Raw genomic sequence first — 114,087 nt, 5'->3', positions numbered from 1 at the left:
CCCCGCACCCGGCTCCGACGAGATGCGGGTCCCCGCCCAGCGGCCGACCCCAGCAACGCCCCCGGGCCAACCCGCCTCCGCCCCGGCCCGGGAAGCGTCCCCGGATGCCATCCTCATCCGACGCGCCATGGACGAGGTCGCACCCGTCGCCGAGAAGGTCACGTCGTACTTCTACGCCCTGCTCTTCGTCCGCTACCCGGACCTGCGGCCGCTGTTTCCGCCCGCGATGGACACCCAGCGGGACCGGCTGCTCAAGGCTCTGCTCACGGCCGCCGAGCACATCGACAACACCGACGTCCTCGTCGACTACCTGCAGAACCTCGGCCGGGGCCACCGCAAGTACGGGACGCGGGCCGAGCACTACCCGGCCGTCGGCGAATGCCTCATCGGCGCGCTGAGCAAGTACGCCGCCGGGGTCTGGAACGAGGAGATGGAGGCGGCCTGGGTCCGGGCGTACACCACCATCTCGCAGGTCATGATCGACGCGGCGGCCAGGGACGAGCTGCGTGCCCCGGCCTGGTGGTACGCCGAAGTCGTCACGCACGACCTCAGAACTCCGGACGTCGCGGTCATCACCGTCCGGCCCGACCAGCCGTACCCGTTCCTCGCCGGGCAGTACACGAGCGTGGAGACGCCCTGGTGGCCCCGGATCTGGCGGCACTACTCCTTCGCCGCGGCGCCCCGCTCCGACGGCCTGCTGTCGTTCCACGTGAAGGCCGTCCCGGCGGGCTGGGTCTCCAACGCCCTGGTGCACCGCGCCCGCCCCGGTGACATCATCCGGCTCGGCCCGCCCGCCGGCGCCATGACCGTGGACCACACCACCGAGAGCGGTCTGCTCTGCGTGGGCGGCGGCACGGGCATCGCGCCCATCAAGGCACTGGTCGAAGACGTCGCCGAGCACGGGGACCGCCGGTCGGTCGAGGTCTTCTACGGGGCTCGCACCGATCACGACCTGTATGACATCGACACCATGCTCCGTCTCCAGCAGAGCCATCCCTGGCTCTCGGTCCGCGCGATCATCGACCAGCAGGCGCACCAGCAGCTGCCGGACGCGATACGCGCCTACGGACCATGGGACGAGTTCGAGGCCTATCTCTCGGGCCCGCCCGGGATGATTCGCAGCGGTGTGGACGCACTGAGGGACGTCGGCATCCCGTCGGACCGCATACGGCACGACTCCGTGGAGGAGCTGGTCGCGGCCGGTTCCTGAACCGCTGCCGGTATCAGCCCAGGTCGGGGGCGTGCATGGCGCGTACGCCCTCGATGTTGCCGTCCAGATAATGCCGCAGCGACAGTGGCACCAGGTGGACGGAGGCGATCCCGACGCGGGTGAAGGGCACGCGCACGATCTCGTACTCGCCGACGGGTTCGTCCACCTCGGGGCCGTGGCGGAGGGACGGGTCCATGGACTCCAGGTGGCAGACGAAGAAGTGCTGCACCTTCACGCCCGTCGCGCCGCCGTCCTCCCCGATGTGCTCCATGGTGTCCACGAAGCAGGGCACCACATCGGTGATCTTGGCGCCGAGCTCCTCGTACACCTCTCGGTGCAGGGCGTCGACGACGGTCGAGTCGTCGGGCTCGACCCCACCGCCGGGGGTGAGCCAGTAGGGATCCACGCCCGGCTTGGTGCGCTTGATCAGGATCAGGTCGTCACCGTCCAGCAGAACGGCACGGGCGGTGCGCTTGACCACAGGTCGGACGGTCATGAGTGAAATGTGGCCCGGCTGGTTCCACGTGAAACATCGCGAAACGTCACCGGCGGAGCCCTCAGAGTGAGGCACTGTCCCGGGCGCCTCAACACCAGTCGGTCGAGGCGCGCTGCAACCACTCATGGGCACGCGCTATATGGGGCATAGCGAGCGTCCCAGTGCGGACCACCAGGAAATATGTCCGCAGCGGCGGCACCGCCGGCTCGTGCAGGGCGACGACGTCACCCCGCTCCAGCGCGGCCGCACACAGATACCGCGGGAGCACCGCCAGGCCCGCCCCCGCGACCGCACACGCAAGGACCGCGCGCAGGTCGGGAACGATGACCGTGCCCGGGGCGGCGGGGCGCGAGTCGAAGACGGAGGCCCAGTAGCGGGAGACGAAGGGCAGGGACTCGTGCACCTCCACCACGGGCACCTGCTCCAGGGACGGTTCCGGCTTGCGGTCCGGCTGCCCGGCGCCGATCTGTTCGGCCCAGCGCGGGGTGGCGACCAGGACGTGCTCCTCGTCGCAGAGCGCGGTCGCCGTGAGCAGGGCGCCCCGTGGCTGGGCCGTGGTGATGGCCAGATCGTGATGCCCGGCGGACAGTCCTTCCAGCGTTTCCTCGGCGTTTCCGAAGGAGGCGCGCAGCGCGAAGCCCTGACCATCCTCGCCGATCAGCTCCGTGAGCGCGGGCAGGGCTCGTTCGGCGGTGAACTCCGGAGGTCCGGCGAGATGCAGCGTCCGTAAGGAGGAGTCGTCGTCGAGGCCGGTCTCCGTTATCTCCACCAGGGCGTCGAGATGCGGTGCGGCCTTGTGGGCGAGTTCGTCGCCGATGCTCGTCGGGGTCACGCCACGGGCCTGCCGCAGGAAGAGGGGGCGGCCCAGCTGCCGCTCCAGCGTCCGTATCTGCGAGGTGACGGCGGGCTGGGAGAGGCCCAGCAGGGCGGCGGCGCGGGTGAAGGAGCCGGCCCGGTGCACGGTCACGAAGGTCCGCAGCAAGGCCAGATCCACCGCACGGTCTCCCCTCTTCGGCCCCGCTCCCGGCCGTCCGGCCACGCTCAACTATAAATAAGTCGATAGGTCTCTGTCGCTACTGTGATTGGACACTGACAGAGAGTCAACTAGCCTTGGTCGCGCGGTTCTTGCGCGCGGAACCGGAGGACGGTCCGAGCCATGAGGGGGAGGCTCGGACCGTCCGTGGGGGATGGTCAGGCCGCAGACGTGTCCAGTGCCCGCAGTACGTCCGCCACAAGGTCCTCCGGGTCCTCGGCGCCGACCGACAGGCGGATGAAGCCCTCCGGAACCGCGTCGCCGCCCCAGCGGCCGCGCCGTTCGGCCGTGGACCGTACTCCGCCGAAACTCGTCGCGTCGTCCACGAGCCGCAGCGCGTCGAGGAAACGGTCGGCCCGCTCGCGCGTGGGCAGGGTGAAGGACACCACGCATCCGTAGCGCCGCATCTGCCGAGCCGCGATCTTGTGCGCGGGGTCGTCGGGGAGCCCGGGATAGCGCAGTCCGGTCACCTCGGGATGCTCGCGCAGCGCTTCGGCGACCGCCAGGGCGGTCGTGCTCTGCCGGTCGACCCGCAGCTGCAGCGTCGCGATCGAACGGTGCGCGAGCCAGGCCTCCATGGGCCCGGGAATCGCTCCGACGATCTTGCGCCAGCGGCGTACGGCGGCCATGGCCTCGGCGTCACGGCCGACGACGTAGCCAAGGAGGATGTCGCCGTGCCCCGTGAGCTGCTTGGTGCCGCTGGCCACCGCGAAGTCGGCGCCGAGCTCCAGGGGCCGCTGGCCGAGCGGCGTCGCGAGAGTGTTGTCGACGGCCACCAGGGCACCATGCGCGTGTGCCGCGTCGGCGAGCCGCCTGATGTCGCACACATCGAGCCCGGGGTTCGACGGCGTCTCGATCCACAGCAGCTTCGCGCCGTCCAGGACGTCGAGCTGGGCGTCGCCGCGGGTCGGCGCGGTGCGCACCTCGATGCCAAACGCCTCCAGCTGGGCGCGGACCAAGGGCAGTGCCTGATAGCCGTCGTCGGGCAGGACGCACACATCGCCGGCGTGCAGCTGGGAGAAGAGCACCGCCGAGGTCGCTGCCATGCCTGACGCGAAGACGAGCGTCTCCACGTCGTCCCGGCCGGGCGCCTCCAGCTCACCGACGGCGCGCTCCAGCAGTGTCCAGGTCGGGTTCTCGTCACGGCCGTAGGTGTAGGCGCCGGTCGGGTCGCCCGGCAGATGGAAGTGGGCGGCGAACACCGGTCCGGGCAGCGTGGGCTCGTGCTTGACCGGCTCGGGCAGCCCGGCCCGTACCGCCCGCGTGCCGTCCCCGGCGTTGGCGGCGGCCCGGGCCGCGTCGCTCGACGCCCGGGCCCCCTCGCCCGTCGATCCGCCCTGGTCACCCGTCCCGGATTCACTCATGCCACTCGTCCCTCCAGGTCCGCCCGCACCGCGGCAAGCAGACCGGTGCTCGCCGCCTCCACCATCTCAAGGCACTCCTCGAAACCGTCCGCGCCCCCGTAGTAGGGGTCCGGTACGTCGAGGTCGTCGCCGGCGGCGGGGTCGTACGAACGGAGCAGCCGCACCTTCCACGCGTCCTCCTCCGTGGGCGCGAGGCGGCGCAGGGCGCCGAGGTGGCCGGAGTCGAGGGCGATGACCAGGTCCAGGCGGGAGAACCACGACGGCTGGAACTGCCGGGCCATGTGGCCGGAGGCATAGCCGTTCTCCTCCAGGACGGTCACCGTGCGCGGGTCGGCACCGTCGCCCTCGTGCCATCCGCCCGTGCCGGCGCTGTCGACCTCGACCAGGCCGTCGAGTCCGGCCTCCGCCACGCGGGCCCGGAAGACGACCTCGGCGATCGGGGAACGGCAGATGTTGCCCGTGCAGACGAAGCAGACTCGATACGTCATAGGCGTTCAGTCCCCGTCGGGCAGGACGACGTTCAGCGCCCAGGAGACGACAGAGATGATCAGGCCGCCCAGGACGGCCGTCCAGAAGCCGTCCACCTGGAAGCTCAGGTCGAACTGGTCGGCCAGCCACGAGGTGAGCAGGAGCATCAGCGCGTTGACGATCAGGGTGAACAGGCCGAGCGTCAATATCAGCAACGGGAGGCTGAGGAGCTTGACGAGCGGCTTGACCAGGAAGTTCACCAGGCCGAAGATCAGCGCGACGATGATCAGGGTGCCGATCTTCTTGCCCGTGCTGTCACCGGTCAGGGTGATCTTGTCGAGCAGCCATACGGCGACCGCCAGGGCACCGGCGTTGGCGATCGTCTTGACTACGAAATTCTTCATGTGTCTGATCGTGGCAGACCTGATCGGGCACGGGCACAAGAGGCAGGGGCGGACTAGGCGATGAAGGCATTCCGGCTGGACGAACTGGAGGCGGAGCGCGCCGCCAACGAGGGCGCCTACCTGCAGTTTCTGCGGGCGCAGAATATGTCGGTCGGTCTGTACGCCCTCGACGCGGGCGAGCAGGATCCACAGAAGCCGCACAATCAGGACGAGGTCTACTTCGTTGTGAGCGGCCGCGCCGCGATCACCGTCGGTCTGGAGACGACCCAGGTGGCACGGGGCAGTGTGATCTACGTGCCGGCGGGTGTGGCCCACAAGTTCCACCACATCACCGAGGACCTCAGGGTGCTGGTGGTGTTCTCTCCGCCCGAGAGCTGACGGGCCGTCTCGGGGTTCCCTAGGGGTTCGGTCAGGGGAGGACAAGGGGCGCGGGGCCCCCGCCCGACCCCCTCTCGGACCTAGCATCGAGTGCAGGACATCAGGAGACCGACAGGACCCGGCACTCGAACGGGTGGAGAGACAAGGACGAGCGCGATGCGAGAGATCTTCACGGGACTGCCGTGGTGGGTGAAGTGGATCGCGGTGCCGGTCATCGCCCTGGTCGTGTTCGGCGGGCTGATCGCCAGTGTGGTCGGCTTCGTCATCGGATTGCTCTTCAAGGTGCTGGTCTTCGTGGCGCTGGTCGGCGGTCTGATCTACGTCGTACGGAAGTTCACATCGAGCTCCTCGTCGCGCAGCGACTGGTGAGACCGGTGGGGAACGGGTGGGGGTAGCGGGAAACGCTGGGAATCACCCGTTCCCTCGGGCGGGGGAAGTTTCCCGGCCGGGCCGTCTGTGTGCGGTGGCAGGCGAATAGAGTCCGGCTCGACGCGGGGACAACCCCGCGAGCGGCATACACCCCCACCCGTGTTCCTCCGCACGGGTCGGCCCCTCGCGTTTCGGGAGTGACCCTTGACCCCGGCTGACACCGCACCGGCCCACCTGCGCAGCGTCCCCGCGCAACCGCGCTCTGCGGCATCCTCAGAACCACCGTCTCCCATCCCACCGGCGCCTCCCGCCGTGCCCCCGCCTCCGGCGCCTCCGGCGACCCTCATCGGATCCGTACAGCGCGCCATGCGCCTGCTGGAAACCGTCTCCGGACACGTCTACGGCGCCCCCGCCAAGCAACTGGCCCGCGAGACCGGGCTGGCGCTGCCCACGACGTACCACCTGCTGCGCACCCTCGTGCACGAGGGCTATCTGCGCCGGGACAAGGGCCTGTTCTTCCTCGGTGAGGCCGCCGAGCGGCTGAGCAGCAGCGGGGCGCGGCAGAAACGTCGCAGCACGGTGGTCGAGACGCTCGCGCAGTGGCGAGACCTGCTCGGCGTCCCCGTCTACTACGCGGCGTACCGCGAGGGTGAGATCGAGGTCATGTGCGTCTCCGAGAGCCCGGGCGCCCCGGCGGTCGAGGAGTGGGCCGACTTCCGGGAGACCGGGCACGCGCACGCCATCGGGCAGTGCCTGCTGTCCCAACTGGATGGGGAGCCCCGCCGCGACCACCTCGACCGCTACCCGGTGCAGCCCCTCACGCCGTACACGGTGCGGGACAACCACAGCCTGCTCCGGCGTCTGGAGCGGATGCGGCGGATGGAACCCGTGACCGAGCGTCAGGAGTACGCCTTGGGCGCGGTCTGCGCGGCGATCCCGCTCACCCTCGGCGCCACGGCCGCGACGTTGGCCATCTCCCTGCCCGCCCACCAGGAGGACCGGCTGCTGCCCGCGGCCCGGCAGTTGCAGAGCGAGATCGGGCGGCGACTCGGGTCGCTGGCGCTCTCTATCAGTATGTGAAAACTCACTCCTTGTGATCTGCTGTGTACGTTCAGCAAGATTCCACCAAGTGTCAGAGGTTCGTTCCCGGCCAGTCACGGCGAATGACGGGGTTAGCGATGCGCGAGTCCGTACAAGCAGAGGTCATGATGAGCTTCCTCGTGTCCGAGGAGCTCTCCTTCCGCATTCCGGTGGAGCTGCGCTATGAGACCAGTGATCCCTATGCCGTCCGGCTGACGTTTCACCTGCCCGGTGACGCGCCGGTGACGTGGGCTTTCGGCCGGGAGCTGCTGATCGACGGCGTCGGCCGGCCGTGCGGCGAGGGCGATGTGCGGGTCACTCCCGTCGAACCGGACACGCTGGGCGAGGTGCTGATCCGGCTTCAGGTCGGCAGCGACCAGGCGTTGTTCCGGTCCTCCACGGCACCGCTCGTCGCCTTCCTCGACCGCACCGACAAGCTGGTGCCGCTGGGCCAGGAAGGCTCGCTCGCCGACTTCGACGCCCACCTCGACGAGGCGCTGGACCGCATCCTGGCGGAGCAGGGCGCCGGGTGAGACATCCGTCGGGCGACATCGTGGAGTAACGCTTCACCGGATGCCGCCGACCGTGCGGGAACGCTTCGGCGTCGTGGCGCTGGGACGTCTGGCTCAGAGACGTCAGCGCTTACGGCGCCGGCCCCGCCCCCCGCGTGCCGGCACCGCGGAGGCCTCCACAACACGCTCCTCTCCGGGGCGGTCGGCCGAGACCATGAGCGCGGCCAGCGCGGTGGTGACCGGCACCGAAGCGACCAGCCCGATCGAACCGACGAGCGTGCGCACGATCTCCTCCGCCACCAGCTCGCTGTTGGCGACCGTCCCCACACCGCTCTGCGCGATGGAGAACAGCAGCAGCAGCGGCAGGGCGGCACCCGCGTAGGCGAGCACGAGCGTGTTGACGACCGAGGCGATGTGGTCACGGCCGATCCGGATGCCCGCGCGGTAGAGCCCGCGCCAGCCCATCGACGGATTGGCCTCGTGCAGCTCCCAGACCGCCGAGGTCTGGGTGACCGTCACATCGTCGAGCACACCGAGGGAGCCGATGATGATGCCGGCGAGCAGCAGACCGCTCATGTCGATCGTCGGATAGAGGCCGTGGATCAGGCCGGTGTTGTCGTCGGTGTTGCCGGTGAGCGCCGCCCAGTCGATGAACACCGAGCCGAGGAAGCCGATCAGCAGCAGGGAGATGAGCGTGCCGAGCACCGCCACGGAGGTCCGTGCGGACAGCCCGTGACACATGTACAGGGCGATCAGCATGATGGCGCTCGCGCCCACCACCGCCACGACCAGCGGGTTCGATCCCTGCAGGATCGCGGGCAGGATGAAGAAGTTCAGCACCAGGAAGCTGATGGCCAGTGCGATGAGGGCCATGACCCCCCGCAGCCGCCCGACGACCACGACGGCGAGCGCGAAGATGCCGGCCAGCACACTCAAGGGCAGACGGCGGTTGATGTCGGTGACCGAGTACTGCAGGTCCTTCGGCGCGGAGGGCTCGTAGGCGACCACGACCTTCTGGCCCTCGTGCAGCTGGCGGGACTGGTCCGGTTGGATGATCTCGGTGAAGGTGCGGCCCTTGTCCGGGCCGCTGTCGACCCGCACCGTCGCCCGCTTGCAGGTGCCCTTGTCCTGCTGCACCGCGGAGGAGCCCTCGGCGGTGGAGGTGTCACCGGTCGGCGGGACCCCCGAGGCGCCGGCCTCCTTACAGCTGATCTCCACGACCTTGGTGACCGAGGCCTGTTCGGTCTGCCGGTCGAAGCCCACGCCGGTGCGCTCGTGCCCCGGGGCGCCGCCCGGCCACAGCACGGCGAGACCGACCAGCACGGCCGCGCCGAACGGGATCAGGATCGCTGCGATGATCTTGCGCAGATGCATGGAGACGGGTGTGGCCGGACCGTGGCTGTGACTGTGCGAGTGCCCGTGTCCGCCACCTGGCGCGGAGCCGGGGCCGTGTCCGTGTCCGTCGCCTCCGCCGGTTCCGGATCCGTGTCCGTGGCCGTCGCCTCCGCCAGTTCCGGATCCATGGCCGTCGCCTCCGCCGGTTCCGGAACCGTGCCCGTGTCCGTGCCCGCCTCCGGAACCCGGGCCGTGACCGTCGCCAGGACCGAATCCATGGCCACCGGCTGGACCGCCAACCTGACCGTTGCCCGGCCCGTATCCCCCGGCTGAGCCGGAAACACGCTCACCACCGTCCCCAGGCCCGGCCCCGGGCCCGAAACCCGCCCCGGGCCCATACCCGGCCCCTGGGACGAAGTCGCGGCCGTCTCCCCGGCCGTTGCCGTTTCCGGCGCCGGATCCGCGGGGCGGCTCGGGCGGTGGGTAAGGGGGACGCTGAGTCGTGGTCACCGACCGATCATCGCAAGAACGAGGGGGGCCCTCTGTTCACCGCGCCAGAATTGCCGCTAGCGTGGAGGCACCTTTTGTACACGCGGGAGCTCGGAGCACCGGGCTGAGAGGGCGCTGACCTCCGTCCCAGCGATGTTTCACATGAAACATCACCGAAGTCGAGTGATGTTTCACACGGAACGTCGGCAGACGGAAGCCGCTGCGTCGACCGCCGAACCTGTTACCGGGTAATGCCGGCGTAGGGAGTAGGTCTCATGACCGACAAGGACGCACGCACGCCTGCCTCCGTTCAGGACACACAGTCCGAGGAGGCCGGGAAGTCCATCGGCTGGCACAAGGCGTACGTCGAGGGCACTCGCCCCGACCTGCGCGTGCCGGTTCGTCAGGTGCATCTCACCAACGGCCAGGCCGTCACGCTGTACGACACCTCGGGCCCGTACACCGATCCACTCGTCGACACCGACGTCCGCAGGGGCCTGCCGCCGCTGCGCGAGAACTGGATCATCTCCCGCGGAGACACCGAGGAGTACGCGGGCCGCCCCGTCCGTCCCGAGGACGACGGCATCAAGCACACCTCGCCCCGCGGCGGCCTCCGCAACCTCGACGCCGTCTTCCCCGGCCGCCCGCGCCAGCCGCGTCGCAGCCGGGACGGCGAGGCGGTCACGCAGCTCGCGTACGCCCGCCGCGGCGAGATCACGCCCGAGATGGAGTACGTCGCCATCCGGGAGAACGTCTCGCCCGAGGTGGTACGCGACGAGATCGCCGCAGGCCGGGCCGTGCTGCCGGCCAACGTCAACCACCCGGAGATCGAGCCGATGATCATCGGCAAAAGGTTCCTGGTGAAGGTCAACGCCAACATCGGCAACTCGGCGGTGACGTCCTCCATCGAGGAGGAGGTCGAGAAGATGACCTGGGCGACCCGCTGGGGCGCCGACACGGTCATGGATCTCTCGACGGGCCGCAACATCCACACCACGCGTGAGTGGGTGCTGCGCAACTCCCCCGTCCCCATCGGCACCGTGCCGCTCTACCAGGCCCTGGAGAAGGTCGACGGCCGGGCCGAGGATCTGACTTGGGAGGTCTACAAGGACACGGTCATCGAACAGGCCGAGCAGGGCGTGGACTACATGACGGTCCACGCGGGCGTGCGCCTGGCCTATGTGCCGCTGACAGCCAACCGCAAGACGGGCATCGTCTCCCGCGGCGGCTCGATCATGGCCGCCTGGTGCCTCGCGCACCACCGGGAGTCGTTCCTGTACGAGCATTTCGAGGAGCTCTGCGAAATCCTCGCCGCGTACGACGTCACCTACTCGCTCGGCGACGGCCTGCGGCCCGGCTCGATCGCGGACGCCAACGACGAGGCACAGTTCGCGGAACTGCGAACTCTCGGGGAACTCAACCGGATCGCCAAGCGTTTCAACGTACAGACCATGATCGAAGGCCCGGGCCATGTCCCGATGCACAAGATCAAGGAGAACATCGACCTTCAGCAGGAGATCTGCGATGAAGCTCCGTTCTATACGCTCGGCCCGCTGACCACCGACGTCGCGCCGGCCTACGACCACATCACCTCCGGCATCGGTGCCGCGATGATCGCTTGGTGGGGCACGGCCATGCTGTGCTACGTCACACCCAAGGAGCACTTGGGCCTGCCGAACCGTGACGACGTCAAGACCGGCGTCATCACCTACAAGATCGCCGCGCACGCGGCCGACGTCGCCAAGGGGCACCCGGGCGCCCAGGAATGGGACGACGCGCTGTCCGACGCCCGCTTCGAGTTCCGGTGGGAGGACCAGTTCAACCTGGCTCTCGACCCGGACACGGCACGGGAGTTCCACGACGAGACCCTGCCGGCTGAGCCCGCCAAGACAGCTCACTTCTGCTCGATGTGCGGTCCCAAGTTCTGCAGCATGAAGATCTCGCAGGACATTCGCCGCGAACACGGCGGCACCCGGACCGAGATCGAGGAGGGCATGGCCCAGAAGTCGAAGGAGTTCGCGGCGAGCGGGAACCGGGTGTACCTGCCGATCGCGGACTGATCCGGCCGCGCGCGGGCCGCGAGGCCGTCCGCACGCAGGCCACTGGGGCCGAGGGCTGGGGACACATGGTCCCTGGCCCCGGCCCTTGGCCTGCGGATCGGAACGCGGAGCGGAACCAGAGCTACTCCGGTTGGTGTTCCGGTCCTCCGTAGTCCGGGCTGGTGTAGTCCGGACTGCTGTAGCGCGGCCGCGAGCCGCGGTGGCCTTCGTCCGGGCTGGTGAAACCCGGGCGGTCGTAACCGAGGTGCGGGATGCGGCTGATCGGCGTGGACGAGGAGGTGTGGTGCAGCGCGGCCGCCGCGTCCGGGCTGACGTGTGCCTCTCGCAGGAAGGGCAGGATGCCCCGCTCCATCAGTGCCTCGTGCCAGGCCTCCCTGGCCAGGGCCACCTCCCCTTGCAGTTCGTCGTACGGACCGCTTTCGGCCGTCGGCTTGTTGCGCAGGGCGGTGAGCAGCAGTCCCGCCGCGGCGACGAGGATCGCGACCGCGGTCACGGCGCCGAACACCCAGCCCGTGGTGAGCATGGTCCGGGCGAATGCCTGCTCGGGGTCGAGCATCTGCAGGATGTAGCCGACGAGCAGGAAGATCGCGGCGGCGGTCCCGGCCAGGACGGGTGCGAGGACGGCGACGATGGCGACGGCGCCCGCGCCGGCGGTCTCGGCGACCTCGCCCACGGCGGCGGCCAGCCCCGCCGGGCCCGTGCCCGATTCGGAAGCGCCGGACTCGCGCGCGGTGGGCGTGCTGGACGACGCCGGCTGGCGCAGTTCCTCACGGACCTTGACGTAGTGCTGGTATTCGGTCGACGCGGCTGCCGTGATGAGCGCGGTGGCGTTCAGCGCCATGGTGCGCAGTTGTTCCGAATTCAGCCGCTGTCCGACGGCGGTCAGTTCCGGACGGTGTGGGGCGGAGCGCAGCACCTCATCGAGGATCCGCTCGTATTCCTGGCGGTCCTCGCTCAGCAGGTGCTGCGGAACGCTGTTCATGTGCATCCCCCGATGCTCCGTAGGGCTTGGGGCTCGGCATGCTGACGAGCCGTCGGGCAGAAACGGAGGGGAGCCTGCTACGGATAAGCCGATGGTAGAGCCGTGGAGGTAGGCGGTGACAGGGGGTTTACCGAAATTGGCCCTTCACCCGTCCGGTCCTGAGACGGGAAACGCCTGCCCGGTGAACGTTCACGTAGCCAGGGGCAGTTGCTGGACCAGCAGCTTTCCGGCCATGGTCACGCCGCCGTCCATCGCGATGGCGAGTCCGTCGGCGTAGACGTGCGGTCCCTCGATCACCGGGTCGCCGCTGTCCTCGTCCTCTTCGGAGCCGACCTCGCCCAGCAGATACGGAATCGGGCTGTGACCGTGAACGATGCGGGTGCCCCCGTACGTATCGAGCAGGGAGCGCACGGCGTCCGCGCCGCCCTCGTCGCGGAAGGAGAACCGCTTGGTGAACTTGCGGAACAGGTCCCAGACCTCGTCCGCGTCGTTGCGCGTGATCGTCTCGCGGACGGTGTCGTTGACCTCTTCGATGGAGCGGCCGTAGTCGAGGTAGGCGGTGGTGTCGGAGTGGACGAGCAGATGGCCGTCGACCTCCTCGACGGCGTCGAGACGGGACATCCACTGCAGGTGGTGGTCCTGGAGGCGGTCCATGTCGGTCTTCTGACCGCCGTTGAGCAGCCAGGCCGCCTGGAAGGTGGCGGTGCCCGCGCCGGAGTTGACGGGGGTGTCGCCGAACCGCTTGGCACCGAGCAGCAGCAGCTCGTGGTTGCCCATGAGCGCCTTGCAGTAGCCGCCGGCCGCAGCCGCTTCGGCGGACAGCCGCATCACCAGGTCGATGACGCCGATGCCGTCCGGGCCGCGGTCGGTGAAGTCGCCGAGGAACCACAGCCGGGCGGTGCCCGCGCACCAGTTGCCTTCGGCGTCGAGGAGGCCCTTCTCCTGCAGAGCGGCCACCAGCTGGTCGAGATAGCCGTGGACATCGCCCACGACGTACAGCGGGCCCTGTCCGGTGTTCGGGGGCGGGCCCTCGGCGGTTTCGGGGTCGACGGTCACCTGGACAGTGTCACCCCGGTTGACCACGGGAAGGTCGCGCTGAGTCGGCGTGTATCCCTCGGGATAGGTCTCCTCGGGCGGCGGAGCGACCTCGCCGGGACCCGTGCTCTGGACGTACGGACCGGCCTCGTGGACGTACGCGGGCACCCGGAAGTCGCGCAACGTCGCCGTGCGCTCCACCTCGGGTCCCTGACCGGCCCCCTGAGTCATCGACCCCTCCACCATCAAGCCGCATCTGCACCGCATCGGACTGCCTGGTCGTAGCGGCCCGCCGGTGTCGTGGGCCCATCATAGGAATGCCGATCGCGCCATGTGATGACCCAGGGGTGGTGAATCAGAGCAAGAGTCCAGTTCACCGCGGCTTTCGCCCCGATTGGGCCGGGCTTTGACCACCGTGTGACCGTCCTCGCTTTCCTTCTCTTCGCGAGAACGATCCCTTCTCTCCGGGGGACCGGCCCCGTTTCTCCCCAGGCACGGGACTGTCCCCTCGACCGGGCCCGAGGTACCGGGCCCGAGGTACCGGGCCCGGGGTTCCCCGGTACCGGGGAACTACGCCCCCTCGGGGGACCGCGGCGGGCTGACCGTCGTGCGCGGCGGGCGTCGCTGGGACGACGTGCGCACGATCAGCTCCGTCGGTATCACCTGCTCCACCGGGCGGTCGGATTCCACTCCCTCGATGGCGTCGATGAGGAGCTGCACCACCGCCGTGCCGATGCGGCGCGGCTTCAGGGAGAGTGTGGTGACGGGGGGCTCGGTGTTGGCGTACACGGTGGACTCGCTGCAGCAGACCAGCAGCAGGTCGTCCGGTACGCGCATGCCGTAGCGGCGGGCGGCGGCGAGCAGGTCGGTGCCGTTCGGGTCGAACAGCCCGTAGACCGCGTCGGGCCGGTCGGGGCGGGCGAGGAGCCGGTCGGCGGCGACGGCGCCAGCGCACGGATCGTGCGCCGGATAGGCCTCGTACACCGGGTCCTGGCCGACGCGCTCGCACCAGCGCAGATACGCGGTGGTCGACAGGTGGGTGTACGTGTCCGTCGTCGTGCCGGTCAGCAGGCCGATGCGGCGGGCGCCGGCGTCGGCCAGGTGGTCGAGGATGCCGAGGACGGCGGCCTCGTGGTCGTTGTCGACCCAGGCCGTGACCGGCAGGGAGCCGGCCGGGCGGCCGTCGGAGACGACCGGCAGACCCTGCCGGACCAGTTCGCTGACGACCGGGTCCTGGTCGGAGGGGTCGATGACGACCGTGCCGTCCAGGGCGACGTTCGACCACACGTCGTGGCGGGAGGTCGCGGGCAGGATGACGAGGGCGTAGCCGCGGGCGAGCGCGGCGGAGGTGGCGGCTCGCGCCATCTCGGCGAAGTACGCGAACTCGGTGAAGGTGAAAGGTTCATCCCCGTACGTCGTCACGGTGAGGCCGATGAGGCCCGACTTGCCGGTACGGAGTGTCCGGGCGGCGGCCGAGGGCCGGTAGCCCAGCCGGTCGGCCACCTCGCGGACATGGCGCCGGGTGGCGTCCGGGAGCCGGCCCTTGCCGTTGAGGGCGTCGGAGACGGTCGTGATGGAGACTCCGGCGGCGGCGGCCACGTCTCTGATACCCGCCCGGCCCGGCCGACTGCCTCGACGTGAGGTTTCCGCGCGGCTCACCTGGTGCTTCCCTGCTGCTGTCATGGCGAGCCGATAGTAGGGCTCATGCGGTGGGGTAGTGCGGACGCATATGCAGACGTTGACAGGCACGTTTCTGCATGATCATTTAACTCCAATTGCCATGGAAAACAAGGGAGTTAAGCGCTCCCATGCCAGTACGTGACTTGTCGACCCGCGCGAGCCTGCCAAGGGGGCGAGGTTGCGAAGAGGTCTCAACTCACCTGCACGGGGGATGCGCGCCACGGAGTGCACCACCGGCGCGTAGATATATGTGCAGCGCGCCCCCAGATTCGTACGCCTTCGTGCGGCGATGCCCCTGATGCCGGTGGGACGCGGGAGGCCGGCGCTCACCGCTCCGCCAGGGGTGTACGCAGCGGCGCCGAATCCTCATAAGGTGAGGAGTATTGGATGTCGGCGGCGGTCATGGGCCGCCGGTCTTCGCGAGGAGGACTGCGGTGAGCGAGACGAGCCCCAAGCTGCGCGGTGAGCTGGAGGGAATCCCCACCTACAAGCCGGGCAAGCCCGCCGCGGCAGGCGGGCCGGTGGCCTACAAGCTGTCCTCCAACGAGAACCCGTACCCGCCGCTGCCGGGCGTGATGGAGACCGTGACGGCGGCGGCCGGCAACTTCAACCGCTACCCGGACATGGCCTGTACGGCGCTGATGAACGAGCTGTCCGAGCGCTTCGGCGTCCCCCTCTCCCACCTGGCCACCGGCACCGGGTCGGTCGGTGTCGCCCAGCAGCTCATCCAGGCCACCTCCGGCCCCGGCGACGAGGTGATCTACGCCTGGCGGTCCTTCGAGGCGTACCCGATCATCACGCAGATCAGCGGCGCCCGGTCGGTCCAGGTGCCGCTGACCTCCGGTGACGTGCACGATCTCGACACGATGGCCGACGCGATCACCGACCGAACCCGGCTGATCTTCGTCTGCAACCCCAACAACCCGACCGGCACGGTCGTGCGGCGGGCGGAGCTGGAGCGCTTCCTCGACCGGGTGCCGGGAGACGTGCTGGTGGTGCTCGACGAGGCCTACCGCGAGTTCATCCGCGACCCCGAGGTGCCGGACGGTGTCGAGCTCTACCGGGACCGGCCCAATGTCTGCGTGCTGCGGACCTTCTCCAAGGCGTACGGTCTGGCCGGACTGCGCGTCGGGTTCGCCATCGCCCATGAGCCGGTGGCGGCGGCGTTGCGCAAGACGGCGGTGCCGTTCGGGGTGAGCCAACTCGCGCAGGAAGCGGCGATCGCCTCGATGCGTGCCGAGGACGAACTGTTCGGCCGGGTCGGCTCGCTGGTGTGTGAGCGCACGCGCGTGGTTGACGGGCTGCGGGCCCAGGGCTGGACGGTGCCCGAGACCCAGGCCAACTTCGTGTGGCTGCGGCTGGGGGAGCGCACGGTCGCGTTCGCGCAGGCGTGTGAGCAGGCGGGCGTGGTGATCCGGCCGTTCCCGGGTGAGGGTGTGCGGGTCACGGTCGGGGAGACCGAGGCGAACGACATCTTCCTGAAGGTGGCGGAAGGGTTTCGCAAGGAGCTGTAGTGCTCCGCGTGTCAGGCGTCGCGGGGCAGGCGGGACTTCGCGGACACGGCCCAGGTCAGGCGTCCACGAGTTCCACGCGCATGGGGTCGCCGCCCCGCACCGTCGCGAGCAGGCCGGGGTCGCCGTCGATGCGGCCCAGGACGTTGCACGCGCTTGCGAGGCGGCACTCCTCGCCCTGTGAGATCGGCGTGGGCCCGTAGGGGAGAGCGAGGGCGTCGCCGTCGGTCCAGAAGACGACCGTGCCCGGCTCTACGACCTGTCGGGCACCTGTTTCACGTGAAACAGACACCCCGGTATCGAAGTACACCTCCTCGCCCCAGGTGCGGGCGGTGGAGGCGAGGGGCAGAGCCTGGGCGAGGGCCTGGGTGGTCGGGGTGTCGTCGAGGGTCGCGGTGAGGTGCCCCGCGGGCCAGGAGATCCGTATCTGTAGCGGTGTCTGCATGCCGCCGATTCAACAATATGTTGAAGTTCGCGCCAAGGGGTTGGCTGCGACAGGGGCCCCCTTTGGGGCTCGAAAGTCCGTGCTGCATAATGGCTTGTGAATGTGAACGCTTTCACAAGCGTATGTAAGGAGCGGCGACGTGGACCTGGCTTTGGCGCCGGAGACCCTGGCGCGATGGCAGTTCGGCATCACCACCGTCTATCACTTTCTGTTCGTCCCCCTGACGATCTCGCTGGCCGCGCTCACGGCCGGACTGCAGACCGCCTGGGTGCGGACGGAGAAGGAGAAGTACCTCCGGGCGACGAAGTTCTGGGGCAAGCTCTTCCTGATCAACATCGCCATGGGCGTGGTCACCGGCATCGTGCAGGAGTTCCAGTTCGGCATGAACTGGTCCGACTACTCGCGCTTCGTCGGTGACGTCTTCGGCGCGCCACTCGCCTTCGAGGCGCTGATCGCCTTCTTCTTCGAGTCCACCTTCATCGGCCTGTGGATCTTCGGCTGGGACAAGCTGCCCAAGAAGATCCACCTGGCCTGCATCTGGATGGTCTCGATCGGCACCATCCTGTCGGCGTACTTCATCCTCGCCGCCAACTCCTGGATGCAGCACCCGGTCGGCTACCGGATCAACGAGGCTAAGGGCCGGGCCGAGCTCACCGACTTCTGGCTGGTTCTGACCCAGAACACCGCACTCGCCCAGGTCTTCCACACGCTCACCGCGGCCTTCCTGACCGGCGGTGCCTTCATGGTCGGCATCGCCGCCTTCCACCTGGTCCGGGGGAAGCACGTCCCCGTGATGAAGACCTCGCTGCGGCTGGGCCTGGTCACCGTTGTCATCGGCGGCATGCTCACCGCTATCAGCGGCGATGTCCTCGGCAAGATCATGTACGAGCAGCAGCCGATGAAGATGGCCGCGGCCGAGGCCCTGTGGGACGGTGAGAAGCCCGCTCCCTTCTCGATCTTCGCCGTCGGTGACGTCGACAAGGGGCACAACAAGGTTGCCATCGAGATCCCCGGCCTGCTGTCCTTCCTCGCCAAGGACGACTTCAGCTCGTACGTCCCTGGCATCAACGACGTCAACAAGGCCGAGCAGGAGAAGTACGGCCCGGGCGACTACCGGCCCAACATCCCGGTCGCCTACTGGGGCTTCCGGTGGATGATCGGCTTCGGTATGACGTCGTTCGCCATCGGCCTGGCCGGACTGTGGCTGACCCGCAAGAAGTTCATGCTGCCGCAGCACCTGAGGGTGGGCGACGACGAGGTGCCGCATCTCGTGCTGCTGCCGAAGAAGGCGCTCGGCCCGACCCTCACCAAGTGGTACTGGCGCATGGCGATCCTCACCCTGGGCTTCCCGCTGATCGCCAGCTCGTGGGGCTGGATCTTCACCGAGATGGGCCGTCAGCCGTGGGTCGTCTACGGCCTGTTCCAGACGCGTGACGCGGTCTCCCCCGGTGTCTCCCAGGCCGAGGTCATCACCTCGATGGTCGTCTTCACCACGCTCTACGCGATCCTCGCCGTCATCGAGGTCAAGCTGCTGGTCAAGTACGTCAAGGCGGGCCCGCCCGAGCTCACCGAGGCCGACCTCAACCCGCCCACGAAGATCGGCGGCGACTCCCGTGACGCCGACAAGCCGATGGCCTTCTCGTACTAGGCCGAGGGAGCTGCACAGTCATGGAACTGCACGACGTCTGGTTCGTCCTGATCGCCGTCCTGTGGACCGGCTACTTCTTCCTGGAGGGCTTCGACTTCGGGGTCGGTGTGCTCACGAAGCTGCTCGCCCGCGACCGGCCCGAGAAGCGGGTTCTGATCAACACCATCGGGCCCGTCTGGGACGGCAACGAGGTCTGGCTGCTCTCGGCGGGCGGGGCGACCTTCGCCGCCTTCCCTGAGTGGTACGCGACGCTCTTCTCCGGCTTCTATCTGCCCCTGCTGCTCATCCTGGTCTGTCTGATCGTCCGGGGCGTGGCCTTCGAGTACCGCGTCAAGCGGCCCGAGGAGAACTGGCAGCGCAACTGGGAGACGGCGATCTTCTGGACCTCGTTGCTCCCCGCGTTCCTGTGGGGTGTGGCCTTCGGCAACATCGTGCGCGGCGTGAAGATCGACCAGGACTTCAACTACGCCGGCGGCGTCCTGGATCTGCTCAACCCGTACGCGCTGCTGGGCGGTCTGGTCACGCTGGCGCTGTTCACCTTCCACGGGACGGTGTTCGTCGGGCTCAAGACCGTCGGGGAGATCCGGGAGCGGGCACGGAAGCTGGCGCTGCGTGTCGGGCTGATGACCGCGCTGCTGGCCCTCGCCTTCCTGTTGTGGACGCAGGCCGACCGCGGTGACGGGACGTCGCTCGTCGCGTTGGTCGTGGCCGTCGCGTCCCTGCTCGTGGCGCTGGTCGCGGCACGGGCCGGGCGTGAGGGCTGGGCGTTCGCCCTGTCCGGGCTCACCATCGTGGCCACGGTGGCGATGCTCTTCCTGACGCTGTTCCCGAATGTCATGCCGTCGACGCTCAACCCGGAGTGGAGCCTGACGGTCACCAACGCCTCGTCCAGCCCGTACACACTGAAGATCATGACCTGGTGTGCCGGGATCGCCACCCCGATCGTCCTGCTCTACCAGGGCTGGACGTACTGGGTGTTCCGCAAGCGAATCGGTACGCAGCACATCGCCGACCCCGCGCACTGAGGTGTGTTTCACGTGAAACCAATCGATCCGCGTCTGCTCCGGTACGCCCGTGCCACCCGGGTCTTCCTGGTGGCGGTCGTCGCCCTGGGTGCCGTCGGAGCGGGGTTGGTCATCGCGCAGGCGATGCTCATCGCCGAGGTGGTGGTCGGCGCCTTCCAGCACCGCATGGCCGTGGCAGAGCTCCGCACTCCCTTGCTGCTGCTGGCCGCCGTCGCGGCCGGCCGGGCGCTGGTCGGCTGGCTCACCGAGCTGGCCGCGCACCGGGCGAGCGCGGCGGTGAAGTCCGAGCTGCGGGGGCGGCTGCTGGAGCGTTCCGTGCGGTTGGGGCCCGGGTGGCTGAGCGGGCAGCGGACCGGTTCGCTGGTCGCCCTGGCCACCCGGGGCGTCGACGCCCTCGACGACTACTTCTCGCGGTATCTGCCGCAGCTGGGGCTCGCGGTGGTCGTGCCGGTGGCGGTGCTGGCGCGGATCGTCACCGAGGACTGGGTATCCGCGGCCATCATCGTGGGCACCCTGCCGCTCATCCCGGTCTTCATGGTCCTGATCGGCTGGGCCACCCAGTCCCGGATGGACCGTCAGTGGAGGCTGCTGTCCCGGCTGTCCGGTCACTTCCTGGACGTCGTCGCCGGGCTGCCGACGCTGAAGGTCTTCGGTCGTGCCAAGGCGCAGGCCGAGTCGATCCGGCGGATCACCGGCGAGTACCGGCGGGCGACCATGCGGACTCTGCGGATCGCCTTCATCTCCTCCTTCGCGCTGGAGCTGCTCGCGACGATCTCGGTGGCGCTGGTCGCCGTGACGATCGGCATGCGGCTGGTGCACGGCGAGATGGACCTGTATATCGGCCTGGTCATCCTGATCCTTGCGCCGGAGGCTTATCTGCCGTTGCGGCAGGTCGGGGCGCAGTACCACGCGGCGGCGGAGGGCCTCGCCGCGGCCGAGGAGATCTTCGAGGTCCTGGAGACGCCGGTGCCGGCGTCCGGCTCCGAGGTCGTTCCTGAGGGTGCGCTTGCTTTCGAGGGTGTGACGGTCCGGTTCCCGGGGCGCTCGGCGGACGCCGTGTCGGATGTGTCCTTCACCGTCGAGCCCGGGGAGACGGTCGCACTCGTCGGGCCGAGCGGGTCCGGAAAGTCGACGCTGCTCAGTGTGCTGCTGGGCTTCGTACGGCCGGCCGTGGGGCGGGTGCGGGCCGGGGGAGTCGACCTGGCCGAAGCTGACTTGGAGCAGTGGCGCTCCCGGATCGCGTGGGTGCCCCAGCGGCCGCATCTGTACGCCGGGACGATCGCCGAGAACGTACGGCTGGCGCGGCCCGGCGCCGATGACGACGCCGTACGGCGGGCGCTGCGGGACGCCGGGGCCCTCGAGTTCGTGGACGCCCTGCCCCAGGGCGCGGAGACCGTGCTCGGCGAGGACGGGGCCGGGCTGTCGGCCGGTCAGCGGCAGCGGCTCGCGCTGGCCCGGGCGTTCCTCGCGGACCGGCCCCTGCTGCTGCTCGACGAGCCGACGGCCGCGCTGGACGGGGCCACCGAGGCCGAGGTCGTGGCTGCGGTACGGCGGCTGGCGGCCGGGCGCACGGTGCTGCTGGTCGTGCACCGGCCGGCGTTGCTGGGGGTGGCGGACCGGGTGGTGCGCCTGGCCGAGCCCGAGACGACCGCTGGGCCGGTCGCGCCTGCCTCGGTCCGCACGCCGGCTTCCGTCGACGGTGAGCTGCCCGCCCGGGTCGACCTCACCGAGCCCCATGGGGAATCCGCTTCGGGCCCTGTTCTCACACGCGTTCGCGCCATGTCAGGCGCCCTGCGCGGGCGGCTGGGACTCGCGCTGTTGCTCGGCAGCCTCGCGCTCGGGAGCGCCGTGGGGCTCATGGCCACCTCCGGGTGGCTGATCTCGCGGGCCTCGCAGCAGCCCCCCGTGCTCTATCTGATGATGGCCGTCACGGCGACGCGGGCGTTCGGGATCGGGCGGGCCGTGTTCCGGTACGCCGAGCGGCTGGTCTCGCACGACGCCGTGCTGCGGATGCTGGCGGACGCCAGGGTCGCGGTGTTCCGCCGACTGGAGCGGCTGGCTCCTGCCGGGCTGCGCCGGACCCGCCGGGGCGATCTGCTCTCCCGGCTCGTCGCGGACGTGGACGCGCTGCAGGACTACTGGCTGCGGTGGCTGCTGCCGGCCGGGGCGGCCGTTGTCGTGTCCGCCGCGTCCGTGGGCTTCACGGCGTGGCTGCTGCCGGAGGCCGGGGCCGTGCTCGCGGCCGGGCTGCTGGCGGCGGGTGTGGGTGTGCCGTTGATCACCGGTGCCGTGGCGCGACGGGCCGAGCACCGGCTGGCCCCCGCCCGTGGCGTACTGGCGACCAGGGTGGCCGATCTGCTCACCGGCACCGCGGAGCTGACCGTCGCCGGTGCCCTGCCCGCGCGGACCGCCCGGACACGCGAGGCCGACGGGGCGCTCACCCGGATCGCCTCGCGCGCCGCCACCGCCACGGCCCTCGGCGACGGGCTCAGCGCGCTGATCTCCGGCCTGACCGTCACGGCCGCCGCCCTGGTCGGCGCTCATGCGGTCGAGGCCGGGCGGCTGGACGGCGTGACCATGGCCGTGGTCGTCCTCACCCCCCTGGCCGCCTTCGAGGCCGTGCTCGGGCTGCCGCTCGCCGTGCAGTACCGGCAGCGGGTGCGCCGGAGCGCCGAGCGGGTGTACGAGGTGCTGGACGCCCCGGAACCCGTGGGGGAGCCGGAGCGGCCCCGGCAGGCGCCCGCGTCGCCGTTCCCGGTCGCCGTCAAGGGAATGACCGCACGGTACGAGGGGCAGGACCGGGACGCGCTGGCCGGGCTCGACCTGACCCTCGAGGAGGGCCGCAGGGTCGCCGTGGTCGGGCCGTCCGGCTCCGGCAAGACGACGCTGGCGCAGCTGCTGCTGCGGTTCCTGGACGCGCGGGCGGGTGCGTACACGCTGGCGGGCGTGGACGCGTACGCGCTGCACAGCGACGACGTACGGAGGCTCGTCGGGCTGTGCGCGCAGGACGCGCACCTCTTCGACAGCTCACTGCGCGAGAATCTGCTGCTCGCCAAGAAGGACGCCGGCGAGGACGAGCTGCGTGCCGCGCTCGGCCGGGCCCGGCTGCTCGACTGGGCGGACGGCCTGCCCGACGGGCTCGACACGCTCGTCGGCGAGCACGGGGCACGGCTGTCCGGAGGGCAGCGGCAGCGGCTGGCGCTGGCCCGCGCGCTGCTCGCCGATTTCCCCGTCCTGGTGCTCGACGAGCCCGCCGAGCATCTCGACCTGCCGACGGCGGACGCGCTGACCGCCGATCTGCTGGCCGCCACCGAGGGCCGTACGACATTGCTCATCACGCACCGGCTGGCGGGCCTGGAGGCGGTCGACGAGGTGCTCGTGCTGGATCGGGGACGGGTGGTGCAGCGCGGGTCGTACCCGGAGCTGGTGGCGGTGGACGGGCCGTTGCGGGAGATGGCGGAGCGGGAGGCGACGTCGGAGGAACTGGCGGGAGCGCGGTAGCGGCGTGAACCCTGACGGGCCCGCGCGCACTGATCCATTCGGAGCAGCCGGTCCCCCAGCCGTACGACGTGAACAGGACCGGGCCCGCAAGGCTGGGCGAGGATCGCTGACATGCGCTCATATCGCCGCTATCGCCTGCTCGTTCCAGCCCTGCTGTGCGCGCTGGCGGCCCTCGCGGCCCGGCCGACGGCGGCGGAGAAGGAGCCCGGGAGCGGCGGGGACACGGGCATCAGCGCCGAGGTGGCGCGGCTGTACGAGGACGCCGCGGTGGCGACACAGCAGTACGAGGCCGGCCGCAAGGAGGCCGATGAGCAACGGGCCAAGGCGCAGCGGGCGGAGGCTCTCCTGGACACTCAGCGGCGGCACATCGCGGGCCTGAACGAGGACCTGGGCCGCATCGCCCGTGCCCAGTACCGGAGCAGCGGTGGTCTGCCGGTGGCCGCGCAGATGATCCTCGCCGACAGCCCCGACGACCTGATGCGAGGTCAGCACGCCTTCTCGCAGACGAATCTCGCCGTGAACAACGCGATCTCCAAGAGCCGCCGGGCCGAGGCGCGGCTCACCGCGGACGAGGCCAAGGCCGCGGCCGAGTGGCAGGTGCTGGAGAAGCGGAACGCCCAACTGGCCGATCTGAAGGCGGGCATCGAGCAGAAGCTCGAAGCGGCCCGCTCGCAGCTCCAGGGGCAGGCGGACGCCTCGGTCGCCGCCGGGGCATGCCGGGGGGCCGTCCGGCTCGACCAGCCGGAGACGGGGTTCACGAGTGCGTGGGTCGCGCCCGTGGAGACGTACGAGCTGTCCGCGTCCTACGGCAGCGGTGGGGCGCGGTGGTCGAGCCGGCACACCGGGCAGGACTTCGCGGTGCCGATCGGCACACCGGTGAGGTCCGTGGGCACGGGCCGGGTCGTGAGGGTGTCCTGCGGCGGCCCCTTCGGCATCGAGATCGTGCTGAAGCACGCGGGCGGCTACTTCACGCAGTACGCCCATCTCGCGTCCGTCGCGGTCGACCAGGGGGAGCACGTCAGCCCCGGTCAGTGGATCGGCCAGTCGGGCACGACGGGCAACTCCACCGGACCGCATCTGCACTTCGAGACCCGGGTCACACCGGAGATGGGCTCGGCGGTGAACCCGGTGTCGTGGCTGGAGGCACGCGGGGTGTCGCTCTGAGGAGCGGTTCGACCGCTCCCGAAGGAGCAGGCGACACCTATACCCGCTCGGCCACCAACTGCTCGATCACGACCGCGACACCGTCCTCGTTGTTCGCGACCGTCCGTCCCGAGGCCGCGGCGATCACGTCCGGGTGGGCGTTGCCCATCGCGTACGACCGGCCGGCCCAGGTCAGCATCTCGACGTCGTTCGGCATGTCGCCGAAGGCGACGACCTCCTCGTGCGAGATGCCGCGCTCGGCGCAGCACAGGGCGAGCGTGCTGGCCTTGGACACCCCGGGACCGCTGATCTCGAGCAGGGCGCTGGGGCTGGAGCGGGTCACACTGGCGCGGTCACCGATCGCGAGCCGGGCCAGGGTCAGGAACGCGTCGGGGTCGATCTCCGGGTGGTAGGCCAGGATCTTCAGCACCGGCTCCGCGGCCGCCCGGTGGCCGGGGCCCAGCAGTTCCTCCGCCGGGGCGAGGCTGTCGGGGATCTCCATGTGCAGCTTCGGGTACGCCGGCTCCTGGTAGAAGCCGTAGGTCTGCTCCACCGCGTACACCGTGCCCGGGGCTGCGTCGCGCAGCAGCCGTACGGCGTCCAGGGCGTTCTCCCGCTCCAGCTCCCGTACCTTCACGAACTTGTGGGCGCCGGGGCCGCCGTGCAGGTCGACGACGGCGGCGCCGTTGCCGCAGATCGCCAGTCCGTGGCCGTGCACATGGTCGCTGACGACGTCCATCCAGCGGGCCGGGCGGCCGGTGACGAAGAAGACCTCGATGCCCGCCTCTTCGGCGGCGGCCAGCGCGGCCACCGTGCGGGGGGACACCGACTTGTCGTCGCGCAGCAGGGTGCCGTCGAGGTCGGTGGCGATCAGCCGCGGCGGGAGGGTCTCGGCCGCGGTATCGGGCTGTCGGGTCGCTGAGGTCACCGGGTCATTGTCCCGCAGATGCCCGCACGGGCGTGCGGGGCTCCGCACAGATGAGTCAATGCAGCTCTCACCAGGGGTTTTCCGAGGAAGGTGCCCTCAGGGGCCTCAGCGCAGCTGCGCCGGCGCCTCCATGGCGATCTGCTCGAAGACCTTCTCGTCTGCCGCGAACGGCGAGTCCGGGATGGGCCAGTGGACCACGAGCTCCGTGAAGCCCAGCTCCGCGTGCCGGCCGGCGAAGTCGACGAAGGCGTCCAGCGACTGGAGCGGTCCGGTGCGGTCCGGCGTGAACCCGGTGAGCAGGACCCGGTCGAGGCCGGTCATGTCCCGGCCGACCTCGGCGCAGGTGTCGGCCAGCTTCTCGGCCTGCCCGCGCAGGGCCTGGACCGACTGTTCGGGCGTGCCGTTCTCGTACAGCTTGGGGTCGCCGGTGGTCACCCAGGCCTGGCCGTGTCGGGCGGCGAGCCGCATCCCGCGCGGGCCGGTCGCGGCGACCGCGAACGGCAGCCTGGGGCGCTGCACACAGCCGGGGATGTTCCGCGCCTCGTGAGCCGAGTAGAAGTCGCCCTCGTACGACACCGTGTCCTCGCTGAGCAGCCGGTCGAGCAGCGGGACGAACTCGACGAAGCGGTCGGCGCGCTCGCGCGGGGTCCACGGGTCCTGGCCGAGCGCGGTGGCGTCGAAACCGGAGCCGCCCGCGCCGATGCCCAGCGTGACCCGTCCGCCGGAGATGTCGTCCAGGGAGATCAGCTCCTTGGCGAGGGTCACCGGGTGCCGGAAGTTCGGCGAGGTCACCAGTGTGCCGAGCCGAAGCCGCTCGGTGACGGCCGCGGCGGCGGTGAGGGTCGGTACGGCGCCGAACCACGGGCCGTCCCGGAAGCTGCGCCAGGACAGATGGTCGTAGGTGTACGCGGTGTGGAAGCCGAGCTGCTCGGCGCGCGTCCAGGCCGTACGGCCGCCCTCGTTCCAGCGACGGTACGGGAGGATCACGGTGCTCAGATCCAGACTCATGGCATCGAGACTAAAGGAGCCCTGCGGGTCGCCCGTGTTTCACGTGAAACAGTCACCGTCTGCGGCTGGCCCCGCACAGCAGGTCAGTGCGCGGGTGGGGTCACCGGCAGCCCGGGGCCGACACCTTGACGGTGCGCCGTTCGTTCATCGCTCCAGAGTGCGGGAGAGACGGGAATCACGCGATCGAGTGTTACCTCCGAGGTTTGATCCACAGCCAAGTATTGTTATCCACAGGGAGAATTGACAGTTCTGTGGACAACTAGCCCTCAAAACAGGGTCCTTGGGACCGCCTTACCGATCCACGGGCTGTCACATCGGCGGTTTCACCCGCGCGACCCTGCGCAGCATCCCCGGCGCCAGCCGCGACAACACCCGCGCACCTCGCGCCTCCGGCGTGACCGGAACCACCGCGTCGTCGCGCACCACCGCACGCAGAATCGCGGCGGCCACCTTCTCCGGCGGATAGTTCCGCAGCCCGTACAGACGGGCGGCGCGCTGCCGCAGCCGAGTCTCCTCCTGGGCGTCGACCCCGGCGAAGTGCGCCGTGGACGTAATGGCGGTGTTGACGATGCCGGGACAGACCGCCGTGACACCGATCCCCTGCCCGGCGAGCTCGGCACGCAGGCACTCGCTGAGCATCAGCACGGCCGCCTTCGAGGTGCTGTAAGCGGGCAGCGCCCGGGACGGCTGGTACGCCGCCGCGGACGCCACGTTGACGATGTGGCCGCCCTGCCCGCGCTCGGCCATCCGCCGGCCGAAGAGCCGGCAGCCGTGGATCACGCCCCACAGGTTGACGTCGAGGACCTTCTTCCAGTCCTCCGGTGTGGTGTCGAAGAAGGATCCGGACAGTCCGATCCCGGCGTTGTTGACCAGGACGTCCACCACGCCGTACTCGAGGGTGACCTTCTCGGCGAGCTTCTCCATGGCCTGCTCGTCGGAGACGTCGGCCGTCTCCGCCCAGGCCGCCGAGGCGCCCATGAGACGGGACGACTCGGCGGTGCGGGCCGCCGACTCGGCGTCCCGGTCGACGGCCACCACGCGTGCGCCCGACTCCGCGAACGCGAGCGCCGTGGCCCGCCCGATGCCGCTGCCCGCCCCGGTGACCAGCACGAGCTGCCCGGAGAACCGCTCGGCGTGCCGGCCGCTCGCCGCCGCCGGGGGCCGGCCGTCCTCGACGGACGTCACGAAATCTTCGATCCACGACGCGAGGTGATCCGGACGGGTACGCGGGATCCAGTGCCCCGCCGGGAGCGTCCTGCGGGTCAGCCGCGGAACCCACTGCTCCAGCTCGTCGTGGAGCCGCTCCGACAGGAACCGGTCCTCCAGGGGCGTGATGAGCTGCACGGGCGCGTGGGCGTGCGCGTCAGGGCGCGGCCTGCGCAGCCGGGGCCGCACGTTGTCCCGGTACAACCAGGCGCCGTGCGCCGCGTCCGACGGCAGTGACGAGGTCGGGTAGCCGTCGCGCGGCACCTGCTCGACCCGCTCCAGGACCTTGGGCCAGCGCTTGCCGAGCGGGCCGCGCCAGGCCAGCTCGGGCAGCACGGGCGTGTGCAGCAGGTACACGTACCAGGACTTCGCGCCCTGCCCGAGGAGCTGGCCGACCCGGCGCGGGGTGGGCCGCTTCACACGCCGGCTGATCCAGTGGCCGAAGTGGTCAAGGGACGGCCCGGACATCGAGGTGAAGGAGGCGATGCGGCCCTCGGTGCGCCGGACGGTGGTGAACTCCCAGGCCTGCACCGAGCCCCAGTCGTGCCCGACCAGGTGCACGGGCCGGTCCGGACTGACCGCGTCCGCGACAGCCAGGAAGTCGTCCGTCAGTTTCTCCAGCGTGAACCCGCCCCGCAGCGGCTGCGGCGCCGTCGACCGGCCGTGGCCGCGGACATCGTACGCCACGACGTGGAACCGCCCGGCGAGCCGCGCGGCGACCTCGGACCACACTTCCTTGCTGTCGGGGTAGCCGTGCACGAGGACGACCGTCGGGCGACGCGGATCGCCCATCTCGGCCACGCACAGCTCGACTTCGCCGGTCCGTACCCAGCGCTCCCGCGCGCCCGTGAGCAACGTCATCCGGCGAATCTGGCAGTTGTTAGAGAATTCGTCAATAGGGCGCTGCTCCGGCCCCACCCGGCCGTGGTAACTCTCGAGAACCAGCTCCCCTAGGGCCCGTAATACTCAGGGCTGACCCGAATACAGCTCCACGGAGTGACGCCCGCCACGCTCACGGGCCCTACCTTCGAGGGGTGACTGTGATCGCGACCGAAAGCCTGAGCAAGCGGTTCCCGAGGGTGACCGCGCTTGACCGGCTCTCCGTGGACGTCGGGCCCGGTGTGACCGGACTCGTCGGAGCCAACGGAGCCGGCAAGTCCACACTGATCAAGATCCTGCTGGGTCTGTCCCCCGCCACCGAGGGCCGCGCCGACGTGCTCGGCCTCGATGTCGCCACCAAGGGCGCCGACATCCGCGAGCGGGTCGGCTACATGCCCGAGCACGACTGCCTGCCCCCGGACGTCTCGGCCACCGAGTTCGTCGTCCACATGGCGCGCATGTCCGGCCTGCCGCCCACCGCGGCGCGCGAACGCACGGCCGACACGCTGCGCCACGTCGGGCTGTACGAGGAGCGCTACCGCCCCATCGGCGGCTACTCGACCGGCATGAAGCAGCGCGTCAAGCTCGCCCAGGCCCTGGTGCACGACCCGCAGCTGGTCTTCCTGGACGAGCCGACCAACGGCCTCGACCCGGTCGGCCGCGACGAGATGCTCGGCCTGATCCGCCGGATCCACACCGACTTCGGCATCTCGGTCCTGGTCACCTCGCACCTGCTGGGCGAACTGGAGCGCACCTGCGACCACGTCGTCGTCATCGACGGCGGCAAGCTCCTGCGCTCCAGCTCCACCACGGACTTCACCCAGACCACGACGACCCTCGCGATCGAGGTCACCGACACCGACGAGCACCCGGACGGCACCCGCGCGGTGCGTGACGCGCTGCACGCGCGCGGGGTGAGCGTCGAGGACGGCAGCGGCCTGCCGGGCGCCGGCCACGTCCTGCTGCTCACCGCGCAGGGCGAGGAGACGTACGACCTGGTCCGGGACGTGATCGCCGACCTCGGACTCGGCCTGGTGCGCATGGAGCAGCGCCGGCACCACATCTCCGAGGTCTTCACGGACAGCGACGAGCGCGAGCAGCGGAAGGAGGCGGTCGGCCATGGCGGTTGAGCACTCCACGGGGACATCCGCCCCGGCACCGGGTGACCAGACCCGCATCCACAACATCGGCTACCGCAGCTACGACGGCCCCCGCCTGGGCCGCGCCTATGCCCGCCGCTCCCTGTACTCGCAGTCCCTGCGCGGCTCCTACGGCCTCGGCCGCTCGGTGAAGTCCAAGGTGCTGCCGATGCTGCTGTTCGTGGTGATGTGCGTGCCCGCGGCCATCATGGTTGCCGTCGCGGTCGCCACCAAGGCCAACGCCCTGCCCGTCGACTACACGCGCTACGCGATCATCATGCAGGCGGTCATCAGCCTCTACGTCGCCTCGCAGGCACCCCAGTCCGTCTCGCGGGACCTGCGCTTCAAGACCGTGCCGCTGTACTTCTCGCGGCCCATCGAGACCGCCGACTACGTCCGCGCCAAATTCGCGGCGCTGGCCTCGGCGCTGTTCATCCTCACCGCCGGCCCCCTGCTCCTGCTCTATGCGGGCGCGCTGCTGGCCAAGCTCGACTTCGCCGACCAGACCAAGGGATTCGCACAGGGACTCGTCTCCGTGGCACTGCTCTCACTCCTCTTCGCCGGTATCGGCCTGGTCATCGCGTCCTTCACTCCGCGCCGCGGCTTCGGCATCGCGGCCGTGATCGCCGTGCTGACCATCACCTACGGCGCGGTCTCCACCCTGCAGGCCATCGCCGACGCGCAGGGCAGCGGCGACGCCGTGCCGTTGATCGGGCTGTTCTCCCCGATCACGCTCGTCGACGGGGTGCAGTCCGCGTTCCTGGGCGCGACCTCCGCCTCCCCCAGCGGGGTGGGCCCGAGCACCGCCGAGGGCGTCGTCTACGTCTTCGTCGTACTCGGCCTGATCGCGGCGAGCTACGGCCTCCTGATGCGCCGCTACAAGAAGGTGGGACTGTGACCACGCTCAACATCGACCATGTCTCCCGCTGGTTCGGCAACGTGGTCGCCGTCAACGACATCACCATGACCATCGGCCCCGGCGTCACGGGCCTCCTCGGCCCCAACGGCGCCGGAAAGTCCACCCTCATCAACATGATGGGCGGCTTCCTGGCCCCCTCCACCGGCACGGTCACCCTCGACGGGCAGCCCGTGTGGCGCAACGAACAGATCTACCGGCACATCGGCGTCGTCCCCGAGCGCGAGGCGATGTACGACTTCCTCACCGGGAAGGAGTTCGTCCTGGCCAACGCCGAACTGCACGGCCTGGGCGCCAAGGCGGCCCAGAAGGCGCTGGCCACGGTCGAGATGGAGTACGCGCAGGACCGCAAGATCCAGACGTACTCCAAGGGCATGCGCCAGCGCGTGAAGATGGCTTCGGCCCTGGTCCACGACCCGTCCCTGCTCCTGCTCGACGAACCCTTCAACGGCATGGACCCGCGCCAGCGCATGCAGCTGATGGACCTGCTGCGCCGCATGGGCGACGAGGGCCGCACGGTGCTGTTCTCGTCCCACATCCTCGAAGAGGTCGAGCAACTCGCCTGGCACATCGAGGTCGTCGTCGCCGGCCGGCACGCCGCCAGTGGTGACTTCCGCAAGATCCGGCGCCTGATGACCGACCGGCCGCACCGCTACCTGGTGCGTTCCAGCGACGACCGCGCCCTCGCGGCCGCGCTGATCGCCGACCCGTCGACATCCGGGATCGAGGTCGACCACGCCGAGGGCGCGCTGCGCATCCAGGCCGTCGACTTCGGCCGCTTCACGGCTCTGCTGCCGCGTGTGGCGCGCGAGCACGGCATCCGCCTGCTCACGGTCTCGCCGTCCGACGAGTCCCTCGAGTCCGTCTTCTCGTACCTGGTCGCGGCGTAGGAGGCCCTGATGTATGACCCCACAGTCGCCCGACTCACCTACCGGGCCCTGCTCGGCCGGCGCCGGGCCCTCATCCTCGGGGCCCTCCCCCTGCTGCTGATCGTCATCGCCGTGGCGGTGCGCGGCCTCGCCGGGGCGGACGACCAGACGGCCTCGGACCTGCTGGGCGGCCTCGCCCTCGCCACGATGGTGCCGCTCATCGGCGTCATCGCCGGAACCGGCGCGATCGGCCCGGAGATCGACGACGGCTCGGTGGTGTACCTGCTGTCCAAGCCGATCAAACGGCCGACCATCATCTTCACCAAGCTGATCGTCGCGATCGCCGTGACGATGGTGTTCTCCGCGGTGCCGACGCTCATCGCGGGATTCATCCTGAACGGCAACGGCCAGCAGATCGCCGTGGCCTACACGGTGGCGGCGCTGGTCGCGTCCATCGCGTACGCGGCCCTGTTCCTGCTGCTCGGCACGGTCTCCCGGCACGCGGTCGTGTTCGGTCTCGTCTACGCGCTCGTCTGGGAGGCCCTGTTCGGCTCCCTGGTGCCGGGCGCCCGCACGCTGAGCGTCCAGCAGTGGTCGCTGGCTGTGGCCCAGAAGGTGTCCGGCGGGGACCTGGTGACCTCGGACGTCGGCCTGACCACGGGGACGGTGCTGCTGGTGGCCGTCACGGTCCTGGCCACCTGGTTCGCCGGTCAGAAGCTGCGTTCGCTGACGCTCGCCGGCGAGGAGTGATGTGCCCCGGCCTTGACGGGGGCTTCACCCCTGTCGGGGCACACTGGGCAAACGGGATGTAGGGGAACCGCACGGGAGTTGGACGGCTGGGAGGAGACGGGGATGGCGGGCGAGAGGGCGCAGTACGAGGACGGTGGCCGGGACGAGCCCGGGGCCAGGTCAGGGTCCGGATCCGAGCCCGGGTCCGGGTCCGGGGCCGGGTCCGGAGACGATGCTTGGGGCGACCTCGTTCTGGACGACGACTTCATACGCTCCGCCGAGACCTCCGAGCCGTCCGCCCGGGCCCGGATGCTCGCCGAGCGCTGGCGCCGTGAGAAACCGGAACCGCAGCCCTGGCGCTCCGACGAGCCGCCCGCGGGCTGGTTCTTCAGCAAGGTCCGGCGGCGCAGATGGCGCAGGCGCTGACGCTGGGCGATTTAATCGGTGGCGTCCAATTCGCCCGGCGGGGAGAGTGGTTGTATGCACCCCGCCGGGCGAGGAAGTCCGGCGCCGAGTTCTGGGAGAGGAGCGGGACGATGTCCATGCACGGCAGTACGTCCAGCTCCCTTCAGGGCAGCCCGCGGCGGGATCCGGAGTAGTCGCTACCCCACTCCGTAGAGCTCGCCCCATACGGGGAGCTGCCCGGGGCGGCCGCTTCGAGCACGCGAATCGCATATCGCGTGGGCCGCCCACCCGGAGGATTGGCCGAGTGGTAAGGCACCGGTTTGCTCTGTGTTTGATCAGAAGCGAGTCGCGGTCGGGCTCAAAGGCCCGCGCACGTTCGATCCGTGCATCCTCCGCCCAGCATCACCGAGCACTGAACAACAGGCCCGACGTTCAGCCCAACAACCGTTCCAGCACCACCGCGATGCCGTCCTCCTCGTTCGAGGAGGTCACCTCGTCGGCCACGGCCTTCAGTTCCTCGTGGGCGTCCGCCATGGCGACGCCGTAGGAGGACCAGGCGAACATCGGTATGTCGTTGGGCATGTCGCCGAAGGCGATCGTGTCGGCCGCCTTCACCTTGAGCCGACGGGCCGCCAGGGACAGACCGGTCGCCTTGGACAGGCCCAGGGGGAGGAGTTCGACGATGCCCTCGCCCGCCATGACGACACTGACGAAACCGCCGGCGGTGCGCGTGGCCACCTCGCACAGCTCGTCGTCCGACAGCGTCGGGTGCTGGATGTACATCTTGTTCAGGGGCGCGGTCCACAGGTCCGACGCGTCCGTGAAGGGCGTCGCCGGGAGGGTGCCCTGGACTGCGTAGCCGGGGCCCACCAGGACCTCTCCGTCAAGACCGTCGCGGCTCGCGGCCAGGTACAGCGGGCCGACCTCCGCCTCGATCTTGGCCAGCGCCACGCCGGCCAGCTGCCGGTCCAGCGTCACCGACGTCAGCAGGCGGTGGGCGCCGGCGTCGTACACCTGCGCGCCCTGGCCGCAGACGGCCAGGCCCTGGTAGCCGAGGTCGTCGAGGATGTGCCGGGTCCAGGGGACCGCGCGGCCGGTGACGACGATGTGCGCGGCGCCCGCGACGGTGGCCGCCGCGAGCGCGTCACGGGTGCGGGACGACACCGACTCGTCGGAGCGCAGCAGCGTCCCGTCGAGATCGGTGGCGATCAGCTGGTAGGGAAAATCTGTGGTCACTTGGCCACCGGCTCCAGGACCTCCCGGCCGCCCAGATACGGGCGCAGCACCTCAGGCACGCGCACCGAGCCGTCGGCCTGCTGGTGGTTCTCCAGGATCGCCACGATCGTGCGCGGTACGGCGCACAGGGTGCCGTTGAGCGTGGCCAGCGGCTTGACCTGCTTGCCGTCACGGACGCGGATCGACAGCCGTCGGGACTGGAATTCGGTGCAGTCCGAGGTCGAGGTCAGCTCGCGGTACTTGCCCTGGGTCGGGATCCACGCCTCGCAGTCGAACTTGCGGGAGGCCGATGCGCCCAGGTCGGCGCTCGCCACGTCGATCACGCGGTACGGCAGCTCCAGGGAGGTCAGCCACTGCCTCTCCCACTCCAGCAGCCGCTGGTGCTCGGCCTGCGAGTCCTCCGGAGCGACGTAGGAGAACATCTCGACCTTGTCGAACTGGTGCACACGGAAGATGCCCCGGGTGTCCTTGCCGTGCGAACCGGCCTCGCGGCGGAAGCAGGGCGAGAAGCCCGCGTACCGCAGGGGGAGGCGGTCGGCGTCGAGGATCTCGTCCATGTGGTACGCCGCCAGAGCCACCTCGGACGTGCCGACCAGGTAGAGGTCGTCGTCGGCGAGGTGGTAGACGTCCTGGGAGGCCTGGCCGAGGAAGCCCGTGCCCGCCATGGACTGGGGTCGGACCAGGGCCGGGGTGAGCATCGGGGTGAAGCCGGCCGCGGTGGCCTGGGCCATCGCCGCGTTCACCAGGGCGAGCTCCAGGAGCGCGCCCACGCCCGTCAGGAAGTAGAAGCGCGAGCCGGAGACCTTGGCGCCGCGCTCGACGTCGATCGCCCCGAGGATCTGACCGAGTTCCAGGTGGTCCTTGGGCTCGAAGCCCTCGGCGGCGAAGTCGCGGATCGAGCCGTGCGTCTCCAGCGTGACGAAGTCCTCCTCGCCGCCCACGGGCACGTCCGGGTGGACGAGGTTGCCGAGCCTCTGGAGCAGCTCCTGGGTCTCGGTGTCGGCCGCGTCGCGGTCCGCGTCGGCGGCCTTGACGTCGGCGGAGAGCTGGCCGGCCTTCTTCAGCAGCTCGGCCTTCTCGTCCCCGGCCGCCTTGGGGATGAGCTTGCCGAGCGCCTTCTGCTCGGCGCGCAGCTCGTCGAAGCGGACGCCGGACGACCTGCGCCGCTCGTCGGCAGACAGGAGGGCGTCGACGAGCGCGACGTCCTCTCCACGGGCGCGCTGGGACGCGCGCACACGGTCGGGGTCCTCACGGAGCAGGCGAAGGTCAATCACGCGCCCAAGGCTACCGGTGTGGGGTGACCGCTCACGACTCACTAGGGAGGTCGATTATTACGTACCGTTATGGGTGAATTGCGGTTGGTGTCAATAAACGGCACTTCTGCCCCCGGAACGGGGCATCTGTGAGGCACCGTATTGACTCGATTTCCTTGTGCGGAACGGGACTTGGGCCCAAGTTGTCCACAGGGGTCCACACCCTCCGAAGAGTTATCCACAGGCTGTGTGGAAGATCTGTGGACTTCGGAATTGATCACTCCGGAAGGCTGAGTGCCCCTCGGAATTCCCGGTGCAAACCTGCCCTGTCCTCACTTTCGAGTGCAATTGGGTCCCCCTGAAGAGTTACGCAAGGGGAAACGGTAGACGAAGGGCGACCTGCCCGTTGATGGACCTATCCGGGCCCCGTAGGGCGATTTGTCGACTGAATCACGTTGCGTTGTCGACTTGTCCCCAGGTCGAGAAGCGGACCTGTGGATAACTTCTGTGGATAACGAAAATCACCAGGTACGACCGGCCTAGAACCGGCCGTCCTGGCACCGCGCCACCCAGTCCGCCGCCTCCATGAACTCCTCGTCCGACGTCCCCAGCCGCGGCGGCTGGACATCCCCGGGCCGCACGTCCGCGCGCGGATAGGAACCGAGGTAGCGCACCTGGAGGCAGATCCGCTTCAGGCCCTTCAGGGCATCGGCCATCCGGCGGTCGGAGATATGGCCCTCGGCGTCGATGCAGAAGCAGTAGTTGCCGATGCCGGCACCGGTGGGCCGGGACTGGAGCAGCATCAGGTTGATGCCCCGCGTGGCGAACTCTCCCAGCAGGTCGCGCAGACCGCCGGGGTGGTCGTCACGCTGCCACAGCACGATGGACGTCTTGTCCGCGCCGGTCGGTGCCGCGGGCCGGGCGGGCCGGCCGACCAGCACGAACCGTGTCTGGGCGTTCTCCGCGTCGTGGATCCCGGTCTCCAGGGCCTCCAGGCCGTACCGGGCGGCGGCGAACTCGCCGGCGAAGGCGGCGTCGTACTGGCCCTCTTGGACGAGCCGTGCGGCGTCCGCGTTCGAGGCGGCCGACTCCCAGTGCGCGTCCGGCAGGTTCTTCTTCAGCCAGTTGCGCACCTGCGGCTGGGCGGCCGGGTGGGCGGAGACCGTCTTGATGTCCGACAGCTTGGTGCCCGGGCGGACCAGCAGCGCGAAGGTGATCGACAGCAGTACCTCGCGGTAGATCATCAGCGGTGCGCCGGCGACCAGCTCGTCGAGGGTGGTGGTGATGCCGCCCTCGACGGAGTTCTCGATCGGCACGAACGCGGCCTCGGCCTCGCCGGTTCGTACGGCGTCGAGCGCGGACTGGACGGAGACGTACGGGGTGAGTTCCCGGGTGGCGGCCTCGGGAAGCGTGCGCAGGGCGACTTCGGTGAAGGTGCCCTCAGGGCCGAGATACGCATAGCTCGCTGGCATGACCTCACCCTAATGGGCCTGCGGAATCGACATCCCCCACAAGACCGCCCAGAGGCGAACTCTCACCCCTCCAGCAACTTCTGCCCCACGTATTCGCCCTTCGCGGCCCCGCCCGGCACCGCGAACAGCCCGCTCGACTCGTGCCGGATGTACTGCGACAGAGCGTCGCCCCGGTCGAGCTTGCGCTGTACCGGCACGAAGCCGCGCAGCGGATCGGCCTGCCAGCAGATGAAGAGCAGACCCGCGTCGGGCACCCCGTCGGTGTCGATGCCGTCGTGGAAGGAGAACGGGCGGCGGAGCATCGCCGCGCCGCCGTTCTGGTCGGGCCGGGTGATGCGGGCGTGGGCGTTGATCGGGACGACCAGGTTGCCCTTGGCGTCCGTCTTCTCCAGGTCCATCGCGGTCGTCTCGGTGCCCCCGGACAGTGCCGCCCCGTCGGACTTGCGGCGTCCGATCACGTCCTCCTGCGCTGTGCCGGAGAGCTTCTCCCAGTCGTCGAGGAGCATCCGGATCCGGCGTACGACGGCGTAGGAGCCGTTCGCCATCCAGGACGGTTCGCCCTTCTCCGGGACGAAGATCCGCTGGTCGAAGTCGGCCTCGGCCGGCTTCGGGTTGCGGGTGCCGTCGATCTGGCCCATCAGGTTGCGGGCCGTCATGGGGTGGGCGGTGGCGCCCGGCGAGCGGTTGAAGCCGTTCATCTGCCAGCGGACCCGGGCAGCCGAGCCGGTGTCCTTCTGGAGGGCGCGCAGGGCGTGGAAGGCGACCAGGGAGTCGTTGGCGCCGATCTGCACCCACAGATCGCCGTTGCTGCGGTTCTTGTCGAGGTGGTCGGAGGAGAACTCGGGCAGCGGGTCGAGCGAGGCCGGGCGCCGCTTCTCCAGGCCCGTCCTGGCGAAGAAGCTGTGGCCGAAGCCGAAGGTGATCGTCAGTGACGAGGGTCCGGCGTCCCGGGCCACGCCGGTGTCGTCGTGCCCGTTCGGCTCGCCCGCCATCAGCCGCCGTGCCGTCTCCGACCAGCGGCGGAGCAGGGCGGCGGCCTCCTTGCGGCCGGCGCCCGCGGTCAGGTCGAAGGCGACGACGTGGCCGCGGGCCTGGAGGGCGTCCGTGATGCCGGGCTGATGTTTCCCGTGAAACATCGCCCGGTCGGTGCCGAGCGAGGTGAGCGGCGCGGCGGCTTCGGAAGGGGCGGCCGCGTATCCCCCGGCCGCGCCCGCCGTACCGAGCACGAGCCCGGTGGCACCGGCGGTGCCGAGCATCCGGCGCCGTGAAATGCCCTCCCGGGCGGAGGCCGCTTCGGCCTCCCCCGGGGCGGTGCCGGGGGTGCGGGCCTCCGGAGTGGACTGGTCAACCATGGTGGTTCAGCCGATCTGCGCGTTCTTGGAGACGGTCACCTCGTCGATGTCGGAGGTCCGCACGGTCACGTCGACCTGCCAGTCGCCGGCCATGGGGATCTGCACTCCGTTCGCCGACCAGTGTCCGGTAGCGATGTGGTCGGGGGCGACGGGCAGGGGCCCGAGGTCCTTGGCTTTCAGGGTGAAGTCGACCTTCACTTCGGGGATGTCGAAGGCCCGGCCGTTGGGCCGCTCCACGTAGACGTGCATCTCGTTGTTGCCCACGCGCGCGGGGTCGAGGTCGACCGTGACGATGCCCTTGCCGTCCTCGCCGCCGGTGTCGAACGGCATGTTCAGGGTGAGTGCCCCGGACGCTCCGGCGTCGGCGGAGGCGGCTGCGGAGGACGAGGCTGCCGCCTTGGCCTCCTGCTCCGTACGGCCCGGCTCGGTCTGGGTCAGAACGGTGGTGACGGCGAGCAGGACGACCGCGATGCCGGCCTCGGCCAGCACGGAGCGGCGCAGTCCGAAGCGGTTCGGATCAGCGTCCCGCAGCTGCTTCCGCCGGGCGGTGTCCCGAGCGGCCCGCTGCCGGGCGAGCTGCGTGGCGCGCTCGGTGTCGGCGGGTTCGGTGACGCCGGGTTCGGAGGCGGCGGCCTCGGTGTCGGCGGCCTCGGTGTCGGCCGACTCGGTGGAGTCGGCCTCGGTGTCAGGCCGCCCGTCGGCGTCATGGCCGGTGTCCGAGCTGGTCGTGCCGGTCGGGCCATCGCCAGTGGCGTCGGCTTCCGTGTCGCCGGAGGCGTCAGCCCCCGCACCGACGCGCGCCATCTCCCGCTCCGCCGATGCCGGCACCGCCTCCAGCAGCCGCCCTGTCCAGCGCCGCGAGATCCACGCGACCCCGACCAGGACGACCACGAGGGCGATCTTGGCCAGGAGCAGCTGCCCGTACCGGGTGTCGGTGAAGGCCGACCAGGAGCCGAGCTGGCGCCAGGACTGGTACGTCCCGGTCGCGATCAGCGCGAGGACGCTGCCGAAGGCGACCCGGGAGAAGCGGCGTACGGCCGACGCGTCGACGGGCGCGTCGGCGGGTGCCCGGTACAGGGCGACCAGGAGCGCGCCCAGCCCGCCGAGCCACGCGGCGACGGCCAGCAGGTGGACGACGTCGACCGGCATGGAGATGCCCGCCTGGAGCCCGACCGAGGCGTGCTCGGACATCGCCCAGCTCGCGGCGAGCCCGGCCGCCACGACGACGCCGCCGATGGCGAGACCGAAGGTCAGGTCGCGCCTCTCCTGGGGGTCCTCACGCTTGTCGTACGCCCCGAACAGCACGGAGATGAACAGTGCCGCCGCGGCGAGCAGCAGCAGCCGGGAGACGAGGGCCGCGCCGGTCTTGGTCTCGAGTACCTGCCCGAGCAGGGACAGGTCGAAGACGTCGGCGACCTTCCCGGAGCCGGTGTAGGAGCCGCGCAGCAGGAGCAGGGCGAGGGTCGCGGCGGTGAGCGCGAGCCACCCGGAGACGACGAACCGCTGCACCGGCCGTACCCCGGAGCCGCGTCGCCAGCAGGCGAGGACGAAGGCGGCACCGCCTGTCATCACGATGAACCCGGCGTACGACACATACCGTCCGAAGCCGTACAGCCAGCCGACGACCCCGTCGTCGGTCGCCTGCTGGGAGACCGTCGCGGACGTCTTGGAGGGGGCGCCGATCGAGAAGGTGTAAGCGCCGGCGACGGGATGGCTGTCCGCGGAGACGACCTGGTAGGCGACCGTGTACGTGCCGTCGGGCAGGCCCGGCTTCAGCCCCACGGCATACGTCGTCCCGCTCACGTTGGACGGCTCGGCCGTGTCGACGCGCTTGCCGTCGGGGTCGAGGACGCGCAGCGAGTCGTCGGACAGCGCGACCTGCTCGGAGAAGGTGAGCGAGATCCGGGCCGGGGCCTCCTGGACCACCGTCCCCTGCCCGGGGTCGCTGCCGGTCACCGCGGCGTGCGCGGAGGCCGGGCCGGCTCCGGCGAGGAGTGCGCAGGCCGCGGCGAGGAGCAGCAGCACCAGGGCCCGGACGCGGGGGGCGATGGTCTGTGTCACAGGGGTCCCTCCCTCAGTGTCAGGTCTTCGGGCTGTAGGTCGCCGACTTCACCGGCATCTCGACCTTGACGGGTCCGGAGCGGGCGAAGCGCAGCTCGACGGTGACCGTCTGGCCTTCCTTCGGCTTGCGCTTCAACTGCTCGAACATCAGGTGGTCGCCGCCGCTCTTCAGCACCAGTTCGCCGTGGGCGGGGACCTTCAGGTCCTTGACCTCCCGCATGGCTCCGCCGACGGTCTCGTGCACGGTGACCTGACCGGCGACATCGCTCGTGACCGAGGTCAGCTCGTCGGCGGCACCACCCTTGTTGGTGACGGTGAAGAAGCCGGCCGCCATCTCGTCGGAGACGGGCTGCGGCATGTACGCGGAGCCGACGGAGAGTTCCGCCTTCCCGTCCGCGGAGCCACTGCCGGAGTCCGAGTCGCCGCAGCCCGCCAGGGCCAGAGCCCCGGTCAGGATGAGGGCCGCCGGGCCGAGTCGACGCCTCACGGGTTCGCTCCCTTGACGATCTCGGGGAGGTCCTTGGTGTAGTCGTCGACGGTGGCGTCCTCGCCGTAGAGCACATAGCCGCCGTCGGTCTTCGGCGAGAACGCGATGACCTGGGTGCCGTGCTCGGAGATGACCTTGCCGTTCTTGTCCTTCCTCGGCGCGTCGATGGAGATGCCGAGGGTGCGGGCGCCGGCCTGGATGGTCGCGAAGTCGCCGGTGAGGCCGATGAACTGGGGGTCGATGCCCTTGAGCCACTTGCCGAGCTCGTCCGGGTTGTCGCGGTCCGGGTCGGTGGTGACGAACACGACGCGCAGGTCGTCCTGTTCGGCCTTGGGCAGTTGCTTCTTGGCCACGGCGATGTTGCTCATGGTCGACGGGCACACGTCGGGGCAGTGGGTGTAGCCGAAGTAGATCAGGGTGGGCTTGCCCTCGGTCTCCTTGCGGAGGTCGTACTTCTTGCCCTGCGTGTCGGTGAGGACCAGGTCCGGCTTCTCGAACGGCTTGTCGAGGACGGTGGCGGCCTTCTCTGTGCCGGCCTCCTCCGACACCACGGCGACGGGCTTGTCGCTGTCGCCGCCGCTGCCGCAGGCGGTCAGGGTCAGAGAGGCGGCGGCGAGCAGAGCGGCCGCGGCGAAGGTCTTGGTGCGCATGAAAGGAATCCCAGATGTCGGTGACCCGGCGCGCACCGGATGTCCCCGCCCGAGGGGCGAGGATCCGGGGCGCGCCGTGCAACGGAAGCGGCGTCAGGCGTTGGAGCGCCGACGCCCGGCGAGTACGCCGTAGGCGACGCCCGCCGCGCCGACCACGATGCCGACGATGCCCAGGACGCGGGCGGTGGTGTCGGTGCCGTCGGAGGAGCCGGTGTCGGAGGCGGTGGTCTTGGCGGCGGCCTTCTCGGCCGACGCGGAGTCGGAGGCCTTGTCGCCCGACGAGCCGTGGTGCCCGTCCTCGGAGGCGGCGGACAGCTCCAGCACCGGGGCCGGGTTGTCGGGCTCCTCCTTGCCCTCCTGCGGCACCTCGATCCAGCGGACGACCTCCTTGTTGGAGTACGTCTGCAGGGCCTTGAAGACGAGTTCGTCGGCGTCCTCGGGCAGGGTGCCGATGGAGACCGGGAACTTCTGGAAGAAGCCGGCCTTGATGCCGTCGCCGTCGGCGGTCCAGGTGACCTTGGTGACGGCCTCGGAGATCTTCTCGCCGTGCATCTCCAGCGGCTTGTCCAGCTTGGACTTGGTGACCTTGATGTCCCAGCCGGGCACCGGCTCCGGCATGACCGAGGCCAGCGGGTGGTCGGTGGGGAAGTTGACCTCGAGCTTCGTCGTCGAGGCGTCGTCGCGCTCGTTGGGGACCTTGAAGTCCACGACCGCGTAGCCGCCCTTGGCGGCTTCCCCTTCGGGCTGCACGGTGACATGCGCGAAGGCGGGGGCGGACAGGGCGAGAACGGTGACACCGGCGGCGGCACCGGCCGCGGCGATACGGGAAACCTTCATGGAGGGAGCACTCCGCTGTGAGTCGGTCGGGATGAGGAAGAGGGATGCGCGCACGCGCGCGTGCCGCACGACGGCGGCTCCCCTCCGAGCCGTCCGGAAATCCGGGAATCAGAAGAATCCGGACAATCCGAAGAAGCGGAGTGGTGGTCGCGTCGCGTCAGGCGGCGAGGGCGAGTGCGGCTGCGGGAGCGGTGAAGGCCGGAGGGCCCCGCCGGATCACCGTGTGCTGCAGTGCGGTGGTGCACGGCATCTCGGGCACGGACCGCACGGCGTGAGCGGGGCACGGACGTGCCTCCGGCGCCCCCGGGAGTCCGGCACGCAGGGCGCGCACCAACGCGAACGCCGCCCGCAGGGAGCGCATCGGCGCCCCTTCGGTGACGCCCTGCGCCGACAGTTCGGTGAGCCGCAGCAGCGCCAGGTCGCCGTGGCGCAGCAGCCAGCCGGCGGCGATCGCCGCGAGGACATGGCCGAGCAGCATCGACAGGGACGGCCACAGCGAGGCCGGTGCGGCATCCGCGACTATGTGCGTGTGAGCGTCGCCCGTCGGCTGGAGCCGGGCGTCGGTGAGGATCTTGTGGGCCTGCGCCGGGCTGATCGCCGCCACCGTGGTGCCGCACAGGAGCCGCGCGGCCTGCTGGACCAGCGCGGCGTCGCTCGCGCCGGCCGGCACCGAGGACGTGGTGGCGGCGGCCGTACCGTGCTGCCCCAGCCCGAACAGGGTGTGCAGCACCATCTGGCCGACCGCGAGCAGTGCCGCGATGCCCGACAGTGAACGCACGCGCCCCGCGAGTGGGGCCGCCACCGCGGCCACCCCGAGGAACCCGGCGCCCAGCGTCCACAGCGGAATGCCCTCGCATGACGCCAGCACGTGACCTGCCCCGGCCAGCACGACGCAGACCGCGGCGAACACCGCGGCCCGCAGGATCCGGAGCGGGTGTCCGGAGCGCGTCGCGCGCGCGTGGGGGGCAGTCATGGCGGGCTCATCATCGCACTGGCCCCGCGGGCCTCGTGCGGCAGGTCCGCAAGATGCCGTACGACCGGAACGTCACCCTCTGGCCCCGCACGCCCCCACTTACACCAATGTTGGCTCCTGCATACACCGACCAGGACCAGGGCGCATCCGCCGTATGGGCGGCGTCACGTCAACTTCACGCTTACATGCGGGGACTCGGGGCAATACGTAACGGTATGTCGAGCCGCGGCCAGGAGGCTGGAGCATGAGCATCTGGTGGTCACTCCATCTGCGGCGCGAAGCTGCCAGCGTGCCCCTCGCCAGGCGCCTGCTCATCGGCACGATGGAGACCGCGGGCGTCGACCCCGACATCTCCTACGATCTCTCCGTCGCCCTCAGTGAGGCCTGCGCGAACGCCGTGGAGCACGGTGGGGACATGGCACGCGGCGGCTCCGGTTCGGAGGCGTACCGGGTTACGGCCTACCTCGACGGTGAGAAGTGCCGGATCGAGGTCGCCGACGCGGGCCCGGGTTTCCCGACGCCCCCCGCCGCCCGGCCCCGCCCGCCGATCCGGCCCGCGCACTCCGACGCGGAGAACGGCAGAGGACTGTGCCTCATCCAGGAGCTCGCCGACCACGTCCACATCGGCAACAAGCCGGGCCGGGGCGGTGCCGTGGTGAGTTTCGACAAGGTCCTCAAATGGCGCGAGGGTGCCGCGCCGCTGATGGCGGTCTGACACCGCGGTGGTGTTTCACGTGAAACACCACCGCCGTTGAAACACCACCGCCGTGTTTCACGTGAAACATCCCGCGAGAGTTCTGCCGCCCTGAGCCCCTACAGCGCACTCCAGTCCAGCGTCGTCCGTGCCAGCCCCGCCACCTGCGTGAGCAACGCCAGCCGGGCCGCACGGACCGCCTGCTCGGGGTCCATCACCAGCACCTCGTCGAAGAAGGCGCTGATCGCCTCGACCAGCGGCCCGGAGACCTCGATCAGTGCCCCGAGGTCGTCCTCACGGCCCTGCAACGCCTGGCGTACGGCCTCGGCGCTCTCGGCGAGGCGCAGTTCGGCGGGTGCGGTCAGCAGGGACAGGTCGGCCGCCTCGACGCCGCCCTCGGGGAGGATGCGCACGACCCGCTGGAACGCGGCGGCGAGTGCCTCGAACGCCTCCGTGCCGATGTGCCGCTCCAGCGTGGCCAGCGTCCGGTCGCCGTGGGCGGGCCGGTCGGCCCACACCAGGACGGCCTGGACGAGCCGGTATTCGTGCCCGGCGTCCGTGAGCTGCTGCTCATAGCGCCGGGTGATCAGCTCGGCGGCCTCGGCGACCCGCTCGACCGGCACCTCGACGCCCTGCGCCGCATACCGTACGGCCGCCGCGCGCAGCCCGTCGCTGACCCGCACCCCGGCCACCGCGGGCAGGCTCCGCAGCACGTTGAGCAGGCCGATCGCGGCCCGGCGCACCCCGTACGGATCGGAACTCCCGGTCGGTGCGGCCCCGATGATGAACATGCCCGTCACCAGGTCGAACCGGTCGGCGAGGGACAGCACGGCACCCGCGTCCCCGGCGGGAAGGGCGCCGCCGGCGGAGCGCGGCAACTCCATCTCGGCGAGGGCCCGGGCGACCTCCGCGGACTCGCCGGCCCGGCGGGCGTACTCCTCGGCCATCACCCCGGCCAGTCCCGAGAACTCGATCACCATCTGGGAGGCCAGGTCGAACTTCGCCAGTGCGCCGGCGCGACGGACGACGTCCACCGTCTCCTGAGCCAGCCCGGCCCGCCCGGCCAGATCGAGGGAGAGGACGCCGAGGCGCTCGGCGCGGTCGGCGACCGTACCGAGCCGGTCCTCGAAGGTCAGCTTGTCCAGCCGGCTCCGGAACTCCGCCGGCGGCACCTTCAGATCCGCCCGCCAGAAGAACGCGGCGTCCTCGTAACGGGCCCGCAGCACCGCCTCGTTGCCCGCCCGCACCACGTCGTCGTCGCACAGGGCGTTGGCGAAGGTGACGAAGTGCGGCATGAGGCGCTCGCCGTCCAGCACCGGCAGATAGCGCTGGTGCTTGCGCATCACCGTGGTCAGGACACTCGCGGGCAGTTCGAGATAGCGCTCGTCGAACGACCCCCGCACGGCGTACGGGAACTCCAGGATGTCGGTGATCTCATCGATCAGTCCGGCCTGGCCCTCCACGTCGATCCGCCCGCCGACCTCGGCCGCCGCCTCCACGGCACCGCGCACGACCGCGCCGCGCCGGGACTCCCGGTCGAGCAGGATGCCGTGCATGTGCAGGAAGTGCGGGTAGCCCTCGGCGGCAGTCACCCGGACCTCCGGATAGGGGGCCTGGCGCTGCACCCGCGTCGTGTCGCCCGCGGAGAGGGAGGAGACCACCACGGGCAGGGGAGTTCGCCCCAGCAGCGCGAGCAGCCAGCGCACGGGACGCGAGAACGACAGCCCCGGGTCGCTCCACCGCATGTTGCGCCCGGCCCGCAGCCCGGACACGACCTCGGCCAGCAGCTCGCTGAGCACCTCGACGGCCGAGCGCCCCTCCTCGTGCCGGGTGAGCGCCACATACTCGACCCCCTTGACGTCGACGATCCGCACGTCCGTCGGTTCGGCGCCCTGGCTGCGGGCGAAGCCCAGCAACGCCGGGGTGGGAGCGCCCTCCTTGAAGGCGGCGGCGACCTTCGGCCCGCGCACGGTGCGCATCGTGTCCCGTTCACGCGGCTGCACGCCGTCGACCGTGATGACGATCCGGCGCGGTGTGGCCATCACGGTGATCGCGCCGTGCCCCAGCCGTGTGTCGGCCAGCTTCGCGGTGACCGACTCGCGCACCGCCTCGGTGGTGGCGGGCACGTCGGCGTACGGCAGTTCCTCCACGCCGATCTCGAAGAGCAGCGTCTCGACGCCGGGCACCTTGGGCAGCGTGGGCCGCTCGGCCAGTGCCGGTGTGGCCGCCACGCCGAGCGGATACTCCAGCACTGCCCGCCGCCGCTCCCACAGCTTCGCCGACTCGTGGGTCAGACCGCGCATCAGCGAGAACGCCTTGGCCCGCTCGGTGGTGCTGATGGCGCCGCGCGCGTCGAGCACGTTGAAGGTGTGGCTGCACTTGAGCACGTACATGTACGCCGGGACCGGCAGCTCCAGGTCGAGCAGGCGCCGGGCTTCGGCCGCGTACGCCTCGAAGAGCCGGTGGTTGGTGTCGAGGTCGGCGTCGTCGAGGTAGTAGCGGCTCATCTCGTACTCGTTCTGGCCGAACACCTCGCCGTACGTGATGCCCGGCGCGTAGACGATGTCCTTGAAATGGGACACGCCCTGAAGGTTCATCAGGATGCGTTCGAGGCCGTACGTGATCTCCACCGACACCGGATCCAGGGCGACACCGCCGACCTGCTGGAAGTAGGTGAACTGGGTGATCTCCATGCCGTCCAGCCAGACCTCCCAGCCCAGCCCCCAGGCGCCGAGCGCGGGCGAGGCCCAGTTGTCCTCGACGAACCGGACGTCGTGCGCGCCGAGGTCGACGCCGAGCGCCCTCAGGCTGCCCAGATACAGCTCCTGCGGGTTGCCGGGGTCGGGCTTGAGAATGACCTGGAACTGGGTGTGCGTCTGGAGCCGGTTGGGGTTCTCGCCGTAGCGCGAGTCGTCCGGCCGCACGCTCGGCTCCACGTAGGCCACGCTCCAGGGCTCGGGACCGAGCACGCGCAGCGCCGTGGCCGGGTTGGCCGTACCGGCTCCGACCTCGGTGTTCAACGGCTGCGTGATCATGCAGCCGTTGTCGCTCCAGTACTTCTGCAGGGTGAGGACGGCGTCCTGCATGGTCAGCGCCGTCTGGACGTTCTTCATGATCGAATCGCCTGTTCCCCGAGTCGGCCCGGCAAGGTCGGCCATGATCTCATAAGCCAACTACCGCTGACCTGCTGTTTTTTAACCCACGACCCCGTTGGCCGGATGCTTCCGGTCGATTCACAGCGGGCTCTCAGCCCAGCCTCATGAACCTGACGGCCGGCGTCCCTAGGTTCCACGTCCATGACGGGAAACCACAAGAACACCACGATCACCCGGCGCCGCGCCCTGGCGGTCGCGGGCGGCACGGTCGCCGCGGGCGGCCTGGCAGCTGCCGGCTACCAGTCGGCCTTCGCGGACACGACGACCACGAGCACGGCGACGACCACGGCGACGGCCACCTCCTCCGCGAGCTCCGGCACCTGCATGGAGCTGATGTCGAGTGTCACCGAGGGGCCGTACTACCTCGACGGCGCGCTGGTCCGGAAAAACATCACCGAGGGCAAGAGCGGCGTCCCGCTGACCCTGCGCCTGACCGTCGTGGACGCCACCGACGGCTGCACCCCGGTCCCCGGCGCGGCCGTGGAGATCTGGCACTGCGACGCCTGGGGCTACTACTCCGGCTACACCACCGCCAACCCCGGCGGCTCGGCCCCGGCCGAGAGCGAGGACGGCTCCACCGCGAACGACAAGACCTATCTGCGCGGCTACCAGGTCGCCAATGCCAACGGGGTCGTCAAGTTCGAGACGATCGTCCCGGGCTGGTACACCCCCCGCACCTGCCACATCCACCTGAAGGTCCACACCGGTGGCGCGAAGGAGGACGGTACCTACGAGGGCGGCAAGGTCAACTTCACCGGCCAGCTGTTCTTCGACGACGAGATCGCCGAGTCGATCTTCGCCCTGGAGCCGTACAGCAAGCACAGCGGCAGCTACACGAAGCTCGCCGACGACATGGTCTACGACGGCGGCGGTGCGTCCAGCGGCCTGCTCACGCTCGAAGCGGTGCACAAGAAGGACCCGTCCAAGGGCTACAAGGGCTTCCTCACCCTGGGCATCGACCCGGACGCCGAGAACACGGGCGCGGGCGGCGGCGGCACACCCCCGAGCGGGGGCGGCGGCACACCCCCGAGCGGTGCCCCCGCTCCCTCGTCATCCCCCTCTTCCTCTTCCTGAGGTACGGCGATGAACAGCCGTGAGGACGAGTCGCTCGCCGAGGCCGCCGTCGACGCGCTGGTCGGCCAACTGGCCCTGGCCCCCAAGCCGGGCCTGCCCGACCCGCGTGATCTGACCGCCCGGGCCACCCACCGCGACCACAGCGCCCTGCGCTGGTCGGCCAGGGCGCTGCTGCCCGGCCTCACGGCGATGGCCGCGGCGGCCCGCCGCACGGGCGAGCCCAGCGCACGGCTCCGGGCGGACCTCGGCGCGATCGGCCGCTCCACCGAACACACGGTGGGTCTGACGGGCGGCGGCCACCGGGGCGCCCTGTGGACGCTCGGCCTGCTGGTCGCGGCGGCGGCGCTGAACCCTGGGGCGCGACCGGCCGACACGACAGCCCTGGCCAAACAGCTCGCCGCCCACCCGGACCGCCGCGCCCCCCGCCGCCCCTCACGCGGCTCCACGGTGTCGGCCCGCTACGGCGCGGCCGGTGCGAGGGGCGAAGCCAGGGCCGGCTTCCCGCACGTCCGCCGCGCCCTGACCACCCTCTCCACAGCCCGCGTCCAGGGCGCGACCGAGCCCCAGGCCCGTCTGAACGCGTTGCTCACGGTGATGTCCACACTCCAGGACACCGAACTTCTGCACACGGCGGGCCCGCTGGGCCTGCGCCATGTGCAGGCGGGGGCGCGCGGTGTCCTGGAGGCGGGAGGTACGGCGACGGAGCCGGGTACCGAGGCTCTGCGGGCCCTGGACACCGACCTCACCAGCCGTGCCTGGAGCCCGAGCGGCAGTGCGCCCCTACTGGCGGGCGCACTGTTCCTGGACTGTCTGCTCTAGTCGGTCTTCAAGGAGGCCATCCACGCCTCGACCTCGTCCGACCGTCGGGGCAGCGCCGCACTCAGATTGCGGTTGCCGTCCTCCGTGACGAGGATGTCGTCCTCGATGCGCACACCGATGCCCCGGTACTCCTCCGGCACGGTCAGATCGTCGGCCTGGAAGTACAACCCGGGCTCGACGGTCAGGCACATCCCGGGCTCCAGCACACCGTCGACGTACGTCTCGGTCCGCGCGGCAGCGCAGTCGTGCACATCCATGCCGAGCATGTGACCCGTGCCGTGCAGCGTCCACCGCCGCTGAAGCCCCAGCTCCAGCACCCGCTCCACCGGCCCCTCGACGAGCCCCCACTCGACCAGCTTCTCCGTCAGCACCCGCTGTGCGGCATCGTGGAAGTCCCGGTACTTCGCGCCCGGCCGCACGGCCGCGATCCCGGCCTCCTGGGCCTCGTACACCGCGTCGTAGATCTTCTTCTGGAGCTCGCTGAACCGCCCGTTCACCGGCAGCGTGCGCGTCACGTCCGCCGTGTAGTAGGTGTGCGTCTCCACACCCGCGTCGAGCAGCAGCAGATCACCCGAGCGCACGGGCCCGTCGTTGCGCACCCAGTGCAGCGTGCAGGCGTGCGGTCCGGCCGCGGCGATCGTGCCGTAGCCGACGTCGTTGCCCTCCACACGCGCGCGGAGGAAGAAGGTGCCCTCGATGTACCGCTCGGAGGTCGCCTCGGCCTTGTCGAGGACCTTCACCACGTCCTCGAAGCCGCGCACGGTCGAGTCGACCGCCTTCTGCAGCTCGCCGACCTCGAAGTCGTCCTTGACCAGTCGGGCCTCGGAGAGGAAGACCCGCAGCTCCTCGTCGCGCTCGGCGGTGACCTTGTCGGTCAGCGCGGCCTCGACGCCGGCGTCGTACCCGCGTACGACCCGTACCGGCCCGGTGGCCTCGCCCAGCGCACCGGCCAGCTCGCGCACGTCGGAGGCGGGGATGCCGTACAGCTGCTCCGCCTCGGTGAGCGAGTGCCGGCGGCCGACCCACAGCTCGCCCTGGCCGTCCAGCCAGAACTCGCCGTTCTCCCGGTCGGAACGCGGCAGGAGATAGATCGTCGCCTCGTGGCCCTCGTTCCTGGGCTCCAGGACGAGGACGCCGTCCTCCGTCTGGTTGCCGGTGAGGTAGGCGTACTCGACGGAGGCGCGGAAGGCGTACTCGGTGTCGTTCGAGCGGGTCTTCAGGTTGCCCGCGGGGATCACCAGACGCTCGCCCGGAAAGCGCGCGGACAGCGCGGCCCGGCGGGCGGCGGTCTCGGCGGCCTGGGGGACGGGCTGAAGGTCACGCAGTTCGGTGTCGGCCCAGCCGCTCTTCATGTTCTCGGCAAGCTCGTCGGACACGCCGGGGTACAGTCCGTTCTTCCGCTGCTTGATCGGCTCTTCGCTCTCGTCCGGGGTCGCCGGTGTGAGCTCCTCCGCCACGGTCATCCTCCTCGATACGGCACTGGACCGTCCTCCACTGTACGGCGGCGCGGAAGACGTCTCAGGGCGATGACGAGGAGCGTTACTCGAACCGCACCGTCAGCAGCACGACGTCCTCCGTACCCTCCGCCGCGTCCAGCCCGTCCGGCAGCACGCTCCGCAGGACGTGGTCGGCGATCGCGCCCGGGTCGTGCCGCAGCGCGCGCGGCACTCCGGCAGCCGCCGCGTGCAGCCGGGCGAAGGCGCGGTCCGTGGTCTCGCCGGTGCGGTGCAGCAGCCCGTCGGTGTACAGCAGAACCGTCTCTCCAGGTTCGGCGAGGATCTCCACGCTCGGCGCCTCCCAGCAGGCGAGCATGCCCAGCGGGGCGGAGACCGAGGTCTCCACGAATTCCGTGCGGCGCTGTCCGATCAGCAGCGGCGGACTGTGCCCGGCACCGGCCAGCGTGATCTTGCGGGCGGCCGGTTCGCAGTAGCCGAAGAGCGCGGTGGCCGAGCGGGCCGGCTCGGTCAGCCGCAGCAGCAGCTCCAGATCGGACAGGACCGCGACCGGATCCTCCCCCTCCATCACGGCGTACGCCCGCAGGGAAGCCCGCAACCGGCCCATGGCCGCGACCGCGCTGGGCCCCGACCCGGTGACGGAGCCGACGGCGAGGCCGAGGGCGGCGTCGGGCAGTGGCAGCGCGTCGTACCAGTCGCCGCCGGCTCGCGGGCCGGTGCGGTGCCGGGCGGCGAGCTGGACGCCGGACACCCGCGGCAGCCGCGAGGGGAGCAGCTCGTCCGACATCGTCGCCATGGCCGTACGCGTGCGCTCCAGTTCCAGGAGCCGGGCGAGGTGTTCGGCGGCGTACCGGACGTACAGCCCGATGAGGTGGCGCTGGCGCTCGCTCGGCTCGGCGGGTTCGTCGTAGAGCCAGACGGCGGCCCCGAGGCGGCCCGCGGCCCCGGTGGACAGAGGGAGGGCGAAGCTGGCGGCATAGCCGAGACGGGCCGCGACCTCGCGGTGACGGGGGTCGAGCCCCTCCGTCGCGAACAGGTCGGGCTCGGCGATCCCGTCCTCGCCGCCCGGCAGCCCGTCGAGGATCCGGCCGTAGGACAGGGCGCTGCGCGGCACGGTCTCGATGTGGCCGAGGTCGGCGCGAGCCAGGCCCAGGCCGATGGTGGTGTCCGGGCCGAGGCCGTCGCCGGGTTCCAGGACGACGAGGCCGCGCCGGGCGCCCACGAGGGCGGCGCCGGCTCGCAGCACTTCCTGGAGCGCCTCGTCGAGCACGGCCGTACGGGCCAGGCGCTCGGTCAGTTCGTGGAGAGTGGTGAGGTCGGAGACCCAGCCGGCGAGACGGTCCTGCAGTACCGCGCCGGGTGGTGCCGGGGTGTTTGCGGGGACAGCCGGGGAGGTACCCGACGCGCCGGGCGCGACAGTGTGTGCGGGTGCCGGAACCGTTGAATCGATTCCGGCCACTTTCGGAGGGTGCGGGGCGTTCATGGTCTCCGGCCTTCCGACCGGCGCGTACTGCTCAAAAGCATCGCAAACCCCCATGTCATTCTGCGCCGCCAGCAGTGTCTCCACATGTACACGCACTCGTGAGGAGATGTCCAGCATTGTCCTGCCGGGATTCCTGGTGTCCGTGAGCCCCGAGGGAGTAACTCCCCTTCCTCTTGCTGAAATGTAAAGTTGGCTTAAAACTGCAGCAGTGGACGGCTTATTGCGGTCGACTGGGCTTGCTCGACGGAGCGTCACGACGGTCGTGATGGGTACGTACTCGGTGAAGGCCAGGGGTGGTTGGGAATCACCCGGAACCTGGCGACGGACCCGGGCGTCCTATCCACCGACGACCGTGCCCCATCCTCCCGTGGCGGAGGCGGAGAGAAATACGCGCGACGGCAAACGCCATACTTCGCCACCCCTACGCCACGCCCGTGCTTTTGATACACGCAGTATGGGCGGGACGGCCGCGGAGGCAGCCAAAGCTCGACCCATAGGGGTTCCCCCTGCTTCAGGCAGGGGTGTGATGCGCCAACAGGTACGCACAGTGAAGTGATCGACACATGTTGTGATGTGGACCACGGTGTTGCCAGGCGTGCAACGGAAAGGAACGAGCGCTCATGCGCGAGATCCTCGGAAGGCGACGCAGGCTCCTGTCCAAGCGCGGTGACGGGACGCCTGAGCTGATCGGCGCGGCCCTGACCTACGCGACGGAATGGCAGTGGCCCGTACTCCCGGGCGTGGCGGCGGACCCGCAGGTGTCGGGCCGTTGCGGCTGCCCCGACGCCGAGTGCACGGTGCCCGGCGCGCACCCCTTCGACCCCGGCCTCCTCGCGGCCACCACCGACGGACGCATGATCCGCTGGTGGTGGGGCAACCGGCCCACGGCGCCGATCGTCATGGCCACCGGCGGAAAGGCGCCCTGCGCGGTCTCACTGCCCGCCCTGCCGGCCGCCCGCGCCCTGGAGGCGCTCGACCGGATGGGCATGCGGCTCGGCCCGGTCGTCGCCTCCCCCGCCCGCTGGGCGATCCTCGTGAAGCCGTACTCCATGGAGCAGCTCGGCGAACTGCTCTACGCCAAGGACTTCGTGCCCGGCTCCCTCCGCTTCCACAGCGAGGGCGGCTATCTGGCCCTGCCCCCGTCCGGGACGCCCCAGGGCGAGATCCGCTGGGAGCGGGCACCGCTGCCCGGCTCCGCCTCCCCGTGGGTGCCCGATGTCGAGGCCGTGGTGGACGCCGTGGTCGAAGCCCTCACTCGTACGGGTGTGAGCGCGCCCGAGTTCTAGGACCGTCGGGCGCGCCGGGCCCGGCGTCGGCCTCGGGGCGTTAAGTTCCGGGGTCATGCCGCGTCATGCCGGGGGCCGCTCCCGGGACCCCGAAAGGCCAGACTGCTCGCCCTCGCGGGCGTCGTGGCGGTGTGCGCGGTCGCGCTGCCGCTGGCGGTGGCGTCCGCGGGATCCGTACATTCCGATCGACATTCTGATCGGTATTCCGATCGGCATTCCGTTCGTTCGGAGGGCGCCGCCGAACGCGGTGGGCCCGCCTCCGGTTCCGGACAGGGCGAGGTGCGTCCCGCCCCGGGCGGCCCCTTCGCAGGCGCCGACGGCAAGGCGCTCGGGACGTCTCGACGCACGCCCTCCGCCGTTCCCGCCCTGCCCACGCTCGGCCAGGGCCTGGCGACCGCGGTGCGCTGCGGTCCCGAAGTCTCCTCCCCCGACGGCATCGAGGCGCAGACCTGTGTCGTGACGCAGGGTGCGCGGACCTGGGCGCGGACCTACTACCGCAACGCGACCGGCGAGGCGCTGGACGCCGTACTGACCCTGATGGAGCCCGGTGCCCGGACCGTGCGGATGACGTGTGCGGTGAGCGCCGAGGACGAGCCGCGGACATGTGAGACGCCCCGGGAGCCGGTGCGGGGGGATCTGGCGGCGTACACGGCGGTCGCGGAGTTCGCCCGGCGGGCGGGCCAGGGGCCGCTGCTGCTGCGCTCGGGTAGTAACTCACCTGCGTGGACAGGTAGTTGACGAACGGGCGCGTCCGGTGAACGGTCGCGGGCACGAAAAGACCCGGTTGCTGGCGACGGGGGATGCACCAGCAACCGGGCTACAGGAACGGTAACAAGAGATCGGCGGTTCGCAAATTCGATCTCGCCCTTTCCAGTCACCGACTGGCTTGTCTCCAGCGGGAGTTGTGAGGGCGGTCACCCGTCCCGGGCCGCGCGGGTCCGGCCGGCCGGGGTGGCGGCCGGCCGGACCCGCGCGGCGCACATCAGCTGAGCGTGACCTGCCGGTTGGTGAGGCCGCCGCGGGCGCGGCGCTCGTCCGGGGTGAGCGGCGCTTCCGTGGCCAGGGCGGCGGCGAGGCGCTCGGCGAACTCGGCCGCCGGCTTCTCCACGTCCTCGGCCGTGACCCCGCTCGGCAGGTCCCACACCGGCACTGTGAGCCCGTGAGCGCGGAAGGAGCCCACCAGGCGGGTGCCCTCGCCGAGGCTGGAGCGGCCCGCGGCGTGCAGCCGCGCGAGAGCGTCCAGAAGCTGCTCCTCGGCGTGGGGCATGACCCACCGCAGATGGTTCTTCTCCGGCGTCTCGCACCAGTAGGCGGCGTCCACGCTCTGGAGCTTGACGGTCGGGATGGCCGCGGCGTTGGCCCGCTCCAGGGAGGCGGTCACCTCCGGCGTGGCGTTCTCCGTGTCCGGGACCCAGAACTCGAATCCGCTGTGCACTTCTGGCGCGAAGGTGCCCTCAGGGTCGAGCAGATCCTGCAGCCGCGGACCGTCGGCCGGTGCGCGGCGGCCCTGCACGGGCGTACCGGGCTGGGCCTCCAGGGCGCGCTGGAGGGTGTCGGCGAGGTCGCGGCTGATGTCGCCGGACGCGGTGTCGTTCTGCAGGCCGAGCAGGACCGAGCCGTCGTCGCGGCGCAGGGCGGGCCAGGCCATCGGCAGGACCGTGGCGAGGGTGACCGCGGGGACGCCCTCGGGCAGGCCGTCCTTCAGGGGCAGCTCGACCGTGGCCGCCGGGACCAGCTCGCGCAGGGCCACCCAGTCGCACTCGCCGGGCAGGCCCTCGAAGGGGCGGTGCACCAGCTCGGTCGCGGCGTGCGACGCGGCCCGGCCGTGACAGGCCTTGTAGCGGCGGCCGCTGCCGCAGGGGCAGGACTCGCGGGCGCCTACAACCGGGACCTCGCCATCCGTGATCTGCGGGCGCTTGGCCTTCGTCTGGGGTCGCTTCTTGGCCATCGATGGGTCTCCCGGTTACGGCTCGTCTCGGACGTTCGCGAGCCTAGCCGTTCGGGCCTCGGGCGACGGGATCCTGTGGACAACACTCGATCCAGCGCGGCGGACGGGCACTCGGCCGGAGCGGTGGACGGGCACTCGATCCAGCGCGGCGTACGGGTACTCGGTCCGACGCGGGTACGGATGCTCGGTCCGACGCTCAGTCCATGTCGTCGAAGGCGTCCGCGAAGTCGAGCCCGGGTATCTGGGACACCGCCGGGGCCGCGACGCGCGTCACGAAGTCGTCGCGGCGGTGGCCGGCGTCCGGGTCGTACACGTCGTCGTGGACGATGACCCACACGGTGACCTCGCCGCGGATGTCGTCGCGGACGCCCCAGTCGTCGGCCAGCGCGGTGATGATGTTCAGCCCGCGGCCGCCGTGGGCCGTGACCGACGGGGTCGCCGGGGCGGGGCGGGTCGGGCCGCCGCCGTCCGTGACCTCGACGATGAGCCGGCCCGCCGGGTCCACGCACCACGCGGCACGGACGTCGCCGTCACCGGAGAGGGCGTCGCCGAGAGGTCTGCCGTGCTTGCACGCGTTGCTCAAAAGTTCGGAAAGGATCAATACAGCATCGTCGATGACCGAATCCGCTACGCCACCGCTGTGCAACTGTGAACGCATACGGTGCCTTGCTTTCCCCACGCCCGCAGGGCCATGGGGTACGGCCATGCTCGACGACGTGGGCACCTCTTGTGCCACCACCAACGCCACCCCCGAGACCTCCTTCGCCCCACGCCACGGTGTGGATGCCCCATTGGCCTGTACCGGAAACCGGCCAATCAACGTCCTGTGACGCATTCACCACGATCGAATACGGAACGAACGCGCCGGAGCACTCCCCGTAATCGCGTGGCTTGATTTCGTCGGTGCGGCCGGGACGGGAGGATCCCGCCCGTCAAGGTGTGGGGTCAAGAGGTGTGCGTGGGTCTGGTGGGACTTGTGTGGTCGGCCTCAGCGGCCGAGGCGGTCCAGCACGGCGCGCGGACGATTGGTGATGATGGCGTCGATTCCGAGGTCGATGCAGAGATCCACGTCCTCCGGCTCGTTCACGGTCCACACGTGCACCTGGTGGCCGGCCCGCTTCAGGCGCTCCACGTAGACAGGGTGGTTGCGCACGATCCGGATCGAGGGGCCGGCGATCCCCACGCCCGGGGGCAGTCGCCCGTCCCGCAGCCGGGGTGAGACGAACTGCGTCAGATAGACCGTCGGCAGGGTCGGGGAGGCGGCCCGCACCCGGTGCAACGAGCGGGCCGAGAAGCTCATCACCCGCACCCGGGACTCCTCGGCGGCGGCCGGGGCGTCGAGGCCGAAGCGCTTCAGCAGGGCCAGCAGCCGCTCCTCGACCTGTCCCGCCCAGCGCGTGGGGTGCTTGGTCTCGATGGCCAGTTCCACCCGGCGCCCGGCGTCGGCGACGAGTCCGAGCAACCGCTCCAGGGTGAGTACGGAGGTCGCCTCGCGGTCCTCCGGGGGGTGCTCCCAGTCGGGCTCCTCGTCGCGCCCCTTCCAGGCCTCGCGCGTCTTCCACGAGCCGAAGTCCAGGGCGGCGAGGTCGGCGAGCTCCAGGGCGGAGACCGCGCCCCGGCCGTTGGACGTACGGTTGATCCGGCGGTCGTGCACGCACACGAGGTGGCCGTCGGCGGTGAGGCGCACATCGCACTCGAGGGCGTCCGCGCCGTCCTCGATCGCCTTGGTGTACGCGGCCAGGGTGTGCTCCGGGGCGTCCTCGGAGGCCCCCGGTGGGCGACGACTTGAATCACATGCTGCCGAGCGTGGGTCACCGCGTCATGGTGCCACCGAGTCCGGGTACGCGTCCGGTCGTACGGACCCGACGGATTCACAGGTCCGGACGGAGGCATTGGAATTGCATCCTTTTCGACGGTAATGACCTATATAAAGAATGGCCGCGGACTCACAGCCACCGCTTATGGTGCTCTGACGTCCCGTGGGAAAAGCTGACGGCATACAAAGGGACAAGCACAGCTGTATCGCGCCGGACCGTCGCCAGCGTGAAAAGCGTGACCGAGTGCGACCCAGGAAAAGCAGCCGTGGATCGAGGAGAGAAGCTGTGAGCACCGAGAACGAGGGCACCGCGGTACCCCCCGCCCCGTCAGCACCCCCCGTGCCGGTGGATGCTCCCGCTGCTCCGGCGCCCCAGGGGCCGTACGGGCAGGGCGCCCGGGGGCAGGCCGCCCATGGAGAGGGCGCCGCTGGTGGCGCCGGTCATCCCGGTGACTCCTCCTCCGCCCCCGACCCTGCCTGGCCGCCGCCCCCGCCCCCGGCCACCCCGTTGTACGGCGACGGCGGTGCCGGTTACGGAGCGGGCGGCTGGGGTTCCTCCTACCAGCAGCCGGCGCCGAAGCCCGGCCGCGGCCGCAGTGGCCTGGTCGTCGCGATCCTGGCGGCCGCGCTGGTCGCGGGCGGTCTGGGCGGCGGCCTCGGCTACACCCTGGCGAAGAACAACGACGAGAGCTCCGGCTCCACGACGGTCTCCGCCTCCACCAGCGGCGGCGACGTCAAGCGCGACCCGGGCACGGTCGCGGGCGTGGCCGCCAAGGCGCTGCCGAGCACGGTCACGATCGAGGCCGAGAGCAACAGCGGCGAGGGCGGCACCGGCACGGGCTTCGTCTTCGACAAGCAGGGCCACATCGTCACCAACAACCACGTGGTGGCGGGAGCGGTGGACGGCGGCAAGCTCACCGCCACCTTCCCGAGCGGCAAGAAGTACGACGCCGAGGTGGTCGGCCACGCGCAGGGCTACGACGTGGCGGTCATCAAGCTCAAGGAGGCCCCCTCCGACCTGAAGCCCCTCACCCTCGGCGACTCCGAGAAGGTGGCCGTCGGTGACGCGACCATCGCGATCGGCGCCCCCTTCGGTCTGTCCGACACGGTGACGACGGGCATCATCAGCGCCAAGAACCGTCCGGTCGCCTCCAGCGACGGCAGCGGCAGCCAGGCGTCGTACATGAGCGCCCTGCAGACCGACGCCTCGATCAACCCGGGCAACTCCGGCGGTCCGCTGCTGGACGCGCAGGGCAATGTCATCGGCATCAACTCCGCGATCCAGTCCACCGGCAACGGCGGCTTCGGCACCGGCCAGTCCGGTTCGATCGGCCTGGGCTTCGCCATCCCGATCAACCAGGCCGAGTACGTCGCCCAGGAGCTGATCAAGACCGGCAAGCCGGTGTACGCGAAGATCGGCGCGTCCGTCTCCCTGGACGACAGCTCGGACGGCGCGCAGATCACCGACCAGGGCGCGGGCGGCGCCGCACCGGTCGAGCCCGGCGGCCCGGCCGCCAAGGCGGGCCTCAAGCCCGGCGACGTCATCACCAAGCTCGATGACCGGGTGATCGACTCCGGCCCCACCCTGATCGGCGAGATCTGGACCCACAAGCCCGGCGACAAGGTCACGATCACCTACGAGCGCGGCGGCAAGCAGCAGACGGTCGACGTCACCCTCGGTTCGCGCAGCGGCGACAACTGACCCCCACCCGCGCGCACCGACCCGTTACCCTTGTCCCCGCGCCGCCGATCACGGCCGGCGCGGGGAGGCGTGCCCGAGCGGCCGAAGGGAACGGTCTTGAAAACCGTCGTGGCAGCGATGTCACCGTGGGTTCAAATCCCACCGCCTCCGCGCAGGTCATAGATGTGCTGGTCAGAAGGGGTGCCTCTCACTGAGAGGCACCCCTTCCACGTTGAGCTGTCTCACCTTGATCCGGGGCTGTCGCGTTGTGGATCACTGCGTGTGGACCAGGCGTGGACCAGATATTTGTCCGCGCAGGTCTCTCACCAGGTGTTTTGGGCCATGTGTGAGACAGCCTGCCTATGGGTGGCGCGAGGAAGCAGCTCGGTGAAGCTGTTGAGTGACTCCTTGGAGGAATGCCCCAAGTTCGTGTCGGTCCCTGCCCCGAGTCTTGAGTGCGTGGCAGTTGGGACACAGGGCCTTAACGCTCGCCGACCTGGAGTCGGACACGGCGGCTCCAGAACGCCGGGAAGCGCCGCCTCGCCGCCGCGCAGTCGCGCCGGCCCCGCTCCCGGCAGAACCGGATCGGCAACGCGGCCGCGCGCCGCGACGCCCGCGCCCTGTCCCGGGTGCGGCACTCCGACGCCTGGTTGTGGTGACGGAAGGAGCGTTCCCCCAGTTCCAGTCCTTGTGGGCCGACCACGACTGGGCCTCCGGCACCTGGTGGCCCCTTCCCTGAGCAGATCGTGTCACCCGCGATGTCACCCCGTTCGTCACCCCGCGGTGTGACGTGCCGTTCGGCGTTGCTTCCTAACGTCGGATCCCGGCGAGGCATCCGGTCGACGCCGGGGAACACCAGGGAGATCTACGTCATGCTGGAAGCACTGGCCGTCGTCGCGATCGTCGTCTACGTCGTGGGGCGCCAACTGCTCGGTGAACCGCTGCGGGGCAAGCGGGTGATCCTGCTTCCTGTCATCCTGACGGCGATCGGGGCGAAATCGCTGAGCGGGGACGTCACCCAGGCCGACGTCGGGGTTCATCGCCGTCGGCGCTGTCGGTGCCGCCGTGATCGGGATCGGCCAGGGTGCGACGCTCCGTCTGGAGCACCGCGACGGCGGCCTCTGGGGCCGGATGCCGCTGGGCGGGCTCTGGTGGTGGGCTGCCCTGATCGCGACACGGATTGCCCTGATGCTGATGGCAGGGGCGGCGGGAGCCCACGTCGCGGCCTCGACCGAGCCGATTCTTCTGACACTCGGCCTCAACCGGCTCGGCCAGGCCGCGGTCGTCACCCTTCGTGCGCACCGGTCCAGCATCCCCTTCGCTCCGGAGAAGGACGGCTCGGTGTTCCTGGGCGGCCGGGACTCGAAATCCTCCGGGGCCTCGAACCGACGTGGACAGTCGTGATCCGCTTTCTTCGGGACGGTCAGGCGGAGGAATATCGTGAGCATGTGCTGTTCGCCATGACCTGGCTCACCAGAGCGGGAGTCTTCGCCGCCGCGGGGTCGGCGTCTTCCTCCACTCCTCGCTCGGCCCCGTCGCGCTGCCGGTCGCCGTCACCGTGTACATCCTGTGCGGAATTCTCATGGTCGGGTGGGCCGTCCTGGAGCGGCGGCAAACGGCCGGCCGCCGGGTGATACCGGTCGTCCTCGGTGTCATCACGGTGCTGTCCTGCGTGGTGAGTGCGCAGAGCGGCATCATGTTGATGGCCGGTCTGGCCGTTGTGACAGTGATCGCCGCCGCCGCGGATCCCCGGCTGGCCGTCGGCTGGACGATGTTCGCCGCGGGAGCCACCGCCGTGACCGCCACCTCACTCCTGACCCGGTCCGCCGGACACAAAGCACTGGAGATCATGCTGCTACTGGCCGTCGGACTCCTGGCGGGCCTCAACCGTCGCTCGTACCGGGTCCGGGCCGAGCAGAACGCGGTCCTGCTGGCCCAGGCCGAGGAGCTGCGCGCCCAGCAGGAGCGCGGCGCCGTCCTCGACGAGCGCACCCGTATCGCTCGCGAGATCCACGACGTGCTGGCGCACTCTCTGGGGGCCCTGAGCATCCAGATCCAGACGGCCCGCGCACTGCTCGCCGAGCCCCTCGACACTGTGACCCGACCTGATCCGGCTCGCGCCGATGCTGTACTCGGGGTGGCACATCGGCTGGCCTCCGAGGGGCTGCAGGAGACCCGGCGTGCCGTCCACGCCCTGCGATCCGGCGCCCGGCCGCTGAACGAGGAACTGGCCGCGATGGCTGAAGCCCACCAGCAGCGGCACGCGGCCGCCGTCGACCTGCAGGTGGACGGCACTCCTGGGTCCCTGCCGCCGGAGCAGACCCTCGCCCTGGTACGCACGGCCCAGGAATCGCTCGTCAACGCGGCCAAACACGCACCCCACCGACCCGTCACTCTCACGCTGACCTATGAGGACCATGACGTGACCCTGCAGATAACCAACCCGCTGGGCGGCACATCGAACGACGGCTTCGCCACCGTCGACGGCGGCTACGGGCTGACCGGCATGCGCGAACGTCTGCTGTTCCTCGGCGGAACCCTCACCGCGGGTGCCGTCGACGGCCGGAGCCCCGGTGGGGCCGGTGAGCTGTGGACGGTCACGGCGCGGGTACCGCGGTGAACCAGCCTCGGGAAACCGAACGCCCACTGCGCGTCGTCGTTGCCGACGACCAGGCCAGTGTCCGCGAAGGCCTGTCCCTGATGCTGGACCTCCTCCCCGACATCGACGTCGTGGGCTCCGCGGCCGACGGACAACAAGTACTGGACCTGGTAGCCGAGTTGAGCCCCGATGCCGTCCTACTGGACCTGCACATGCCGGTGATGGACGGCATCGAGGCCACTCGGCGGCTGACGGCCGAACACCCGGAGGTGGCCATCGTCGTCCTCACCACGTATGCGGACGACCGTTCCGTGCTCGACACACTCCGGGCCGGCGCACGCAGTTACCTGACCAAGGACGCCGACCGAATGCACATCGCGGCCACCCTGCACAGCGCGGCGGCCGGCCTGTCCGTACTGCACCCTCAGGTGCAGGCAACACTCCTCGCCGCCGCTTCAGGCACAGCCGTGTCCGACCGGCCCGCGCAGAAACTCCCGGACGGCCTGACCCGCCGCGAGGCCGAGATCCTCACGCTCATCGCTCAGGGCCTCAACAACGCCGAGATCGCCGACCGGCTCTTCCTCAGCGGTAACACTGTCAAGACTCACATCAACCGCGTCTTCGCCAAGACCCACTCCCGCGACCGCGCGGCGGCCACGCTGTACGCGCGTCGACATGGGCTGGCGTGAGGCGGTACCGCCCGAACGCCCTGTGGACTACCCGTACCTGGTACGACGCGGACCCTCATCACCGCGTTGGGCTGGCCCTTCGGAAACGGGTTCAAGCACACGGCCGGCTTCCCCGGCCCGGTGCCATCGCGGACGCGAAAGCCGACACCGTCCACTTCTTCGAAGAGAACACGCCCCGCGTTTTCGGTCTCGCCTTCGACGACATCGACCTGGCCGAGGTCGTCCCGCACGACCAGGCCGTTTCTGACGGCTCTTGGTGGGCTGGGTGGATCTCGTAGTCGGCCGGGCAGGACGTCGGTATGGTGCGGCGACACGAGCTCACGGACGCGCGCTCGGCGAGTTCACCGACCAGCGCCGCCAGCCGGGCGCTGCCTGAGTTGGCCGCGGCTTCCATCCGCAGCTGCGCCACCGCCTGCCGGGCCACGTCCTCCCAGTCGGCGTGCACCTCCCGCATCCGCGGATCCGTGAAGATCAGCCGTACCCAGATGTCCTCCCTGGTCATGATGGCGCTGCCGTCGTACACGGCACCCGGCACGTAGTCCTCGAAATACCGCTCCCCGATCGGAGTGGCGAAGTCGGAGTCGCTCAGGGACATGGCGGAGCCTGTCGTCATTCGCGGTACTCGCGATCCTTGGCCTTCGAGATCCGGTCGGTTGCTGTAGTTCGGTGCTTCGCAGCTGCCGCTCAACCGGTCGTGAGGTCTTCCAGCACGTCGCGCTCCAGGGCGGCGGAGGCGGCGACGACGCCGCCCATGATGGCGCCGCTGACGCCGGCCGCCGCCACGTCCTGGCCGGTGAGGAGGAGCCCGGGGACGTGGGTGTGGGCGCCGAGGTCGCGCAGGGCGAACCGCTCCGGGGTGTGGGCGAGGGACATGAAGTCACCCCTCTCCCTGCCGAGGAAGTGGTTGAAACTCAGCGGTGTCGCCAGTTCGGTGTGGTCGATGCGGCCCTCCAGCTGGGGACAGAAACGGATGACCTGGCCCAGCAGTTCCTCGGTCAGCCTGCCCTTGAGGCGCTCGTAGTCGGCGCCGCGGCGCATCCAGGCACTGCCCGCGTACGGCTCGAACAGCGACCAGGTGGTCAGCCCCGCGATGTCGATGGTGGTGCGTCCCGGATACCGGCTTTCCCAGGACGGATCCTTCAGGGACGGGAAAGTGAGGAAGTACGTCGGCATGGCGTGGTGCTCGGGGTCGGCCTCGAACGCGGCTATCTCGCCGTCGATGTCGGGTCCGGCGTGAGCCCAGATGTTGGCCGGATCCAGGTCCAACCGGTCGCCCGATTCGCGGATGCCGATGTTGAGCATGACGTAAGTCTGTGAAGGGCCGATGGCGCGCAGGGAGTCGACGAGCGGACCGGGGGCCGAAGCCTCGCCCGGCACCATCCGCGTCAGGGTGTTGAGCGCACCGGCGTCGCTGACGACCAGCGGGGCCCGGAAACTCCTCCCGTCAGCCATGACGATTCCGCAGGCCGAGCCCTTGTCGTCCAGCATGACGGTCGCGACCTCCGCGGAGATCAGGACGGCTCCTCCGGATGCGGTGATCACGTCTGTCGCCGTCTCCGCCAGTCGCGCGGAGCCTCCGACGGGGAAGTTCGCGCCGTTGATGTAGTGGCGGATGAGCATGGCGTGCATGCCGAACGAAGCGCGACCGGGGGCGAGGGAGTAGTCACCGTAGTGGCCGCTGAGCACGGCGCGCAGCTCCGCGTCGTCGGTGAGGTCCGTAAGCACTTCAGTGACCGTCCGGTCCGCAAACGAGCGGAAGGGCGCCGCCAGGTCGTCGTAGAGAGTGTCTCCCACGGGGCGCGGCAAACTGCGATGGGCGAAGTAGGGGCGAGCCGCGCGGTTCGCCGCGTGGACCATGTCGACGTACTGGTCGATGGCTCCGGACTCGAGCGGGAAGTACTCCTTCATACGGTCCTTGAACTGCTGCACACCGGACCGGTATTCGTACTCCCGGTCCCCGATGAAGACCCGGTTGTAGACGTCCGGCATGGGGGCCCACTCCAGCTTGCCGCCGCTGATGTGGTCGAAAATCTGGCGCAGACCGCTGGTGGGCCGGTGGACGTCGCCCATGTAGTGGAGGCCGGCGTCCCATTCGTAACCGGCGCGCCGGAACGTCTGGGTGGCGCCGCCCGCCGTCGAGTGCTTCTCCAGCACGAGCACCCGTTGTCCGGCCCGGGCCAGGAAGGCGGCGGTTGTCAGACCACCGATCCCCGAACCGATGACGATCGCGTCCCACGCCTGGCCGACCGTGCTGCGGTGGTAGCTCTGACCGATGCTCACGCATGCCTCCCTCATCTGGCTTCGAAAAACAGTAGTCAGACTAGGGGTATGACTAGGCTGTGGGCAACAACGCAGGAGAGGGACACATGAGCGACGCGGCTGAAGCAGTGCACGGAGACCCCGCTGAGCCGTGGCGGCGGGACGCGTGGGACATCGAGCCCGACTCGATCAACCTCGCGCTGCGGTCCCTGAGCCCGCGGACCACGGGCGTGATCCTCCGGGAGGCCTTCTACGGCACGCGTCGCTTCGACGACTTCGAGCGGCACTGCGGCATCAGCCCGAGCGTGCTGTCTGCCCGTCTTCGGGACCTCGTCGCCGACGGCATCCTGGAAAAGACCCGTTATCGTGCTCCGGGTGTGCGCGGACGCGACGAGTATCGCCTGACCGACAAGGGCCGCAGCCTGGTGCCGATCATGATCGCTCTCAACGACTGGGCAGAGCGCTGGATCGTACCTCCCGGCGCGTCCACGGTCTCGCTGCTCCACCGTGATTGCGGCAGACCGGTTCGGACAGTGGTGACCTGCGCCTCCGGACACGAGATCACCGCTCCAGGACAGGTCTCGGCGATCCCGGGGCCGGGGGCCAAGTCGTTGGACGGCTCTGATTGACCGCTCGATGCTGCGTTCCGGCAGGGGCCCCAGAGTCCTTCCGGAGGCCCCTCCGCGCAAGCAGCGCATGGTGTGGATGAAGCCGATCCTGCCGGTCGTCGCCTGGCCTGGCCGTGGAAGCGGGCGATCTGCCGGCCGGAGGGGGCGGTGCAGGTCACTCAGTCGGTGGTGGCAGCGCAGGCAAGGCTGTTGCCCAGGCGCGTGGTGAATTTGGCGTAGAAGATCCGCGTACGTTCATCCTTCTTGCTCACACCGTGGTTCCTGGCGTCCAGATGAGGACTATGCACGGGCTGGCACGGGAATGGCACGTCTACTTCCTACGGACGGCAGAGTGCGCGGCGACCGGGCCAGACCCTGGAAGGACGTCGGGCTACGTCGCAGCCGCCGTTCGGCATCGTGGTCCACGAACGGGTCCTCTCGTTCGTGAGGCGGCAGTTCGACTCCGTTGTCGGTGACTGAGCCGCATGGTCCGGCGACGGAGCGACGAGCAAAATCCCGGCTGCCACGCCTCCGCGTGTCTACTGTCCTACTGGTACATCGTCCGAACCGACGAGGGGCTGAGTCGTGCTGACCACTACGCACCCCCCGTAGGGGCCCTCTGGAAAGCCCAGAGGGCCCCTACGGAGGCTCTCGGGCGCCGACGATGCGGCAGGCCTCGGCCAGTTCCGTGGCGCGTGGGGTGTCCGCAGCCCAGGTCGCCGTGACGACCGCCGTGCGAGCGCCCTCGGACGCGTGCCGGGCGAGGACGCCGCCCGCGACCAGGGACTCGTCGTCGGGGTGGGCGAACACCGCGAGCAGGCTCGGCGATGGAGATGGAGATGGAGATGGAGATGGAGATGGAGATGGAGATGGAGATGGCGATGGCGATGGGGATGGCAGTGGCATCCGCGCGGCCCAGCTACCGCCGACCCCCGGTGACGAGGGCGCGTCCGTGATCGTGATGGCCTGGCTGGGGCATTTCTCCGCCGCTTCCAGGATCTCCGGGGCGAGGCCTGCGCTGTCGTGGCCCGGGCGGACGACGCCGTATCCGTCGACGAACTCGAAGACGGCCGGGGCCCGGTGCGCGCACTCGGCGGAGCCGTAACAGAGTTCGCGGTTGACGGAGACCTTCATGCCCCTTCCTCTGCCCGGCGCACCGCCCGCTGAACCGGCCCGGCTAGCGGGTGCCGACGGATGCGAGCCAGTGGGCGACCCGGCGTACGGCGGGCTCGTCGAGCCGTTCGACGAGGGCCTGGACGGTGCTGTCGTCCTCGGGGGTGAGGTCGTAGAAGCCGGCCTTGCTCAGGCCGGCCATGAGGACCTGGTGGCGGCGGCCGGTCATCCGTTCGGCGAGGCTGGTGGGTTCGCCGGAGGTCTCCGTCTCCGGGTGCGGCCCAGGTGAAGTCGTCTGCTTCAGCGAGGTGTCGAACAAGTGCCATGTGCCGTCCTTCGGCCCCCAGAGGGCGACGGTCACCTCGTCGCCCCGCGCGCGCATGGTCTGGGTCATCTCGCCGAGCGCGTACAGCACGGGCGAGCGGTGGGGCGACTCCGCCGCGGCGCGCCAGGACTTCGTGGCCGGCCGGTAGAGCATCGCCACCCAGCGTGGGTCGCCCTGCGGCTCCGGGCTCTCGGGACGTGTCCTCATCGCGCTCACCCCTGTACGTCGCTGGTACGTCGCTGGTACGTCGTTCCGGAAGCGGTACGGCAGGCGCGACCATAACTGACGGATCGTCAGTTATCCAGGGCCGGTCGGAGCCGGCGGACGCGGTCCGCGGGGGAGGATCACCACGTCGTTCGGCACCGGTCCCTCCCCTCGTGGGGACCGGTGCCGAGCGGCGGGGCTACCGTCGTCCGGCGCGCATGGCGCTGAATGGCACGGGACGGCAGGAGACGGAAGCGGATCGCAGCTGACCGGAATGGTGCGTTGCTGCGTCCGGATCCTGCCATTCCCCGCCGCCGACGAGGAGGTCCGGAGTCCGGACGGACGGTATTACCGCAGGTCAGCCATATAGAGTGAGTTTTCCGGTCCGGACGTCCAGGCGCGACAAGTAAGGAGTGGAGACCTTGGGTTCCGACTCGGGGGCACGCACCGCCTTCGCGGAACGCCTCGCACTGCTGTACAAGGAAGCCGGGAACCCTCCCCTCAAGCGGGTGTCCGAAGCGGTCGTCCGGCTTCAGCGCGTCGACGAACGCGGGCGGCCCGTGCGGGTGTCCGCCCAGCGCATCAGCGACTGGCGGCGGGCCCGGAACGCACCCGCCCAGTTCGCCGCTCTCGCGGCCGTGTTGCAGGTGCTGATACCCGAGGCGCGACGCTCGCGGCCCACTCCGGTGTCCCCGGGCCTGTACGACCTCGGTCAGTGGCAGCGGCTGTGGGAGCAGGCGCTGGCCGACCCGGTCGGCGAACGGCCCGTGGCGTCTTCCGCCGAGGAGCAGGACCCGCCCGTGCCCGGCGGGTTGTGCCCGTACCGCGGGCTGGCCTCCTACCGTCGGGAGGACGCCCGATGGTTCTTCGGTCGGGAGCGCAGTACGGACGCGTTCGTCGCGCAGCTCGGGGCCGTCGCTGAGGCGGGCGGCCTGGTCATGCTCGTGGGCGCGTCGGGGGCGGGTAAGTCCTCGCTGCTGAACGCCGGTCTGGTGCCCGCCCTGCGGGACGGCGCGCTGGGCGACGACGGTGCGGAGCTCGGCCGGGAGCGGAAGGTCGTACAACTCGTCCCGGGCGGTGATCCGCTGGCGGAGCTGACCCGGTGCGTCCCCGAACTGGGGCCCATCCTGCTGTCCGGGGCGGAAGCCACCGACGTCCCGTCCGCCACGGAACCGGAACAGGGGGTGGAGGAGCGCGACGCCTCAACCGCGGAACAGGGGGCGGAGCAGGCGGAACAGGCGGAGCAGGCGGAATCCGGTGTTCCGTTCTCCCCGGACGCCGTCCGTGCCGCCGTCGCCGCCTGGGCGCGGCGCGTGGCGCCCTCCGGCGCGCGCCCGGTCGTCATCGTGGACCAGTTCGAGGAGACGTTCACCCTCTGCCCCGACGAGGCGGACCGGCGTGCCTTCATCGAGGCCCTGCACGCCGCGTGCTCACCCGCCGGACGGGACGAACCCGCCCCGGCGGTCGTGGTCCTGGGCATCCGCGCCGACTTCTACGAGCGCTGCCTCAGATATCCCGAACTGGCCGACGCGCTCCAGCACCGGCACATGGTGCTCGGGCCGCTGACCACGGCGGAGCTGCGCGAGGCGGTGACCGGACCGGCCAAGGCCGTCGGCCTGGAACTGGAACCGGGCCTGGCGGAGCTGATCGTCAGGGAGGTCAGCGCCGACGGCCCGCGCGGGGCCCACGACGCGGGTGTGCTGCCGCTCCTCTCGCACGCCCTGCTCGCCACCTGGCAGCGCAGGAAGGCGGGCCGGCTCACCCTCGCCGGCTACCGCGCGGCCGGCGGCATCCAGGGCGCCGTCGCGGCGACCGCGGAGCGGGCCTGGTCCGGCCTCGACCCGGCGGCGCGCACGGCGGCGCGGCTGCTCCTGCTGCGGCTGGTCCGCCTCGGCGAGGACACCCAGGCCACCCGCAGGCGGGGGACCCGGCGGAAGCTGGCGGAGGAGTCCACCGACCCGGGCAAGACCGAGGAGTCCCTGGAGGCGCTGGTCCGCGCCCGGCTGGTGACTCTCGACGCGGAGACCGTGGAGATCACCCACGAGGCGCTGCTGCACGCCTGGCCGCGTCTGCGCGACTGGATCGACGACGACCGGCAGGGCAATCTGCTGCGCCAGCGCCTGGAGGAGGACGGCCGGGCCTGGGAGGAGTCGAAGCGCGACACGTCACTGCTGTACCGGGGCTCCCGGCTGGAACAGGCCCACGGCTGGGCGAAGTCCGCCGGGGACACGTTCCTGACCCGGAACGCGGTGGAGTTCCTGGCCGCCTCGGTCAGGCTGCGCCGGCGCGTGACGTGGATCAGCCGGGGCGCGGTGGCGACGCTGGTCGTCCTGGCGATGCTGGCCGTGGGATCGGCCGTCATCGCGTCGAAGCAGCGGGACGAGGCCGTGTTCGAGCAGGTCCTCGCCCAGGCCGACCGCGTCCAGGACACGGATCCGTCGCTGTCCGCGCAGCTCGACCTGGTGGCACACCGGCTGCGGCCGGACGACAAGGGCGCGAACAGCCGCCTGATGTCCATAGTGAACGCCCCGCTGGCCACGCCGCTGGTCGGCCACACGGGCGCCGTCTACCTCACGACGTTCAGCCCGGACGGGCGGACCCTCGCCACGGCCAGCTACGACCGGACCGTACGGCTGTGGGACGTGTCCGACCCGAAGCGCCCGAAGCCCTTGGGCGAGCCTCTCACCGGCCATACGAGCTGGGTGAGCAGCGCGGTGTTCAGCCCGGACGGCCGTACTCTCGCCAGCGCGTCCGACGACGGCACGATCCGGCTGTGGGACGTGACGGACCCCGGCCACCCGAAGCGGCTCGGCAAGCCGTTGACCGGCCATGACAGCACGATCTACCTGGTCGCCTTCGGCCCGGACGGGCGCACGCTGGCCTCCGTCGGCGTCGATCGCACCGTACGGCTGTGGGACGTGGCCGATCCGCGCCGGGCGCGGGCGCTGGGCAAGCCCTTGACCGGGCACTCGACCGCCGTGCGCTCGGTGGCGTTCAGCCCGGACGGCAGGACGCTGGCGTCCGGTGGCGACGACGGGTCGATCCGGCTGTGGGACGTCACCGACCCCCGGCGCCCGGAGCGGGCCGGGGAGCGGCTGACCGGCCACACCGCCACCGTGCACTCGGTGGCCTTCAGTCCGGACGGCCGTACGCTCGCCAGCGGCAGCGCGGACAACACCGTACGGCTGTGGAACCTGGCCGGTTCCCGTGGTCCGGCACCGATCGGTACGCCGCTCACCGGCCATACCGGGCCGGTGTGGTCCGTGGCCTTCAGCCCTGACGGCAACATGCTCGCCGCCGCCAGCGCGGACAGCACCGCGAGTCTGTGGAAGGTCGGTGATCCGGCGTACCCGTCGCAGGTCGGCGGGCCCCTGGCGGGCAGCAGCGGCGAGATGTACGCGCTCGGCTTCAGCCCCGACGGGCGCACCCTCGCCACCGGGGCGGGCGACAACAAGGTCCGCCTGTGGGCGCTGCCGACGTCGGACATGACCGGCCGGAGCGGAGTGTTCCGCCCGGACGGGCGGGTGCTCGCGACGGCGGCGCTCGACGGGCGGGTGCGGCTGTGGGACGTGCGGACGCCCGGCAGGCCCGTACGGACGGGGAAGCCGTTCCGGCCGGAGGGCGGCGTCCGCTCCCTGGAGTTCTCCCCGGACGGCCGCACCCTCGCGGTGGTGACGGGCAGCCGGACCCTGCAACTGTGGAACCTCGGCGATCCGGAACGCCCCGTCCCGCACGGGTCTTCCACCCCTCTGCGGATCCGTCTGGCCGACCCGGTGGCGTTCAGCCCGGACGGACGGGTCCTGGCGACCCCCTCGGACGACCGCACCGTCCAGCTGTGGGACATCGGTGACCCCTCCCGTCCCCGCCCGCTCGGCGCGCCCCTCGCCGGGCACAAGGGCTACGTCAACGCCCTCGTCTTCAGCCCGGACGGCCGTACGCTCGCCAGCGGCAGCGCGGACGGCACCATCAGGCTGTGGAACACGGCCGATCCCGGCCGTACGACCCTGATCCGCGCACCTCTCAGGGGCCATCTCGGAGCCGTCAACGCCCTCGCCCTCAGCCCCGACGGCCGGACACTGGCCAGCGCCGGAGACGACAACTCGGTCCGCCTCTGGGACATCGAGGACCCTGCCGAGGCCTCGGAGGAGGCGCGCCTCACGGGGCACACGGAAGCGGTCGTGTCGCTGACGTTCAGCCGGAGCGGCCGGACCCTGGCCAGCGGCGGAAACGACAGCACCGTCCGGCTGTGGAACGTCTCCGACCCCGCCGAGGCCACGGCGATCGGCCACTCCATGAGCCCCAACGCCAAGACCGGCAACTTCCTGGCGTTCAGCCCGGACCGCCACCTGCTCGGGGTGTCGAGCGGCGCCGACAGTGTCCGGCTCTGGAACCTGGACACCGACGAGGCCGTACGCCGCATCTGCTCGATGACCCGGGGTGTTCTGACGCCGGACACCTGGCGCGCGTACCTGCCCCGGCTCTCCTACGACGCGCCGTGCGCCGGCCGATGAGGTCGTGATCCGGCAACAGGGCGAAGTCTTAGGGCGGTTGAGTGATACGAGTCACAACCTGGGTTTCCTGACGGGCAGTCGGCTCCTTCCGCGCAAGCGCTTGTTACCCTTGGCCATAGCCCGACCGCTGGTGCATCCCCCGTCGCCAGCGGTCGGGCATTCGCATGCCGGGCCGCTCAGCGCAGGTCGAGGCGCATCAGGATGCGGGGATGGCCGGCCAGGACCGATGTGGTGGGGGCCGCGTAGGTGAAGCCGGCCCGTTCGAAGTTCTTCCTCAGGCCTGCGTAGGCCATCGTCAGGTCGACCTTGGCGTCGCCGTTGTTGAGGGGGTACGCCTCGATCGCCGGGGCGCCCCGGGCGCGCGCGAAGTCGACCGCGCCGGCGATGAGGGCGTGCGAGACGCCCTGCTTGCGGTGGCCGGGGCGGACCCGGACGCACCACAGGGACCAGACGGGCAGGTCGTCCACGTGCGGGATCTTGCGGTTCCGGGCGAACGAGGTGTCCGAGCGCGGTGCGACGGCGGCCCAGCCGACCGGTTCGTCCCCGTCGTAGGCGAGCACGCCCGGGGGTGGTTCCGCACCGCACAGCTCAGCGACGTAGTCACCGCGGGCCGGGCCGCGCAGTTCGTTGTTGAGCTTGGAGGGGATCCGGTAGCTGAGGCACCAGCAGACATTCGCCCCGGGCGACTTCGGCCCGAGCACGGCACGGACGTCCTCGAAATCCGTGGCCGGGCGGACGTCGATGGTCATGGCACCACGATGTCACGCCCCTGCCGGCTTCGCCGCTCGGTTCGTCCCGGCCGATGGCCCGGCCCGCGCGGCTACGCTCCCGGCATGGACATCCGTGTCGAGATCATCCGGGAGCCGAGTGAGGAACTCGTCGTCGCCTTGGGGCGGTTGCTTCCGCAGCTGTCCGCGACGGCCCGGCCCCTGGACCGCGCGGCGGTCGGTCGCCTGGTGAGCTGTGATGCGAACACCGTGCTCGTGGCCCGGGCCGGCGGCGCGATCGTCGGCACCCTGACGCTCGTGCTGCTGCCCCTGCCGTCCGGGCCGCGGGGACGCGTCGAGGACGTGGTCGTCGACGACGCGGCGCGCGGGCGGGGCATCGCGGCCCTGCTCATCGAGGAGGCCCTGCGCCTCGCCCGCCGGGCCGGTGCCCGCACGGTCGACCTCACTTCCCGGCCGGACCGCGCCGCGGCGAACCGGCTCTACGAGCGACTCGGTTTCCAGGCCCGGGAGTCGACGGTCCACCGCTACACGGTGGACTGAGCCGCCGACGCCTGCCCCGGTCCCGACGCCGCCCGCAGCATCCGCAGCTGGCCGATCTCGGTCACGTTCTTCATCAGCTCGGCGTTCACCCAGGCCACCATGTGCGCGACGGTGTACTGGGGGTCGCCCTGCGACGGGAACGCGGCCGTGGCGTCGAGGTCGGTGTCGGTGAGGCCGTCGAGGACCGCCAGCCACTGAGTGCGCAGGTCGCGCAGCCACTCGACGGTGGGGGCGCCCTCGCCGGGCCAGGCGATGTCCGTGCGGTCGCGGGGCGGCCGGCTCAGCGCGTGGTCCAGGGTGACGCTCCACCACCAGCCGATGTGCCAGCTCACCCAGGCGATCGTGGGGACAGGCACAGGGTCGGGCTCGGTGTCCGACCAGTCCGGTACCCAGCTGCCGTCGGGGGCCCGGCGCATCGTCCAGCAGAGGGGCGCGGGCTCCCAGAGGAAGTCCTCGGGCTCCAGCCGCTCCAGGTGGTACTCGAACAACGACCAGGTCAACTCGAACTGCCAGCGCGGCAGTTCCGTACGGGGAACGCTCATCGGACGACCCTACGCAAGCACTCGCTCGTCCCGGGCCAGACCCATCCAGTCGAGCTCCCGCAGCGGCCCTTCCCTGCCGCAGCCCGACGGCGGACGCGGAGTCGGCTGGAACCGGACGACGGCCAGGCGCGAGCGGTACAGGACCGGGTCGCGGGCCGGATCGAGGGCGGCGGAGTGGAACGTGCCGAGGCAGGCCACGGCGGGCAGGACCTCGACGGGACCGAGTCCGCCCGCGTACTGGCCGGTGCGCTCCCGCGGGGGCGGGACCAGGTGGACGGGCGTGCCGGGGTGGGACCGCTCGGCGGCGTGCACCAGCTCGCGGATCCGCAGATCGTTGACCGGCTCGCAGGGATAGAACTCCGGCGGGCCGCCGCAGGCCGAGAGCAGGTCGCCGTAAGTCGACGTGAACCGCAGTTCGGCGAGGTCCACCGAGCGGCCGGAGGCGAGAACGAGGCGTGCGAGCGCCATGGCCGGCGGTCTGGCGTGCTGGTGCATGAAAGTCTTTCGGTGCTGGTGGACGAGGCCCGGCTCACGGCCGGTGCGCCGTCATCCGGGCCGCCGACGCGATCGTCGCCCGGGCCTCACGCTCGGACAGGCCGGTACCGCGCGCCGCTTCGACCAGGGGGTCCACGAGCGCCGGGCCGATGCCGCCCTCGTACGCCCGGCAGGCCGCCCAGAACAGCCGGGTGTTGCGCTGGCCCTCGTGCGCGGCGAGGACGAACTGGACCAGGCCCTGGCCGTGCCCGCCGGGTGACGGCAGTGCCGACGGGGACATGGGGTGGTGGGCACGCGGCGGCGGGAGCAGCAGCCGCAGCAGGGAGCGCGGGCAGGGGGCGGGCGCCAGCCGCGCGGTCCCGGGGGCGGCGGCGTACACCCCCTGGCCCGTGCGGGAGCCGGGCCCGACGAGGTAGCCCCCGGCGCCCCGGATGTCGATGCCGGGGGCGAGACGGCCCGCCGAGTTGGGGACCACCACGTCGGGCGGGCCGCTCAGCCACAGGTGACGCCCGCCGGACGGGGTCAGGACCACCACCGTCGGGGGATGGTGAACAGATGCCGCAGGGCCAGTTCGCGCAGGGCGGCCGAGGCGTCCGTGCCGGTCTTCACGTCCAGGTCGATGCCGATCAGCTGGTGCGGGGGCAGGCCGCAGGCGATGCCGTAGCCGGTCGCCCAGGGCGCCGCGGCGAACAGTTCGCGGATGCGGGCCGGGTCGCTGGAGGCGTCGTACACGCCGTGGCCGAGGCGGCCGCACGCGCCGTGGCAGGGGGAGGGGGCGGGGTCGTCGCGGTGCGGGGAGCGCAGCGCCGGGAGCTTGGTGCGGGACAGGGGGATGACGGCCAGTCCGCGTTCGGCGGCTGACAGGGCGTGTGCGAGGGCCAGCGTCGTGGCCTGCCGGTCGGTGGTGGCCATGCTTCTAGTTTCGTACGTACGTTCGAAAAAGGAAAGAGGGAGCGGGGGTGACGCGCCGGGGTGGAGGCCTGTGTGCGAAAAGTGCGGGACCGCTTCGCCCCTTGCGGCACCAGGGTTCGAACCGCCCCTTCCGCCCAAGCTTCGGTACGGAAGTGATGCAAAGGGGTTTATCGACATGTCATCACGCTTGAGTGCGAATAGGGGCTTCCAGTGTGGTTCGCCGGGGATTCGGTGGGCAACTCTGGACTCGCGACGTCGAGCAACGGACCAGGGCGGTCGGCCAACTTCCCTGGAAGCGGCAGTACTTCTCCACGCAGTCCTTGGTTCTGAAGTCTCTGAGTCTCCGAAGTCCTTGGAGGGACAACAACATGGCAAGCATCCGTACCGCCCGCGTCATCGCCGCCGTCTCCGCCCTTCCGCTCGCGGCCGCCCTCTTCAGCGGTGTCGCGACGGCGGACAACGGCTCCTTCGCGGACAACGGATCGATCGCGTCCGTCACGGAGGCCGAGGCGGGTGTCCTCGGCAGTGGTGTCGGCGGTGACAACTTCGGCACCTCGTCCACCACGAACCAGCAGGCCGTCGGCGAGGGCGCCTCGAACCAGAGCAACACCGCCCATGTCAACGGCTCGGCCTTCACGGCCGTCAATCAGGGCAACGACAACACCGCCGTCAGCTTCACCCCGCTGTGGTGGTGAGCTGAGCGGGCCGGTGCACCGGCATCGGCCCGCCGTCCGGGTGGGTGTGTGCTTCGTGGGGTGACAAGCGTCTGAGCGGCGGTACTCCGGTACCGCCGCGCAGGCGTTCTCGCGTCCGTGCGTTTTCGTGTCATGGGGTCCGATGCCTTGACGCCGCCGCGCATCTGACGGACAGTCAGAAATCGTGAAGGGTGAGCCGGAGGTCCACGACGAGTCCGAGGGGTCCCAGGAGTTCGAGGCGCGCCTGAAGGCCTACGAGGGCCGCCCGGCCGCCGCCACCGGGGTCGGCCGGGACCCCGTCAACGAGCCGATGATCAGGCACTGGTGCGAGGCCATGGGCGACACCAGCCCCGCCTACACCGGGCCGGACGCCATCGCTCCCCCCACCATGCTCCAGGCATGGACCATGGCGGGCCTCACCCGCCGCCCGGAACGCACGGCGGCCTACGACGAACTCCTGCGCCTGCTCGACGAGTCGGGCTACGACGCGGTCGTCGCCACCGACTGCGAGCAGGAATACGTCCGCCCCCTGCGCCCCGGAGACGAGATCACCTTCGACTCGGTGATCGAGTCGGTCTCGGGCCGCAAGGCCACGAAGCTGGGGGCGGGCTACTTCGTGACGACCCGTACGGACGTCCGGGCCGGCGGCGAACTCGCCGGCACTCACCGCTTCCGCATCCTCAAGTACGCCCCCGCACACCGGCCGCCGCGCCCGAAGGAACGCCGCCCGCGCCCCGTGATCAACCGCGACAACGCCGGCTTCTGGGAGGGCGTGGCCCGCCACGAGCTGCTGATCCAGCGCTGCACCGGCTGCGGCGACCTGCGTTTCCCCTGGCTGCCGGGCTGCAACAGCTGCGGCTCCCCGGAGTGGGACACCGTGGAGGCGAGCGGCGAGGGCGCTGTGTATTCGTACGTCGTCATGCACCACCCGCCCTTCCCGGCATTCGAGCCCCCATACGCGGTCGGGCTGATCGAGCTCGCGGAGGGCGTGCGGATCATCAGCAACGTGGTCGGAGTGCCGTACGACAAGGTGCGCATCGGGATGCCGGTCCGGCTCGACTTCCGGCGCTACGACGACGAGTTGGTGCTGCCCGTCTTCCAGGGGGTGACCCGGTGAACGCCGGCGACCGCCTCCCGCCCCTGGAGATCCCGGTCACCCGCACCCTGATCGTCGCCGGTGCGATCGCGTCCCGCGACTACCAGGACGTGCACCACGATCCGGACCTGGCCCGGCAGAAGGGCTCCCCCGACATCTTCATGAACATCCTGACGACCAACGGCCTGGTCGGCCGCTACATCACGGACCACTTCGGCCCCCTGGCCGTGCTGCGCCGGGTCGCCATCCGGCTCGGCGCGCCCAACCACCCCGGCGACACGATGGTGCTCACGGGCACGGTCGAGGAGATCGACGGCGAGATGGTGACGGTCCGGGTCGTCGGTACGAACGGCATCGGCAGGCACGTCACCGGCACGGTGACGGTCACGGTCCCCTCGGGAGCCGGGACGGCGACGGCTCCCGGCCGACCCTCACGGTCATGACCGGCGACACCGTCTCCCCGGCGGCCGGGGGGCCGCGTCTCTCCGGCGGCCGGGGGCCGCGGCACTCCGGCCGACGCGTGCCGTGGCACTCCGGCCGACGCGTGCCGCCGCGCCGTGGCCGCCGCGGGCGCTCGCGGCACCCCGGGCGACTGGCCCTGCGTGAGGCGAGGAGGCCGGCATGAGCCGAGTAGGCCCGGCATGACCCCGGGAGGCCCGGCAGTGTTCCCGGGGGGCCGGGCAGTGTTCCCGGGGGGCCGGGCAGAGCCCCCGGGAGGCCGGGCAGTGATTCCGGGGGGCCGGGCAGAGCCCCCGGAGGCCGGGCAGTGCCCCCGGAGGCCGGGCAGTGCCCCGGGAGGCCGGGCAGTGCCCCGGAAGGCCCCGCATGACCCCAGGAGGCCCATCATGAGTCCCCGCCGGCACGACACCCTCGGCGGCCGGGCGGCCATCGCCGGCATCGGAGCCACCGAGTTCTCCAAGGACTCGGGCCGCAGCGAACTGCGCCTGGCCGTCGAGGCGGTCCGGGCGGCCCTCGCGGACGCGGGACTGACGCCGGCCGACGTCGACGGACTGGTCACCTTCACCATGGACACCAGCCCCGAGATCACCGTGGCCCAGGCGGCGGGTATCGGCGAGCTCTCCTTCTTCTCCCGGATCCACTACGGCGGCGGCGCGGCCTGCGCCACCGTCCAGCAGGCGGCCCTCGCGATCGCGGCGGGCGTGGCGGACGTGGTCGTCTGCTACCGGGCGTTCAACGAGCGCTCGGGCCGCCGCTTCGGCTCCGGCGTCCGGCACCGCGAGCCGTCGGCCGAGGGCGCGGCGCTGGGCTGGTCGCTGCCGTTCGGCCTGCTCACCCCGGCCTCCTGGGTGGCCATGGCGGCCCAGCGCTACCTCCACACGTACGGGCTGGATCCGGAGGTGTTCGGGCACGTGGCCGTGGTCGACCGCGCGTACGCGGCGACCAACCCGGCGGCGTACTTCCACAACCGGCCCATCACCCTGGCCGACCACGCCGCGTCCCGCTGGATCGCCGAGCCGCTGCGGCTGCTGGACTGCTGCCAGGAGACCGACGGCGGCCAGGCCCTCGTCGTCACCTCCGTGGAGCGGGCCCGCGACCTGCCGAACCCGCCCGCCGTGATCGCGGCGGCCGCCCAGGGCGCGGGACGCGCGCAGGAGCAGATGACCAGCTTCTACCGCGACGACCTGACCGGCCTGCCCGAGACGGCGGTGGTGGCCCGGCAGCTGTGGCGGACCTCGGGACTCGCACCGGCCGACATCGACGTGGGGATCCTCTACGACCACTTCACGCCGTTCGTGCTGACGCAGCTGGAGGAGTTCGGCTTCTGCGGCCCCGGCGAGGCCCCGGACTTCGTGGCCGAGAGGTGCCTGCCGCTCAACACCCACGGGGGACAGCTGGGGGAGGCCTACCTGCACGGGATGAACGGGGTGGCGGAGGCCGTGCGGCAGATCAGGGGGACGGCGGTGAATCCGGTGCCCGGAGCGGAACGGGTCCTGGTGACGGCGGGGACGGGCGTGCCTACGTCGGGACTCGTACTCACCGCCGACCCGCAGGGGACATCCCGCAGTACCCCGGTCCCCCCGCTCCACCTGTAGGAGGTGCGGCGGGCCCTACCCCTACAACCTGAGGGGGACCCCGCTTCGGGACCTGCGGCCGATCCGCTCGACCCGGCCCGCTCCTAGCGTTGAGCCATGACCACACTCGTCTGCACCAGCGCGTCGAAGGCCGCTTCACCAGCGGCGCAGACCCTTCCGTATCCGTCGTTCTCGTCGTACGTCAGGGCCCGCCAGCCGGTGCTGCTGCGTACCGCCCGCTCGCTCACCGGCAACCCGAGCGACGCGGAGGACCTGTTGCAGACCGCGCTCACCAAGACGTACGTCGCCTGGGAGCGTATCGAGGACCACCGCGCCCTCGACGGCTATGTGCGCCGGGCGCTGCTGAACACGCGGACGTCGCAGTGGCGCAAGCGCAAGGTAGACGAGTTCGCCTGCGACGAGATGCCGGAGCCGGAGCCGGCGATCGGCCGCGACGACCCGGCCGAGCAGCAGGCGCTGCGCGACGCGATGTGGCGGGCGATCATGCGGCTGCCCGCACGGCAGCGGGCGATGGTAGTCCTCAGGTACTACGAGGACCTGAGCGAGGTCCAGACGGCCGAAGTGCTCGGCGTCTCTGTGGGCACGGTGAAGTCGGCCGTCTCGCGCGCGCTGGGAAAGCTCCGCGAGGACACCGAGCTGGGACTTGTCCGCCAGTGAGCCTCGTCTCGCCCGCCGCGGGGGCGCCGCTCCCACGCCGCCTCGGCCGCGGCTGAACCCCTCCTTCCGCCTGGCGTGATGTGATCGATCGCCCGGTCCTAGTGACATACCACGCGGTATGTGAGCAGAATCAGCGCAACCTTTACCACCGCGTAGGCAATGTCGCCCCGGGAGGACGCCGTGCTGAGCACGATGCAGGACGTACCGCTGCTGATCTCGAGGATCCTGACCCACGGGTCCACGATCCACGGGACATCACAGGTGACCACGTGGACCGGTGAGGACGAGCCGCACCGCCGCTCCTTCGCGGAGATCGGCGCCCGCGCGGCCCAGCTGGCCCACGCGCTGCGGGAGGACCTCGGCGTCGCCGGCGACGAACGGGTCGCGACTCTGGCCTGGAACAACGCGGAGCATGTGGAGGCCTACTTCGCGATCCCGTCCATGGGCGCGGTCCTGCACACCCTGAACCTCCGCCTCCCGCCCGAGCAGCTGGCCTGGATCGTCAACCACGCCGCCGACCGCGTGATCATCGCCAACGGTTCGCTGCTCCCCCTGCTCGCCCCGCTGCTCCCGCACCTGAAGACGGTCGAGCACGTGGTCGTCACGGGCCCGGGGACCGCTCCCTCCTCGCGGACGCGACCGCCCGTGTCCACGAGTACGAGGACCTGATCGCCGGGAAGCCGACGTCGTACGACTGGCCCGAGCTGGACGAACGCCAGGCCGCCGCCATGTGCTACACCTCCGGCACCACCGGCGACCCCAAGGGCGTGGTCTACAGCCACCGCTCCATCTATCTGCACTCCATGCAGGTCAACATGGCCCAGTCGATGGGCCTGACCGACGGGGACACCTCGCTGGTCGTCGTGCCCCAGTTCCATGTGAACGCATGGGGCCTGCCGCACGCGACCTTCATGACCGGCGTGAACATGCTGATGCCGGACCGCTTCCTCCAGCCGGCCCCGCTCGCGGCGATGATCGAGAGCGAGAAGCCCACCCACGCGGCCGCCGTCCCCACCATCTGGCAGGGCCTGCTCGCCGAGCTGACCGCGAACCCGCGTGACGTCTCCTTCCTCGGCCAGGTCACCATCGGCGGCGCGGCCTGTCCGCCCTCGCTCATGGAGGCCTTCGACAAGCTGGGCATGCGGGTCTGCCACGCCTGGGGCATGACGGAGACGTCCCCGCTCGGCACGATCGCCCGCCCTCCGGCCAGTGTGGTCGGCACGGCGGAGGAGCTCGCCTACCGTCTCACCCAGGGCCGTTTCCCGGCCGGCGTCGAGGGCCGCCTGACCGGCCCCGGCGGCGAACGCCTCCCCTGGGACGGCGAGTCGGCCGGTGAGCTGGAGGTGCGCGGCCCCTGGATCGCGGGCGCCTACTACAACGGCCCGGACGCCGACCCGCTGCGCCCCGCCGACAAGTTCAGCGAGGACGGCTGGCTCAAGACGGGCGACGTGGGGACCATCTCCCCGGACGGCTACCTGACCCTCACCGACCGGGCCAAGGACGTCATCAAGTCCGGCGGCGAGTGGATCTCGTCGGTGGATCTGGAGAACGCGCTCATGGCCCACCCGGACGTCGCCGAGGCGGCCGTCGTCGCCGTCCCCGACGACAAGTGGGGCGAGCGTCCCCTGGCCACGGTCGTCCTCAAGGAGGGCGCCACCGCCACCTTCGAGACCCTGCGCGCCTTCCTCGCCGACGAGGGCCACATCGCCAAGTGGCAGCTCCCGGAGCGCTGGACGGTCATCGAGTCGGTCCCCAAGACGAGCGTCGGCAAGTTCGACAAAAAGGTACTGCGCAGGCAGTACGCGGAGGGCGACCTGGACATCACCCGGCTCGGCTGACCCCGCCGCACTCCCCGGAGCCCCTGGCCACCGCCAGGGGCTCCGTCACCCCGACCCGGGGCGCCATTCGTCCTCGAGCAGGCCGAAGACCAGCGAGTCCCGCCAGCCGTCGCGGATGATCTGGGTGTGCCGCAGATGTCCCTCGAGCGTCATGCCGAGCTTGGCCAGCACGCGCGCGGAGCCGAGGTTCCGCGGGTCACAGGTGGCATGGACGCGATGCAGCCGCATCCCGTCGAAGGCGTGCGCGAGAAGCAGCCGCCCGATCTCTGTCCCGACGCCCCGCCCCCACACGCGCGGATGCACGATGTAGGAGATCTCGCCCTGCCGCCGGCTGCCGCCGGCTGTCGCCGCGCACCCGCAGTTCCCCCATCCCCACCACATCCGGACCGAGGCGGGCCACGTAGGGGAACCGGCGCTGCGGGCTGTCCGACCAGGCCGCGACCGCCCCCGCCACGAATTCCCGGGTCTCGTCCGGAGTGTTCGGTCCCCACGGCTGATAACGACAGGCCTCGGACAGACCCGCCCAGGTGTGGACGGCGGCCCAGTCGTCCGGGACGATCTTGCTCAGGGTCACGGTTTCGCGGCGCACAGGACGATCATGCCCACCCCGGTGTACGGCTGTCCACGGCCCCTCGCGAGCGCGGGAGTCCATCCACCCGGCACCGCGCTACCGCCCTGCGGCATCACCTCACCGCCGCCCCGCGCTACCGTCCTGCGGCATCACCTCACCGCCGCCCCGCGCTACCGTCCTGCGGCATCACCTCACCGCCGCACCGAGGTCAGCCCCCACCCCAGCACCAGCCACAGCCCCGCCACCGCGCACACCCCGCCCCAGCCGAAGTGGCTGAAGGCGGCCCCGCCGAGAGCCGAGGCGGCGGCGCCGCCCGCGAAGCCGGCGACCACGTAAGCGGTGTTGGCGGTGGCCGGCGTGGATGTCGCGGTCAGGGCGAGGGTCTGGTTGGCGACATGGGAGGCGACCAGCGCCGCGTGGATCGCGATCGCGGCGGCGAACAGCCCGCCCAGCACGTGCCCGCCCAGCCAGAACAGCGGCACGGACACGGCCGCGAGCAGATACGCGGACCGTACGACACGCGCCGCGCCGAACCGGTCCACGAACCCGCCCGCCAGCGGAGCCACCGCACTCGCCGTCAGCCCGAAGAGCCCGAAGAGTCCGGCGGTCGCGGGGGACAGTCCGTACTCCGGCCCGGTCAGCAGCAGGGAGAGCGCGGTCCACAGCGCGCTCCACGCGCCGAACATGCCGGCCTGCCGCAGGCACGCCCGCCACAGGTCTGGCGAGAGCCGCAGCACCGAGGGCAGCGCGGCGAGCCCGGCGAACAGCGGGCCTTCCCGCCGCCGCCGGGACGGCAGGACGAACGCGGTCGCCAGCCCCAGGACGAGGGTGAGCAGGGCGGCGCCCGCGAACACCCAGCGCCAGCCGAAGGCCTGCCCGGCCAGCCCGCCCAGGACCCGGGCCCCGACGATGCCGGTGAACAGGCCCGCGATGACGGCCGCGACATGACGGGCACGCCGGTCGGCGGGAGCGCGCTCGGCGACCAGCGGGACGAGCAGTTGAGGTATGACGGTCGTGGCCGAGGCGACGAACATGGCGACCGCGAGGGCGGTGGCGTCCGGGGCGGCCGCACTGGCGCCCAGCGCGAGGGTGGTGACGACCGTGAGTCCCGCGACCAGCCGGCGCCGGTTCGCGCTGTCGCCGAGCGGGGCGAAGAACAGCAGGCCGACCGCGTAGCCGAGCTGGGCGACCGAGGCGATCCAGGCGACGGCCGAGGGGGCCGAGCCGAAGTCACGGGCCATGAGCGAGAGCAGCGGTGCGGCGAGGTAGATGTTGGCCGCGGTGACCGCGCTGCACACGGCGATCAGGGTGAGGAAGAGGCCGGGGGCGGGCGTACGCGCCTGCCCCGCGGGCGCCTGGGCCTGGACGGCCCGGCGAGACGTGGTCGTGGTCGCTGACGGCATGAGGGAGGACTCCTTGGAGTCGGCTCTAACAACTAACTGGTTGGTTGGATGATGAGGCAACAGTGTGAGCCGCCCTGCGATTCCCTGTCAACCAAACAGTTGGTTACCTGGCGCGCTACCCTCTCCCCCATGGCACCAAGGGACCCCGAGGCCACGAAGGCCCGGATCTTCGAGGCGGCGGTCGCCGAGTTCGCCCGGCATGGCATCGCCGGCGCCCGCATCGACCGCATCGCCGCCGAGGCGAAGGCGAACAAGCAGCTGATCTACGCCTACTTCGGCAACAAGGCGGAGCTGTTCGCGATCGTCCTCGAGAAGAAGATGCTCCATCTCGCCGAGGACGTCCCCGTCGTCCCGGACGACATCGAGAGCTGGATCGACCGCGTCATGGACTACCACGCCGCCCACCCGGAGCTGCTGCGCCTGCTCTTCTGGGAGGGCCTGGAGTACGGCAGCGCCGAACTGCCCCACGAGTCCGCCCGCCAGGAGCACTACGTCCGCAAGGTCGCCGCCCTCCGGGACGGCCAGGACCGGGGCGTCATCACGGACGCCGTCCCCGCGGCCGACCTGCTGTTCCTGCTGACCGCCCTGGCCAACTGGACCGCCGTCGTCCCGCAGATGCGGCGCATCCTGGTCGGCGACGGGGAGGACGCCCAGGACCGCTTGCGCGCGTCGGTCAAGGAGGCGGCGCGCAGGCTGACGGCCCGCTGAGCCGTGTCCGCAGGACCGGCACGCCGGCCCCTCCGGCTCAGTTGGTCCCGATCCTGCTCAGCAGCTCGACGATCCGGGTCTGCACCTCGCCGCTGGTGGACCGCTCCGCGAGGAACAGCACCGTCTCCCCGGAGGCCAGCCGCGGCAGATCGGCCTGGTCGACGGCGGCGGTGTAGACGACGAGCGGGGTGCGGTTCAGCTGCCCGTTCGCGCGCAGCCAGTCGATGATCCCGGCGAACCCGTCCTGCCGCTGCTGCACCTGCATCAGGTCCATCACGACCAGGTTCGGCCGGAAGTCGCTCGCCAGCGTCACCGCGTCCGCGTCGCTCGCGGCCCGCGCGACCTGCATCCCGCGCCGCTCCAGCGTCGCCGTCAGTGCCAGCGCGATCTCCGCGTGCTCCTCGATCAGCAGCACCCGCGGCGGGTGCTGCTCACTGTCACGCGGCGCCAGCGCCTTCAGCAGCACGGCCGGATCGGCACCGTAGGCCGCGTCCCGCGACGCCTGCCCGAGCCCGGCCGTGACGAGCACGGGCACCTCGGCGGCCACGGCGGCCTGGCGCAGCGACTGCAGCGCCGTACGGGTGATCGGCCCGGTCAGCGGGTCGACGAACAGAGCGGCGGGGAACGCCGCGATCTGCGCGTCGACCTCCTCGCGCGAGTTCACGATCACCGGCCGGTAGCCGCGGTCGCTCAGCGCCTGCTGGGTGCTGACGTCCGGCGCGGGCCACACCAGCAGCCGCCGCGGGTTGTCCAGCGGCTCCGGCGGCAGTTCGTCGTCCATCGGCTGCGGCCGCGGCGGATCGGCCACCTCGACGGCACCCCCGGGCCCGTCCAGCGGCTCGGGTCCCTCGGCGGCGTTCTCGTCGGGGGCACCTATGGCGTACGACCGCCCACTGCCCTCGGTCATCTGCGCGAGCCGGGACTGACCGGCGAGGGACGGCTGCGCCGGGGCGGGCGCGGACGCCTGGGCGGGCACCTGTGCGGAGACCGGCGCGGACGTCGGCTCGGCCGTCGGATGCGGACGCGCGGCCTGCTCCGGACGTGCTGCCTGCTTGGGACGCGTGGCCTGCTCGGGGCGCTGCCCCTGATCCGGGCGTGACGCCGGTTCCGTCTGCGTGGCCTGATCGGCCCGCGTGGCCGGGTCGGGCGGCGTGCCGAGCTTGCGGCGGCGGCCCGATCCGCCCGGCTGGTGCGGGGGAGGCGTCGCCGTCGGCAGGGGGACGGACAGGGACGGCGGCTGCTGGACCTGGGCCGCCTGCCGGTTGAACGGCACGCCCTGCCCCAGCGTCCGCACGCTGATCGCCCGGCCCTGCGTCGAGTTCGGATCGACGGGCGCCGAGGCCTCGGCGGGCAACGGCTGAGCCGCCCGCTGCGCCTGGGCCTGGGCCTGCGCCTGTGCCTGTGCCTGCGCCGCGCCCTCCGGCGGCAACGGAGTGCCCGGGGCCGGAGTGTGCTGGGCCGCGATGTTCGGCTGCGGCGCCTGAGGAGGTGTGCCGTTCGGGGGTACGGCGACACCGGCCCCCAGGCTGTCGTCGTCCTCGGCGGCGGGCCACGGCTGGGGGGCGGGGGTGCCGCCCTGAGCCGGGGCCCCCTGGGCGGGGTGCCCTGAGCCGGGGCGCCTTGGGCGGGGGCGCCTTGAGCTGGGGTGCCTTGAGCCGATGTGGCCGTGCCATGCCCAGGAACGGCCTCGGCGGGGAGCGGCTGCCCGACGGAGGGCTGCTGCGCCGGTGGGGCGACGCCCTGCTGCGGCAGCGGCTGCGTACCCAGGGCCGGAGGCTGCAGCGCCTGTCCCGGAAGAGCCGCCTGCACGCTGTGCCCGAGCCCGCCCTGCGGGGGTACGGCGACGCCCTGCGGCTGGGGGACGCCGCCCTGCGGAGCGTTCCCCTGCGCCGGCACGGCCGCACCCGGCACGGCCTGGGCGGCGGCCACCCCGACCTGGACGGGCGCGCCCTGCCCCGGCGGGACCTGCCCCGCGGCGTCCTGCTGCGCGGGAACACCCTGCCCGGGCCCCGCAGGCACGGAACCAGGCGGCACGGCAGCAGCAGCTACGGAACCAGCCGGCGCGGCATCCGCCGCTCCGGGCGCCTGCACCGCTGCTCCCTCGCCCTGCTGCGGCACCACGGCCCGCCGCCGACGGCCGGTCGGCGCACTCGTGGGATGCGGCTGCGGCGGGGTGTGATCGGCGGACTGGTCGTGCGGTACGGCGTCGTGCCGCCCCTCCTCGGCCACCCCGTCAACGGCGGCGGCCGCTGCCGCGACAGCCTCGGTCCCCTGCCCCTGCCCCTGCTCGGTCTGCCCGGCCTGAACGCCCTGCTGGGCCGGTTCGTCCGGGGCCGTCTGATCGGCCTCGGCCGGCGGCAGGGCGAACACCGGACGCGGCCCCGCGGCCTGCTGCGCCGCCCGCTCGTTGGCGGCGGCCAGCGCACGCCGCCGACGCCCGGTCGGCTGATGGCCTTGCCCCTGTGCCGCACTGTCCGAAGCGGAGCCCGCGTCACCGGACGGCGCGGGCAGCGCCGGCGGCAGCGCGCGCTGCTCACCGGGATCACGCCGGGCCCGCTGCCCGGAGGCCTCGGGCACGCCCTGCGGCGGAACGGTCCCGCCCAGCCCCGTGTTCGAGGCGGCGGTCCCGGCCGCGTGCTCGGCGGCGGTGACGACGGCCCCCTCGGCAACACCCTGGACGGCACTCCCGACGGCCTCGAGAGCGAGGGCCTCCGCGGCGGCGTCCTCCGCCGGACGCCCGCGCCGCCGCCCGGTACCGCCCGACCCGGGGCCCTCACCGGAAGCCCGCGCCGGAAGAGCGGCCGGTTCCCCGGCGGCCCGCCTCCTGCGCCGCCCGGACCCACCGGAACCGTCAGCCTCGTCGCCCTCACCGGAAACATCCCCGTCCAGGAAGGCATCCGTGGTGGCGCGCCGCGCCCGGCGCCGCCCCCACCGGAGGTCTGCTCACCCAGGACCGCGGGGAGGGCCCCGTCGACCGCCTCGGCGGCGGCATCCGCGGCAACGGCCCCGGCCCCGCCCCCGATCGGCACCTCGAGGACGTACGCGCTCCCGCTCATCCCCGGCACGTCGTGCGTCTGCAGCACACCGCCGTGCGCCCGGACGATCCCCCGCACGATCGGCTCGTGCACGGTGTCGCCCCCGGCGTACGGCCCGCGCACCTCGATGCGTACGACCTCGCCGCGCTGCGCGGCCGCCACGACGACGGTGTTGTCCAGATACCCGCCCGCCGACAGGGGCGTGTTGCCGGTCGCGTCGACCCCGGCCACGTCCGCGACGAGATGCGCGAGGGCGGTGGCGAGCAGCCGGGGATCGACCTCGGCCTCGATGGGCGGGGCGTGCACGGCGAACTGCACCCGCCCGGGCCCGATGAGCTCGACGGCCCCGTCGACCCCGGCGGCGACGACGGCGTCCAGCATCACCTTCGTACGGGCCACGTTCTCGCTGCCCGTGTCGAGGCGCTGGTAGCCGAGGACGTTGTCGATGAGCGTCGTGATCCGCGAATAGCCGGCGGACAGGTGGTGCAGCACCTGGTTGGCCTCGGGCCACAGCTGCCCGGCGTCGTCGGAGGCCAGTGCGGCCAGCTCGCGGCGCAGCTCTTCCAGCGGCCCGCGCAGCGACCGGCCGAGCAGGGTCAGCAACTGCTCGTGCCGGGCGGCGAGCGCCTCGTACCGGTCCTTCTCCCGCTCCCCGAGCGCGGCGTACCGGTCCTCGTTCGCGCCGAGTTCCTCGGCGTGCCGCTCGGCCAGCTCCTCCAGCTCGGTGACGTGCCGCTGGCGCAGCGCGGTCAGCTCGGAGGCGTGCTCCTCGGCGACCTGCTCCAGCTCTTCCTTGTGGCGTTTGTCCGCCGCTTCCTTCTCCTCGACGACCGTGTCGTACGGCCGCCGGTCGGTGAAGGTCATCACGGCGCCGACGAGCTGGTCGCCGTCCCGCACGGGCGCGGTCGTCAGATCGACCGGAACCTTGCCGCCGTCCTTGGCGTACAGGACCTGCCCGCGCACCCGGTGCTTGCGCCCGGAGCGCAGGGTGTCGGCGAGCGGCGACTCCTCGTACGGGAAGTCCGTCCCGTCGGCACGCGAGTGCAGCACGAGTTCGTGCAGTTCACGCCCGCCGAGATCGCTGGCCCGGAAACCCAGTATCTGAGCGGCGGCCGGATTGACGAGCACGATCCGCCCGTCTGTGTCGGTCCCGACGACCCCTTCGGACGCGGCCCGCAGAATCATCTCGGTCTGCCGCTGCGACCGCGCGAGCTCGGCCTCGGTGTCGACGGTCCCGGTCAGGTCCCTCACGACGAGCATGAGCAGCTCGTCACCGCTGTACCCGTACCCGTCGTAGGCCTGCTGCCCGTTCTCCAGATTCGCACTGGTGACCTCGACGGGGAACTCGGTCCCGTCGGTCCTGCGCGCGATCATCCGGGTCGGCTTGGTCCGGCCCTGCGGATCGAGGTGCTCCGGCCGTCGCATGGAGCCGGGGATGAGCTTGGAGTCGAACTGCGGCAGCAGATCGAGCAGCCCGCGCCCCACCAGAGCGGTGCCCGGAGTCTCGAAGGCCTCCAGGGCGATGGTGTTCGCGTTGACGACCGTCCCGTTGGCATTGACCAGCACCAACGCGTCGGGGAGCGCATCCAGTATGGCTGCGAGGCGAGCAGCGCCTCGGGATGGCCTGCTGCTCACGAGACGCTTCCTCCCTGTTACCGCACCTTGCCGACCGCTCGGGCCATCTTGCCAACCGTCCCGCAGCGTGTCACGCGAGGGAGTCTAAGGGCTGCGGTTGCGCTCGCGACGCCGGATGAGAGCGAGGTCGCACGAGCAAGTGACCCCGAACTGACGACCGAGTAACCGTCAAACGCCCGCCCTCCTGCGACGACGTCGCGGGACCTTCGCGGGACCTTTACGACGACGGTGTTTCTGTACCTTTTGGCCGGACCGGCGGGATGGAGGGCGGGGAGGGGCGAAATCCGGACGAGATGCGACGAGGTGCGGAGGGTCGGTCACGGAGGCGACATGAGAAGAAATGCCGCCGGAGTCGACGCGGGACTCAGGCGCGCCGCCCGCCCTTCATGTCCGGCAGAAGCGGCACGAGCCGGTCCCAGCGGGAGATCTGGCAGCCGTCACGGCGGTCGTACGTGGCGTCGACGGGGCGCCCGGCCCAGGTGCCGGTGACGTGCGCGGTGGCCGGCCCGCCGTACTGCATGGTGCAGAAGCCGCCCTTCGGAGCGGGAGCGAAGGTCTCCTGCCCCCACCGCGTGTCCCGCTCCAGGGCCGCGCAGGCGCCGCTCGGGTCGGGGTGGCTGCCGCCGTCGGGCCCGCAGTACAGCTCGAAGGTCCCGTCGGCCCCGCCGCCGGCGTTCCGCACGGTGACGGTGAGGTGATCCCGCTCCTTGCTCTTGCCGTCGCCGAGCCCGGTCTGGGCGTACGCGGCCGGGGACACCGCGGCCAGTGATCCGAGGGCGGCGACGGAGGCGGCGGCACCGAGGAGGAGGCGCCGCAGGCCGGGGCGGGAGGTGGTCCGGGGCATGGTTCGGGCGGCGGCCCGGGAAATGGCAGTCGACATGCCCTGACTAACGCGGCGTGCCCCGGGACGTTGCGCGACAGCCCGACAAGCCTTTTGCCCTGCGACCTTCCTGCCTAGTACCGTAGGGGGCGATTGGTGACGCGGCGCTCGACTGTGTCATCATCGGCAAGCACCGACTCGCGCTCGCGCGGGCCATGTGCGTGGAGGCGTCGCCTAGTCCGGTCTATGGCGCCGCACTGCTAATGCGGTTTGGGACTTAAATCCCATCGAGGGTTCAAATCCCTCCGCCTCCGCACTTGATCACGAAGCCCCGGTCACCTGACCGGGGCTTCGCTGTCATACCACCCAGAACAGTCGTTTCCGCAGCTCACAAGGGGTACGGCAAACGGATTTCACATGGCGGCGGCAGTCATGTAATGTTCTTCCTGTCGCCGCGAGCGAGCCGGAAGGCCCGAGAGCGGCGATAAAACAGAACAAGCACTCGTAGCTTAACGGATAGAGCATCTGACTACGGATCAGAAGGTTGCAGGTTCGAATCCTGCCGAGTGCACAGCACGTCAGAGGCCCTGCGGAGAGATCCGCAGGGCCTCTGACTTTTGCCTTGACGGCAGTGTTTGACGGCAACCGCTTCTGCGAGTCGATCAGATGGCTACCGGGACACCGGCGGCGCCGTCGTCATCATCTGACTCGTTGCCGTCACCCCTCAGTGCGTTCCCGACGCGGTCGAAGGCGGACCGCTGGGAGTCGAGCCGTACGAAGGTGTAGATGTCCATGGTCACGCGGATGGAGCTGTGGCCGAGGACTTCCATGATCATGCGGGCGTCGGCGCCCTGTTCGTGGAGCAGCGAGGCGCACGTGTGACGCAGGTCGTGAAAACGGACCCTGCGGACGCCGGCGCGGACGCACAGCACCTCGAAGGAGCGGTTCAGGTTGCGCGGCTCTATGGGGGTCCCGTTCTTCGTGGTGAAGACGAGGCCGTGGGCCGTCCCCTTCCAGTTGGCACCCGCCGCCTTCCGGTCGGCGATCTGCTGGGCGCGCTGAGAGCGGAGCGCTGTCACGCACTCGGACGGCAGGGCGACGCGTCGGGCTGATCGCTGTGTCTTCGGTGCCACGATCAGCAGCTCGCCGCCGACCCGCTGTAGGGCTTGCCGGACGGTGAGGACACCTTCGTGGAGATCCACGTCCGACCAGCGCAGCCCCAGCAGCTCGCCGCGCCGCAGGCCGATGCGGACCGCCAGCTCATATGCGGCCCAGAGCCGGTTGTCACGGGCAGCCGCCAGGAGCTGACGCCCCTCCTTCGCCGTGAGCGGTTCGATCTCTCGCTTCGTTCCCATGCTCAGCTCCACGTTCCGGGCCACGTTGCGGGGCAGCTCGTCCTCACGAACGGCGTGCTGGAGAGCAGCACGCATGATCACCAGGAGAAAGCGCACCGTCCGGTCAGAGGGGAGCTTCTTGCAGCACTTGCCGAGGGCGCAGCAGCGCCGCTTGTGCTCGGGCCGCTTCCTGTCCTTGCCCTGGGCGCAGCACTGGCAGGTGACGGCCGTCTTCGCGAGGAAGGCGCGGATGTCGCGGGCGGTGAGTCGGACCAGCTTCTTCCGGCCGAAGTCCGGGGTGACGTAGTTACGGACGAGGGACTCGTAGTTGACGTAGGTCGTCCGGCGGACCTTGCCCTGGGCGACGTTCGTCAGCCAGTACGTCAGGTACTCGGCGATGGTCATCTTGTTGGTGGCGACCGGGAGGCCGTTGAGGGAGTCCGCCTTCAGCTTGGTGAGCTTCTCGTGGGCGTCGTCCCAAGTCTTGCCGTACACACTGCGCCGCTTGTACGTGCCATCCGTCGTGAGCACGTACGCACTGCCCTCCCAACGGCCGTCCTTCCGCTGGTAGATGGTGCCCTCGTTGTTGGCGTTCTTCTTCGGCTTGGCCATCAGGCGGCTTCCTGTTCGGTGCGGAGGGAGACGTAGGTGTCCAGGGCGGCTTCGCTGATGCGGCGGCAGCGGCCGATCTTGAAGGAGGCGAGTTCGCGCGAGCGGATCAGGTCGTGGACCTTCCAACGGCTGATGCCGAGACGATCGGCGACCTGGTCCACCGTGAGCACGGCCGTCGTCATGAGGGCACCAGTCCTTCCTGCTTGAGGCGTTGGGTGTGGGCTATGTCGTGTCGGACCTGGGCGGCGAGGAATTCCTCGCCCGGGCGGTAGCCGCTGCTGAGGTAGGTCCAGGCGGAGGCGGTGACGAGGGTGGTGTTCTTGTCGTCGACGGGTAGGCCGGCGCGGGCACGGGCGGCTTCGGCCTGAGCGAGGCGCCAGGCGCGGCGTACGTCGCGGAGGGCGCCGAGGGTGGTGGAGTAGGCGCGGGACTTGGTGGAGAAATGGCCGCGGAAGCCGAGCATGTGTGCCCACTTCCAGAGCTTGAGTTCGGCGAACTCCGGCAGGTGACCGAGGGCCCAGGCAGTACGGATCATCTGGCGTACGTGCCGCTGTACGGGCAGGTCCTTGATGGGTTCGGCCTGTCCGGTGCCGTCGCAGTCGGTGCACCGGTCATGGAAGCCATCGGGGCCGCGCACGTAGCCGCGTCCCTTGCAGGGGTTGCACATCAGGGTGCGGTCTACGGTGCCGGTGCCCTCGGCGTTCTTCGTTGCGTACTTGGCGACGTATCCGGCGACCTTGGCGTCGGTGTACTCGGCAACCCTGGCATCGGTGAGTTCGCCGTTGCCCAAGGCTGAGATGGGGTCCACCTTGTACCGGCCGCCCCAGGCGATGACCCGCTCGCCGATGGAGTCGGACTCGACAGTGAGCCGGGCACGCTGGACGGCCAGGCTCACGGCGGAGCTGAGGACGTCGAAGGTGGCCCAGGACGGGGGCGCGGTGGTGTGGCCGTCGGGTCCGTCGAAGCGAATCACGGCGTGGAAGTGGACCAAGCCGCGCTGCTGGTACTCGGCGACCTTGGCGAACGAGACGCGCAGGGCGGCGTTCAGTGCCTTCTGCGTCATGCCGAGGCGCTTGGCCAGGGCGCGGCGCAGGTAGGTGGTGAACCGTGCCCAGAGCTGTCCGGCGTGGGCGTTCCACAGCACGGCGCCGGTGTAGTCGTACGTGGCTGGGTCCAGCGGGGTCCCCAATACCGGGTCATCCTCAAGGTGTCGGGCGCCGCAGCGGCAGGGGCGGGGCTTGTCCGCCTGGTCGGTCTTGCGGTTGTGGACAGGGCCGAAGGATGGGGCGGTGAGGGTGACGAAGGCTCGGGGGTGGTCGCGGACGGCTTCGGCGACGTTTTTGCCGCCGGAGAGTCCGGCCTTGATCAGGTGGTAGGTGTCGGCGGCGTACACCCGTGAGCAGGCCGGACAGCGCGTGGCGCGGCGGTTGCCGCAGGTGGTCAGCAGGCGTCCGGAGGGCTCGTCCTCGGAGCGGTACGAGCGGACCACTTGCTTGGTGGTCTCATCGGTGGTGACCGTCCAGCCATGGAGGTTCACGGGGCGGGTGCAACCACGCAAGTCGCGGACCTGTTCGCTCACCCTGTCGAAGTCGTGGGTGTTGGCCAGCTCGATCAAGTCCCGCAGGCCGGGGCTGATCACGTGGCGTAGGTCGAGGGGGCGGCGCATGGGGGCGGGGCTCCTTTCTGGCATGACGGGGGATGCCGACGGGCAGCAGCCGTTCGTGGGCGGAGGCGCGGGCTGCTGCCCGAAGGCATGGCGGGGCGAGCCCATGGGCTAGTGAGGGTGGAAAGTGCTGGAAGGCCGGCGGGGAGAGCGCGGCTCTACAGCGAGGCGTGGAGCGCGGTGGCCATGGGCAGGCCGATACCGAGCCGCCTCTTGAGTTGAACCGGCGTGATGGCTTCGCCGTGATCAGCCTGGTGTGATGCGGCGATCGAGCGGGCTTCGGTCAGGAGCGGCTCAGGCACCTTTACGGCAGGCGCAGGAGCGGCAGGAGCCGGGGCAGCGACCGGAGCGACATGGGCCGGTTCTGGTGTGACAGACAGGGCGGGCGTTGAGACGGGTTCCGTCTGGGCGTCGGCCGGGGCAGGCTCTTGAGCGGGGGCAGTCTCGACGGTGGCCGTCTGGGCGGCTACGCCGGTGGAGACCGCGGTGAAGGAGCGCAGGAGCTGCGGGCCGACCGCTCCCCAGCCGAGGAGCAGGAGAGGTGCCACGGAGTCGATGGCTGCGCGGCCGTAGTGCCCGGCGACGATCGGTTCTGCGACGTTGAGGGCCAGGGTCAGCAGGCCGGAGACATGCATCAGGTGCGTGGCCGCCTTCAACTGCTCGGCCGGGACACCGCGCAGGGACAGGAAGCGCAGGGCGACCATGAGGCCGACCACGGACAGGTCGACCATCGGCGCGATGAGCGGTGCGATGGGAGCGGGGACGCCCAGGCGCAGGGCCAGGGCCCAGACGTTGCCGAACGAGAAGACGAACGCCAGCGCAGCGATGACGATCATCACGGCGGTGATGGTGCGCTGAGTGATCCGGTCCTCAGTCATGAGTGTTCACCTCCTTTCTGGGCGAGGGCGCGAGCGATAGGTGGTTGGGTCAGGCCGCCATGGGCGGGGCGGTGGAGTCCGGGGCGTTCTTGGTCAGGTCGATGCCGGTGAGCAGGTCGGCCGGGTCGTTGGTGAGGTGGGCGGTCTGCTGGGCGATGGCCGCGCTGTCCTGGCCGGAGACGTAGGGCGTGCGGATGCGGGTGAAGCCGGGCTGGGACTGGTGGTTCATGGAGGCGACGCCGACGTAGGCGCGGTCCTGGAGGTTGATCGGGTTGGCGTCGGGCCACTCCCGGATGTCCTCGCCGAGGGCGGCGACGGCAGCTTCGGCGGTCTTCTGTGCGAAGGACAGGCCGATGGGGCACACGTCGCGGATGAACGTCGGGATGGCGTCGCCGGTGGACTTCTGGGTGGCGAGGATGACGAGGATGCCCATGCTGCGGCCCTTCTTCACCAGGTCCTCGACGAGCCGGGCGTTCTCGGCGGCGAGCGCGGCGAGCTTCTTCGTCTTGGGGTCGCTGCCCTTGTGGTCGCGGAAGTAGGTGTGAGCCTCGTCGATGATCACGACGACGAGCGGCCACCCTGCTGAGGGCCCGACCTCCCACATGCTCTGCACCCCGAGGATGTGCTCAGCGGCCGACACGCGGGCGCGGCGCAGCTCCACCAGCCGCCGGAACAGGGCGTTGGCCTCTTCGAGGTCATCGCCGACGAAGTCGAACATCCGCTTCACGAGGTGGGCGTAGTCGCCCTCCTTTGCGGTGGACACCTTGCCGTCGGCGCACACGAACTGAATCGCGGGCGATGGCGCCCAGTCGCAGATCAGCCGGTTGATGAGCGAGGTCTTGCCGAAGCCGGGAAGGCCGGCCACGGTCACGCCGGGCACCTGCGTGAGGTCGACGGATACCGGCTGGGCGTATTCGTCCAAGCCCAGATCCCACCGAGCGATCTCGTCCAGTACCTCTCCCGTGGGCTGGTGCTCCGTCTTGAACTTCAGCGGATCGAGGCGGACACCGCGGATGACAACCTGTCCAGGCTTGTCCTGGGTGACCGCGACGCGCGTGCACCGCCAGGCGTCCGCCAGGTGCGGGGCCGCCTTCTGGAACTGCTCCAGGCCCACGCCGGGCAGGCAGTTCGCCCGCGCGATCACGCCGTAGGCGTCATGCGTGACCTTCAGAGCGGGGACCAGGACACGGGGTTTGATCGGCTTGTTGTCCGTACTCGACAGCGCCGCCGCCATGGTCGGCGTCTTGTCCGTGGCCGACAGCTTCAACATCGGCGCGAGCCGCTTCCAGGTTCGCCGTATGCGCATGGCCTGCCGGATCGACTGCCGGGTCATGGCATCGGCACGCACGTAGCGGACCACCCACCACACTGACCAGCCGACCAGCACAGCCAGGGCCATGCCACCGTAGCCGAAGACTCCTTCCAAGGCGTCGTTGATGTCCTTCATGTGCGCTTCTCCTGTGGGCTGTTGAGGAAGGCCCCGAGGGCCGATTCGAAATCCGTCTGATCCGGGGCGGTAGGTAGTGCACAGAGCCGGGCATCCGGCCCGGCGTGAGGCAGCGGGAAACTGCGCTCGACGCCGGACCGGAAAGCGGCGCCGATCACGCTGCGTCAGCGGCCGGAGCCGGGGCGACCAGGTCCAGGCGAAGTACGCGGTAGGCGATGCCGTCCGAGAGCTGGCCGTTGAAGATCCGAGCCCACGGAGTCGCGAACAGCTCCACCGGCATCACCGGCACACCCGGCTTCAGGCCGTTCGGGATGCCGGTCTCCGGAACCGTGATCTTCAGCGCCTCGGCGCGGTCCTCCTCCATGAAGAAGAGGGTGATCGTGTAGAGCTTTGCGCCAGTCTCACGGTCGGTCGCGAACTGCGTCTTCTCGGCGTCTGCGTACTTCGGCACCGGCAGAGTGCCGACCATGAACGACGCGGTGGGGAGCAGGCCAACACGGATACGAGCCATGGGTGTTACGTCCTTTCGGTAGGTGCTCCGCCGAGTGGCGGGGCGTGATCAATAGAACCTCGCTCACCTAGCAATGTCAAGCGAACGAGGACTGCTAGGTATGTGGGGCTGTGGGTGGGGGTTCGTCAGAGGGGTGTGCTAGGGCTGCTAGCTCTGGCTACTCTGATAGGTATGACGCCTGCTAGTTCCGCAAAGCCCGACCGACGGCCGCCCTACCAGCACGCGGCCGACGAGCTTCGGCGCGAGATCAAGGCGGGCCGCTACAAGCCGGGCGACCAGCTCCCGCCCTACCGGGAACTGCAAGAGCGGTTCGGCGTGGCCAACATGACCGCCCGCGCCGCCCTCAACGTCCTGCGCGACGAAGGGCTGATCTACACCATCCAGGGCCGAGGGAGCTTCGTCGCCGACTACGACGGCAAGGGCGTCGACTACACCCCGCCTGCCTGGTACCTGGGCAACAGAGCTGAACCTGGCGGCTCAGAGGCGGACGAGCTTGTCATCGGGAAGGGGAAGCCGGGCAGCGCCAATGCCGCCGGCCCCGCCCTGACCGAAATGCTCACAGCGTTGCGCGACGAGATCCGAGCACTCAGCGCGGAGCACCAGGAGCTGCGCCGGGAAGTCGAGGCGCTGAAGAAGGCGCAGCAGGACTCGCCTTCCTGAGTTCGGCGACCTCTCGTCGCATCTGCCTCGCCTCGCGGCCGAGCCTTGCCGCCATGGCTGTCATCTCCCGAATCAGCGCGGACGCCTCCGCAACCTCCCGGCTGTGAATGCCGACCAACTCCCTTTCCGGGTCGTCTATCTGCTCGGTCATATCTCCCCGCTCGCTGCCCTGCCGTTGCTGCCTACTGCGTCACTCAACCGCCGAGGGCCTGCCCGTACCGTCCGGCAAGCCGCCATCGCGGCTGTCGAGATAGGTCTATCGGCCTGACCGGACAGGCAGGCGGCGAGCGGTGCCGCGGTCCCGCCGAGCGGGCAACAACCCTTCGTTGCGTCCCGCCGTGTGGGCTCATGTCTCCGCGTGCTCATGTCGCTCGTCCTTCGGTCGTCGGTCAGGGCATCAATGGTCCGGAGAAACGCCGGTTTGGGTAACCGGCGATCGTCGGCTATGTTCCGTCCGCCAATCCGGCGCGGACCGTCCATAGCGGCGGAGAAACCCGCATGGGTGTGCCCGCTTTCGGTGGTTCGTCTCACTCATCCATCTCCGACTTCGGGCCCCAGCGGATCCTCGTACTCGCTTGCTGCTGGTGCCGGTCTAGTCGGCGTGGCAGCCGCCCGGCGGGAATCAGCCGAGCACTCGCCCCCGACCGCAACCCCGACCATCAGTCCCCGACCAAGGTCACGAATGGATCACGGAATGGTCAGGTGGACCCCGACCAAGCCCTCTCAGGCATCCTGCAATCCCCGGCCTGTGGATAGATTTCGGCGAACGCCAGAGCAAACAGATATGGATCTGGATCTATCGGGTCTAAAGCGTCACGGGAGCCAGTGAGCAGGTGAGAAGCCGAGGCCGTGCATGGCCGTTCGACCGGCCAGAAGCCCAGCCCAGCGAAGCTGTTCAGAGTTTCTTTACTGGATCAAGGCGGCCCGCCTGCGGCGGGCCGCGCGCGCTGGCGGCCCGTGGCCGCCGCCGCTCCTTGTCTCCGCCACCGCTACGGCGGCCCCCCGCCACTCAGCGCGCAGCACTGCCAAGGCGGACAGACGACCAGAAAGCAACCCGACCGCTCCGAGCACCAGGACCAAGCCGTCGCACGCCATGCCCGACCACGCCCCCCCGCCGCTCAATGCTTCTGAGCCGCATAGCCCACAGAGCCACATACCGAGCCCAGTTGACCTGCCGCATCGGGCAACGCCTAGGCAGGATCGAGAGACGGGCCGTGACGCATGGAAGAAACGTGGTTGAGGCCGACGGGTGGTTGCTGGAGGCACACGTGGCGGGTGTGCGTTTGGCTGACCCGCCGTCGTGGCTGACTTTCGGTGGTTCAGGTCAAAGCCTCTCTCGATTCGACAACATGGAGCCGGGGGGATCTGCACCCGCACCCGAGCACGCCAACTGCCCCGGCTACCATCGGCACCGGGGTCCTGATCAGGGCTTCCATGACCGGACCACCCGGAATGCTGTCCAGGCTGAGGGGTGGTCCGGTCTCTTGTTGTCGGTCTTGGCTATGCGAGTGACGCCAGGCGTACCGGGTCTTAGAGGCAGCTCAGGGTCTTGCCCACCTCGTAGATGGTCGGTCGGTCTTCGGGAGCATGGCTGAGCATCGCTTCGATCAACTCGCCTAGCTCACCCGGCGCCTTTACGGAGCGGCGTCTGCCGTTGGCTACGGCCTCTCTCTGCACGGGACGCGGAGCGTCGTCCGGGTACTCGACAGCGCGCCAGCCGGTGGCCGAGATGAGCAGGGAGGCGCCGAGGGCGTAGATGTCGGCTTCCGGCGTGGGCTCGGCTTCCCCCGAGGCGAGGACGCTGCGCGCGATCTCCGGTGCTTCGTAGTGGACGAGGCAGCCGCGGAACGGGAAGTCGTACCCCTCGGGAACGTGGCCGCCGTGGGCTAGGGCGAGGTCGATGAGATGCGTCCGCTCGGGACTGATGATGAAGTGCGCGGGCTGTACGTCGCCGTGGGCCCAGCCCTTGGCGTGCAGTTCGGCCAGGACCTCGGCACAGCCCAGCGCCACGCGAGCGTCCGGTGCGACGGATGTGTCTCGCCTACGGCAGGGCTCCCACAGCTGGTGCAGGTCCGGCCCTTCATGCCATGGCTGGAAGTTCCACGTGCCGTGCTCCCATTCGCCGTACGCGAAGTCGTCGAACCCGAGGCGATGCAGCACGGTTCCTTCGCGCGCCGGCGCGAGGGCGGTCCAGGGCTGGGCGGACCAGTCGGCTGTGGCCTCGATCGGGTAGCCGACCTTCACGGCGTAGTGGCCCCGATGGCTCTCGACCTCCCAGACCATGGAGCCCCGGCGGTTCACGACCAGACGCTGAGACGTGGGCATGAGGGCGTCAAGTACCACGATCGGCAGTTCAGAGGGTGACCCGGACAACGTCTGTTCTCCTTCCGGGCGAGCGCGGCCGATCATGAGTCGAGGCCGGCCGCGTCGCTGCTGTCGTGTTGCTACGCCTGACCGTACGGTCGGCCGCAGTCCGAGTCGCACTGTGCGAGGTTCGTGCCGTCCACGGTCCACAGGTCGTCGAAGACCATGAACCCCGCCGTCTTCATGGCGCGTGCCGAAGCGGAGACCTGCTGCGGGTCACGGGCACCCCCACCAGGCTTCGGGTTGTGGTGCAGGAAGCGGCCCGCGTACCGCTCGCACAGATCCGCGTACTCCTTCGTGTGCAGGATGAGCGCGTGCAGGCCGAGATCCACGTCGTCCGACGGGACCATGGGGACGATCGCGGTGGCTGCGGTGACCACGAAGGCGACGGCCTGGTCCGCAATCCGCTCGGCACGTTCGGGCGACTGTCCGTTGTGGGTGACCACGAAGTGGGCGAGGCTCTGGAACAGCTCCTCGCCAGCTTCCCCGCGGCCGGTCCGCTGGTCGTTAGCCGTTGCCGTCATGCGAGTACTCCTTATGGGTAGTGGAGCGTGGCACTTACGGGTTTGGAGGCCGCCCCGAACGGGGCCGGGGGAACCGGGGAATGAGCACCCGTCCGGGGCGGCCGGTCTACTGGCCGACAGCGAGAGCCATGCCGATCACCAGGCCGCACGACCCGCTGATCATGATGATGAACAGGACTCCCGCGTACCGGCCGATGGCGCGCATCACAGCCCATCCCGACTGTTGCCGTTCTTGATGGCCAGGCGGGCGCTCAGTTCCTCCCGAGCGCTCGGCGGCACCACCTTGTCCGGCATGGCATCCCACTCCCGGCCACCGCCGATGGGCCGTATCTGCACACGGCCGCCGAGCTCACCCATGACGATGCCGATACGTCCCCTGGCGGTGTCCTTCGCCAGTTCACCGATGCCTGGTCTGGTCTGCTGATTGCTCGCCATGCACAGGAGCATCGCGATCGAAGGGCTGCTGCTAAAAGGTCAGGCTGATTACCCAACTTGGGTAACATCGCGGCAAGTAGAGAACTAGCGACGTTGCGTAGCCCTCGCAGTTTGGGAGCTTGCCGATGCCCGACCCGGACCGGCCGCAGGAACTGCCGGCCAGGCTGCTCACCGATCCCGAGATGATCGATGCGTGTCGGCTCCGGGACTTCGCCAGAGTCTTCCGGCTGGTGAAGGTCAAGGCGGGCATCCACCCGTCGATGATCGCCCGTCGCTGCGACTTGACCCCCAGCCGCGTAGGCGAAGTCATCGCAGGAAGACGACAGTTGCTGCACATGGATGTCGTCGAGCGCATCGCGGACGGCCTGCGCATCCCTGGAGACATGCTCGGGCTTGCCCGCCGTGCCTGGGAGACACCCAAGGCCCTCGTGGTCGACCAGCGCGAGGTGCCCCACGGACCGGACCCCGAGCAGCAGGCCCCCACGTCTCTGCCGGGCCCCGATGTGGACGGCATTTTGGCGCTGGCCACGCGAACGAGCCTCAACACGGCCACGCTCGAAGCCTTCCGCTCCTCCATCGAGGACTACTGGCGACGAGACGACCAGCATGGCGGCGAAGCACTGCGGCCGGCCATCGTCGGCCAGCTCCGTCACGTCGTCGGACTCCTGAAGGAGAGCCGACCGCCATCTATCCAGAATGGCCTGTACGGAATCGCGGCCGAGCTGGCACGCCTCACGGGCTGGACCTACTTCGACGCCCGCCAGTACAACCAGGCCCGCGCCTATTTCACCGAGGCCCTGCAACTCGCGAAGGAGATCGACGACCGCCAGTTCATGGCCAACGTCCTTGCCTGCATGAGCTTGCAGGCGACCTATCAAGACAAGCCCGCGGACTCTCTGGCACTCGTCGCTGCCGCCCAGGACCAGGCCCGCTCAACCCTCGGCAGCACACCGCGCGTCCTGTCGATGCTGTCCATGCGGGAAGCCTTCGCCCACGCCACACTTGGCCACCGAGACGACACCCACCGGGCACTCGGGAAGCACATCGCCAGTTCGAGCAGATCGGGGCGGGCGATCCCGACCCGTCATGGGTGTCCTACTTCGACGAGCCGAAGCTCATCGTGGACACGGGCATCGCCCATGGCCGCCTGGGCGAAGCAGCGACCGCTGAGCCCTTGATCGCAGATGCCTTGCGACGGGAGGACCGCACCAACCAGCGAGGCCGCGCGTTCCACTCGTTCTGGCTGGCTCGTACGCAGCTGGACCAGGGCAAGCTTGACCAGGCGTGCCACACCGCCACGCAAGCACTGGAGCCCGCGTCGGCGGTGGCATCCGAGCGAGTATCGGGCCACCTCAGGGAGTTCTACGACCAGTTGGCCCCGCACAGGCAAGAGCCCGTAGCCCTGGCCTTCGAGGCGCGGCTACGGGAACTCCTTCCACCGGTCAGCGGATCGCTTCGTCCATGAGCAGGTAGAGAAGGCCCACGAGCGATCCGCTGCTCACGATCTCGCGGCGGTCTATCATCCCGCGCACCTCTGAGAGAGGGATCCACTCGATGCGGTCGGACTCGTTCTTCTCCGTGGGCGGCCCGGCGTATGTCGCGCCGTCGATACGGAAGACGTGGTGCTGCGAGTCGGTGATGCCGTTCGCCGGCTCGGCGTAGATCAGGGGCTTGATCGGGCCCGGGCGCCAGCCGGTCTCCTCCAGGACTTCGCGGGCCGCCGCCTCTTCGGGGGTCTCGCCCTCCTCGACCAGGCCCATGGGCAGTTCCCAGGCCCACGAGGTCGTGATGAAGCGGTGCCGCCACATCATCAGGACCTCTTGACGGTCATTGACCACGGCAGCCACGGCCAAGTGCCGCAGGCGAACGACGTGGTACTCCCACCTGCGTCCGTCAGGCTGCTGGACGTCGACCAGACACAGATTCACCCACTTGTTCGTGTAGACCTGTCGCTCACCGTGGGTCTTCCACTCCATACCTGCGGCCCCTCTCGATCGGTCTCCAGGATCTCAGACCGATCTGGAGGCGGGTACATGTTCCCCTCTTTTCGCGTCACCTTGACGAGATGGCTTGCAGGGCCCTCGGCTATGGACTGATCGCGAGTCGGAGAAACCAGCAGCGACGCCAGAGGGATTTCACCGAGACCCAAAAGCCGACATCAGGCGTGCGGAGAGTGTCTACATGGGCAAGGACAGAAGGCGTACTGGCCCGGAGGGCCAGCTAAGGGCGCGGTCGCGCAGGGGTTTCCACATGGTCGACAGCGGCATGGTGGTGGTGCCGTTCGGCTGCTCGACGCTGATCTCACGGGTCAAGGGTGTCCATCCCAGCTGGTGATAGACAGGTGCGCGATCTTGTCGGCAGAACAGGAGGCCGAACTCAAGGCCCGACTCCGTGGCGTGTGTCATGGCGGCGTTCACGGCGAGCCGAGCTAATCCTTGACCCCGTAGTTCCGGGGTGACGACCACACCGCCCAGGCCGGCGGCTTGGAAGGTGGTGCCTCCGGCCGACACGGGGACGGTGACCCAACCGGCGTGGGCCACCAGGCGGTTCCCTATGAGCACGCCGAAGTGCTGTTCTTTCGGACGCCAGGTCAGATCGAGGGACGCGACCTCGAACGGATCGGGGTCGTCGCCGACGAGGTCGTGAAGGTCGTCGGCCGTGTACTGCCCAAGGGCCGTGACCCGCGGGAAGGGGCTCTGTCCGGCCTCCATGCTTCCTGGTCGTTCATCCTGTCGCGCGGCATGCTTCATCCCTTCCTCGCCCTGGTGACGTCGTGCGGTCGGTCATCTGCGTCTGAGTCGGCAGATGCCTCGTACCCGGTGGCGCGGTCGGCGGTCACGAGCAGCGCGACCGCTGCCAGAGCGACCACGCCGGCTGCGAGGAGTTGGAGGCGGTAGTCGAAGGTGGCGACCATGGCCGTGCCCATGAGGAGAGCGAGCGCGGTGGGTGCGAAGACGATGGTGTTCGCGGAGGCCGCGACCCGTCCGATCAGCTCGCTCGGGGTTTCCTTCTGGACCGTGGTCATCGCGCTGATGAGCGGCCAGGGCAGGCCCAGGCCGATCACCAGGGTGCCGCCCAGGACCGCGGGCAGCCAGGGCGTCGCCAAGGAGATCGATCCCACCGTGACGAGTGCGAGACCGAACGCTGACACGGTGCGGGCAGGCACGCGGCGTAGCAGGGCTCCCACCGTCAGCCCGCCGACGACCGAACCGAGCCCCTGGATGGGAGCGAAGACACCAGCGAAGGCCGCAGGCCGGTGCAGCCCGGTGTCGACCAGGGCATAGGTGGCCGAGCTCCTCAGGCTCGACGCAACCATGGCGCACCCGCCTGCGAGGACCAGGGGACGCAGCACCGGGTGCCGCCACAGGTAGGAGATGCCCTGGGCGGTTTCGGCCCTCCACTTTCGTGCCGGTCGCTTCCCGGGCGCGGTCTCACGCACGCGGATCAGACTGAAGGCGGCCGCGGCCAGAAGGAAGGTGACGGCGTTCAGCGCGGCCACGATGGGTCCGCCCAGCACCGTGAACAGGGCCGCGCCCGCAAGGGGGCCGAGCAGGCTCGTGCTCTCGGTTGCCGTACGGACCAGGCCGTTGAAGTCACCGCGTTGTTCGCCGGGGATGGCCGAGGCCACCAGCGCGGTCTCGGCGGCATCGGTGAGCACCGCGCCCACTCCCACCAGGGTCAGCACGGTGAACAGCAGCCACACATCGTCGGCGGAGCGCACGGTGACCGGTGCGGTCGTGATGACGGCCAGCGCGAGGCTGGTGGCAATCAGAAGCGGGCGTCGCCGCATGCGGTCGGCGAGGGTGCCGATGAAGGGTCCCGCCAAGGCTGGCGCCCAGACACAGAAGCCGACGAGGGCGGCGAGTGCGTCGGAGCCGGTGAGCTCCTTGACCCAGACACCGGCCGCCAGCGTCATGGCCGAGTCACCGAGGCCGGAGACGACGACACCCGCCAGATAGAAGCGCGCGTTGCGATCACGCAACACCGATGACACACCCCAGGCCACGCAGATCCCCCTTCGGGCAAGCCTCTTCCGGCCTCCGGCACACTACCCCCAAGCATTTGATTGGGGGTAGTGTCGCCGACATGCCGGTGTGCGCTTTACTTGCCGACGTGACCGAAGCCGACCCCACCCTGAAGGCGCTCGCCCATCCCGTACGGCTGCGGATGCTCACGCTCATGTGGCCCGGGCCGATGTCCGCCGCCGAACTCGCGCGTGAGCTGGACATCTCGCACGCCCTGGCCAGCCAGCACCTTCGGCGTCTGGACGCCGTCGGACTGGTCGAACTGGCCGAGGAGCGCACCCGCCGCGGGGGACGCGAGCGCCGCTACCGTACCGTCCACGGATCGCCGCTGTCCGACCGGCACGACGGTGCGCCGCTCTTGGCCGCGGCGCTGGCGCACACGCTTCAGGAGCGAGCCGCCCTACGGGATCAAAGCAGCAAAGGCGTGACGATCGACGCTGAACTGTGGGTGGAACCGGAGGTCTGGGAGGAGACCCGGCGACGCCTTGCCCACATCGGAGCCGAACTCCACGACGCTGCGCGCCCCCCGCGCTCGCCCGGCACAGTCCCCGTGGGCATCAGCCTGATGGCTTTCCGTATGCAGGCACCACCACCGACCCACAGTTAAGACCGTCACCGGCGAGACGGCACTCGCGGATTCCGCCCCAACCACCCCCGTCGACAGGCCAGCTCGAAGAAAGGCAACGCACATGGCGAAGAATGCCCTCCTCGTGATGGACGTCCAACGGACCATCGTGGACATCGCCAACGGCGGCTCCGGATACCTGCCGCGCCTGCGCAGGGCTGTCGACGGCGCCCGGGCGGCCGGCATCCCCGTGATCTATGTCGTGATCGGCTTACGCCCGGACAATCCGGAAGTCGGCCCCCGTAACAAGGTGCTCAGCGCCGCCGTTCGGGCCGGCCTTTTCGCCGAAGGAGACCCGGGCACCGAGATCCACCCCGACGTCGCACCCCAGCCGGGGACGTCGTAGTCACCAAGAGGCGAGCAAGTGCCTTTGCGGGAAGTGACCTCGACCTGATTCTCCGGGCCCGAGACATCGACAGTCTGGTACTCACCGGAATCGCCACCAGCGGCGTTGTGCTCTCCACCCTGTGCCAGGCCGCCGACCTGGACTTCGGCCTCACCGTCTTGGCGGACGCCTGCCTGGACACTGACCCGGAAGTGCATCAACTCCTGACCGAGAAGCTGTTCCCACGGCAGGCAGACGTCATGACGGTCGAGGAGTGGATCAGGTCCACCGCACCGTGACAGCCACGGCCAGGTGCCGCGCCCACCTGGAGTACGCATGCCCAAACAGGTGCCGAGGGGGTGTGCGGCGGCGTCCAATCTGACGGCAGTTCTGACGGCAACGCCAGCACTCGCTCGCACTTGATCGGCAACCTGGGCGATCAGGATCCGTGGCTGCCGACATTGGGCACGGCACCCTGCCCGATCCTACGGATCAGAAGGTTGCAGGTTCGAATCCTGCCGAGTGCACATAGATCAGAGGCCCCGGAGTGATCCGGGGCCTCTGGCGTTTCGGTGGCAGGTTGCGGGCTGAAAGGGGACGCTGGAGCCGGGGGCAACGTGAGGGAGAGGCACCCCATGGCCCAGACCAGCCCAGATCACAAGGCGCGCACGCCGTTCCTTTCCCGCCCGGGCGTCCGTCGCTTCCTGCCGTTCGTTCTGATCACCGCGGTCGCTCTGGTCTTCATCTTCGAGAACCGCACGAGTGTCGAGATCCGCCTTCTCGTCCCGATGGTGACCATGCCGCTGTGGGGCGCCCTCCTGATCGCTTGGGCTCTCGGCATCATCGCCTCCCTCTTCACCGTGCGCCGCCGGTCGAACCGGCACTCACGAAAGACGGGATAGCTCTCGGTCCGTAGCCCCGCTGCGATCCTGGGGGCCCATGAGTGAACTGGTCGAGCGGGTGGACGAGCAGGATCGCGTGCTCGGTGTGGTGGAGCGGGGCGAGGCCATCGAGCGGCGCTGGCCGCATCGCGTCGCGACGACCGTCTGCCGTGATCCGGAGGGTCGCTTCCTCGTGCATCGGAGGCAGGAGGGGGTGTCCCGGTTTCCGGGGCAGTACAACTGGCTGATCGGCGGTGCCGTGGAGGTCGGGGAGTCGTACGAGGAAGCGGCGGCGCGTGAGCTCACCGAGGAACTGGGCGTCCGGGCGCCGGTGCGGTTCGTCTTCAAGTTCCTGTGTGACGGCATCATCGGTCCCTACTGGCTGGGTCTGCACGAAGCCGTGGTCAGCGACCTGCTCGCGCCTGATCCGTCGGAGATCGCCTGGTGCGGATGGGTCACCGAGGGTGAGTTGCGGGAGGCGTTCAGGCGGTGGGCGTTCGTCGAGGACGGGGTCGATGCCTTCAGGCGTTACGTGGACCGGCCGGGGCCCGGTGTGCCGGGGCGGCAGTGTTCCTCCAAGTAGTTCGCGGCGAGGGTGCTCGCGCGGGTGAACCAGTCGTTCAGCACCGCGATTTCGGCGGGGGAGTAGTCCGCGAAGAGTTCCGTGAGGCGGGCGTAGTACGGCTCGTAGACCTCCAGGACGCGGGCGACCGCGTCGGGCCGGGCGGCTACGCGGACGCGGCGGCGGTCGGTCGGGTCGGGGCGGCGGGTGATGTAGCCGGCGCGTTCCAGGCGGTTGAGGATGCCGGTGACCGCGCCCGTCGTGACGTGGACGCGGGCTGCCAAGTCGCCCGGGGTGAGGAGGTTCTCGCCGGCCTCCATCACGTAGGCGAAGCAAGTGAGGTCAGTCATGTTCATGCCGACCTGCTGGGCGATCTCGTGCTGTCCGACCAGGTGGGTCGCGATGAGGTGGTCCATCGCCGACAGTGCCTGCTCCGGCGTGGCGGCCGGACGCGGCTTGGCTCGCATTCCCAATTCCCTTAGTTCGTGAGAGGTTTGGGCCCTAAACGGCTTGATGGTAAGGGGTTCGGGGGCTCCCCCCGGGTCCATGTGTGATGAGGGGGCAGCGCGTGAGCGCACATCAGTATGACCACGGGCACACGTTCGCGGGGTGGGTCGGATGCGCGATCGGGAGCGTCGCGGCCGCTGTGGCGGGTGCCGGCGTTGTCCTGGTCTCGGGCCTGCTGATCGCCGGTGGGATCGCGATCGGGGTCGTGGCTCTGCTCGTCACCTGGGCGCTGCACCTCTCCGGGTGGGGAAGGGCCCCGGCCTCCGGCCTCGGGAGGAATGGGGCTGGCGGGTGCGGGACTCCTCGGCGCCGGGTGGGCACGACGCGTGCCTGGGGTGCCGGCTGGCCGGGCGGCGGCGGCCGGTGGGCGCGGCGGTGTCCGTGCGTGCGGGTGGGGAGCCCGAGGCTGCTGCCGTCGGGGCCGAAGCGGGGCGGTGACTCCCCGCTCGCCGGTTCGTCGTCGATCCTGTCGACCGCTCCGGCCGGGCGCCGCGGCGCCGTTGTCAGTGGTGCCCTCTAGTCTCGGCAGAGATGGCACAGGCATGGAAGTGCTCGGGGCTGCGATGGTCGGCGGACGGTCCCGTGCTGCTGTGGGACGGCGGGCGGCGCAGTGCGCTGACCTGGGGGAAACGCGTGGCCTTCGGGGTCGCGGAGGGGGGCGTGCGGACGTGTGTGGGGGCTCGGGGGCATGCGTGTCCGGCGCGGGTGGCCGTGCCGGGGCGGAGTACGGGGGCGCGGTGCGAGGAGTGTGCGCGGCTGGACCGGGCGCACTCCGTGGCCGCCGACACGATCGCGGACGATCCCCGGCCGTACCACGTATATCTGGCGTGGTTCGGGCCCGGCATGACCAAGGTCGGGATCACGGCGGTGGAGCGGGGCTCGGCCCGGCTCCTGGAGCAGGGGGCCGTCTGCTTCAGCTGGCTGGGTGCCGGGCCGCTCATGGCCGCGCGGCGTACCGAGGAGCTGTTGCGGGCCGCGCTGGGGGTGCCAGACCGGATTCCCTACGCCGAGAAGCGGGCCGTGCGGGCCGCGTTGCCGGGGGCGGCGGCCGATCGGGCCGGTGAGGTCGCCGAGTTGCACGCACGGGCGGTGGCGCTCGGGGGGTGGCCGGAGTCGCTCGTGCGGGAGCCGCTGCACGTTGTCGATCATGTGGAGGTCTTTGGGCTCGCCGGGTTGTCCAGCGCCGTCGGGGGCGTGAGTGAGCTGGTTGCCGGCGGGGTTGTGAGCGGGGAGCTCGTGGCCGCGGCCGGGCCCGATCTCCATCTGGCCACTGGGGGCGGGGTCGTCGTGCTCGATACGCGGTTGATGACCGGGTGGGAGCTGGTGCCCGCGGCGGGTGGTGCACTGTCCGTTCCTGTGAGGGAGTTCAAGGAGGCGGCCGGTGTGCAGGACGGGTTGTTCTGACCCGCCATTTGCCCCGCCTTTTAGTCCCGCCCTTGCCCCGTCCCTCTCACCCCGTCCCTCTCACCCCGTCCCTCTCACCCCGTCCCTCTCACCCCGTCCCTCTCACCCCGTCCCTCTTGATCCGCCCAGCGGACCCACAGCTTCCCCTGCGCCCCTCACAGCAGCCCCCACACCCCCACACCCCCTCACCTCGCCGGACCCCGGCGTTCTCCGGCGTTCCCAGGTGTTCCCTGAGAACCGCCTGTGTGTTTCTCAGGGAATTCACAGGTTGCCGAAAGGGTGCTCTAAGAGGTCCCCGACATCGTGTTCACATGACCACGACCTCGCCCCAGGGGCGCACCGAACTGCTGAGGCCGGACGGGAGCCCCGTCCGCGTGCTTGTGGTGGACGACGAGCTGTCGATCACCGAGCTGTTGTCCATGGCCCTGCGCTACGAGGGATGGCAGATCCGGAGCGCGGGGGACGGCCAGGGCGCCGTCCAGACCGCGCGCGACTTCCGGCCCGATGCCGTCGTGCTCGACATGATGCTGCCCGACATGGACGGGCTGGCGGTGCTCGGGCGGCTGCGGCGGGAGCTGCCGGACGTGCCCGTGCTCTTCCTGACCGCCAAGGACGCCGTAGAGGACCGGATCGCCGGGCTGACGGCCGGCGGCGACGACTACGTCACCAAGCCGTTCAGCCTCGAAGAGGTCGTCGCGCGGCTGCGTGGGCTGATACGGCGGTCCGGTGCCGCCGACCGGCGCTCCGAATCCATACTGGTCGTCGGTGACCTCACCCTCGACGAGGACAGCCATGAGGTGACCCGGGCCGGCGACGACATCCACCTGACCGCGACCGAGTTCGAGCTGCTGCGGTTCCTGATGCGGAATCCGCGACGCGTGCTCAGCAAGGCGCAGATCCTGGACCGCGTGTGGTCGTACGACTTCGGCGGGCAGGCCAATGTCGTCGAGCTGTACATCTCGTATCTGCGGCGGAAGATCGACGCCGGGCGCGAGCCGATGATCCACACCCGGCGCGGTGCGGGGTACCTGATCAAGCCCGCGGTGTCATGAGCGGGCGACGACGGACGCGTCCGCAGCAGAGAGCGGGCAAGCAGACGCGAGCGGGCAAGCCGCGCACTCTGCGGACGCGGCTCGTCGTCGCGTCCGTGGTGCTGATCGCCGTGGTGTGTGCGGTGATCGGGACCGTGACGACGCTTGCGCTCAGGTCGCATCTGTACGAGCAGTTGGACGCGAAGGTCGACGACGCCGGCAAACGGCTGTCGGGCCCCATGAAACCCGGGGGCGGGAAGGACGGAGACGGGCAGGACGGGACCGGGAGCTCCGGGGACGGGACCGGGAACTCCGAGACCGGGAACAGCGGGACCGGGACCGGTAACTCCGGAAGCGGGCAGAGCGCGGACCAGCAGGACGCCGGATCGAAGGACAGGATCACCGGCTTCGCCGAGGGACCCGCGCAGCCGGACACCGTCGCCGCCGAGGTCGGTGCCGACGGCAGCGTCACCCAGGCGGTCTTCGCCAAGGAGACCTCCAACGACAACGGCCCCTTCCAGCGGAACCTGCCCGTCGAGCTCAGCGAGGAGCAGCGGGCCGCCCTCGCCGAGGTGCCGAAGACGCACGGCAAGTACACCATCGACATCCCCGGCCTCGGCGAGTACCGCGTGCAGTACGTCACCGAACTCGACGGCAGCGGCAGCTACTACGTCGCCCTGCCCACCGAGTCCGTCACCACCACCATCAACACCCTCATCCTCGTCGAGGTGAGCGTCACCGGCGCCGGACTGGTCGCCGCGGCCATCGCCGGCTCCGTGCTCATCGGCGTCGCCACCCGCCCCCTCCGCCGAGTCGCCGCCACCGCCACCCGGGTCTCCGAACTGCCCCTGCACACCGGCGAGGTGAACCTCAGCGAGCGTGTCCCCGACTCCGAGACCGATCCGCACACCGAGGTCGGACAGGTCGGAGCCGCGCTCAACCGGATGCTGGACCATGTCCACGGGGCGCTGCACGCACGGCAGCAGAGCGAGACGCGGGTCCGGCAGTTCGTGGCCGACGCCAGTCACGAGCTGCGCACTCCCCTCGCCTCCATTCGCGGGTATGCCGAACTGACCAGACGCGGCAGAGAGGACGTCGGGCCCGACACCCGGCACGCGCTCGGGCGCATCGAGTCCGAGGCCGGCCGGATGACCCTCCTCGTGGAGGATCTGCTGCTGCTCGCCCGGCTCGACGCGGGACGGCCGCTCCAGTTCGAGCAGACCGACCTCGTCCCGCTCGTCGTGGACACCATCAGCGATGCCCGGGCCGCCGGCCAGGACCACAACTGGCGCCTCGACCTGCCCGACGAGCCCGCGCTCGTGTCGGCGGACGCGGCCCGGCTGCAACAGGTCCTCGTCAACCTGCTGGGCAACGCGCGCAATCACACGCCGACCGGTACGACCGTCACCGCGCGGGTGCAGCGGCGCGGGCCCTGGCTGTGCGTGGACGTGGAGGACAACGGGCAGGGCATTCCGGCCGAGTTGCTCCCGCGTGTCTTCGAACGGTTCGCGCGAGGTGACTCCGCGCGTTCCCGCAGCACTGGTTCCACCGGTCTCGGCCTCGCCATCGTGCAGGCCGTGGCGACGGCGCACGGCGGTGCCGTGACCGTCGACAGTGTGCCCGGGCAGACCGTGTTCACCGTGCACCTGCCCGCGCTCCCGGCCCAGCCGCAGCCGGAAATGAGCTGGCAGCAGCACTCACAGGCACGCCACAGCGTCACCACATCGGTGCAACAGGGCGCCTGACGAAAGTCGGTTCCATGCGAACCGATTCCTCTCCCGGCACCCTGCCGGCGCGGGAGCACCTCCCGGCCGCGCCAGCCGGTACGCCTGTCCTGGACGTAGTGATCCCCGTCTACAACGAGGAGAAGGACCTCCAGCCGTGCGTCCGCAGACTCCACGAGCACCTCGTGAGGACGTTCCCGTACGCGTTCCGCATCACGATCGCGGACAACGCCTCCACGGACACCACCCCGCAGGTGGCGGCGCGGCTGGCGGCGGAGGTTCCCGAGGTCACCCTCTTCCGGCTGGAGCAGAAGGGCCGCGGCCGGGCCCTGCGGTCCGTCTGGTCGGCCTCGGACGCCCCCGTCCTCGCCTATATGGACGTGGACCTGTCCACCGACCTCAACGCCCTGCTCCCGCTGGTGGCCCCGCTGATCTCCGGCCACTCGGACCTCGCGATCGGCTCCCGGCTCGCCCGTAGCTCCCGCGTGGTGCGCGGCCCCAAGCGGGAGTTCATCAGCCGGGCCTACAACCTCATCCTGCGCGGCTCGCTCCAGGCCCGCTTCTCGGACGCCCAGTGCGGGTTCAAGGCGATCCGCCGGGACGTGGCGCAGGTGCTGCTGCCGCTCGTCGAGGACACCGGCTGGTTCTTCGACACCGAGATGCTGGTGCTCGCCGAGCGCGCGGGGCTGCGTATCCACGAGGTGCCGGTCGACTGGGTCGACGACCCCGACTCGACCGTGCACATCGTCAAGACCGCGACCGACGACCTCAAGGGCGTGTGGCGGGTCGGCAGGGCGCTGGCCACCGGCTCGCTGCCGCTGGACCGGATCGCCCGGCCGTTCGGCGACGACCCGCGCGACCGCGAGATCAAGGACGTACCGAAGGGCCTGGCCCGCCAGCTCGTCGGGTTCTGCGTGGTCGGCGCCCTGTCCACCCTCTTCTACCTGCTGCTCTACAGCGGCTTCCGCCTCTTCACCGGTTCTCAGGTCGCCAACGCGCTCGCCCTGCTGGTCTCGGCGATCGCCAACACGGCGGCCAACCGGCGGCTCACCTTCGGGGTGCGCGGGCGCGGCGGGGCCGTACGGCACCAGGCGCAGGGCCTGGTGGTCTTCGGTATCGGACTCGCCCTGACCAGTGGCTCGCTCGCCGCGCTCAACGCGGCCACCTCCGAGCCCGCGCACTCCACGGAACTGGCCGTCCTCATCGCCGCCAACCTCGCGGCGACCGTGCTGCGCTTCCTGCTCTTCCGGGCGTGGGTGTTCCCGGACCGGCGAGAGGACGACCCGGCGGTGGACGCCTCGCACACCCCGTCCTCGCCGACGTACCCGACCGTGCGGTTCAGCGACTACGGCCCGCTCCCCCAGCGCACCTCCCGGTACCCGCACCACACCGCCCAGTGGGGGAGCGACGCCACCATGCGGCTTCAGCCGGTGCACTCGAACGACACCGACCCGAGGGACTCCCGATGACGATCCACTACGACGAGCAGACCGCCGGCAGAGACACCAGTCCCGACACCTGGACCCGCCCCCCGGCACCACCCTCGGCACCGGCCCCCGACGCCGGTGAACCGAAGCGGCCCTTCGTGCGACGCCTGTGGCACGGCCGCCCCGAAGATCCCCGCTGGGCCCGCCCGGCCTTCCTCGGTCTGCTCCTGGTGACCGCCGCGCTCTACCTCTACAACCTGAGCGCCTCCGGCTACGCCAACTCCTTCTACTCGGCGGCCGTCCAGGCCGGCAGCCAGTCCTGGAAGGCGCTCTTCTTCGGCTCGCTGGACGCGGCCAACGCCATCACCGTCGACAAGCCCCCGGCCGCGTTGTGGCCGATGGCCCTGTCGGTACGGCTCTTCGGACTCAGCTCCTGGGCGATCCTCGTCCCCGAGGTCCTCATGGGCGTCGGCACGGTGGCCGTCGTCTACGCGGCGGTGCGCCGCCGGTTCAGCCCCGCGGCCGGTCTGATCGCGGGCGCGGTGCTCGCGCTCACCCCCGTCGCCGCGCTGATGTTCCGCTTCAACAACCCCGACGCGATGCTGGCGCTGCTGATGGCCGCCGCCTGCTACTGCGTCATCCGGGGCCTGGAGGACGGCCGGACGAAGTGGCTGCTGTGGGCCGGTGCCGCGATCGGCTTCGCCTTCCTCGCCAAGACCCTCCAGGCCTTCCTGATCCTCCCGGCGCTGGCGCTGGTCTACGGCGTCTGCGCCCCGGTGACGGTGAGGAAGCGGATCGGCCAGCTCGCGGCGGGCCTGGTCGCGATCGTCGTCTCCGGCGGCTGGTGGGTCGCGATCGTCGAGCTGTGGCCCGCGTCGTCCCGGCCCTACATCGGCGGCTCGCAGAACAACAGCTTCCTTGAACTGACCTTCGGCTACAACGGCCTGGGCCGCCTCAACGGCGACGAGACCGGCAGCGTCGGTGGCGGCGGCGGGGGCGGCAACGGCGGCGGCGCCTGGGGCGAGACCGGCTGGGACCGGATGTTCAGCTCCTCCACCGGCGGCCAGATCTCCTGGCTGATCCCGGCCGCGCTGATCCTGCTCGTCGCCGGCCTGGTCGCCACCCGAAAGGCCCGCCGGACCTCGGCGACGCGCGGCGCGTTCCTGGTGTGGGGCGGCTCGCTGCTGATCACCATGGTGGTCTTCAGCTATATGCAGGGCATCTTCCACGAGTACTACACCGTGGCCCTCGCCCCCTACATCGCCCCGCTGATCGGCATGGGTGCGGCGCTGCTCTGGGAGAAGCGCGACAAGGCATGGGCGTCGCTGACCCTCGCGGCCGCGATGACGGCCACCGCGGCCTGGGGATACGTCCTGCTCAACCGCTCCTCCGACTACCTGCCGTGGCTGAAGTGGCTCGTCCTGGTCGGCGGTCTGACCTCGGCCCTCGGGCTGATCTTCGCCGGACGGCTGGGCCGTGGACTGGCGCTGGGAGCCGCGGGGCTCGGCCTCGTCGCCGCGCTGGCCGGTCCGGCGGCGTACACCCTCACCACACTGAACGAGGGGCACTCCGGCTCGATCGTCACGGCGGGTCCGGCGGTCTCGGGCGGCCGGGGCGGCCCCGGCGGTGGCGGCGGCATGGGCGGCGGACCCGGCGGGGGCGGCATGCCCGGCCAGAACAACCAGCAGGGCCAGAACAACCAGCAGAACGGCAACGGCTTCCCCGGCGGCGGCTTCCCGGGCGGCGGCCAGAACCAGCAAGGGGGCCAGAACCAGCAAGGCGGCCAGCAGAACCAGCAGAACGGCGACGGCCGCATGGGCGGCATGGGTGGCGGTGGCGGCATGGGTGGCCTGCTCAACGGCGCCAGCGTCAGCTCCGAGGCCAAGGCGCTGCTGGAGAAGAACGCGGACGACTACACCTGGGTCGCGGCGGCCATAGGCGCCCAGAACGCCGCGAGTTACCAGCTGTCCACCGGCGACCCGGTGATGGCCATCGGCGGCTTCAACGGCACCGACCCGTCCCCGACGCTGGCCCAGTTCAAGCAGTACGTGGCGGACGGGAAGATCCACTACTTCATCAGCTCGGGCAGCGGCGGCGGCATGGGCGGCAGCAGCGACGGCACGTCCTCCCAGATCACCTCCTGGATCGAGTCCACCTTCAAGAAGGTCACGGTCGGCTCGGCCACCTTCTACGACCTCACACAGAAGGCGAGCAGCTGACAGTCACCTGAGTACGGCCCAGCAGGGCGAGGGGCGGTGGCCGAGTGTCACCGCCCCTCGCCGTATTCCTGTTGTACGCCGTATGGGAACTGTTCTACGGTGTACAGCATGACGACGTCCCCCAGGAACAGGCCCCGCCCCAGACGGCTTCCGGCGGCCACCCCCAGCGCTGGCTGATCCTCGGTGTCATCTGCCTCGCGCAGCTCACCGTGCTGCTCGACAACACCATCCTGAACGTGGCGATCCCCTCGCTCACCCGCGAGATGGACGCGACGACCGCCGACGTCCAGTGGATGATGAACGCGTATGCGCTGGTCCAGTCCGGCCTGCTGCTCACCGCGGGAAACGCCGCCGACCGCTACGGCCGCAAACTGCTGCTGATGGCGGGCCTGGCGATATTCGGCGTGGGCTCGCTGGCGGCCGGCCTCTCCCAGAGCCCGGCCCAGCTGATCGCGGCCCGTGCGGGCATGGGCGTCGGCGGCGCCCTGCTGATGACCACGATCCTCGCCGTCGTCGTGCAGATTTTCGACGACAAGGAGCGGGTGAAGGCCATCGCGCTGTGGTCGACGGTCAGTTCGCTCGGGTTCGCGGCCGGGCCGCTGATCGGCGGTGTGATGCTGAACCACTTCTGGTGGGGCGCCATCTTCCTGATCAACATCCCGGTCGCCGTGCTCGGCCTGGTCGCGGTCGCCGCGCTCGTCCCGGAGTCCAAGCACACGGCGGGCGACCGGCCCGACCTCGTCGGCGCGGTGCTGTCGACCATCGGCATGACGGCGTGCGTGTACGCGATCATCACCGGGCCCGAGCACGGCTGGATGTCCGGCCAGGTCCTGGTCTCCGCGCTGATCGGCGCGGCCGTACTCGGCGTGTTCGTGATGTGGGAGCTGCGCATCGACAACCCCATGCTCGACATG

Annotated in this window: 94 protein-coding genes, 4 tRNA genes and 9 pseudogenes (1 of these 107 cut by a window edge); 52 read left to right on the top strand and 55 right to left on the bottom strand. The window is 70.5% G+C overall.

The annotated features are described in order from the left end of the window. Positions 1-127 precede the first annotated feature (127 nt). Positions 128-1,210 carry a globin domain-containing protein gene (locus tag ACQEV8_RS21550; RefSeq protein WP_432962576.1) on the top strand — a complete coding sequence of 361 codons (1,083 nt, stop codon included), beginning with the start codon at positions 128-130 and terminating at the stop codon, positions 1,208-1,210. A 13-nt stretch (positions 1,211-1,223) separates the two neighbouring features. On the opposite strand, the gene ACQEV8_RS21545 is transcribed toward ACQEV8_RS21550, so the two are convergent. The 5 genes from ACQEV8_RS21545 to ACQEV8_RS21525 form a co-directional block, all read right to left on the bottom strand. Further along, positions 1,224-1,706 carry an NUDIX domain-containing protein gene (locus ACQEV8_RS21545; RefSeq protein ID WP_382492272.1) on the bottom strand — a complete coding sequence of 161 codons (483 nt, stop codon included), beginning with the start codon at positions 1,704-1,706 and terminating at the stop codon, positions 1,224-1,226. A gap of 88 nt (positions 1,707-1,794) precedes the next feature. Continuing rightward, on the bottom strand, positions 1,795-2,700 hold the full coding sequence (locus tag ACQEV8_RS21540) for a LysR family transcriptional regulator (protein WP_432962574.1): 906 nt from the start codon (positions 2,698-2,700) through the stop codon (positions 1,795-1,797). 197 nt (positions 2,701-2,897) lie between these two features. Then, positions 2,898-4,103: a cystathionine gamma-lyase gene (locus ACQEV8_RS21535; protein ID WP_432962572.1), complete on the bottom strand. Its 1,206-nt coding sequence runs from the start codon at positions 4,101-4,103 to the stop codon at positions 2,898-2,900. Beyond that, on the bottom strand, positions 4,100-4,591 hold the full coding sequence (locus ACQEV8_RS21530) for a low molecular weight protein-tyrosine-phosphatase (RefSeq protein WP_432962570.1): 492 nt from the start codon (positions 4,589-4,591) through the stop codon (positions 4,100-4,102). Before ACQEV8_RS21530 ends, ACQEV8_RS21535 begins: the two co-directional genes overlap by 4 nt. Before the next feature lie 6 nt (positions 4,592-4,597). After that, positions 4,598-4,975, bottom strand: a complete 378-nt coding sequence (locus ACQEV8_RS21525; RefSeq protein WP_193479123.1) for a phage holin family protein — start codon at positions 4,973-4,975, stop codon at positions 4,598-4,600. Positions 4,976-5,035: 60 nt separating this feature from the next. Between ACQEV8_RS21525 and ACQEV8_RS21520 the strand changes: the two genes are divergently transcribed. From ACQEV8_RS21520 to ACQEV8_RS21505, 4 genes are all read left to right on the top strand, one after another. Next, a complete protein-coding gene (locus ACQEV8_RS21520; RefSeq protein WP_432962568.1) occupies positions 5,036-5,353 on the top strand; it encodes a cupin domain-containing protein in 318 nt (105 codons plus the stop codon). A gap of 156 nt (positions 5,354-5,509) precedes the next feature. After that, positions 5,510-5,722, top strand: a complete 213-nt coding sequence (locus ACQEV8_RS21515; protein ID WP_020271174.1) for a DUF5326 family protein — start codon at positions 5,510-5,512, stop codon at positions 5,720-5,722. Positions 5,723-6,034: 312 nt separating this feature from the next. Next, positions 6,035-6,802, top strand: a complete 768-nt coding sequence (locus ACQEV8_RS21510; RefSeq protein WP_432962565.1) for an IclR family transcriptional regulator — start codon at positions 6,035-6,037, stop codon at positions 6,800-6,802. A 98-nt stretch (positions 6,803-6,900) separates the two neighbouring features. Continuing rightward, entirely contained in the window at positions 6,901-7,335 is a 435-nt protein-coding gene (locus ACQEV8_RS21505; protein ID WP_184593809.1) for an SsgA family sporulation/cell division regulator, read from the top strand. 102 nt (positions 7,336-7,437) lie between these two features. Here ACQEV8_RS21505 and ACQEV8_RS21500 read toward each other — a convergent pair whose 3' ends face one another. After that, on the bottom strand, positions 7,438-9,159 hold the full coding sequence (locus ACQEV8_RS21500) for a YibE/F family protein (RefSeq protein WP_432962564.1): 1,722 nt from the start codon (positions 9,157-9,159) through the stop codon (positions 7,438-7,440). A gap of 254 nt (positions 9,160-9,413) precedes the next feature. Between ACQEV8_RS21500 and thiC the strand changes: the two genes are divergently transcribed. Further along, positions 9,414-11,198: a phosphomethylpyrimidine synthase ThiC gene (gene thiC / locus ACQEV8_RS21495; protein WP_432962562.1), complete on the top strand. Its 1,785-nt coding sequence runs from the start codon at positions 9,414-9,416 to the stop codon at positions 11,196-11,198. 121 nt (positions 11,199-11,319) lie between these two features. On the opposite strand, the gene ACQEV8_RS21490 is transcribed toward thiC, so the two are convergent. The 3 genes from ACQEV8_RS21490 to ACQEV8_RS21480 form a co-directional block, all read right to left on the bottom strand. Beyond that, positions 11,320-12,186, bottom strand: a complete 867-nt coding sequence (locus tag ACQEV8_RS21490; protein WP_432962560.1) for a hypothetical protein — start codon at positions 12,184-12,186, stop codon at positions 11,320-11,322. A gap of 183 nt (positions 12,187-12,369) precedes the next feature. After that, positions 12,370-13,461, bottom strand: coding sequence for a metallophosphoesterase (locus tag ACQEV8_RS21485; RefSeq protein ID WP_432962558.1), 1,092 nt, complete (start codon positions 13,459-13,461; stop codon positions 12,370-12,372). A gap of 324 nt (positions 13,462-13,785) precedes the next feature. Then, positions 13,786-14,898, bottom strand: coding sequence for a LacI family DNA-binding transcriptional regulator (locus tag ACQEV8_RS21480; RefSeq protein ID WP_432962556.1), 1,113 nt, complete (start codon positions 14,896-14,898; stop codon positions 13,786-13,788). Positions 14,899-15,329: 431 nt separating this feature from the next. Between ACQEV8_RS21480 and hisC the strand changes: the two genes are divergently transcribed. Then, positions 15,330-16,409, top strand: coding sequence for a histidinol-phosphate transaminase (gene hisC, locus ACQEV8_RS21475; RefSeq protein ID WP_432962554.1), 1,080 nt, complete (start codon positions 15,330-15,332; stop codon positions 16,407-16,409). Positions 16,410-16,464: 55 nt separating this feature from the next. Here hisC and ACQEV8_RS21470 read toward each other — a convergent pair whose 3' ends face one another. Next, a complete protein-coding gene (locus ACQEV8_RS21470; protein ID WP_432962552.1) occupies positions 16,465-16,851 on the bottom strand; it encodes a cyclophilin-like fold protein in 387 nt (128 codons plus the stop codon). Positions 16,852-16,990: 139 nt separating this feature from the next. Here ACQEV8_RS21470 and ACQEV8_RS21465 point away from each other — a divergent pair, with 139 nt between their 5' ends. The 4 genes from ACQEV8_RS21465 to ACQEV8_RS21450 all read left to right on the top strand — a co-directional run bounded on the left by ACQEV8_RS21465 (position 16,991) and on the right by ACQEV8_RS21450 (position 24,189). Continuing rightward, a complete protein-coding gene (locus tag ACQEV8_RS21465; RefSeq protein WP_432962550.1) occupies positions 16,991-18,499 on the top strand; it encodes a cytochrome ubiquinol oxidase subunit I in 1,509 nt (502 codons plus the stop codon). A gap of 20 nt (positions 18,500-18,519) precedes the next feature. Then, the gene (cydB, locus tag ACQEV8_RS21460) at positions 18,520-19,524 is read left to right on the top strand and encodes a cytochrome d ubiquinol oxidase subunit II (RefSeq protein ID WP_432962548.1); all 1,005 of its coding nucleotides are present in this window, start codon (positions 18,520-18,522) and stop codon (positions 19,522-19,524) included. Positions 19,525-19,536: 12 nt separating this feature from the next. Beyond that, on the top strand, positions 19,537-23,025 hold the full coding sequence (gene cydD / locus ACQEV8_RS21455; RefSeq protein ID WP_432962546.1) for a thiol reductant ABC exporter subunit CydD: 3,489 nt from the start codon (positions 19,537-19,539) through the stop codon (positions 23,023-23,025). Positions 23,026-23,136: 111 nt separating this feature from the next. Next, the gene (locus tag ACQEV8_RS21450; RefSeq protein ID WP_432962544.1) at positions 23,137-24,189 is read left to right on the top strand and encodes a peptidoglycan DD-metalloendopeptidase family protein; all 1,053 of its coding nucleotides are present in this window, start codon (positions 23,137-23,139) and stop codon (positions 24,187-24,189) included. 37 nt (positions 24,190-24,226) lie between these two features. Here the strand turns inward: ACQEV8_RS21450 and ACQEV8_RS21445 are convergent, their stop codons facing one another. From ACQEV8_RS21445 to ACQEV8_RS21435, 3 genes are all read right to left on the bottom strand, one after another. Continuing rightward, entirely contained in the window at positions 24,227-25,114 is an 888-nt protein-coding gene (locus ACQEV8_RS21445) for a Cof-type HAD-IIB family hydrolase (RefSeq protein ID WP_432972878.1), read from the bottom strand. Positions 25,115-25,201: 87 nt separating this feature from the next. Continuing rightward, positions 25,202-26,104 (bottom strand): LLM class flavin-dependent oxidoreductase, encoded by a 903-nt coding sequence (locus ACQEV8_RS21440; RefSeq protein WP_432962542.1) that lies wholly within the window; start codon positions 26,102-26,104, stop codon positions 25,202-25,204. Between the two features lie 309 nt (positions 26,105-26,413). Beyond that, complete coding sequence (locus ACQEV8_RS21435; RefSeq protein WP_432962540.1) at positions 26,414-28,171, bottom strand: SDR family oxidoreductase; 1,758 nt, start codon at positions 28,169-28,171, stop codon at positions 26,414-26,416. Between the two features lie 179 nt (positions 28,172-28,350). On the opposite strand from ACQEV8_RS21435, the gene ACQEV8_RS21430 reads away from it, so the two are divergent. The 6 genes from ACQEV8_RS21430 (at position 28,351) to ACQEV8_RS21405 (ending at position 32,642) form a co-directional block, all read left to right on the top strand. After that, positions 28,351-29,319: an ABC transporter ATP-binding protein gene (locus ACQEV8_RS21430; protein ID WP_432972875.1), complete on the top strand. Its 969-nt coding sequence runs from the start codon at positions 28,351-28,353 to the stop codon at positions 29,317-29,319. Continuing rightward, on the top strand, positions 29,309-30,226 hold the full coding sequence (locus ACQEV8_RS21425) for an ABC transporter permease (RefSeq protein ID WP_432962538.1): 918 nt from the start codon (positions 29,309-29,311) through the stop codon (positions 30,224-30,226). The genes ACQEV8_RS21430 and ACQEV8_RS21425 overlap by 11 nt, the downstream gene beginning before the upstream one ends. Next, the gene (locus ACQEV8_RS21420) at positions 30,223-31,134 is read left to right on the top strand and encodes an ABC transporter ATP-binding protein (RefSeq protein WP_432962536.1); all 912 of its coding nucleotides are present in this window, start codon (positions 30,223-30,225) and stop codon (positions 31,132-31,134) included. The genes ACQEV8_RS21425 and ACQEV8_RS21420 overlap by 4 nt, the downstream gene beginning before the upstream one ends. 9 nt (positions 31,135-31,143) lie before the next feature. Then, complete coding sequence (locus ACQEV8_RS21415; protein ID WP_432962534.1) at positions 31,144-31,863, top strand: ABC transporter permease subunit; 720 nt, start codon at positions 31,144-31,146, stop codon at positions 31,861-31,863. A 102-nt stretch (positions 31,864-31,965) separates the two neighbouring features. Further along, positions 31,966-32,268 (top strand): hypothetical protein, encoded by a 303-nt coding sequence (locus ACQEV8_RS21410; RefSeq protein ID WP_432962532.1) that lies wholly within the window; start codon positions 31,966-31,968, stop codon positions 32,266-32,268. Positions 32,269-32,537: 269 nt separating this feature from the next. Then, positions 32,538-32,642, top strand: a tRNA-OTHER gene (locus ACQEV8_RS21405). A 37-nt stretch (positions 32,643-32,679) separates the two neighbouring features. Here ACQEV8_RS21405 and ACQEV8_RS21400 read toward each other — a convergent pair. The 9 genes from ACQEV8_RS21400 to ACQEV8_RS21360 all read right to left on the bottom strand — a co-directional run bounded on the left by ACQEV8_RS21400 (position 32,680) and on the right by ACQEV8_RS21360 (position 42,568). Then, positions 32,680-33,483, bottom strand: coding sequence for an HAD family hydrolase (locus ACQEV8_RS21400; RefSeq protein WP_432962530.1), 804 nt, complete (start codon positions 33,481-33,483; stop codon positions 32,680-32,682). After that, entirely contained in the window at positions 33,480-34,757 is a 1,278-nt protein-coding gene (serS, locus tag ACQEV8_RS21395; RefSeq protein WP_432962528.1) for a serine--tRNA ligase, read from the bottom strand. The genes ACQEV8_RS21400 and serS overlap by 4 nt, the downstream gene beginning before the upstream one ends. Before the next feature lie 518 nt (positions 34,758-35,275). After that, on the bottom strand, positions 35,276-36,208 hold the full coding sequence (gene pheA / locus ACQEV8_RS21390; protein ID WP_432962526.1) for a prephenate dehydratase: 933 nt from the start codon (positions 36,206-36,208) through the stop codon (positions 35,276-35,278). 62 nt (positions 36,209-36,270) lie between these two features. Next, positions 36,271-37,560, bottom strand: coding sequence for an iron uptake transporter deferrochelatase/peroxidase subunit (efeB, locus tag ACQEV8_RS21385; protein ID WP_432962524.1), 1,290 nt, complete (start codon positions 37,558-37,560; stop codon positions 36,271-36,273). Between the two features lie 6 nt (positions 37,561-37,566). Beyond that, on the bottom strand, positions 37,567-39,621 hold the full coding sequence (locus ACQEV8_RS21380; protein WP_432962522.1) for a copper resistance protein CopC: 2,055 nt from the start codon (positions 39,619-39,621) through the stop codon (positions 37,567-37,569). A 19-nt stretch (positions 39,622-39,640) separates the two neighbouring features. Continuing rightward, positions 39,641-40,108, bottom strand: a complete 468-nt coding sequence (locus ACQEV8_RS21375) for a copper chaperone PCu(A)C (RefSeq protein WP_432962520.1) — start codon at positions 40,106-40,108, stop codon at positions 39,641-39,643. Then, a complete protein-coding gene (locus tag ACQEV8_RS21370; protein WP_432962518.1) occupies positions 40,105-40,758 on the bottom strand; it encodes an SCO family protein in 654 nt (217 codons plus the stop codon). Before ACQEV8_RS21370 ends, ACQEV8_RS21375 begins: the two co-directional genes overlap by 4 nt. 93 nt (positions 40,759-40,851) lie before the next feature. Beyond that, on the bottom strand, positions 40,852-41,595 hold the full coding sequence (locus ACQEV8_RS21365) for a YcnI family copper-binding membrane protein (protein WP_432962516.1): 744 nt from the start codon (positions 41,593-41,595) through the stop codon (positions 40,852-40,854). Positions 41,596-41,752: 157 nt separating this feature from the next. Then, positions 41,753-42,568 carry a hypothetical protein gene (locus ACQEV8_RS21360; protein WP_432962514.1) on the bottom strand — a complete coding sequence of 272 codons (816 nt, stop codon included), beginning with the start codon at positions 42,566-42,568 and terminating at the stop codon, positions 41,753-41,755. A 244-nt stretch (positions 42,569-42,812) separates the two neighbouring features. Between ACQEV8_RS21360 and ACQEV8_RS21355 the strand changes: the two genes are divergently transcribed. Continuing rightward, positions 42,813-43,283 (top strand): ATP-binding protein, encoded by a 471-nt coding sequence (locus ACQEV8_RS21355; protein WP_432962512.1) that lies wholly within the window; start codon positions 42,813-42,815, stop codon positions 43,281-43,283. Between the two features lie 98 nt (positions 43,284-43,381). Here the strand turns inward: ACQEV8_RS21355 and ACQEV8_RS21350 are convergent, their stop codons facing one another. Then, positions 43,382-46,375: a glycine--tRNA ligase gene (locus tag ACQEV8_RS21350; RefSeq protein WP_432962510.1), complete on the bottom strand. Its 2,994-nt coding sequence runs from the start codon at positions 46,373-46,375 to the stop codon at positions 43,382-43,384. A gap of 183 nt (positions 46,376-46,558) precedes the next feature. Between ACQEV8_RS21350 and ACQEV8_RS21345 the strand changes: the two genes are divergently transcribed. Both ACQEV8_RS21345 and ACQEV8_RS21340 read left to right on the top strand, forming a co-directional pair. Next, positions 46,559-47,491, top strand: coding sequence for an intradiol ring-cleavage dioxygenase (locus ACQEV8_RS21345; RefSeq protein ID WP_432962508.1), 933 nt, complete (start codon positions 46,559-46,561; stop codon positions 47,489-47,491). Between the two features lie 9 nt (positions 47,492-47,500). After that, positions 47,501-48,310: a triphosphoribosyl-dephospho-CoA synthase gene (locus ACQEV8_RS21340; RefSeq protein ID WP_432962506.1), complete on the top strand. Its 810-nt coding sequence runs from the start codon at positions 47,501-47,503 to the stop codon at positions 48,308-48,310. Here the strand turns inward: ACQEV8_RS21340 and ACQEV8_RS21335 are convergent. Together ACQEV8_RS21335 and ACQEV8_RS21330 are read right to left on the bottom strand one after the other, a co-directional pair. Then, the gene (locus ACQEV8_RS21335) at positions 48,307-49,773 is read right to left on the bottom strand and encodes an aminopeptidase P family protein (protein ID WP_432962504.1); all 1,467 of its coding nucleotides are present in this window, start codon (positions 49,771-49,773) and stop codon (positions 48,307-48,309) included. The two genes, ACQEV8_RS21340 and ACQEV8_RS21335, sit on opposite strands and share 4 nt — an antisense overlap. 76 nt (positions 49,774-49,849) lie before the next feature. Then, positions 49,850-51,364 (bottom strand): PP2C family protein-serine/threonine phosphatase, encoded by a 1,515-nt coding sequence (locus tag ACQEV8_RS21330; protein WP_432962502.1) that lies wholly within the window; start codon positions 51,362-51,364, stop codon positions 49,850-49,852. 503 nt (positions 51,365-51,867) lie between these two features. Here ACQEV8_RS21330 and ACQEV8_RS21325 point away from each other — a divergent pair. Both ACQEV8_RS21325 and ACQEV8_RS21320 read left to right on the top strand, forming a co-directional pair. Further along, positions 51,868-52,533 carry a bifunctional DNA primase/polymerase gene (locus ACQEV8_RS21325; RefSeq protein WP_432962500.1) on the top strand — a complete coding sequence of 222 codons (666 nt, stop codon included), beginning with the start codon at positions 51,868-51,870 and terminating at the stop codon, positions 52,531-52,533. Positions 52,534-52,635: 102 nt separating this feature from the next. Beyond that, positions 52,636-53,271: a hypothetical protein gene (locus ACQEV8_RS21320; protein WP_432972872.1), complete on the top strand. Its 636-nt coding sequence runs from the start codon at positions 52,636-52,638 to the stop codon at positions 53,269-53,271. Positions 53,272-53,515: 244 nt separating this feature from the next. Here ACQEV8_RS21320 and ACQEV8_RS21315 read toward each other — a convergent pair whose 3' ends face one another. The 3 genes and pseudogenes from ACQEV8_RS21315 to ACQEV8_RS21305 form a co-directional block, all read right to left on the bottom strand. Further along, positions 53,516-54,481, bottom strand: a complete 966-nt coding sequence (locus tag ACQEV8_RS21315) for a DUF5926 family protein (protein WP_432962498.1) — start codon at positions 54,479-54,481, stop codon at positions 53,516-53,518. 196 nt (positions 54,482-54,677) lie between these two features. After that, a complete protein-coding gene (locus ACQEV8_RS21310) occupies positions 54,678-55,316 on the bottom strand; it encodes an ATP-binding protein (RefSeq protein WP_432962496.1) in 639 nt (212 codons plus the stop codon). Positions 55,317-55,469: 153 nt separating this feature from the next. Continuing rightward, positions 55,470-56,296: pseudogene (locus ACQEV8_RS21305) on the bottom strand (glycerophosphodiester phosphodiesterase). 287 nt (positions 56,297-56,583) lie between these two features. On the opposite strand from ACQEV8_RS21305, the gene ACQEV8_RS21300 reads away from it, so the two are divergent. The 5 genes from ACQEV8_RS21300 (at position 56,584) to ACQEV8_RS21280 (ending at position 61,266) form a co-directional block, all read left to right on the top strand. Further along, the gene (locus ACQEV8_RS21300; protein ID WP_432962494.1) at positions 56,584-57,999 is read left to right on the top strand and encodes a S1C family serine protease; all 1,416 of its coding nucleotides are present in this window, start codon (positions 56,584-56,586) and stop codon (positions 57,997-57,999) included. A 63-nt stretch (positions 58,000-58,062) separates the two neighbouring features. Further along, positions 58,063-58,149, top strand: a tRNA-Ser gene (locus ACQEV8_RS21295). An 894-nt stretch (positions 58,150-59,043) separates the two neighbouring features. Next, a complete protein-coding gene (locus ACQEV8_RS21290; RefSeq protein ID WP_432962492.1) occupies positions 59,044-59,382 on the top strand; it encodes a hypothetical protein in 339 nt (112 codons plus the stop codon). 178 nt (positions 59,383-59,560) lie between these two features. Further along, positions 59,561-60,598, top strand: coding sequence for a sensor histidine kinase (locus tag ACQEV8_RS21285; RefSeq protein WP_432962490.1), 1,038 nt, complete (start codon positions 59,561-59,563; stop codon positions 60,596-60,598). Next, positions 60,595-61,266 carry a response regulator gene (locus ACQEV8_RS21280; RefSeq protein ID WP_432962488.1) on the top strand — a complete coding sequence of 224 codons (672 nt, stop codon included), beginning with the start codon at positions 60,595-60,597 and terminating at the stop codon, positions 61,264-61,266. The genes ACQEV8_RS21285 and ACQEV8_RS21280 overlap by 4 nt, the downstream gene beginning before the upstream one ends. Positions 61,267-61,357: 91 nt before the next feature. On the opposite strand, the gene ACQEV8_RS21275 is transcribed toward ACQEV8_RS21280, so the two are convergent. Further along, on the bottom strand, positions 61,358-61,879 hold the full coding sequence (locus ACQEV8_RS21275; RefSeq protein ID WP_432962486.1) for a hypothetical protein: 522 nt from the start codon (positions 61,877-61,879) through the stop codon (positions 61,358-61,360). A gap of 71 nt (positions 61,880-61,950) precedes the next feature. Next, a complete protein-coding gene (locus tag ACQEV8_RS21270) occupies positions 61,951-63,546 on the bottom strand; it encodes a phytoene desaturase family protein (protein ID WP_432962484.1) in 1,596 nt (531 codons plus the stop codon). Between the two features lie 86 nt (positions 63,547-63,632). On the opposite strand from ACQEV8_RS21270, the gene ACQEV8_RS21265 reads away from it, so the two are divergent. Next, the gene (locus tag ACQEV8_RS21265) at positions 63,633-64,154 is read left to right on the top strand and encodes a winged helix-turn-helix transcriptional regulator (RefSeq protein WP_432962482.1); all 522 of its coding nucleotides are present in this window, start codon (positions 63,633-63,635) and stop codon (positions 64,152-64,154) included. Positions 64,155-64,778: 624 nt separating this feature from the next. Here the strand turns inward: ACQEV8_RS21265 and ACQEV8_RS21260 are convergent. From ACQEV8_RS21260 to ACQEV8_RS21250, 3 genes and pseudogenes are all read right to left on the bottom strand, one after another. After that, positions 64,779-64,952 (bottom strand): annotated as a pseudogene (locus ACQEV8_RS21260) (PIG-L deacetylase family protein); the annotation flags it as partial. Positions 64,953-65,096: 144 nt separating this feature from the next. Continuing rightward, positions 65,097-65,267, bottom strand: a pseudogene (locus ACQEV8_RS21255) (ferredoxin); the annotation flags it as partial. 43 nt (positions 65,268-65,310) lie between these two features. Next, on the bottom strand, positions 65,311-65,778 hold the full coding sequence (locus tag ACQEV8_RS21250) for a hypothetical protein (RefSeq protein WP_432962480.1): 468 nt from the start codon (positions 65,776-65,778) through the stop codon (positions 65,311-65,313). Positions 65,779-66,188: 410 nt separating this feature from the next. On the opposite strand from ACQEV8_RS21250, the gene ACQEV8_RS21245 reads away from it, so the two are divergent. Next, on the top strand, positions 66,189-70,286 hold the full coding sequence (locus ACQEV8_RS21245) for a hypothetical protein (RefSeq protein WP_432962478.1): 4,098 nt from the start codon (positions 66,189-66,191) through the stop codon (positions 70,284-70,286). A 176-nt stretch (positions 70,287-70,462) separates the two neighbouring features. Here ACQEV8_RS21245 and ACQEV8_RS21240 read toward each other — a convergent pair whose 3' ends face one another. Continuing rightward, on the bottom strand, positions 70,463-71,035 hold the full coding sequence (locus ACQEV8_RS21240) for a GNAT family N-acetyltransferase (protein WP_432962476.1): 573 nt from the start codon (positions 71,033-71,035) through the stop codon (positions 70,463-70,465). Between the two features lie 84 nt (positions 71,036-71,119). Here ACQEV8_RS21240 and ACQEV8_RS21235 point away from each other — a divergent pair, with 84 nt between their 5' ends. Beyond that, complete coding sequence (locus tag ACQEV8_RS21235; protein WP_432962474.1) at positions 71,120-71,554, top strand: GNAT family N-acetyltransferase; 435 nt, start codon at positions 71,120-71,122, stop codon at positions 71,552-71,554. Here the strand turns inward: ACQEV8_RS21235 and ACQEV8_RS21230 are convergent. The 3 genes and pseudogenes from ACQEV8_RS21230 to ACQEV8_RS21220 form a co-directional block, all read right to left on the bottom strand. Further along, positions 71,539-72,096, bottom strand: coding sequence for a DinB family protein (locus tag ACQEV8_RS21230; protein ID WP_432962472.1), 558 nt, complete (start codon positions 72,094-72,096; stop codon positions 71,539-71,541). The two genes, ACQEV8_RS21235 and ACQEV8_RS21230, sit on opposite strands and share 16 nt — an antisense overlap. A gap of 9 nt (positions 72,097-72,105) precedes the next feature. Then, positions 72,106-72,564: a hypothetical protein gene (locus tag ACQEV8_RS21225; RefSeq protein WP_432962470.1), complete on the bottom strand. Its 459-nt coding sequence runs from the start codon at positions 72,562-72,564 to the stop codon at positions 72,106-72,108. A gap of 61 nt (positions 72,565-72,625) precedes the next feature. Next, positions 72,626-73,503 (bottom strand): annotated as a pseudogene (locus tag ACQEV8_RS21220) (bifunctional DNA primase/polymerase). Between the two features lie 368 nt (positions 73,504-73,871). Between ACQEV8_RS21220 and ACQEV8_RS21215 the strand changes: the two are divergent. From ACQEV8_RS21215 to ACQEV8_RS21190, 6 genes and pseudogenes are all read left to right on the top strand, one after another. Next, positions 73,872-74,198 carry a hypothetical protein gene (locus ACQEV8_RS21215; protein ID WP_432962468.1) on the top strand — a complete coding sequence of 109 codons (327 nt, stop codon included), beginning with the start codon at positions 73,872-73,874 and terminating at the stop codon, positions 74,196-74,198. A 184-nt stretch (positions 74,199-74,382) separates the two neighbouring features. After that, on the top strand, positions 74,383-75,315 hold the full coding sequence (locus tag ACQEV8_RS21210; protein WP_432962466.1) for a bifunctional MaoC family dehydratase N-terminal/OB-fold nucleic acid binding domain-containing protein: 933 nt from the start codon (positions 74,383-74,385) through the stop codon (positions 75,313-75,315). Beyond that, positions 75,312-75,737 (top strand): MaoC family dehydratase, encoded by a 426-nt coding sequence (locus ACQEV8_RS21205; protein ID WP_432962464.1) that lies wholly within the window; start codon positions 75,312-75,314, stop codon positions 75,735-75,737. The genes ACQEV8_RS21210 and ACQEV8_RS21205 overlap by 4 nt, the downstream gene beginning before the upstream one ends. Positions 75,738-76,139: 402 nt before the next feature. Then, the gene (locus ACQEV8_RS21200) at positions 76,140-77,348 is read left to right on the top strand and encodes a lipid-transfer protein (protein WP_432962462.1); all 1,209 of its coding nucleotides are present in this window, start codon (positions 76,140-76,142) and stop codon (positions 77,346-77,348) included. A gap of 96 nt (positions 77,349-77,444) precedes the next feature. Continuing rightward, entirely contained in the window at positions 77,445-78,005 is a 561-nt protein-coding gene (locus tag ACQEV8_RS21195; RefSeq protein ID WP_432962460.1) for a SigE family RNA polymerase sigma factor, read from the top strand. 159 nt (positions 78,006-78,164) lie between these two features. Continuing rightward, positions 78,165-79,843, top strand: a pseudogene (locus ACQEV8_RS21190) (long-chain fatty acid--CoA ligase). Between the two features lie 45 nt (positions 79,844-79,888). Here the strand turns inward: ACQEV8_RS21190 and ACQEV8_RS21185 are convergent. From ACQEV8_RS21185 to ACQEV8_RS21175, 3 genes are all read right to left on the bottom strand, one after another. Further along, positions 79,889-80,149, bottom strand: coding sequence for a GNAT family N-acetyltransferase (locus ACQEV8_RS21185; protein WP_432972869.1), 261 nt, complete (start codon positions 80,147-80,149; stop codon positions 79,889-79,891). After that, positions 80,040-80,495: a GNAT family N-acetyltransferase gene (locus ACQEV8_RS21180; RefSeq protein WP_432962458.1), complete on the bottom strand. Its 456-nt coding sequence runs from the start codon at positions 80,493-80,495 to the stop codon at positions 80,040-80,042. Before ACQEV8_RS21180 ends, ACQEV8_RS21185 begins: the two co-directional genes overlap by 110 nt. Positions 80,496-80,605: 110 nt before the next feature. Further along, complete coding sequence (locus ACQEV8_RS21175; protein ID WP_432962456.1) at positions 80,606-81,817, bottom strand: MFS transporter; 1,212 nt, start codon at positions 81,815-81,817, stop codon at positions 80,606-80,608. A gap of 129 nt (positions 81,818-81,946) precedes the next feature. Between ACQEV8_RS21175 and ACQEV8_RS21170 the strand changes: the two genes are divergently transcribed. Next, the gene (locus ACQEV8_RS21170; RefSeq protein WP_432962454.1) at positions 81,947-82,525 is read left to right on the top strand and encodes a TetR family transcriptional regulator; all 579 of its coding nucleotides are present in this window, start codon (positions 81,947-81,949) and stop codon (positions 82,523-82,525) included. A gap of 37 nt (positions 82,526-82,562) precedes the next feature. Here ACQEV8_RS21170 and ACQEV8_RS21165 read toward each other — a convergent pair. Together ACQEV8_RS21165 and ACQEV8_RS21160 are read right to left on the bottom strand one after the other, a co-directional pair. Further along, positions 82,563-87,195, bottom strand: a pseudogene (locus ACQEV8_RS21165) (PAS domain-containing protein). Between the two features lie 364 nt (positions 87,196-87,559). After that, on the bottom strand, positions 87,560-88,075 hold the full coding sequence (locus tag ACQEV8_RS21160) for an SSI family serine proteinase inhibitor (RefSeq protein WP_432962452.1): 516 nt from the start codon (positions 88,073-88,075) through the stop codon (positions 87,560-87,562). 163 nt (positions 88,076-88,238) lie between these two features. On the opposite strand from ACQEV8_RS21160, the gene ACQEV8_RS21155 reads away from it, so the two are divergent. Together ACQEV8_RS21155 and ACQEV8_RS21150 are read left to right on the top strand one after the other, a co-directional pair. Next, a tRNA-Ser gene (locus tag ACQEV8_RS21155) sits at positions 88,239-88,329 on the top strand. Positions 88,330-88,513: 184 nt separating this feature from the next. Next, a tRNA-Arg gene (locus tag ACQEV8_RS21150) sits at positions 88,514-88,586 on the top strand. Positions 88,587-88,677: 91 nt separating this feature from the next. Here the strand turns inward: ACQEV8_RS21150 and ACQEV8_RS21145 are convergent. From ACQEV8_RS21145 to ACQEV8_RS21120, 6 genes are all read right to left on the bottom strand, one after another. After that, positions 88,678-89,961 carry a site-specific integrase gene (locus ACQEV8_RS21145; protein ID WP_432962450.1) on the bottom strand — a complete coding sequence of 428 codons (1,284 nt, stop codon included), beginning with the start codon at positions 89,959-89,961 and terminating at the stop codon, positions 88,678-88,680. Then, the gene (locus ACQEV8_RS21140; protein ID WP_432962448.1) at positions 89,961-90,143 is read right to left on the bottom strand and encodes a helix-turn-helix domain-containing protein; all 183 of its coding nucleotides are present in this window, start codon (positions 90,141-90,143) and stop codon (positions 89,961-89,963) included. The genes ACQEV8_RS21145 and ACQEV8_RS21140 overlap by 1 nt, the downstream gene beginning before the upstream one ends. Next, the gene (locus tag ACQEV8_RS21135) at positions 90,140-91,627 is read right to left on the bottom strand and encodes a replication initiator (protein ID WP_432962446.1); all 1,488 of its coding nucleotides are present in this window, start codon (positions 91,625-91,627) and stop codon (positions 90,140-90,142) included. The genes ACQEV8_RS21140 and ACQEV8_RS21135 overlap by 4 nt, the downstream gene beginning before the upstream one ends. Before the next feature lie 155 nt (positions 91,628-91,782). Beyond that, the gene (locus ACQEV8_RS21130; RefSeq protein WP_432962444.1) at positions 91,783-92,502 is read right to left on the bottom strand and encodes a DUF2637 domain-containing protein; all 720 of its coding nucleotides are present in this window, start codon (positions 92,500-92,502) and stop codon (positions 91,783-91,785) included. Positions 92,503-92,551: 49 nt separating this feature from the next. Then, on the bottom strand, positions 92,552-93,949 hold the full coding sequence (locus ACQEV8_RS21125) for an FtsK/SpoIIIE domain-containing protein (RefSeq protein WP_432962442.1): 1,398 nt from the start codon (positions 93,947-93,949) through the stop codon (positions 92,552-92,554). A gap of 154 nt (positions 93,950-94,103) precedes the next feature. Further along, positions 94,104-94,460, bottom strand: coding sequence for a hypothetical protein (locus ACQEV8_RS21120; protein WP_432962440.1), 357 nt, complete (start codon positions 94,458-94,460; stop codon positions 94,104-94,106). A gap of 171 nt (positions 94,461-94,631) precedes the next feature. Here ACQEV8_RS21120 and ACQEV8_RS21115 point away from each other — a divergent pair, with 171 nt between their 5' ends. Then, on the top strand, positions 94,632-95,120 hold the full coding sequence (locus tag ACQEV8_RS21115) for a GntR family transcriptional regulator (RefSeq protein WP_432962438.1): 489 nt from the start codon (positions 94,632-94,634) through the stop codon (positions 95,118-95,120). A 1,530-nt stretch (positions 95,121-96,650) separates the two neighbouring features. Here ACQEV8_RS21115 and ACQEV8_RS21110 read toward each other — a convergent pair. The 3 genes from ACQEV8_RS21110 to ACQEV8_RS21100 all read right to left on the bottom strand — a co-directional run bounded on the left by ACQEV8_RS21110 (position 96,651) and on the right by ACQEV8_RS21100 (position 98,455). Continuing rightward, positions 96,651-97,493 (bottom strand): protein kinase, encoded by an 843-nt coding sequence (locus tag ACQEV8_RS21110; RefSeq protein WP_432962436.1) that lies wholly within the window; start codon positions 97,491-97,493, stop codon positions 96,651-96,653. 71 nt (positions 97,494-97,564) lie between these two features. After that, on the bottom strand, positions 97,565-98,008 hold the full coding sequence (locus tag ACQEV8_RS21105; protein WP_432962434.1) for a glycine-rich domain-containing protein: 444 nt from the start codon (positions 98,006-98,008) through the stop codon (positions 97,565-97,567). Positions 98,009-98,212: 204 nt separating this feature from the next. After that, positions 98,213-98,455 carry a hypothetical protein gene (locus ACQEV8_RS21100; RefSeq protein WP_432962432.1) on the bottom strand — a complete coding sequence of 81 codons (243 nt, stop codon included), beginning with the start codon at positions 98,453-98,455 and terminating at the stop codon, positions 98,213-98,215. A gap of 113 nt (positions 98,456-98,568) precedes the next feature. Between ACQEV8_RS21100 and ACQEV8_RS21095 the strand changes: the two are divergent. Beyond that, positions 98,569-99,908 (top strand): annotated as a pseudogene (locus ACQEV8_RS21095) (helix-turn-helix domain-containing protein). On the opposite strand, the gene ACQEV8_RS21090 reads toward ACQEV8_RS21095, so the two are convergent. The 3 genes from ACQEV8_RS21090 to ACQEV8_RS21080 all read right to left on the bottom strand — a co-directional run bounded on the left by ACQEV8_RS21090 (position 99,886) and on the right by ACQEV8_RS21080 (position 102,428). After that, positions 99,886-100,419, bottom strand: a complete 534-nt coding sequence (locus ACQEV8_RS21090) for an NUDIX hydrolase (protein WP_432962430.1) — start codon at positions 100,417-100,419, stop codon at positions 99,886-99,888. The pseudogene ACQEV8_RS21095 and the gene ACQEV8_RS21090 overlap by 23 nt on opposite strands. Before the next feature lie 201 nt (positions 100,420-100,620). Then, positions 100,621-101,154, bottom strand: a complete 534-nt coding sequence (locus ACQEV8_RS21085; RefSeq protein ID WP_432962428.1) for a GNAT family N-acetyltransferase — start codon at positions 101,152-101,154, stop codon at positions 100,621-100,623. Between the two features lie 35 nt (positions 101,155-101,189). Further along, positions 101,190-102,428, bottom strand: coding sequence for an MFS transporter (locus tag ACQEV8_RS21080; RefSeq protein WP_432972866.1), 1,239 nt, complete (start codon positions 102,426-102,428; stop codon positions 101,190-101,192). Between the two features lie 128 nt (positions 102,429-102,556). Between ACQEV8_RS21080 and ACQEV8_RS21075 the strand changes: the two genes are divergently transcribed. From ACQEV8_RS21075 to ACQEV8_RS21060, 4 genes and pseudogenes are all read left to right on the top strand, one after another. Further along, complete coding sequence (locus tag ACQEV8_RS21075) at positions 102,557-103,075, top strand: ArsR/SmtB family transcription factor (protein ID WP_432962426.1); 519 nt, start codon at positions 102,557-102,559, stop codon at positions 103,073-103,075. An 82-nt stretch (positions 103,076-103,157) separates the two neighbouring features. Next, positions 103,158-103,717, top strand: a pseudogene (locus ACQEV8_RS21070) (cysteine hydrolase family protein). 336 nt (positions 103,718-104,053) lie between these two features. Further along, entirely contained in the window at positions 104,054-104,320 is a 267-nt protein-coding gene (locus ACQEV8_RS21065; RefSeq protein WP_432962424.1) for a hypothetical protein, read from the top strand. A gap of 37 nt (positions 104,321-104,357) precedes the next feature. Next, a complete protein-coding gene (locus ACQEV8_RS21060; RefSeq protein ID WP_432962422.1) occupies positions 104,358-104,882 on the top strand; it encodes an NUDIX hydrolase in 525 nt (174 codons plus the stop codon). On the opposite strand, the gene ACQEV8_RS21055 is transcribed toward ACQEV8_RS21060, so the two are convergent. Continuing rightward, positions 104,828-105,328 (bottom strand): MarR family winged helix-turn-helix transcriptional regulator, encoded by a 501-nt coding sequence (locus tag ACQEV8_RS21055; protein WP_432962420.1) that lies wholly within the window; start codon positions 105,326-105,328, stop codon positions 104,828-104,830. The two genes, ACQEV8_RS21060 and ACQEV8_RS21055, sit on opposite strands and share 55 nt — an antisense overlap. 101 nt (positions 105,329-105,429) lie before the next feature. Here ACQEV8_RS21055 and ACQEV8_RS21050 point away from each other — a divergent pair. The 7 genes and pseudogenes from ACQEV8_RS21050 to ACQEV8_RS21020 all read left to right on the top strand — a co-directional run. After that, a pseudogene (locus ACQEV8_RS21050) lies at positions 105,430-105,806 on the top strand (HGxxPAAW family protein). A 93-nt stretch (positions 105,807-105,899) separates the two neighbouring features. After that, positions 105,900-106,772: a DUF2797 domain-containing protein gene (locus tag ACQEV8_RS21045; protein WP_432962418.1), complete on the top strand. Its 873-nt coding sequence runs from the start codon at positions 105,900-105,902 to the stop codon at positions 106,770-106,772. A gap of 311 nt (positions 106,773-107,083) precedes the next feature. Next, a complete protein-coding gene (locus tag ACQEV8_RS21040) occupies positions 107,084-107,824 on the top strand; it encodes a response regulator transcription factor (protein WP_432962416.1) in 741 nt (246 codons plus the stop codon). Then, the gene (locus ACQEV8_RS21035) at positions 107,821-109,548 is read left to right on the top strand and encodes a sensor histidine kinase (RefSeq protein WP_432962414.1); all 1,728 of its coding nucleotides are present in this window, start codon (positions 107,821-107,823) and stop codon (positions 109,546-109,548) included. Before ACQEV8_RS21040 ends, ACQEV8_RS21035 begins: the two co-directional genes overlap by 4 nt. 14 nt (positions 109,549-109,562) lie before the next feature. Then, positions 109,563-110,996: a glycosyltransferase gene (locus tag ACQEV8_RS21030; protein ID WP_432962413.1), complete on the top strand. Its 1,434-nt coding sequence runs from the start codon at positions 109,563-109,565 to the stop codon at positions 110,994-110,996. After that, positions 110,993-113,173 carry an ArnT family glycosyltransferase gene (locus ACQEV8_RS21025; RefSeq protein WP_432962411.1) on the top strand — a complete coding sequence of 727 codons (2,181 nt, stop codon included), beginning with the start codon at positions 110,993-110,995 and terminating at the stop codon, positions 113,171-113,173. The genes ACQEV8_RS21030 and ACQEV8_RS21025 overlap by 4 nt, the downstream gene beginning before the upstream one ends. 173 nt (positions 113,174-113,346) lie before the next feature. Next, a protein-coding gene (locus tag ACQEV8_RS21020; protein WP_432972863.1) for an MFS transporter crosses the window boundary here: on the top strand, positions 113,347-114,087 show its 5' portion. Its footprint extends 690 nt past the window's final position; 741 of the gene's 1,431 nt are visible here — the first part of the coding sequence; its start codon is at positions 113,347-113,349; its stop codon lies beyond the right edge, outside the window.

This window comes from Streptomyces sp. CA-179760, assembly GCF_050937045.1.
GTDB lineage: Bacteria > Actinomycetota > Actinomycetes > Streptomycetales > Streptomycetaceae > Streptomyces.
The sequence above is the reverse complement of the archived record's forward strand: the minus strand, read 5'-3'. Positions and strand labels throughout refer to the sequence as shown.

Bases quoted from the DNA above. Each gene is read 5' to 3' on its own strand.
- ACQEV8_RS21505 (WP_184593809.1), top strand. From the start codon at position 6,901: ATGCGCGAGTCCGTACAAGCAGAGGTCATGATGAGCTTCCTCGTGTCC.
- ACQEV8_RS21535 (WP_432962572.1), bottom strand. From the start codon at position 4,103: ATGAGTGAATCCGGGACGGGTGACCAGGGCGGATCGACGGGCGAGGGG.
- ACQEV8_RS21240 (WP_432962476.1), bottom strand. From the start codon at position 71,035: ATGACCATCGACGTCCGCCCGGCCACGGATTTCGAGGACGTCCGTGCC.
- ACQEV8_RS21485 (WP_432962558.1), bottom strand. From the start codon at position 13,461: ATGGTGGAGGGGTCGATGACTCAGGGGGCCGGTCAGGGACCCGAGGTG.
- ACQEV8_RS21490 (WP_432962560.1), bottom strand. From the start codon at position 12,186: ATGCACATGAACAGCGTTCCGCAGCACCTGCTGAGCGAGGACCGCCAG.
- ACQEV8_RS21340 (WP_432962506.1), top strand. From the start codon at position 47,501: ATGAACAGCCGTGAGGACGAGTCGCTCGCCGAGGCCGCCGTCGACGCG.
- ACQEV8_RS21365 (WP_432962516.1), bottom strand. From the start codon at position 41,595: ATGAAGGTTTCCCGTATCGCCGCGGCCGGTGCCGCCGCCGGTGTCACC.
- ACQEV8_RS21175 (WP_432962456.1), bottom strand. From the start codon at position 81,817: ATGCCGTCAGCGACCACGACCACGTCTCGCCGGGCCGTCCAGGCCCAG.
- ACQEV8_RS21335 (WP_432962504.1), bottom strand. From the start codon at position 49,773: ATGACCGTGGCGGAGGAGCTCACACCGGCGACCCCGGACGAGAGCGAA.
- ACQEV8_RS21355 (WP_432962512.1), top strand. From the start codon at position 42,813: ATGAGCATCTGGTGGTCACTCCATCTGCGGCGCGAAGCTGCCAGCGTG.
- ACQEV8_RS21410 (WP_432962532.1), top strand. From the start codon at position 31,966: ATGGCGGGCGAGAGGGCGCAGTACGAGGACGGTGGCCGGGACGAGCCC.
- ACQEV8_RS21045 (WP_432962418.1), top strand. From the start codon at position 105,900: ATGGCACAGGCATGGAAGTGCTCGGGGCTGCGATGGTCGGCGGACGGT.
- ACQEV8_RS21470 (WP_432962552.1), bottom strand. From the start codon at position 16,851: ATGCAGACACCGCTACAGATACGGATCTCCTGGCCCGCGGGGCACCTC.
- ACQEV8_RS21130 (WP_432962444.1), bottom strand. From the start codon at position 92,502: ATGACTGAGGACCGGATCACTCAGCGCACCATCACCGCCGTGATGATC.
- ACQEV8_RS21360 (WP_432962514.1), bottom strand. From the start codon at position 42,568: ATGACTGCCCCCCACGCGCGCGCGACGCGCTCCGGACACCCGCTCCGG.
- ACQEV8_RS21345 (WP_432962508.1), top strand. From the start codon at position 46,559: ATGACGGGAAACCACAAGAACACCACGATCACCCGGCGCCGCGCCCTG.
- ACQEV8_RS21515 (WP_020271174.1), top strand. From the start codon at position 5,510: ATGCGAGAGATCTTCACGGGACTGCCGTGGTGGGTGAAGTGGATCGCG.
- ACQEV8_RS21435 (WP_432962540.1), bottom strand. From the start codon at position 28,171: ATGACGTTGCTCACGGGCGCGCGGGAGCGCTGGGTACGGACCGGCGAA.
- ACQEV8_RS21265 (WP_432962482.1), top strand. From the start codon at position 63,633: ATGAGCGACGCGGCTGAAGCAGTGCACGGAGACCCCGCTGAGCCGTGG.
- ACQEV8_RS21330 (WP_432962502.1), bottom strand. From the start codon at position 51,364: ATGCTGGACATCTCCTCACGAGTGCGTGTACATGTGGAGACACTGCTG.
- ACQEV8_RS21100 (WP_432962432.1), bottom strand. From the start codon at position 98,455: ATGCTCCTGTGCATGGCGAGCAATCAGCAGACCAGACCAGGCATCGGT.
- ACQEV8_RS21230 (WP_432962472.1), bottom strand. From the start codon at position 72,096: ATGAGCGTTCCCCGTACGGAACTGCCGCGCTGGCAGTTCGAGTTGACC.
- ACQEV8_RS21370 (WP_432962518.1), bottom strand. From the start codon at position 40,758: ATGCGCACCAAGACCTTCGCCGCGGCCGCTCTGCTCGCCGCCGCCTCT.
- ACQEV8_RS21055 (WP_432962420.1), bottom strand. From the start codon at position 105,328: ATGCGAGCCAAGCCGCGTCCGGCCGCCACGCCGGAGCAGGCACTGTCG.
- ACQEV8_RS21170 (WP_432962454.1), top strand. From the start codon at position 81,947: ATGGCACCAAGGGACCCCGAGGCCACGAAGGCCCGGATCTTCGAGGCG.
- ACQEV8_RS21225 (WP_432962470.1), bottom strand. From the start codon at position 72,564: ATGGCGCTCGCACGCCTCGTTCTCGCCTCCGGCCGCTCGGTGGACCTC.
- ACQEV8_RS21350 (WP_432962510.1), bottom strand. From the start codon at position 46,375: ATGAAGAACGTCCAGACGGCGCTGACCATGCAGGACGCCGTCCTCACC.
- ACQEV8_RS21025 (WP_432962411.1), top strand. From the start codon at position 110,993: ATGACGATCCACTACGACGAGCAGACCGCCGGCAGAGACACCAGTCCC.
- ACQEV8_RS21215 (WP_432962468.1), top strand. From the start codon at position 73,872: ATGGCAAGCATCCGTACCGCCCGCGTCATCGCCGCCGTCTCCGCCCTT.
- ACQEV8_RS21085 (WP_432962428.1), bottom strand. From the start codon at position 101,154: ATGGAGGCCGGACAGAGCCCCTTCCCGCGGGTCACGGCCCTTGGGCAG.
- ACQEV8_RS21200 (WP_432962462.1), top strand. From the start codon at position 76,140: ATGAGTCCCCGCCGGCACGACACCCTCGGCGGCCGGGCGGCCATCGCC.
- ACQEV8_RS21140 (WP_432962448.1), bottom strand. From the start codon at position 90,143: ATGACGACGGCCGTGCTCACGGTGGACCAGGTCGCCGATCGTCTCGGC.
- ACQEV8_RS21530 (WP_432962570.1), bottom strand. From the start codon at position 4,591: ATGACGTATCGAGTCTGCTTCGTCTGCACGGGCAACATCTGCCGTTCC.
- ACQEV8_RS21325 (WP_432962500.1), top strand. From the start codon at position 51,868: ATGCGCGAGATCCTCGGAAGGCGACGCAGGCTCCTGTCCAAGCGCGGT.
- ACQEV8_RS21040 (WP_432962416.1), top strand. From the start codon at position 107,084: ATGACCACGACCTCGCCCCAGGGGCGCACCGAACTGCTGAGGCCGGAC.
- ACQEV8_RS21180 (WP_432962458.1), bottom strand. From the start codon at position 80,495: ATGGACTCCCGCGCTCGCGAGGGGCCGTGGACAGCCGTACACCGGGGT.
- ACQEV8_RS21480 (WP_432962556.1), bottom strand. From the start codon at position 14,898: ATGACAGCAGCAGGGAAGCACCAGGTGAGCCGCGCGGAAACCTCACGT.
- ACQEV8_RS21035 (WP_432962414.1), top strand. From the start codon at position 107,821: ATGAGCGGGCGACGACGGACGCGTCCGCAGCAGAGAGCGGGCAAGCAG.
- ACQEV8_RS21115 (WP_432962438.1), top strand. From the start codon at position 94,632: ATGACGCCTGCTAGTTCCGCAAAGCCCGACCGACGGCCGCCCTACCAG.
- ACQEV8_RS21545 (WP_382492272.1), bottom strand. From the start codon at position 1,706: ATGACCGTCCGACCTGTGGTCAAGCGCACCGCCCGTGCCGTTCTGCTG.
- cydB (WP_432962548.1), top strand. From the start codon at position 18,520: ATGGAACTGCACGACGTCTGGTTCGTCCTGATCGCCGTCCTGTGGACC.
- ACQEV8_RS21285 (WP_432962490.1), top strand. From the start codon at position 59,561: ATGGTCGGGTGGGCCGTCCTGGAGCGGCGGCAAACGGCCGGCCGCCGG.
- ACQEV8_RS21125 (WP_432962442.1), bottom strand. From the start codon at position 93,949: ATGAAGGACATCAACGACGCCTTGGAAGGAGTCTTCGGCTACGGTGGC.
- pheA (WP_432962526.1), bottom strand. From the start codon at position 36,208: ATGCCAGCGAGCTATGCGTATCTCGGCCCTGAGGGCACCTTCACCGAA.
- ACQEV8_RS21235 (WP_432962474.1), top strand. From the start codon at position 71,120: ATGGACATCCGTGTCGAGATCATCCGGGAGCCGAGTGAGGAACTCGTC.
- ACQEV8_RS21030 (WP_432962413.1), top strand. From the start codon at position 109,563: ATGCGAACCGATTCCTCTCCCGGCACCCTGCCGGCGCGGGAGCACCTC.
- ACQEV8_RS21550 (WP_432962576.1), top strand. From the start codon at position 128: ATGGACGAGGTCGCACCCGTCGCCGAGAAGGTCACGTCGTACTTCTAC.
- efeB (WP_432962524.1), bottom strand. From the start codon at position 37,560: ATGGTTGACCAGTCCACTCCGGAGGCCCGCACCCCCGGCACCGCCCCG.
- ACQEV8_RS21520 (WP_432962568.1), top strand. From the start codon at position 5,036: ATGAAGGCATTCCGGCTGGACGAACTGGAGGCGGAGCGCGCCGCCAAC.
- ACQEV8_RS21060 (WP_432962422.1), top strand. From the start codon at position 104,358: ATGAGTGAACTGGTCGAGCGGGTGGACGAGCAGGATCGCGTGCTCGGT.
- ACQEV8_RS21090 (WP_432962430.1), bottom strand. From the start codon at position 100,419: ATGGAGTGGAAGACCCACGGTGAGCGACAGGTCTACACGAACAAGTGG.
- ACQEV8_RS21440 (WP_432962542.1), bottom strand. From the start codon at position 26,104: ATGAGTCTGGATCTGAGCACCGTGATCCTCCCGTACCGTCGCTGGAAC.
- ACQEV8_RS21105 (WP_432962434.1), bottom strand. From the start codon at position 98,008: ATGACGGCAACGGCTAACGACCAGCGGACCGGCCGCGGGGAAGCTGGC.
- ACQEV8_RS21425 (WP_432962538.1), top strand. From the start codon at position 29,309: ATGGCGGTTGAGCACTCCACGGGGACATCCGCCCCGGCACCGGGTGAC.
- ACQEV8_RS21250 (WP_432962480.1), bottom strand. From the start codon at position 65,778: ATGAGGACACGTCCCGAGAGCCCGGAGCCGCAGGGCGACCCACGCTGG.
- ACQEV8_RS21065 (WP_432962424.1), top strand. From the start codon at position 104,054: ATGGCCCAGACCAGCCCAGATCACAAGGCGCGCACGCCGTTCCTTTCC.
- ACQEV8_RS21450 (WP_432962544.1), top strand. From the start codon at position 23,137: ATGCGCTCATATCGCCGCTATCGCCTGCTCGTTCCAGCCCTGCTGTGC.
- ACQEV8_RS21120 (WP_432962440.1), bottom strand. From the start codon at position 94,460: ATGGCTCGTATCCGTGTTGGCCTGCTCCCCACCGCGTCGTTCATGGTC.
- ACQEV8_RS21135 (WP_432962446.1), bottom strand. From the start codon at position 91,627: ATGCGCCGCCCCCTCGACCTACGCCACGTGATCAGCCCCGGCCTGCGG.
- ACQEV8_RS21145 (WP_432962450.1), bottom strand. From the start codon at position 89,961: ATGGCCAAGCCGAAGAAGAACGCCAACAACGAGGGCACCATCTACCAG.
- ACQEV8_RS21415 (WP_432962534.1), top strand. From the start codon at position 31,144: ATGTATGACCCCACAGTCGCCCGACTCACCTACCGGGCCCTGCTCGGC.
- ACQEV8_RS21275 (WP_432962486.1), bottom strand. From the start codon at position 61,879: ATGACGACAGGCTCCGCCATGTCCCTGAGCGACTCCGACTTCGCCACT.
- thiC (WP_432962562.1), top strand. From the start codon at position 9,414: ATGACCGACAAGGACGCACGCACGCCTGCCTCCGTTCAGGACACACAG.
- ACQEV8_RS21310 (WP_432962496.1), bottom strand. From the start codon at position 55,316: ATGCGTCACAGGACGTTGATTGGCCGGTTTCCGGTACAGGCCAATGGG.
- ACQEV8_RS21195 (WP_432962460.1), top strand. From the start codon at position 77,445: ATGACCACACTCGTCTGCACCAGCGCGTCGAAGGCCGCTTCACCAGCG.
- ACQEV8_RS21525 (WP_193479123.1), bottom strand. From the start codon at position 4,975: ATGAAGAATTTCGTAGTCAAGACGATCGCCAACGCCGGTGCCCTGGCG.
- ACQEV8_RS21160 (WP_432962452.1), bottom strand. From the start codon at position 88,075: ATGTCGACTGCCATTTCCCGGGCCGCCGCCCGAACCATGCCCCGGACC.
- ACQEV8_RS21315 (WP_432962498.1), bottom strand. From the start codon at position 54,481: ATGGCCAAGAAGCGACCCCAGACGAAGGCCAAGCGCCCGCAGATCACG.